At 36.0% G+C, this 114,438-nt stretch carries 91 protein-coding genes, 5 tRNA genes and 6 pseudogenes; 34 read left to right on the top strand and 68 right to left on the bottom strand.

Annotated elements, in window-relative coordinates:
- Positions 1-69 precede the first annotated feature (69 nt).
- From ACFINF_RS04490 to ACFINF_RS04475, 4 genes are all read right to left on the bottom strand, one after another.
- A tRNA-Thr gene (locus ACFINF_RS04490) sits at positions 70-145 on the bottom strand.
- Positions 146-350: 205 nt separating this feature from the next.
- The gene (gene accC, locus ACFINF_RS04485) at positions 351-1,709 is read right to left on the bottom strand and encodes an acetyl-CoA carboxylase biotin carboxylase subunit (protein ID WP_273787929.1); all 1,359 of its coding nucleotides are present in this window, start codon (positions 1,707-1,709) and stop codon (positions 351-353) included.
- Positions 1,710-1,723: 14 nt separating this feature from the next.
- On the bottom strand, positions 1,724-2,221 hold the full coding sequence (gene accB / locus ACFINF_RS04480; protein WP_375619846.1) for an acetyl-CoA carboxylase biotin carboxyl carrier protein: 498 nt from the start codon (positions 2,219-2,221) through the stop codon (positions 1,724-1,726).
- A 241-nt stretch (positions 2,222-2,462) separates the two neighbouring features.
- Positions 2,463-3,335 carry a DsbA family protein gene (locus tag ACFINF_RS04475; protein ID WP_375619845.1) on the bottom strand — a complete coding sequence of 291 codons (873 nt, stop codon included), beginning with the start codon at positions 3,333-3,335 and terminating at the stop codon, positions 2,463-2,465.
- A gap of 350 nt (positions 3,336-3,685) precedes the next feature.
- On the opposite strand from ACFINF_RS04475, the gene glpD reads away from it, so the two are divergent.
- The 3 genes from glpD to cobT all read left to right on the top strand — a co-directional run bounded on the left by glpD (position 3,686) and on the right by cobT (position 8,168).
- On the top strand, positions 3,686-5,206 hold the full coding sequence (gene glpD / locus ACFINF_RS04470; RefSeq protein WP_375619844.1) for a glycerol-3-phosphate dehydrogenase: 1,521 nt from the start codon (positions 3,686-3,688) through the stop codon (positions 5,204-5,206).
- Positions 5,207-5,797: 591 nt separating this feature from the next.
- Positions 5,798-6,778 carry a tRNA dihydrouridine(20/20a) synthase DusA gene (gene dusA / locus ACFINF_RS04465; protein ID WP_375619843.1) on the top strand — a complete coding sequence of 327 codons (981 nt, stop codon included), beginning with the start codon at positions 5,798-5,800 and terminating at the stop codon, positions 6,776-6,778.
- 391 nt (positions 6,779-7,169) lie between these two features.
- On the top strand, positions 7,170-8,168 hold the full coding sequence (gene cobT, locus ACFINF_RS04460; RefSeq protein WP_375619842.1) for a nicotinate-nucleotide--dimethylbenzimidazole phosphoribosyltransferase: 999 nt from the start codon (positions 7,170-7,172) through the stop codon (positions 8,166-8,168).
- A gap of 35 nt (positions 8,169-8,203) precedes the next feature.
- On the opposite strand, the gene ACFINF_RS04455 is transcribed toward cobT, so the two are convergent.
- The 7 genes from ACFINF_RS04455 to topA all read right to left on the bottom strand — a co-directional run bounded on the left by ACFINF_RS04455 (position 8,204) and on the right by topA (position 16,752).
- Complete coding sequence (locus ACFINF_RS04455) at positions 8,204-8,695, bottom strand: Lrp/AsnC family transcriptional regulator (protein WP_375619841.1); 492 nt, start codon at positions 8,693-8,695, stop codon at positions 8,204-8,206.
- A gap of 21 nt (positions 8,696-8,716) precedes the next feature.
- Positions 8,717-9,346: a uracil-DNA glycosylase family protein gene (locus tag ACFINF_RS04450; protein WP_375619840.1), complete on the bottom strand. Its 630-nt coding sequence runs from the start codon at positions 9,344-9,346 to the stop codon at positions 8,717-8,719.
- Between the two features lie 28 nt (positions 9,347-9,374).
- The gene (locus ACFINF_RS04445) at positions 9,375-9,932 is read right to left on the bottom strand and encodes a thermonuclease family protein (RefSeq protein ID WP_375619839.1); all 558 of its coding nucleotides are present in this window, start codon (positions 9,930-9,932) and stop codon (positions 9,375-9,377) included.
- Between the two features lie 335 nt (positions 9,933-10,267).
- Positions 10,268-10,435, bottom strand: coding sequence for a 50S ribosomal protein L33 (gene rpmG / locus ACFINF_RS04440; protein ID WP_004864083.1), 168 nt, complete (start codon positions 10,433-10,435; stop codon positions 10,268-10,270).
- A gap of 104 nt (positions 10,436-10,539) precedes the next feature.
- Positions 10,540-11,307, bottom strand: coding sequence for an MFS transporter (locus tag ACFINF_RS04435; protein WP_375619838.1), 768 nt, complete (start codon positions 11,305-11,307; stop codon positions 10,540-10,542).
- A 591-nt stretch (positions 11,308-11,898) separates the two neighbouring features.
- Positions 11,899-14,175, bottom strand: coding sequence for a ribonuclease R (rnr, locus tag ACFINF_RS04430; RefSeq protein WP_375619837.1), 2,277 nt, complete (start codon positions 14,173-14,175; stop codon positions 11,899-11,901).
- 3 nt (positions 14,176-14,178) lie between these two features.
- Positions 14,179-16,752 carry a type I DNA topoisomerase gene (topA, locus tag ACFINF_RS04425; protein ID WP_375619836.1) on the bottom strand — a complete coding sequence of 858 codons (2,574 nt, stop codon included), beginning with the start codon at positions 16,750-16,752 and terminating at the stop codon, positions 14,179-14,181.
- Positions 16,753-17,017: 265 nt separating this feature from the next.
- On the opposite strand from topA, the gene ACFINF_RS04420 reads away from it, so the two are divergent.
- The gene (locus tag ACFINF_RS04420) at positions 17,018-17,224 is read left to right on the top strand and encodes a hypothetical protein (protein ID WP_005773510.1); all 207 of its coding nucleotides are present in this window, start codon (positions 17,018-17,020) and stop codon (positions 17,222-17,224) included.
- Here the strand turns inward: ACFINF_RS04420 and dprA are convergent.
- The 4 genes from dprA to ACFINF_RS04400 are packed head-to-tail and all read right to left on the bottom strand — an operon-like array spanning position 17,154 to position 21,250.
- A complete protein-coding gene (dprA, locus tag ACFINF_RS04415; RefSeq protein WP_375619835.1) occupies positions 17,154-18,368 on the bottom strand; it encodes a DNA-processing protein DprA in 1,215 nt (404 codons plus the stop codon). The genes ACFINF_RS04420 and dprA overlap by 71 nt on opposite strands.
- Positions 18,343-18,975 carry a glycerol-3-phosphate 1-O-acyltransferase PlsY gene (gene plsY, locus ACFINF_RS04410; RefSeq protein ID WP_375619834.1) on the bottom strand — a complete coding sequence of 211 codons (633 nt, stop codon included), beginning with the start codon at positions 18,973-18,975 and terminating at the stop codon, positions 18,343-18,345. The genes dprA and plsY overlap by 26 nt, the downstream gene beginning before the upstream one ends.
- A gap of 11 nt (positions 18,976-18,986) precedes the next feature.
- Positions 18,987-20,288, bottom strand: a complete 1,302-nt coding sequence (locus ACFINF_RS04405) for a dihydroorotase (protein ID WP_375619833.1) — start codon at positions 20,286-20,288, stop codon at positions 18,987-18,989.
- Positions 20,285-21,250 (bottom strand): aspartate carbamoyltransferase catalytic subunit, encoded by a 966-nt coding sequence (locus ACFINF_RS04400; protein WP_375619832.1) that lies wholly within the window; start codon positions 21,248-21,250, stop codon positions 20,285-20,287. The genes ACFINF_RS04405 and ACFINF_RS04400 overlap by 4 nt, the downstream gene beginning before the upstream one ends.
- Positions 21,251-21,375: 125 nt before the next feature.
- Here ACFINF_RS04400 and ACFINF_RS04395 point away from each other — a divergent pair, with 125 nt between their 5' ends.
- Positions 21,376-22,995 carry an acyl-CoA dehydrogenase family protein gene (locus ACFINF_RS04395; RefSeq protein ID WP_375619831.1) on the top strand — a complete coding sequence of 540 codons (1,620 nt, stop codon included), beginning with the start codon at positions 21,376-21,378 and terminating at the stop codon, positions 22,993-22,995.
- Here the strand turns inward: ACFINF_RS04395 and ruvX are convergent.
- Positions 22,980-23,459, bottom strand: a complete 480-nt coding sequence (ruvX, locus tag ACFINF_RS04390; RefSeq protein WP_375619830.1) for a Holliday junction resolvase RuvX — start codon at positions 23,457-23,459, stop codon at positions 22,980-22,982. The genes ACFINF_RS04395 and ruvX overlap by 16 nt on opposite strands.
- A gap of 138 nt (positions 23,460-23,597) precedes the next feature.
- Between ruvX and gatC the strand changes: the two genes are divergently transcribed.
- Together gatC and gatA are read left to right on the top strand one after the other, a co-directional pair.
- On the top strand, positions 23,598-23,885 hold the full coding sequence (gatC, locus tag ACFINF_RS04385) for an Asp-tRNA(Asn)/Glu-tRNA(Gln) amidotransferase subunit GatC (RefSeq protein WP_375619829.1): 288 nt from the start codon (positions 23,598-23,600) through the stop codon (positions 23,883-23,885).
- Positions 23,886-23,918: 33 nt separating this feature from the next.
- Positions 23,919-25,403 (top strand): Asp-tRNA(Asn)/Glu-tRNA(Gln) amidotransferase subunit GatA, encoded by a 1,485-nt coding sequence (gatA, locus tag ACFINF_RS04380; RefSeq protein WP_375619828.1) that lies wholly within the window; start codon positions 23,919-23,921, stop codon positions 25,401-25,403.
- A 95-nt stretch (positions 25,404-25,498) separates the two neighbouring features.
- Here the strand turns inward: gatA and ACFINF_RS04375 are convergent, their stop codons facing one another.
- The 5 genes from ACFINF_RS04375 to ACFINF_RS04355 all read right to left on the bottom strand — a co-directional run bounded on the left by ACFINF_RS04375 (position 25,499) and on the right by ACFINF_RS04355 (position 30,357).
- On the bottom strand, positions 25,499-26,209 hold the full coding sequence (locus tag ACFINF_RS04375; protein WP_015856419.1) for an ABC transporter ATP-binding protein: 711 nt from the start codon (positions 26,207-26,209) through the stop codon (positions 25,499-25,501).
- The gene (locus ACFINF_RS04370; protein ID WP_375619827.1) at positions 26,196-26,978 is read right to left on the bottom strand and encodes an ABC transporter ATP-binding protein; all 783 of its coding nucleotides are present in this window, start codon (positions 26,976-26,978) and stop codon (positions 26,196-26,198) included. Before ACFINF_RS04370 ends, ACFINF_RS04375 begins: the two co-directional genes overlap by 14 nt.
- Complete coding sequence (locus ACFINF_RS04365; RefSeq protein ID WP_375619826.1) at positions 26,975-28,033, bottom strand: branched-chain amino acid ABC transporter permease; 1,059 nt, start codon at positions 28,031-28,033, stop codon at positions 26,975-26,977. Before ACFINF_RS04365 ends, ACFINF_RS04370 begins: the two co-directional genes overlap by 4 nt.
- Positions 28,033-29,109 (bottom strand): branched-chain amino acid ABC transporter permease, encoded by a 1,077-nt coding sequence (locus ACFINF_RS04360; RefSeq protein ID WP_273787948.1) that lies wholly within the window; start codon positions 29,107-29,109, stop codon positions 28,033-28,035. The genes ACFINF_RS04365 and ACFINF_RS04360 overlap by 1 nt, the downstream gene beginning before the upstream one ends.
- Positions 29,110-29,223: 114 nt before the next feature.
- Entirely contained in the window at positions 29,224-30,357 is a 1,134-nt protein-coding gene (locus ACFINF_RS04355) for an ABC transporter substrate-binding protein (protein ID WP_375619825.1), read from the bottom strand.
- Between the two features lie 325 nt (positions 30,358-30,682).
- On the opposite strand from ACFINF_RS04355, the gene ACFINF_RS04350 reads away from it, so the two are divergent.
- The 4 genes from ACFINF_RS04350 to ACFINF_RS04335 all read left to right on the top strand — a co-directional run bounded on the left by ACFINF_RS04350 (position 30,683) and on the right by ACFINF_RS04335 (position 33,622).
- Positions 30,683-31,258, top strand: a complete 576-nt coding sequence (locus ACFINF_RS04350; protein ID WP_375619824.1) for a cold-shock protein — start codon at positions 30,683-30,685, stop codon at positions 31,256-31,258.
- A gap of 252 nt (positions 31,259-31,510) precedes the next feature.
- Positions 31,511-32,023, top strand: a complete 513-nt coding sequence (locus ACFINF_RS04345) for a DUF192 domain-containing protein (protein WP_375619823.1) — start codon at positions 31,511-31,513, stop codon at positions 32,021-32,023.
- Positions 32,020-32,793, top strand: a complete 774-nt coding sequence (locus ACFINF_RS04340) for an alpha/beta fold hydrolase (RefSeq protein ID WP_375619822.1) — start codon at positions 32,020-32,022, stop codon at positions 32,791-32,793. The genes ACFINF_RS04345 and ACFINF_RS04340 overlap by 4 nt, the downstream gene beginning before the upstream one ends.
- Positions 32,794-33,409: 616 nt before the next feature.
- Positions 33,410-33,622 carry a DUF3126 family protein gene (locus tag ACFINF_RS04335; protein WP_015856411.1) on the top strand — a complete coding sequence of 71 codons (213 nt, stop codon included), beginning with the start codon at positions 33,410-33,412 and terminating at the stop codon, positions 33,620-33,622.
- Positions 33,623-33,664: 42 nt separating this feature from the next.
- Here ACFINF_RS04335 and radC read toward each other — a convergent pair whose 3' ends face one another.
- From radC to sfsA, 3 genes are read right to left on the bottom strand one after another with little or no spacing between them, the layout of a single operon-like run.
- Complete coding sequence (gene radC / locus ACFINF_RS04330; protein WP_375619821.1) at positions 33,665-34,459, bottom strand: DNA repair protein RadC; 795 nt, start codon at positions 34,457-34,459, stop codon at positions 33,665-33,667.
- Positions 34,460-34,476: 17 nt separating this feature from the next.
- Positions 34,477-35,307: a type I methionyl aminopeptidase gene (map, locus tag ACFINF_RS04325; protein ID WP_375619820.1), complete on the bottom strand. Its 831-nt coding sequence runs from the start codon at positions 35,305-35,307 to the stop codon at positions 34,477-34,479.
- Entirely contained in the window at positions 35,300-36,016 is a 717-nt protein-coding gene (sfsA, locus tag ACFINF_RS04320; protein ID WP_375619819.1) for a DNA/RNA nuclease SfsA, read from the bottom strand. The genes map and sfsA overlap by 8 nt, the downstream gene beginning before the upstream one ends.
- 284 nt (positions 36,017-36,300) lie before the next feature.
- Between sfsA and ACFINF_RS04315 the strand changes: the two are divergent.
- From ACFINF_RS04315 to ttcA, 4 genes and pseudogenes are all read left to right on the top strand, one after another.
- Positions 36,301-37,138 (top strand): annotated as a pseudogene (locus ACFINF_RS04315) (RNA methyltransferase).
- A complete protein-coding gene (gene murI, locus ACFINF_RS04310; protein WP_375619818.1) occupies positions 37,131-37,955 on the top strand; it encodes a glutamate racemase in 825 nt (274 codons plus the stop codon). The pseudogene ACFINF_RS04315 and the gene murI overlap by 8 nt, the downstream one beginning before the upstream one ends.
- Before the next feature lie 173 nt (positions 37,956-38,128).
- Complete coding sequence (gene rpsD, locus ACFINF_RS04305; RefSeq protein ID WP_273722651.1) at positions 38,129-38,746, top strand: 30S ribosomal protein S4; 618 nt, start codon at positions 38,129-38,131, stop codon at positions 38,744-38,746.
- 267 nt (positions 38,747-39,013) lie between these two features.
- Complete coding sequence (ttcA, locus tag ACFINF_RS04300; RefSeq protein ID WP_375619817.1) at positions 39,014-39,889, top strand: tRNA 2-thiocytidine(32) synthetase TtcA; 876 nt, start codon at positions 39,014-39,016, stop codon at positions 39,887-39,889.
- Positions 39,890-40,415: 526 nt separating this feature from the next.
- On the opposite strand, the gene rimO is transcribed toward ttcA, so the two are convergent.
- Together rimO and lexA are read right to left on the bottom strand one after the other, a co-directional pair.
- Complete coding sequence (gene rimO, locus ACFINF_RS04295; RefSeq protein ID WP_375619816.1) at positions 40,416-41,729, bottom strand: 30S ribosomal protein S12 methylthiotransferase RimO; 1,314 nt, start codon at positions 41,727-41,729, stop codon at positions 40,416-40,418.
- Between the two features lie 457 nt (positions 41,730-42,186).
- Complete coding sequence (gene lexA / locus ACFINF_RS04290) at positions 42,187-42,900, bottom strand: transcriptional repressor LexA (protein ID WP_375619815.1); 714 nt, start codon at positions 42,898-42,900, stop codon at positions 42,187-42,189.
- 1,175 nt (positions 42,901-44,075) lie between these two features.
- Here lexA and ACFINF_RS04285 point away from each other — a divergent pair.
- A tRNA-Lys gene (locus tag ACFINF_RS04285) sits at positions 44,076-44,151 on the top strand.
- Positions 44,152-44,241: 90 nt separating this feature from the next.
- Here ACFINF_RS04285 and ACFINF_RS04280 read toward each other — a convergent pair.
- Positions 44,242-44,427: pseudogene (locus ACFINF_RS04280) on the bottom strand (integrase); the annotation flags it as partial.
- A gap of 285 nt (positions 44,428-44,712) precedes the next feature.
- Here ACFINF_RS04280 and ACFINF_RS04275 point away from each other — a divergent pair.
- The 8 genes from ACFINF_RS04275 to ACFINF_RS04240 all read left to right on the top strand — a co-directional run bounded on the left by ACFINF_RS04275 (position 44,713) and on the right by ACFINF_RS04240 (position 53,251).
- Positions 44,713-45,612 carry a septal ring lytic transglycosylase RlpA family protein gene (locus ACFINF_RS04275; protein WP_375619814.1) on the top strand — a complete coding sequence of 300 codons (900 nt, stop codon included), beginning with the start codon at positions 44,713-44,715 and terminating at the stop codon, positions 45,610-45,612.
- A gap of 1,075 nt (positions 45,613-46,687) precedes the next feature.
- Positions 46,688-47,851 (top strand): D-alanyl-D-alanine carboxypeptidase family protein, encoded by a 1,164-nt coding sequence (locus ACFINF_RS04270; protein ID WP_375619813.1) that lies wholly within the window; start codon positions 46,688-46,690, stop codon positions 47,849-47,851.
- A 28-nt stretch (positions 47,852-47,879) separates the two neighbouring features.
- Complete coding sequence (tmk, locus tag ACFINF_RS04265; protein ID WP_375619812.1) at positions 47,880-48,524, top strand: dTMP kinase; 645 nt, start codon at positions 47,880-47,882, stop codon at positions 48,522-48,524.
- Positions 48,521-49,564 (top strand): DNA polymerase III subunit delta', encoded by a 1,044-nt coding sequence (locus tag ACFINF_RS04260; protein ID WP_375619811.1) that lies wholly within the window; start codon positions 48,521-48,523, stop codon positions 49,562-49,564. The genes tmk and ACFINF_RS04260 overlap by 4 nt, the downstream gene beginning before the upstream one ends.
- A 76-nt stretch (positions 49,565-49,640) precedes the next feature.
- Positions 49,641-51,200: a methionine--tRNA ligase gene (gene metG / locus ACFINF_RS04255; RefSeq protein WP_375619810.1), complete on the top strand. Its 1,560-nt coding sequence runs from the start codon at positions 49,641-49,643 to the stop codon at positions 51,198-51,200.
- The gene (locus tag ACFINF_RS04250; RefSeq protein ID WP_375619809.1) at positions 51,190-51,963 is read left to right on the top strand and encodes a TatD family hydrolase; all 774 of its coding nucleotides are present in this window, start codon (positions 51,190-51,192) and stop codon (positions 51,961-51,963) included. The genes metG and ACFINF_RS04250 overlap by 11 nt, the downstream gene beginning before the upstream one ends.
- A 10-nt stretch (positions 51,964-51,973) precedes the next feature.
- Positions 51,974-52,783 carry an MBL fold metallo-hydrolase gene (locus ACFINF_RS04245; RefSeq protein WP_375619808.1) on the top strand — a complete coding sequence of 270 codons (810 nt, stop codon included), beginning with the start codon at positions 51,974-51,976 and terminating at the stop codon, positions 52,781-52,783.
- A gap of 108 nt (positions 52,784-52,891) precedes the next feature.
- Positions 52,892-53,251 carry a hypothetical protein gene (locus tag ACFINF_RS04240; RefSeq protein ID WP_375619807.1) on the top strand — a complete coding sequence of 120 codons (360 nt, stop codon included), beginning with the start codon at positions 52,892-52,894 and terminating at the stop codon, positions 53,249-53,251.
- 273 nt (positions 53,252-53,524) lie between these two features.
- Here ACFINF_RS04240 and ACFINF_RS04235 read toward each other — a convergent pair whose 3' ends face one another.
- Genes ACFINF_RS04235 through pcsA form a run of 3 tightly spaced genes read right to left on the bottom strand, consistent with a single transcriptional unit; the run spans position 53,525 to position 55,819 of the window.
- On the bottom strand, positions 53,525-53,938 hold the full coding sequence (locus tag ACFINF_RS04235; protein ID WP_015856393.1) for a DUF6163 family protein: 414 nt from the start codon (positions 53,936-53,938) through the stop codon (positions 53,525-53,527).
- Positions 53,935-54,981 (bottom strand): enoyl-CoA hydratase/isomerase family protein, encoded by a 1,047-nt coding sequence (locus ACFINF_RS04230; RefSeq protein WP_375619806.1) that lies wholly within the window; start codon positions 54,979-54,981, stop codon positions 53,935-53,937. The genes ACFINF_RS04235 and ACFINF_RS04230 overlap by 4 nt, the downstream gene beginning before the upstream one ends.
- A gap of 25 nt (positions 54,982-55,006) precedes the next feature.
- On the bottom strand, positions 55,007-55,819 hold the full coding sequence (pcsA, locus tag ACFINF_RS04225) for a phosphatidylcholine synthase (RefSeq protein WP_375619805.1): 813 nt from the start codon (positions 55,817-55,819) through the stop codon (positions 55,007-55,009).
- 182 nt (positions 55,820-56,001) lie between these two features.
- Here pcsA and ACFINF_RS04220 point away from each other — a divergent pair, with 182 nt between their 5' ends.
- The 4 genes and pseudogenes from ACFINF_RS04220 (at position 56,002) to ACFINF_RS04205 (ending at position 59,324) form a co-directional block, all read left to right on the top strand.
- The gene (locus ACFINF_RS04220; protein ID WP_375619804.1) at positions 56,002-57,228 is read left to right on the top strand and encodes a UbiH/UbiF family hydroxylase; all 1,227 of its coding nucleotides are present in this window, start codon (positions 56,002-56,004) and stop codon (positions 57,226-57,228) included.
- Between the two features lie 480 nt (positions 57,229-57,708).
- Entirely contained in the window at positions 57,709-58,053 is a 345-nt protein-coding gene (locus tag ACFINF_RS04215) for a hypothetical protein (RefSeq protein ID WP_375619803.1), read from the top strand.
- Entirely contained in the window at positions 58,031-58,387 is a 357-nt protein-coding gene (locus ACFINF_RS04210; protein ID WP_375619802.1) for a hypothetical protein, read from the top strand. The genes ACFINF_RS04215 and ACFINF_RS04210 overlap by 23 nt, the downstream gene beginning before the upstream one ends.
- A gap of 413 nt (positions 58,388-58,800) precedes the next feature.
- A pseudogene (locus ACFINF_RS04205) lies at positions 58,801-59,324 on the top strand (superoxide dismutase family protein).
- Between the two features lie 570 nt (positions 59,325-59,894).
- On the opposite strand, the gene ACFINF_RS04200 reads toward ACFINF_RS04205, so the two are convergent.
- The 10 genes and pseudogenes from ACFINF_RS04200 to ACFINF_RS04155 form a co-directional block, all read right to left on the bottom strand.
- Positions 59,895-60,833 carry a COG2958 family protein gene (locus tag ACFINF_RS04200; protein ID WP_375619801.1) on the bottom strand — a complete coding sequence of 313 codons (939 nt, stop codon included), beginning with the start codon at positions 60,831-60,833 and terminating at the stop codon, positions 59,895-59,897.
- Between the two features lie 444 nt (positions 60,834-61,277).
- Positions 61,278-64,032, bottom strand: a pseudogene (locus ACFINF_RS04195) (DEAD/DEAH box helicase).
- A gap of 22 nt (positions 64,033-64,054) precedes the next feature.
- Complete coding sequence (locus tag ACFINF_RS04190; protein WP_375619800.1) at positions 64,055-64,435, bottom strand: hypothetical protein; 381 nt, start codon at positions 64,433-64,435, stop codon at positions 64,055-64,057.
- 27 nt (positions 64,436-64,462) lie between these two features.
- Complete coding sequence (locus ACFINF_RS04185) at positions 64,463-65,695, bottom strand: site-specific DNA-methyltransferase (RefSeq protein ID WP_375619799.1); 1,233 nt, start codon at positions 65,693-65,695, stop codon at positions 64,463-64,465.
- A 57-nt stretch (positions 65,696-65,752) separates the two neighbouring features.
- Complete coding sequence (locus ACFINF_RS04180) at positions 65,753-66,154, bottom strand: SUF system Fe-S cluster assembly protein (RefSeq protein WP_273787976.1); 402 nt, start codon at positions 66,152-66,154, stop codon at positions 65,753-65,755.
- Complete coding sequence (locus tag ACFINF_RS04175) at positions 66,147-67,391, bottom strand: cysteine desulfurase (RefSeq protein ID WP_375619798.1); 1,245 nt, start codon at positions 67,389-67,391, stop codon at positions 66,147-66,149. The genes ACFINF_RS04180 and ACFINF_RS04175 overlap by 8 nt, the downstream gene beginning before the upstream one ends.
- A 9-nt stretch (positions 67,392-67,400) precedes the next feature.
- On the bottom strand, positions 67,401-68,663 hold the full coding sequence (sufD, locus tag ACFINF_RS04170) for a Fe-S cluster assembly protein SufD (protein WP_375619797.1): 1,263 nt from the start codon (positions 68,661-68,663) through the stop codon (positions 67,401-67,403).
- Between the two features lie 11 nt (positions 68,664-68,674).
- The gene (gene sufC / locus ACFINF_RS04165; RefSeq protein WP_375619796.1) at positions 68,675-69,430 is read right to left on the bottom strand and encodes a Fe-S cluster assembly ATPase SufC; all 756 of its coding nucleotides are present in this window, start codon (positions 69,428-69,430) and stop codon (positions 68,675-68,677) included.
- A gap of 158 nt (positions 69,431-69,588) precedes the next feature.
- The gene (gene sufB / locus ACFINF_RS04160) at positions 69,589-71,100 is read right to left on the bottom strand and encodes a Fe-S cluster assembly protein SufB (protein ID WP_015856379.1); all 1,512 of its coding nucleotides are present in this window, start codon (positions 71,098-71,100) and stop codon (positions 69,589-69,591) included.
- A gap of 172 nt (positions 71,101-71,272) precedes the next feature.
- Positions 71,273-72,418, bottom strand: a complete 1,146-nt coding sequence (locus tag ACFINF_RS04155) for a cysteine desulfurase family protein (protein ID WP_375619795.1) — start codon at positions 72,416-72,418, stop codon at positions 71,273-71,275.
- 161 nt (positions 72,419-72,579) lie between these two features.
- On the opposite strand from ACFINF_RS04155, the gene ACFINF_RS04150 reads away from it, so the two are divergent.
- The 3 genes from ACFINF_RS04150 to ACFINF_RS04140 all read left to right on the top strand — a co-directional run bounded on the left by ACFINF_RS04150 (position 72,580) and on the right by ACFINF_RS04140 (position 75,501).
- Positions 72,580-73,260, top strand: coding sequence for an alpha/beta hydrolase (locus ACFINF_RS04150; RefSeq protein WP_375619794.1), 681 nt, complete (start codon positions 72,580-72,582; stop codon positions 73,258-73,260).
- 315 nt (positions 73,261-73,575) lie between these two features.
- Positions 73,576-74,829: a tyrosine--tRNA ligase gene (gene tyrS / locus ACFINF_RS04145; protein WP_375619793.1), complete on the top strand. Its 1,254-nt coding sequence runs from the start codon at positions 73,576-73,578 to the stop codon at positions 74,827-74,829.
- 186 nt (positions 74,830-75,015) lie between these two features.
- Positions 75,016-75,501, top strand: coding sequence for a peroxiredoxin (locus ACFINF_RS04140; protein ID WP_375619792.1), 486 nt, complete (start codon positions 75,016-75,018; stop codon positions 75,499-75,501).
- A gap of 335 nt (positions 75,502-75,836) precedes the next feature.
- On the opposite strand, the gene prfB is transcribed toward ACFINF_RS04140, so the two are convergent.
- The 3 genes from prfB to ACFINF_RS04125 form a co-directional block, all read right to left on the bottom strand.
- A protein-coding gene (gene prfB / locus ACFINF_RS04135; protein WP_375619791.1) for a peptide chain release factor 2 occupies positions 75,837-76,965 on the bottom strand; the annotation gives its coding sequence in 2 pieces (ribosomal slippage) (positions 75,837-76,895 and positions 76,897-76,965; 1,128 coding nt in all).
- 154 nt (positions 76,966-77,119) lie between these two features.
- Positions 77,120-79,585, bottom strand: coding sequence for a penicillin-binding protein 1A (locus ACFINF_RS04130; protein ID WP_375619790.1), 2,466 nt, complete (start codon positions 79,583-79,585; stop codon positions 77,120-77,122).
- A 168-nt stretch (positions 79,586-79,753) separates the two neighbouring features.
- Positions 79,754-80,983 (bottom strand): N-acetylmuramoyl-L-alanine amidase, encoded by a 1,230-nt coding sequence (locus ACFINF_RS04125; RefSeq protein ID WP_375619789.1) that lies wholly within the window; start codon positions 80,981-80,983, stop codon positions 79,754-79,756.
- Positions 80,984-81,568: 585 nt separating this feature from the next.
- Between ACFINF_RS04125 and ACFINF_RS04120 the strand changes: the two genes are divergently transcribed.
- Entirely contained in the window at positions 81,569-84,190 is a 2,622-nt protein-coding gene (locus ACFINF_RS04120; RefSeq protein ID WP_375619788.1) for a ribonuclease E/G, read from the top strand.
- An 88-nt stretch (positions 84,191-84,278) separates the two neighbouring features.
- Here ACFINF_RS04120 and ACFINF_RS04115 read toward each other — a convergent pair whose 3' ends face one another.
- From ACFINF_RS04115 to ACFINF_RS04005, 23 genes and pseudogenes are all read right to left on the bottom strand, one after another.
- The gene (locus tag ACFINF_RS04115; RefSeq protein WP_375619787.1) at positions 84,279-84,890 is read right to left on the bottom strand and encodes an invasion associated locus B family protein; all 612 of its coding nucleotides are present in this window, start codon (positions 84,888-84,890) and stop codon (positions 84,279-84,281) included.
- Between the two features lie 1,624 nt (positions 84,891-86,514).
- Positions 86,515-90,015 carry a transcription-repair coupling factor gene (gene mfd, locus ACFINF_RS04110; protein ID WP_375619786.1) on the bottom strand — a complete coding sequence of 1,167 codons (3,501 nt, stop codon included), beginning with the start codon at positions 90,013-90,015 and terminating at the stop codon, positions 86,515-86,517.
- A 5-nt stretch (positions 90,016-90,020) separates the two neighbouring features.
- Entirely contained in the window at positions 90,021-90,308 is a 288-nt protein-coding gene (locus ACFINF_RS04105; protein ID WP_375619785.1) for a succinate dehydrogenase assembly factor 2, read from the bottom strand.
- A gap of 67 nt (positions 90,309-90,375) precedes the next feature.
- On the bottom strand, positions 90,376-91,056 hold the full coding sequence (locus ACFINF_RS04100; RefSeq protein ID WP_375619784.1) for an ABC transporter ATP-binding protein: 681 nt from the start codon (positions 91,054-91,056) through the stop codon (positions 90,376-90,378).
- Positions 91,056-92,324 carry a lipoprotein-releasing ABC transporter permease subunit gene (locus tag ACFINF_RS04095; RefSeq protein ID WP_375619783.1) on the bottom strand — a complete coding sequence of 423 codons (1,269 nt, stop codon included), beginning with the start codon at positions 92,322-92,324 and terminating at the stop codon, positions 91,056-91,058. The genes ACFINF_RS04100 and ACFINF_RS04095 overlap by 1 nt, the downstream gene beginning before the upstream one ends.
- An 11-nt stretch (positions 92,325-92,335) precedes the next feature.
- Complete coding sequence (gene proS, locus ACFINF_RS04090) at positions 92,336-93,661, bottom strand: proline--tRNA ligase (protein WP_375619782.1); 1,326 nt, start codon at positions 93,659-93,661, stop codon at positions 92,336-92,338.
- Positions 93,662-93,863: 202 nt separating this feature from the next.
- Positions 93,864-95,540, bottom strand: coding sequence for a ribonuclease J (locus ACFINF_RS04085; RefSeq protein WP_375619781.1), 1,677 nt, complete (start codon positions 95,538-95,540; stop codon positions 93,864-93,866).
- Positions 95,541-95,586: 46 nt separating this feature from the next.
- Positions 95,587-96,396, bottom strand: a complete 810-nt coding sequence (locus ACFINF_RS04080) for a biotin--[acetyl-CoA-carboxylase] ligase (RefSeq protein ID WP_375619780.1) — start codon at positions 96,394-96,396, stop codon at positions 95,587-95,589.
- Positions 96,396-97,850, bottom strand: coding sequence for an NADH-quinone oxidoreductase subunit NuoN (gene nuoN, locus ACFINF_RS04075; RefSeq protein ID WP_375619779.1), 1,455 nt, complete (start codon positions 97,848-97,850; stop codon positions 96,396-96,398). Before nuoN ends, ACFINF_RS04080 begins: the two co-directional genes overlap by 1 nt.
- Positions 97,851-97,867: 17 nt before the next feature.
- On the bottom strand, positions 97,868-99,337 hold the full coding sequence (locus ACFINF_RS04070; RefSeq protein ID WP_375619778.1) for an NADH-quinone oxidoreductase subunit M: 1,470 nt from the start codon (positions 99,335-99,337) through the stop codon (positions 97,868-97,870).
- Positions 99,337-101,301: an NADH-quinone oxidoreductase subunit L gene (gene nuoL / locus ACFINF_RS04065; RefSeq protein ID WP_375619777.1), complete on the bottom strand. Its 1,965-nt coding sequence runs from the start codon at positions 101,299-101,301 to the stop codon at positions 99,337-99,339. The genes ACFINF_RS04070 and nuoL overlap by 1 nt, the downstream gene beginning before the upstream one ends.
- 6 nt (positions 101,302-101,307) lie before the next feature.
- Positions 101,308-101,616 carry an NADH-quinone oxidoreductase subunit NuoK gene (nuoK, locus tag ACFINF_RS04060; protein WP_375619776.1) on the bottom strand — a complete coding sequence of 103 codons (309 nt, stop codon included), beginning with the start codon at positions 101,614-101,616 and terminating at the stop codon, positions 101,308-101,310.
- Positions 101,617-101,631: 15 nt separating this feature from the next.
- Positions 101,632-102,252, bottom strand: coding sequence for an NADH-quinone oxidoreductase subunit J (locus tag ACFINF_RS04055; RefSeq protein WP_375619775.1), 621 nt, complete (start codon positions 102,250-102,252; stop codon positions 101,632-101,634).
- A gap of 93 nt (positions 102,253-102,345) precedes the next feature.
- Entirely contained in the window at positions 102,346-102,837 is a 492-nt protein-coding gene (nuoI, locus tag ACFINF_RS04050) for an NADH-quinone oxidoreductase subunit NuoI (RefSeq protein WP_019223540.1), read from the bottom strand.
- Positions 102,838-102,851: 14 nt separating this feature from the next.
- Positions 102,852-103,898 (bottom strand): NADH-quinone oxidoreductase subunit NuoH, encoded by a 1,047-nt coding sequence (gene nuoH, locus ACFINF_RS04045; protein WP_375619847.1) that lies wholly within the window; start codon positions 103,896-103,898, stop codon positions 102,852-102,854.
- A 21-nt stretch (positions 103,899-103,919) separates the two neighbouring features.
- Complete coding sequence (gene nuoG / locus ACFINF_RS04040) at positions 103,920-105,989, bottom strand: NADH-quinone oxidoreductase subunit NuoG (RefSeq protein ID WP_375619774.1); 2,070 nt, start codon at positions 105,987-105,989, stop codon at positions 103,920-103,922.
- 63 nt (positions 105,990-106,052) lie between these two features.
- Positions 106,053-107,360 (bottom strand): NADH-quinone oxidoreductase subunit NuoF, encoded by a 1,308-nt coding sequence (gene nuoF / locus ACFINF_RS04035; protein WP_015856355.1) that lies wholly within the window; start codon positions 107,358-107,360, stop codon positions 106,053-106,055.
- A gap of 146 nt (positions 107,361-107,506) precedes the next feature.
- Positions 107,507-108,179, bottom strand: a pseudogene (gene nuoE / locus ACFINF_RS04030) (NADH-quinone oxidoreductase subunit NuoE).
- Complete coding sequence (locus ACFINF_RS04025) at positions 108,179-109,369, bottom strand: NADH-quinone oxidoreductase subunit D (RefSeq protein ID WP_273787995.1); 1,191 nt, start codon at positions 109,367-109,369, stop codon at positions 108,179-108,181. Before ACFINF_RS04025 ends, nuoE begins: the two are co-directional and overlap by 1 nt.
- A gap of 124 nt (positions 109,370-109,493) precedes the next feature.
- Positions 109,494-110,102, bottom strand: coding sequence for an NADH-quinone oxidoreductase subunit C (locus tag ACFINF_RS04020; protein ID WP_375619773.1), 609 nt, complete (start codon positions 110,100-110,102; stop codon positions 109,494-109,496).
- Positions 110,103-110,116: 14 nt separating this feature from the next.
- Complete coding sequence (locus ACFINF_RS04015) at positions 110,117-110,698, bottom strand: NuoB/complex I 20 kDa subunit family protein (protein WP_375619772.1); 582 nt, start codon at positions 110,696-110,698, stop codon at positions 110,117-110,119.
- Complete coding sequence (locus ACFINF_RS04010) at positions 110,689-111,054, bottom strand: NADH-quinone oxidoreductase subunit A (RefSeq protein ID WP_005773599.1); 366 nt, start codon at positions 111,052-111,054, stop codon at positions 110,689-110,691. Before ACFINF_RS04010 ends, ACFINF_RS04015 begins: the two co-directional genes overlap by 10 nt.
- A 299-nt stretch (positions 111,055-111,353) precedes the next feature.
- Positions 111,354-111,430: transfer RNA gene (locus tag ACFINF_RS04005), tRNA-Asp, on the bottom strand.
- 175 nt (positions 111,431-111,605) lie between these two features.
- Here ACFINF_RS04005 and ACFINF_RS04000 point away from each other — a divergent pair.
- Together ACFINF_RS04000 and ACFINF_RS03995 are read left to right on the top strand one after the other, a co-directional pair.
- Positions 111,606-111,681 (top strand) — tRNA-Val (locus ACFINF_RS04000).
- Between the two features lie 864 nt (positions 111,682-112,545).
- Positions 112,546-112,635: transfer RNA gene (locus tag ACFINF_RS03995), tRNA-Ser, on the top strand.
- Between the two features lie 218 nt (positions 112,636-112,853).
- Here the strand turns inward: ACFINF_RS03995 and ACFINF_RS03990 are convergent.
- Positions 112,854-114,317, bottom strand: coding sequence for a replicative DNA helicase (locus ACFINF_RS03990; RefSeq protein WP_375619771.1), 1,464 nt, complete (start codon positions 114,315-114,317; stop codon positions 112,854-112,856).
- A pseudogene (locus ACFINF_RS03985) lies at positions 114,274-114,438 on the bottom strand (late control protein); the annotation flags it as partial. The pseudogene ACFINF_RS03985 and the gene ACFINF_RS03990, both read right to left, overlap by 44 nt.

Raw genomic sequence — 114,438 nt, 5'->3', positions numbered from 1 at the left:
TAAAAGGTGGTCTGAAAATGGCTATTTAAAGAAAAAATCTATATATTTCAATATGTTGAAGATACAAAATGGTGCCCCCAGAGAGACTCGAACTCCCGACCCCCTGATTACAAATCAGGTGCTCTACCAACTGAGCTATAAGGGCGTAACCATGTAGGAGTTAGCACAAACTCACAAAAAGGAAAACAGAAAATTATCAAATTTTGTACATATTAAAAGAAAACTATATAACAAATAAAAAAATAACCAACTTATTTCCTCTTTTACCACTTTTTACAGCAAGGTTGGAATTATTCTTATGTTGATATCTTATAGAATCTTTTATAAGAATTTACCATTTTGCTATCGAATTACGAATCTGAAGACTTTGATTGATGAGCAAGGTATTTTTCTAGCCAGTGAATATTATAATTACCATCAGCAACATCTTGATTATTAATAAGATCGCGAAAAAGAGGTAGTGTAGTTTTTATCCCATCGACGACAAATTCATCTAAAGCACGCCGTAAACGCATCATACATTCTAAACGGGTACGTCCATGAACAATCAGCTTTCCAATCATACTATCATAATAAGGGGGGATGCGATAACCTGAATAAGCACCTGAATCAACACGAATCCCTAAACCTCCAGGTGTATGAAAATGTGTAATGGTTCCAGGTGATGGCGTAAAGTTAATAGGATCTTCTGCATTAATACGGCATTCAATGGCATGACCAGAAAAACAGACATCATCTTGTGTCACTGAAAGCTCGCAGCCTGATGCAATATGGATTTGTTCATGGACTAAATCTATACCTGTAATTGCTTCAGTTACAGGATGTTCGACTTGTAAACGCGTATTCATTTCAATGAAATAAAATTCGCCATTTTCATAAAGAAATTCAATAGTACCAGCTCCACGATATCCAAGTTGGGCACAGGCATTTGCAACAATACTACCAATTTTTTTTCGTTCAGTTTCATTAAGTGCAGGTGATGTAGCTTCTTCCCATACTTTTTGATGCCGTCGTTGAAGTGAACAATCGCGTTCTCCTAAATGAATAGCATTTCCCGCACCATCACCTATGACTTGAATTTCAATATGACGGGGTTTTTCTAAATATTTCTCTATGTAAACAGCATCATCACCAAAAGCAGCTTTCGCTTCTGAACGCGTTGTTTTGAGAGCTATAGAAAATTCTTGTTCAGAATGAACGACTTTCATACCACGTCCACCACCACCGGCAGAAGCTTTGATAATAACGGGATAACCAATTTCACGAGCAGTGCGTAAAGCATCTGATTCTTCAGTGACTGCTCCATCTGAACCGGGAACTACAGGAATACCAAGTTTTTTGGCGGTCTTCTTTGCTTCGATTTTATCGCCCATGATTCGGATATGAGTAGCTGTTGGACCGATGAATGTAATATCATGGGCTTCTAGAACATCTGCAAATTTTGCATTTTCAGAAAGAAAGCCATAACCTGGATGAACAGCATCAGCTCCTGTAATTTCACAAGCAGCAATAATTTGCTGAATACTCAAATAAGAATCGCGAGCGGGAGGAGGGCCAATACAAACACTTTCGTCAGCAAGACGAACATGCATTGCATCTGCATCAGCGGTAGAGTGAACAGCTACGGTTTTTATGCCAAGTTCTTTACATGCACGCAAAACGCGAAGAGCAATTTCTCCCCGATTAGCAATGAGGATTTTTCGAATCATGGTTGCCCCTCGCTTTATTCAACAATAAGAAGTGGTTCACCAAATTCAACAGGTTGGCCATCTTTGACAAGAACAGTGGTTACCGTGCCTGAGCGTGGTGATGAAATTTGATTCATTGTTTTCATGGCTTCAATAATAAGTAATGTCTCTCCTTCAGAAACATTTTGTCCTACTTCTACAAAAGGTTGTGCACCTGGTGAAGGTGCAAGATAAGCTGTTCCAACCATCGGAGAGGTTATTGTGTTTTTTGATTTATCTTCTTGGATAGATTGTATGGGAGATTCAGTTGTTGGGACCGGAGAAGATGTTACAGAAAAAGTAGGAGTAGAAACAGGAGCATAGATTGCTTGCTCAGAAGAAGTTAAGGTATTTTGGCGTGAGACACAAATACGAAGCTCCCCTTGTTCAACTTCAATGTTCGTTAAATTGGTATCATTCAAAATTTCAGCAAGATCACGAATAATTTTCGTATCAATTGCGGTTTTTGCCGAATCCATTTTTTTTGTTGCCATTTTATTTCTAACTCCTTGATCAATGAAGATCGTCATTATCTCATTTTATGACCGAATATCTCTAGATTAGGGATGAGATCTTTTGAGGCTTTAAAGATTTTTATTTCCTTTAAATCATTATACTTTGCAATTTAAACTCGTATCTGCTTTACGCAAAATTGCACTTATAAGCCTGTTATCAAAAAAGAGAAAGCATAAAATTACCTCATTTACAGTATTCTTCCTAAAACTGATCAGGTATTCACCGTGTATTGTCTATCGCTTGTTTTAGAGTATCTTGTCTGGCTGCGCCAATGAATATTTTATTACCAATGATGTAAGAAGGTGTTCCCGTAATATGAAGTTTAGAGGCAATTTGGATATTTTCTTTAAAAGCGTTTTGTAGAGTCGGATCTTTTATTGCATTACGTAGTTTTTTCTCATCTGCTCCTAATGAAACAGCTACTTTAATAGCTTTAGCTTCATTTGCGCGACCCTGATACATTAAAAGCGTTTTGTGAAACTGAGGATATTTCTCTGGGAATTGTTTTCGAAATGCGTAGGCAACAGTATGGGCTGCCATAGAATCAGAGCTTAAAATTGGTAAATCCTTAATAATAACCTTTAAATCTGGATATTCTTTTATCAAGTCTTCTATATGTGAATAGGAACTTTTACAATATCCACAGTTGTAATCAAAAAAATTGACAAGCACTTTTTTACCATTTGGGTTTCCCAAAACGGCGTCATGAGGAGAATGAAAAATTTCTTTTTCTAATAAATGGATGACAGAAGTTTGTATTTTGTTTTCGTATTCATTCTGTTTTTCCAGCTTATCTTGAAGAATAAGCTGCATTTCAATCAGAACTTCTGGATGAGTAAGAAGGTACTCTCTGACAATTTGTTGAATATGATGAGAATCAGTATGTGGTATCATTTTTTCTTTAAGCTTAGATAAAAAGCTAGAATCTTCCAAAAGTTGTGTTTTAAGCTTTTCTAAGCTTAAATGATTTGCTGTTTTTGAGTGTGATGTTGCGTTTGATAAAGAAGGTAAAAAGATTAAAATACTCGACATAACTGGGACTAAAATTTTTGAAAGAGGTGTTATTTTCGAATTTTGAGAGTGATGAGTCATCTGTATACCTTCATATTTCCTAGTGTGTCATTGAGTGAACTATATGAAAAGCGTTATCTATGTGCAATAAAGCATTTAGCTATAGTGTGTATTTAAGAATGAGAAAAAACATCAATTTTTCTCTAAAAAGACTTCATATGATGAACTTTGGCTTGGCAAGGATTATTTTTTGTAAAAGATAAAAAAAATCTCTTTAATTTGTCAAATATTGTTTTGATGTATAAGGGTATCAAAAGCTTTTTGTGTGTGTTTATTTTAGAAAAAAGTACGTTGATAATACAATGAAGAACACTTGTATTATTTTTTCCTATTGCTTTATTGAGTACTGAGAAACAAAATTAAATAATGAAATGAAAAGTGAAATTATGAAAACCACAACACATTATGAGCTGTTTATCATTGGGGGAGGGATAAACGGGTGTGGATTGGCAAGAGACGCAGCAGGACGCGGATTTAAAGTGGGATTGGCTGAAATGAACGATCTTGCATCTGGGACCTCAAGTGCGTCAACAAAGCTTATTCATGGTGGGCTTCGTTATCTTGAACACTATGAGTTCAAACTTGTTCGTGAAGCATTGAAAGAACGCGAGATCATTTTACGTATGGCTCCGCATATTGTGCGTCCTTTGCGTTTTCTCCTTCCTTATCATAAAGAATTGCGCCCTGCTTGGATGTTGCGTTTTGGACTTTTTATTTATGATTATTTAGGGAATTGGAATCAGAAATTATGGCGTAGTAAAACAATTAATTTTTCAAAAAAATTTTGCTCTACACTGAAGAAAGAATATCAGAGAGGTTTTGAATATTCTGATGCAAGAGTAGATGATGCGCGTTTAGTTATTGGCAATGCTCGTGATGCAGAAAAGTGGGGAGCTGATATAAAAGTACGAACAGAAGTTCTCTCTTTAAAAAAAGAAGACAATAAATGGCGTATCGTTCTTCAAGACAAGTTAAGTAGTAAAGAATATAGTGTTACAGCTTCTTATGTTGCGAATATGACAGGACCTTGGATTGATCATGTTTTGGCAAGCATATTAGACTGTAAAGAACATCCACCAGTACGGCTTGTTAGAGGTTCTCATATTTTGGTTCCTAAGCTTTATACTCATGATCGTGCTTATATTTTTCAAAATGGTGATGGGCGTATTATATTTGCTATTCCGTATCAAGAAGAATTTACCTTGCTTGGAACAACAGATTGTAATTATCAAGGAGATCCGGCTGACGTTCATATTACTGATACAGAAATTGATTACATTTGTACAGCAGCCAGTGAATATTTCATACAACCAGTGTTGCCTGAAACAATTGTCTGGTCTTACTCTGGAGTTCGTCCACTCTATGATGATGGAGCTTCAAAAGCACAAGAAATTACGCGCGATTATGTTTTAAAAGAAATGGGAACAGGGACAACACCAAAGATTCTTAATCTTTACGGTGGAAAGATTACAACTTATCGTAAGTTGGCTGAAGATGCGATGAAATTTGTTGAAAAAGCGCTTGGTAAAAAGGGAGAATCATGGACGGCTAAGACAGTACTTCCAGGGGGTGATTTTCCGTATAATCAATTAAATATAATCGAAAATAAGATTGCTCTTTTGATGCCAGATTTAGATGCTTTTACACATCGAAGACTCGCACGCTCCTATGGTACGGAAGCATTAGTGATATTTGCACATGGTAAGGCAAATAGAGGAAAAAATTTTGGACATGGGCTTTATGAAGTAGAAGTAAAATGGTTGATGGAAAAAGAATGGGCTAAAGCATGTGAAGATGTGTTATGGCGTCGTTCAAAACTTGGTCTCCTATTTAATGAACAAGAGGTTGATACTCTTTCTTCCTATATGCAAGGTAAACAAGAGATTGAATAACGTTTATGATCATTTCATTTTACAGATTTTATCTTGCAATATTGTAAAATATTTTTTTCTCAAGAGATACTGGTGTCAGTCATACATATTAAAAAGACAATGATTGTCTATACCCTGATTTTAGTTTTTTTTTGCAAGAGTCATAAAATGGCAAAATTAGATAGAATATTTAGGATCAAATTTATCTATCTTATAAAGTGAAATCCAAGAATATTACCAAGAATCACTCATTGAGAAAAAATGATTTATAATTAGCTTCGTGTAAAATAAGGATTTTTATTTTTTCTTGAGGAGAAGATAAAAGTACCTTCTGTAGCGTTTATTTGCACAATAAGTTAAAAAAAATCTAAAGAAAATTAAATCTATTATGAAAAATTTTTTTCATGTTTATATACCTGAACACTAATCTATAAGAAATGCCATATTGTGTTTTATCATGATTGATTGTAGTAAATCTTTATATCAATTGAAGATAATGGGCTGTTATTATACTCATGATAGTATAAGAGAATAAAACTTTCCGTAAACTAAAAGTAAGTATTTTTCTATGTATAAAGAGAGCTATAGGGATATGAGAGTAATAGTACCCTCATGATATTTTACAACCTTCCATCACCTGTAAAATTTGCAGTAGCACCAATGTTGGACTGGACAGATCGACATTGCAGGTTTTTTTATCGTCTTTTAACGAAAAAAGCACTCCTTTATACGGAAATGATGGTAGCAGATTCTGTCATTCATGGTGTTCGCGAACAATTGTTGGCTTTTAGCGATAAAGAACGTCCAGTTGCATTACAATTAGGGGGGGCAGATCCGAAAAAGTTAGCAGTAGCTGCACGAATTGCTGAAGATTTTGGCTACAACGAAATAAATCTCAATGTCGGTTGCCCATCAAATCGTGTTCAAGCAGGTGTCTTTGGGGCTTGTTTGATGCTACATCCAGACATCGTGGCAAATGCTGTGGAAGCGATGAAACGAGAGGTTACTATACCAGTAACTGTCAAATGTCGGATTGGAGTAGACGAACAAGATGAAGAGTTAGCGTTAGATCTTTTGGCTAATCAGGTTTGGAATGCTGGATGTGATGCGCTCTGGATACATGCACGCAAGGCATGGCTACAAGGATTGAGTCCGAAAGAAAATCGCAATATTCCGCCCCTTAATTATGAAAGGGTTTATAAATTAAAACGTAAATATCCTCATAAATTCATTGGGATAAATGGTGGAATTAAATCGATAGATGAGATCAAAAAACACTTAACTTTCTGTGATGCTGTCATGCTTGGTCGCCAAGTTTATCATGATCCAGCTTTGTTAAAACATATTGATTTTGAACTCTATGATGAGGCGCAAAATAATCTGAGTGAGAGTGATCTTATTGAGGTTATGTGTGATTATGCGGCTCGACATATTGCATCGGGAGGGCGCCTTTCTCATGTGACGCGTCACATGATTGGTTTATTTCATGGGCGGGGTGGTGCACGTCGATGGAGGCAAATATTATCAAATGATGCGACAAAACCAAATGCAGATATATGTATTTTAAAAGAAGCTTTTTATGCTCTCATTTAATAACAGCCTGGCATTAACATATGTTAAAGTTGAGATCCTTTGTTTTTTGATTTCTTTATGATCATTTTGATCCCTTCGATTTTATGAGTTTTTGAAAGTTTGCAACTTCTGTTATAGAAGGAATGTTAGAATTTATATATTAAACAACATGCTGATTGCTTCTATTTAATAGAAAAATAGGTTAAGAGCATAATGTAAAAATAGTAATAACATATTGATAATATTTTTAAATCTTTCATATTCGTTATTTGATTAGAACATAGAATATAGAAATCATTGCTTTCATAATATTTAACGCTTTTAAGGCACTATTTAAAAAACAATAAATTATTCATATCCTATATATATGACGTGATTTTCATAAACATTGTAGATTTTAAAAGGTATCCTTATGACCGCTAGTCCATTTGATGATTTTCGTGCTTTGCTTACAAATTTACCTGTTGCTGATGAGTTTTCTATAATCTTGGCAAAAAAACGGCAAAAAAACTTAACAAAAGAGCAAGGAACATTGGGAAAACTGGGAGATATTGCTGTTTGGTATGCGGGATGGAGGGGTACAGAAAAACCTATTGTAACGCGACCTTTGGTCGCTATTTTTTCTGGAAACCATGGTATAGTAGAAGAAAATGTTACACCATTTCCACAATCTATGACACAAAAGATGGTGCAAAATTTTGCATCTGGTGGAGCTGCTATCAATCAAATTTGTATTGCTTATGATCTTGGATTAAAAATATTTGATTTAGCATTGGAATATCCAACAATGAATATTACGAAGGATGCTGCAATGGATGAGCGGAGTGCAGCTGCTACAATGGCATTTGGAATGGAATCCATTGCGGGTGGGACAGATCTTTTATGTATTGGAGAAATGGGAATTGGAAACACAACAATAGCTTCAGCTTTATGCTTAGCATTGTTTGGAGGAGAAGTGGAAGAATGGACAGAAAATGGTATGGAATCAGAAGGTGATTTTTATCAGCGTAAAATCGCAGCGGTTAAGACAGCCATTTCTTTGCATAAGGATTATTTTAATGATCCTTTTGAGATAATGCGTCGCTTAGGAGGACGTGAAATTGCTGCTATGGTTGGTGCTATTTTAGCAGCAAGAATAGGAAAAATACCCGTTATTTTAGACGGTTTTGTAGCAACAGCAGCTGCAGCAGTCCTTTATAAAATGCATCCAAAAGCTCTTGATCATACCCTTGTTGGACATGTTTCTTCTGAGACAGCTCATCGTAAACTTTTAAAAAAAATTGGCAAAGAACCACTTCTGGATTTGGGGATGCGTCTTGGTGAAGGGACAGGAGCAGCTATGGCAGCTGGTATTGTCAAAGCTGCTGTTTTAACACATGCACAAATGGTGGTTTTTAACAAGGAAGTTTGAATGCCTAAAAGATAATGAGACGATATAAAAAACTCTTAAGAGGTTTGTTCATGCGTCTTGTCGTGTAATTTAATATAATTGAGTGGAAGTTCCGTTGTATATTTAATCTGTTCCATTGCGAAAGAAGATGAGACATCACGGATGTCAATTTTAGAAATTAATTTTTTATAAAAAAGATCATAAGCTTCAATGTTGGGCACAACAACACGCAATAAATAGTCAATATCTCCACTCATTCGATAAAATTCAATGACTTCACGGAATTCTTGCACAATTTTTGAAAAACGCTTAAACCATTCATGACTATGTGTGTTTGTGCGAATAGACACAAAAACAGTGACGTGCGCATTCACTTTTTCTGGAGAGAGAACGGCAACACGACGCTGAATGACGCCATCTTCTTCAAGTTTTTGAATTCTACGCCAGCAAGGAGTGGTCGAAAGTCCCACTTTTTTAGCAATATCAGCAACAGAAAGTGTTGCATTTTCTTGCAAAAGATGTAAAATTTTTCGGTCAAGACGGTCCATATTTTTTCTCAATATTTTAATTTATAAAAATTTACGCACTAAACGACGCAGATATATGATAAGCTCATCGTTGAACCATGGGTTTTTCTGTAACCAAGAGGTATTTCGCCATGATGGATGAGGCAAAGGCATAACGTTATAGCCTTGAGGTTGGGGGATGGAAAGAATATTTCTCCAATCACTAACGGTTGCTGAAACAGTTTTATGTTTTAATTCTGTAATATGCCACTTTTGCGCATAACTGCCAATAGCAAGAACAAGCTTTATTTGAGGCATCGCTTGAAATATCTTTTCATGCCATATTTCTCGACATTCACGCCTTGGTGGTAAATCAGCTTTATTGTTGTCATAACCTGGAAAACAAAATCCCATAGGAACAATAGCAAAAAGAGATTTGTTATAAAATTCTTCTTTCGTTACCCCCAACCAATCACGCAGCCTTTTTCCAGAGCGATCATTAAAAGGGATAGAAGTTTCATGGACACGCAATCCTGGTGCTTGTCCTGCAATTGCAATCGAAGCCGTATCGGATAAATAAACGACGGGATTTGGTTCGTGAGGAAGAGGAGGGAAATAATGTGGTTGTTGGATACAAACACGACAGGAATAGATTTTTTTTTCAAGTTTAATAATCTGATTACATCGTTTCATTGGTCAATGAAATTAAAAAATATTTTTCTTATTCAGTGCGAGGATTTGCTTTGCGCCATTCTCGCGGTCGTTGAAAACTTGATGCCCATATTCCTTTCTTTTTCTTTCTAGCTTCTTGTTCTTCTTTGGGGTATTCATAATAACTTACAGCCCAACCATTATGTACAAGCGTTGCATTGATATTGCTAACGTGTTTTGTTTTACATGTTGCAAGAACACGACGGTATTGATCTGTTTTATGCCAGTGACATGTAACAGTTTTATTTTCTAGTAGTTGTTCTAAATATTTTTTAGCCTCAAGTCCACAAGGGTAGCGTTCCTTCTTTTTTCCACAAAATTGGTGGAGTTCAGGAGCATCAATTCCAACCAGTCGAACCTTAATTGAAGAAATCATGATAGAATCGCCATCAATGATTATCGCATTTCCTTCAACAGAGTTTTGAGAAGAAAATTTTTCTTTTTGAGTCAACGGCTGATTTTGCATAAAATAAACTGATATAACAATAAGAATGCTAGCAGCAACAAAAATATTAAAACCAGTGATTTTTTTTAAGCTTCTTAGATTAAAATGAGAATTTTTTTTCATGAAACCAAGAAACTGCTAACATTATTATAACGCACTCTATTTTAGTATTGCTTATAATTCGTTCGAGAAATTTTATTCATATGACGAAACAATGTCTCGTTTTAATGACAAAATTTTCGTTAGATAATCACAATAATCAAATATTCATGTAGAATATATGTAAGCAACTTAAATAATAAATCAACTTATTCAAAACCGTACAAAACATACAAATTTTAAAGTAAACTTTTTAAACTTAAGGAAACAAAAAACACCCCTCAAAAAATAACTTTGAAGAGCAATATTCCCACATCTCTTTTGGAGTATAAAATCTATCAATTCAATGATAAGTCTATTTATTTAATTTTTGTTTCTTTAAATTCAACGTGCTTTTTTACAACTGGATCATATTTACGCTTGCTCATTTTATCTGTCATTGTACGGCTGTTTTTCTTTGTTACATAGAAAAAACCGGTATCTGCAGTTGATAAAAGCTTGATCTTAATGGTTGCTGCTTTAGCCATAATGTAAGAACCCTATTTATACTGAAAAAATATTATCTTGTTATCAAAACTTATTTCTGATGTCATCAGATTTTCCAGCAACACTACGGATGTTCTCAAAAAAGTCAAGAGCTGATTAATTTTCTCATAAGTTGGACAAACACCAGAGTGACATATAAACTAAAAAAAACAGCCATAGCTATTGAAAAACCGAAAGGATTAAAGATATCCATGGATTTTCCGATAACGGTCGGCCCGATAAGCATACCAATTCCATAGCAAAAAATAAAAGCAGAATTAGCAGCAGCAAGTTCTTGTCCCTTGAGACGTGCCCCTAGATGTGCAAGGCCGATTGTATAAAGGCTCGCTGATACACCACCAAGAAGGAACAGATCAAGCATCAGAATCCATGGATATTGAATGATCCATGGTACCATGAAAGTTCCCACAAAACCTAAGATAGCGCAACTTATCAGCGGATAGCGTCGATCTTTGGCATAATCGCTTATAATGCTGATAGGAATTAAGAGGAAAACATTTCCGAGCGCAAGGGTTGCTATAAATTGTGCTGCTTCATTCTCATTATAACCAATGGATAAGCTAAAGGGTGTAATAAGAGTTAATGCGCCCATTTGAATAGCACCGTAAACAAGTACTGCCATCATTGCGCTTGGAACGTGAAAAAGATAATGAAAAAATGGTGTATATTGGCTTTTTTGAAATTCTGGACTTAATTTCCAAGCGGCAAGAATTGGGATAGCAGCCAATATAATAAGACTATAACCAACAGCAAAAGGAATAAATCCTCGTGTTCCCACTTTTGCTAATAGTGTTGGACCTACCGCAAACCCTAATCCTAGGACAATAGCATAAATGGAAAGAACCAAACCCATATGGATTCAAAAAAAAGAATCCTAAAAAACTTAAAGATCCTATGGCCATCATAAATAATATCGTTTTAGAAATGCCTAAGCATAAGGCGATTCGAGAAGTAAAAATAGCTGCAACAATTGTGGCAAATCCACCAACAGTTCCACTATAGCCGATCATACTATTGGAAATACCTTTCTCTGCCATAAGAAGAGAGACAAGTTGTGTTCCTATTCCCAATGCTGTTCCAACGGTGCCAATAGTTACAATAGCTGCAATAATTGCACGCAAAGAATTGTTTTGAGAGTCAAAAGCTTTTTTTTCATGAGAATGGCTTAAGGTACTTTTGTTGATTTAAACAATAAAAAGATGAGATGAAATGAAAGGGAGCCAAAACTATTCTTTGCAGTTTTTCTCATTCCCTGAGTATAAAAAACTGCAAGATTTTTATATGGTTATTATAGAGATAACAATAAAATTTATCCTCTTGTATACTAAAGAAAAAAGATTGTACACATAAAATAATAAAAATATTACATAATATAAGTCATTTCGTAACTTGAATTTATTCATTCTTTTATTATTCATGTTCTATTTAATGGAGGACAAGAAGCTTAATTTTTTCTTTTCCCATAAAAAGTATGCTTTTGTTTTTTTAATTTGTTTTTATGGTAGGATGTCGGTAAAAATTTTATTGGACGAGGTTTTGTTAAGAGTTCAAAGGATAAAGCGCCAGCAAAAGGTTGTACCGTTATAAGTTTTACTTCTACAACATCACTGAGCTGATAGCCTTTATGGCTACGCTGTCCTATAAGAACATGTTGTGCTTCATCAAAATGATAATAATCATTTTTAAGTGTAGAAATATGGACAAAACCATCTATATTGAGTTTATCAAGTGAGATAAAAAGACCTGCTTTTGTAACTCCGGAAATGCGACCTGTAAAAATACGGCCGATTTTATTCGTTAAATAGTGAGCAACAAGCCGATCAATAGTTTCCCTTTCAGCCATCATTGCACGGCGCTCGTATAAAGAAATTTGCGTAGCAATTTCTGCAAGATTTTGTTCTTGTGTATCTGTTAATTGATCATTTCCTAATTTCAGCGTTTTAATGAGTGCTCGATGAATAATAAGATCAGCATAACGACGGATGGGGGATGTAAAATGTGTATAGTTATGTAGGTTTAAACCAAAGTGGCCGATATTTTTTGGATTATACTCAGCTTGAGATTGTGAGCGCAGAATAACTTGGTTGATCAATTCTTTTTGTGGTGTATTCGTCACTTTTGCCAGAATGCTATTAAGGCGCGCTGAGGTAAGTTCGCTTCCGCGGGAGAGTGGTATCCCCAAACTTTGAAGAAAGCTCCGAAGTATTTCTTGCTTAGCAAGAGAAGGTTTTTCATGAATACGATAAATGAGGGGCTGGTGATGTTGTTTTAATGTTTCAGAAGCTGCAATATTGGCTTGTATCATAAACTCTTCAATTAAACGATGCGCTTCTAATTGTGTTTCACTCACAACATCTTTTATGCATCCGTTTTGATCAAGAATAATCTTTTTTTCTGCAATTTCTAATTCTAATGGTTGGCGACGATTTCGCGCAGCTTTAAGGCATGTATAGGCTTCCCATAAGGGTTGCAAAATGCTCTCAAAAAGAGCGGCTGTTTTTTCATTTATATTACCTTCAATTGCTAATTGTACTTCTTGATAAGAAAGCTTGGCTCTTACACGAATCATAGTACGATGAAAACTATGTTTTTGTTTATTACCGTTTGCATCAAAAATCATACGAACGGCTAAAGCTGGTCTTTCTTTTCCTTCACGCAGAGAACATAAATCATGAGAAAGGCGTTCAGGTAACATTGGCACAACGGTATCGGGAAAATAAACAGAATTTCCACGTTTCAATGCTTCTTTATCTAATGCGCTTCCTGTTTTGATATAGTAAGAAACATCTGCAATGGCCACAATAATAATCCAACCATCATTATTTGCTGGATCCTTATCCTTGGTTGCATAAACTGCATCATCATGGTCTTTTGCATCTGGTGGATCAATTGTAATAAATGGTAATTGTCGCCAATCTTCACGATTATCCATATTGGCAGCTTTAGTATGTTTGACTTGCTCAAGAACACTTTCAGGAAAAATATAAGGAATTCCTTTCGAAAGAAGCGCTATCATTGAGAGTGTTTTTTCACTCTTAATATGCCCTAAAACATTCTTTATTTTTGCGCTCTTTAATCCGTAACCAGTATTTTTTTTAATTTCGACTTCAACGAGATCACCAATTTCAATCTTCATTTCTGGAGACATTTCAACAATGAGTTCATTGGTTTTGCGGTCTATAGGATCAAGGCGCCATTGATTATTTTCAAATTTTCGTACAACAGCAAATGCGCTTTTGGGAGATACATCAATTTTACGAATAATTCGTCCCGAATAAGGGGGGCTTGAGCTTTCAGAATTTTTATTTCGAAAAACTTTTACAAGAATATGATCTCCAACACCAATGCTACTTCCTTTTATGTGATGAAAAGAGTGTATTTCAATATTGGGCTTTGGAGAATCTTCCCATTCAAGAGGTTGAGCGATAAAACTTCCATCTTTATCACGTCCGCTAATTTTTACTAAAGTAACAGGAGGTAATTTTTCTTTGTTTACTGCTCTTTTGCGTTGTTTAGATATAAGATTTTTATCCTTCAACTCACGTAATATATCTCTAAGCCAAATATGAGAATCGCCTTTTAAGTTAAAAGCTTCGGCGATTTCTCGTTTACTTGAGTGGTTAGGATTCTCATTTATAAAAGAAAGGATTTCTTCCTTATTGGGAAATTTTTTCCCCTTGAATGAAGAGAGATATTTTATGTTTTTTTCACCTTTAGCCAAAATTTATGTCTCTTTTATTTTTGCTTTTGTTTTAGAAGAAGCTCTTTTTGAAGTTGTTTTTTTACTAGATGCTTTAGCCGATATAAGTTCTAATGCCTCTGGCAGTGTTACACTAATGGGATCTTTATCTTTTGGCAATGTTGCATTAATTTTACCCCAATTGACATAAGGACCATAACGCCCGTTGCGCACGGTAATAGTTCCTCCTTCGGGATGCTCTCCTAATGTTGCCAATGCTGTAGGTGTTGTTCTTCTTTGCTTGGTTTTGTTTTCTTGTTGTTCTGCCAATACTGTAACAGCGCGATTGATACCAATATCAAAAACTTCATCTGCATGAAGAAGGCGCGCAGATTTTCCGTTATGGCTAAGATAGGGACCATATCGTCCAATCGTAGCTGTGATTGTTTTTCCAGTTTCAGGATGAGTGCCAATTTCACGGGGAAGGGATAGTAAAGCCAAGGCTTTATCAAGGGTTACGTTTTCTGCCTGCCATTCTTTTGGTAGTCCTGCACGCTTAACTTCTTTGCTTTCACCAAGTTGAATATAGGGACCAAACCGACCATTACGAAGAGAGATATCTTTTCCTGTTTCAGGGTCAATACCAAGGATAACAGGTTCATCATTGCGCACAGCTTCATTCTCTTCTCCAGTATCTGTACCGAGTTGGCGTGTGTACTTACATTCGGGATAATTAGAACAGCCAACAAAAGCACCATAACGACCGAGTTTTAATGATAATTGACCATTTTTACAAAGAGGACAGGAACGCACATCACTTCCATCTTCACGTTCAGGAAAGGCGAGAGGTGCTAATGTTACATTTAAAACATCAAGAACATTGGTTATACGGAGTTCTTGGATATTGCTAATAGATGCATTAAATCCATCCCAAAAATCTCGCAATACGTCTTTCCAAGAAAGTTTTCCATCAGAGATAAGATCCAGCTTTTCTTCAAGATCTGCTGTGAAACCATATTCTACATAGCGATTAAAAAAATTTTCAAGAAAGGCTGTAACAATACGTCCCTTAGCATCGGGAATAAGCTTTCGTTTATCAATTACAATATATCCACGGTCACACAATGTCGCCAATGTGGAGGCATAAGTTGAAGGACGACCAATTCCTAACTCCTCAAGCTTTTTAATTAATGAAGCTTCAGAATAACGAGAAGGGGGCTCTGTGGTATGCTGTACAGATTCAACTTTTTCTTTTGTAAGTGCTTCACCAGTGTTTATTTGTGGTAAACGTGTTGTTTCATTTTCTTCATTATTTTCTTCGTCTCGTTGATCGGTGTAGACGGAAATAAAGCCATCAAAGCGAATAACAGATCCTGTTGCTCGTAGATTTGCACGGTTTTCTCCTTGCTGTGCTTCAATTTCAACAGTTGTGCGTTCAATTTCAGCAGAACGCATTTGGCTGGCAATAGCACGCTTCCATATCAACTCATAGAGCTTTGCTTGATCGCTATCGAGAAAATTACGGACTTGACTAGGATTGCGTTGAAAATCTGTTGGACGGATCGCTTCGTGTGCTTCCTGTGCATTTTTTGCCTTTGTTGAATAAAAACGTGGTTTTTCAGGAATATAGTCTTTACCGAAAGTTTCATGAATAACTTTTCGTGCTGAATCAATAGCCTCTGGTGCTATTTGCACACCATCGGTACGCATATAAGTAATAAGCCCTGCCGTTTCACCATTAATTTCAATACCTTCATAAAGCTTTTGGGCAATTTGCATAGTGCGAGAAGCTGAAAATCCTAATTTTGAAGAAGCTGCTTGTTGTAGTGTGGAGGTTGTAAATGGAGGAAGAGGATTTCTCTTTGTAGGTTTTGCTTCAACACTGAGTGTATGATATTGGGCTTTCTTCAACATAAAGCGAATTTGGTCTGCTTGTTCTTGAGATTGAATATCAAGCTTGCCTATTTTTCGTTGATTAAACATTGTCAATCTTGCTTGGAAACTATCATTTCGGATGGTTTTTAATTGTGTTGTAACGGACCAATAATCTTCTTTGATAAAATGTTCTATTTCTGATTCACGATCACAAATAATACGCAAAGCAACCGATTGAACGCGTCCTGCTGAACGTGCACCAGGGAGTTTCCGCCATAAAACAGGTGAAAGTGTAAAACCAACGAGATAATCAAGTGCGCGACGTGCAAGATAAGCATCTACAAGTGATGTATCAATATCACGTGGATTGTTCATAGCATCAAGCACAGACTTTTTGGTGATGGCATTGAAGACAACTCTTTTAATAGGTTTATCTTTTAAAACTTTTTTTTGACGAAGAACATCCAGAATATGCCATGAAATAGCTTCCCCTTCACGATCAGGGTCTGTTGCTAATATAAGGCTATCGGCTTCTTTAACGGCTTTTGCTATTTCATTTAAACGTTTAGCGGCAGAAGAATCTATATCCCATTTCATAGAAAAATCTTGATCCGGTAAAACAGAACCATCTTTTGCAGGTAAATCACGAACATGTCCAAATGATGCGACAACTTTGTATTGAGACCCAAGATATTTATTAATTGTTTTTGCTTTTGCTGGAGATTCAACGATAACGATATTCATAATTTTACCCAAATATTGAAATAAAAAACTTTTTTATAAACGCCTTTTACGCGAATAGCTAATGACAATTGCTTAAGAGAACATAAAAAAATATTAGCCATATAAAAAACATGAATATTGTACAACTTATGATTGTTATTATTAGAATACACCCTATATAGAATTACACGATTTACTTTCCACTGTTATTACAAAAACATACGGCGAAATACTAAGATAACGTCTATTGAGAGGGAGGAGGGGAAATGCTCAAGGATAGAGGATTATGTTTATAAATCATTTAAAAGTTATCCAATATATTACAGACATGTCTAAGCAAATGAATCAGATGGCGCGTCAGGCGCATAGTCCGCTTTTAGCATTGCTTTTGGATATGGTTGCCAAAGAAGGGCAAAGCATTATTAATAGTGCTGAGGCTCTTGGGGAAGATCAAGATTCGACAATGACACACAACCACCAGAGTGTCGAATAAGCTTTCCAGCAAGGTCGAGTTCTACCAACAAGAGGTAGAGAGTTGGAAGTGAAACACCTGTGTGGGTACTGAGTGTGTCTAAATCGATTGGCGTTGTTGAAAGAGCGGAGAGAACTGCTGCACGTGCTGCATCATCACCTGCTAAAGAGAGGTCACTATTTTTTTCGTCTGCTAAATTAAAATTCTCCTTTTCAAGTTGTAAAGAGGATGGTTCCTCAAAAAAATTGAGTTGCGAATTTGGAAGCGGTGAAATTAATGGCGTAAGTGTTTCTATAATGTCAGAAGGATGTGTGGTGAGTAGAGCACCGTCCTTGATAAGATTGTTTGTACCAACAGATCTTGGATCAAGTGGTGAACCGGGAATGGCAAAAATTAACCGTCCCATTTCAGCTGCTTGACGTGCGGTAATTAAGGACCCTGAGCGCAGGGCTGCCTCTACAACCAAGAGACCAAGTGATAGAGCTGCAATAATACGGTTTCTTCTTGGAAAATCGATAGCACGGGGCTTCCAAGAAATGGGCATTTCGCTGATGATGGCTCCGCCGTTGGCGATGATATCTTCATGCAACCTTTTATTTTCAGGAGGATAGATATGATCAATTCCCCCAGCCATGACTGCAACAGTTCCTGTTTTTAAACTTGCTTGATGCGCAACGCTATCAATTCCACGAGCGAGCCCAGAAATTGTTACAAAGTCTGCTTCTCCGAGAAAACGCGCAAATTGAGCCGTAAGCTTTTTTCCAGCAGCTGAAGCATTTCGAGAACCTATAATTCCAATAGAAGTTTTTTGAAAAATTGAAACATTACCTTTGATAGCAATAAGCGGCGGAGGAGCTTCTGTAATCTTAAGAAAAGCTGGATAATCTGGTTCTCCCATACCGATAAACCGAACACCTAATCTTTTAGCTTTTTGTATTTCTTTTTCTGCATCTTCTAAGCTTGCTATTTTAATAGATACAGAACCACCACCTTTTTTGCTAAGCTCTGGCAGCGCTGCCAGAGCAGCTTCTGCTGTTTTATAATGATCAATGAGATTACGAAAACTAACAGCTCCAATATTTTCACTACGCAACAACCGTAACCAATTTAGACGTTGACGATCAGTGAGCAGGATTCCTTTATTTATCCCCGTTTTGAGTCCCAATCTTACTTTCTTCCCCAATTAATAATCTACCGATATTTGCGTAATGCTTTATATACACAAATATGCTCATCACAATCAGCATAAAATAGAAATAAGGATCGGAAAAGTAAAAAACAAATATCGCAGTTATAACAACAGAAACGAGTGCGGATAATGAAGAATAGCGTGTGAGTAGAAAAATCGTTATCCATACAATAATAAAAATAATTGCTGCAGGCCAATAGATTCCTAAGCAGACCCCTAGATAGGTAGCAACACCTTTGCCGCCTTTAAATTTAAGCCATATGGGGAAAAGATGTCCTAAGAAAACAAAAAAACCTGCTAGAGAAACAAGGATACTGTTGTCTAGCGGATCACTAAAAAACTTTATAACGAAAACAACGATAGTTCCTTTCAACATATCACAAAGAAGAGTTAAAGCAGCAAGCTGTTTATTTCCTGTTCGTAAAACATTTGTAGCTCCAATATTGCCGGAACCAATTGTTCTCACATCGCCAAGTTTGGCTAATCTCGTAAAAAGAAGACCAAATGGAATCGAGCCAATGAGATAAGATATGAGGAAAATAAACCATGGAGTGGACTGAAAAAATATTTCTGCTTTATTCATTAAGAATCTCATTAAGTTTGTTGATCAAGTTTAAAAACGGTTTTCCCTTTCACAAAGGTCTGGAGCACGCGTCCTTGAAAACGTGCATTCTCAAAAGGGGTATTTTTTGAACGTGAATAGAGCTTCTCTTTCGAAACAACCCATGGTTCTTCAAGATCAACCACAATAAGGTCTGCATGAGCACCTTTCTTCAGTGTTCCTGCATTGAGTCCAAAGAGCTTTGCAGGCGCTGTTGACAAAAGTTCAGTTATCCGTAGAAGAGATAGGCTCTCATCATGATAAAGGCGTAAGGCTGCACTCAATAAGGTCTCCATACCAATAGCGCCAACCGCCGCGTCATTAAATGGTAAATGTTTTGTATCTTTACTCTGAGGATCATGAGAAGAAACAATAACATCTATAGTCCCATCCTTTATTGCTTCAATCATTGCTATACGGTCTTCTTCTGTACGCAATGGGGGCATTAAGCGAAAAGAGGTGCGATATTCACCAATGTCATTTTCATTGAAAGATAAATGATTAATAGATACACCAGCTGAAATTTTCTCACTGCGTTTTTTACCTAAACGAAGTGCATCAGCAGAGAGTGCTGTTGATATTTGAGCGGCATGATAGCGTGTTTGCGTTAATACTGCTAATCGCAGATCTCTTTCAAGTGGGATAACTTCTGCTTCGCGGGGGATGCCAGAAAGACCAAGCCAACTGGCGAGCAGTCCTTCATTCATCACACCTTGGCCTGTAAGATCTTTATCTTGCGTTTCATGCATCAATGGAACATCAAAATCACGTGCATAAGTCATTGCACGTCGCATAACAGATGAACTTTGAAGCGTTTTTTGTCCTTCACAAAAGGCAACAGCTCCTGCATCTTTTAGTAAACCAAATTCCGCTATTTGCTGTCCGTTGAAACCTTGTGTGATTGCAGCAACGGGATAAATATTGACCGATGACTTTTCTTGTACTGTATGCCTAATAAATTCAACAAGTGCTACATTATCAATGATTGGACGCGTATCTGGCATCATGAGGAAAGAAGTAATACCACCGGCGGCGGCGGATTGACTTGTTGATGCGATTGTTTCACAGTCTTCATTCCCTAATTCTCTAACAAAAACGCGCGCATCAACAAGTCCAGGGAGAATTGCTTTGTTTTGTGCGTTAACAATTTCTGCTTCGTCAGGAAATCCCTGATTCAGAGCTTCTTTTCCAGCGGCTATAATCCGTCCATTTTCAACAATAACTGTACCAATTTCATCGATTGCGCGCGAAGGATCAATAATACGAGCATTTTGAAAAACAATTGGTTTTATCATTTTTTCTCTCCTCTGATCTTTGCGCGTGAATCTAATAAAGTCTCCATAACCGCCATACGCACTGCAATTCCCATTTCTACTTGTGTATGAATCATACTTTGTGGTCCATCTGCTATGTCAGATGCAATCTCTACACCACGATTTATTGGTCCAGGATGCAGAATAATGGAATCATTTTTGGCATAGGCTAAATTTTCTTTATGTAAGCCAAAATAATGGAAATATTCATGCGTAGAGGGAATAAAAGAGCCTGTCATCCGTTCATGCTGTAAGCGCAACATCATGATAACGTCAGCATTTTTAAGACCTTCTTTCATCGTGTTAAAAACCTCAACACTCATATGAGCGATTTCTGCGGGTAAGAGTGTTGAAGGAGCAACAACACGAACACGAGCACCCAAAGCATTGAGACTCAGGATATTGGAACGGGCAACACGTGAGTGTAAGATATCTCCACAAATCGCAACAGTTAATCCTTCAATACGACCTTTTGCCCTTTTAATGGTTAAAGCATCTAATAAAGCTTGGGTTGGATGTTCATGAGCACCATCACCCGCATTAATGACACAACAATCAACTTTTTGCGCTAATAAAGCTGCCGCTCCTGCACTGTTATGGCGAAAAACCAGTATATCTGGCTTCATCGCATTGAGAGTTGTAGCTGTATCAAGTAATGTTTCTCCTTTTTTTACAGATGAGTTGCCAATCGCAAGACTCATCACGTGTGCACCTAGCCTTTTACCGGCTAATTCAAAAGAAGATTGTGTTCGCGTAGAGGCTTCAAAAAAGAGATTAATTTGAGTCCGTCCATGTAAAGTAGATTTTGTTTTATCAATTTTGTTAGAAAGGATAACATTTGCTTCTGCACGATCAAGCAATGTATTAAGATCTTGTACACTCAGATCTTTAATAGCTAAAAGATGTTGATGAGGGAAAAGTGGAAAAAAATTATCTTGAATCATAGCATTCTTCTTTATCTCTCTCTAAACAGGTTAAACAAGCATTTGTTTGAATATGATAAATGTTTCTTAACTCTAAAAAGACAAATAGTCTATGATATGAATGGTTTGAATGTAGGAATATACCTATGAGTGCTGTATCTGCGCAAAATAATCGTCGAAAAAATACATTTCTTAGCGATACGCTTATGTTTCGTATTGCCTCTACTTTGCCTAAGTTTTTGTTAGCAAGTTTTGAAGAAATAGGAGATTTTGCAGCGAGTCGAGAAGCATGGAAACTCTCTTGCTTGGCGAATCATTATAAGCCTTTATTATGTTATAATGATGAATGGGGGCAACCAACGGAAAAATTAGAGATCCATTCTTCCTATCAAGCTCTTCAACAATATTCTAGACAAGCAGGTTTGGTTACCTCACTTTGGGAAAATACGAGCTCAGAAAATGGAGTACGCTATCAAGCGCGTGCGATTCGTTTAGCTTTATCTGCTGGTTTAGAAACAGGACATTTGAATGAAGTTATCATAACGAGCGCAGCTATTGCTGTTTTAATTAGTGATATTGAGCTCTTCAAAAAATGGCAAAATGTACTTTTATCACGCCAATATGATTCCTCATCAAAGCCTATTCATCATAAAAAGGCTGCTTCTCTAACTTGTGCATTTGATGATATTGAAAAATACGCCTTTAATTTTCCAAGTGTTAAGAAGATTTCTTTCGATGAAAGTATGGAACGTGATCTATATCGTTTAAATGTTGTAAAAACCAATGTTATTAATCCTACTGCTGACGGATATCTTGTTAGTGCAGATTTAAATGGTCATTTAAGTTGTTTTTTTATTCCACGCATACAAGAAAATGGCGCATTAAATGGATTTATATCGATTCGTCATTTAATTCAGCGTTCTGGAGAACTTTTAACACCAGAGGGGGTTGTTGATTTCCAAGGCAGTTATGGTTGGCTTTTGGGAAATGTTGGAGAAGGGCTTAAAGTTATTAAAGATATCGAGACGATGATGCGTTTCGATCAATCAGTCATATCGGCAGGTGTTTTGCGAGCGGCTCTTCAATTTGGCATAGATTTTTTCCGGAAAAAAATGCCCAATCAACCTTTACCACCACTGACAGAACGTATTTTTGCAGATATTGCATTAGATATAGCTGCTTCACAAGCATTGGTTTTGCGTTTAGCGAGAGCATTTGACAATGCAGCAAATGACCGTTCTGAAGCAGCTTTTGCCCGCATTATGACACCTATTATTGCTTATCACGTAAGTCAATTGGTTGTGCCTATTATTGGCGAAATTATTGCACAACTTGGTATTGAAAGTTTTATAGAGAATAATCCATTATCACAAATGTTGCATAATGGGCCTGCACGAATTGTGAGAAATAGTTCTGCTAATCAATTGGTAAAGGATGCCATTCTTATTGCTGAAAAAGCACCGGGCCTATTTCAGAAATTGTTAGAAAAAATTGCTCTTGATATTGGACCAGCGGGACCACGAGCAATTGAAATTATTAAGTCAGCAGGTGATATGGCATCAGCAAATGAAGGTGCAGGAAGGTTTTTTGTTGAACAGGTAGCCTATGCAGCAGCAGCAGCAGCATTATGTTCTATAGATATAGAACATGTTGCAAATGCCTATATGGAAAGCCGCCTTGGGGGACAATGGAGATCTTCCTACGGGATGCTTATTGCACGATATAATGCAGGGCATTTGCTCAATGTCCTCTATCCTTCCATATGATGAAAGTTTTGAATTCTATTGAGAGCACCTTGCAATATAAACGCAGCGGCTGCCGAATCAATTCGGTGTGCTCTTTTAGCGCGCGATACATTCATTTCTAGAAGAGAACGTTCTGCAGCAATTGTTGACAAACGTTCATCCCAAAAAACAAATGGAATTTTTGTATAAGCTTTCATATTGCTCACAAAAGCTCTGGTTGCTTGAACACGAGAGCCGCTGCTTCCATTCATGTTAAGGGGTAAGCCAATGATAATAACGCCTACATTTTCACGGTCAAAAATTTTAATAAGTGTGTAAGCATCTTCTGTAAATTTTTTTCGCTGTAGTACAGGACGCGGATTTGAGACAGTCAGCCCCATATCAGAAACCGCAATTCCGATAGTTTTTGTCCCTAAATCTAAGCCTGCTATTGTTTGTCCAGGCAAAAGATGTGTCATAACTTCGTTTATATTAATAACGGTCATAAGGATATAATGCGTTTTTTAATGTTTCAGATCTAGTGGTTATATTCTTTATTCATGTTACCTAATATTCTTGCGCTTGCAAGCTCAGCCTTGTATAGCCAGAATAAAGATTAATAAAAACAGAAAGGTGTAAGTAGTATGTCTGTTGATCAAGAGACCGTCAAGCGGGTAGCACATTTAGCGCGGATTGCTATCCACGATGATGAGATAGAACCTGTGACAAAAAAATTCAATGCTATTTTAGGTTTTGTAGACCAATTGAATGAAGTTGATGTCAGTGGAGTTGAGCCATTAACATCTGTGATTCCGATGACTCTACGAATGCGTGAAGATAGTGTTACAGATGGCGATAAAGCAGCAGATATTGTAGCCAATGCCCCTGTTACAGAAGAAAATTTTTTTCTTGTCTCAAAAATTGTTGAGTAACTTTATTATATTTTTGAATATTTGAGAACCAATATGACTGATTTAACAACCCTCACAATTGCGCAAGCTCGTGATTCTCTAACAAAGAAAAATCTCAAAGCAACAGAATTAACGGAAGCTTATTTACAAGCAATAGAATCAGCTAATCCAATTTTGAATGCTTATGTAACAATAACAGCAGAACAGGCAATGAAAATGGCTGCTGAATCAGATAGTCGCTTAGCGAGAGGGCAGGGAGGGCTTTTAGAAGGAATCCCTTTGGGGATTAAAGATCTTTTTGCGACCTATGGTGTTCATACTCAAGCCTGTTCACATATCCTTGATGGTTTTAAACCACATTATGAATCAACTGTCACGGCTAATTTATGGCAAGACGGTGCTGTAATGTTAGGAAAACTTAATATGGATGAGTTTGCTATGGGCTCATCTAATGAAACATCATATTATGGTCCCGTTATTAATCCGTGGAGAAAAAAAGGCTCGGATGAAAAACTCGTACCTGGTGGTTCTTCGGGAGGATCTGCTGCCGCTGTTGCTGCACAAATTTGTGCTGGTGCAACTGCAACCGATACAGGTGGCTCAATACGTCAACCAGCAGCTTTTACTGGAACTGTAGGAATAAAGCCAACTTATGGACGTTGTTCACGGTGGGGCGTTGTTGCATTTGCTTCATCCCTTGATCAAGCTGGACCTGTTGCCAGAGATGTTCGTGATTGTGCTATCTTACTAAGATCAATGGCCTCTTTTGATGAAAAAGATTCTACTTCCGTAAATTTACCAGTTCCTGATTATGAAAGTTATCTTGGTCAATCAATTAAAGGAATGAAAATTGGTATTCCAAAAGAATATCATATGGATGGAATGTCTCCAGAAGTTATTGAGCTTTGGCAAAAAGGCATAAGTTGGTTAAAAGAAGCAGGAACTGAGATTAAGAACATTTCTTTGCCTCATACAAAATATGCTCTACCTTCTTATTATATTATAGCTCCTGCAGAAGCCTCTTCTAATTTAGCGCGTTATGATGGTGTGCGTTTTGGTCTACGCGTGCCTGGAAAAGACATCATTGAGATGTATGAAAACACGCGCTCTGTTGGTTTTGGTGATGAAGTCAAGCGACGTATTTTGGTTGGGACTTATGTTCTTTCATCTGGTTATTATGATGCCTGTTATCTAAGAGCTCAAAAAGTAAGAACACTCGTAAAACGTGATTTTGATCAATGTTTTGCTTCAGGCATTGATGCTATTCTGACACCAGCAACACTAACACCTGCCTTTGGTATTGCTGATGAAAAAATAAAAAATGATGCTGTAGCAATGTATCTTAATGACATTTTTACGGTACCCGTTAATATGGCTGGTTTACCAGGAATCTCTGTTCCTGCAGGTCTGTCATCAAATGGTTTGCCTTTAGGATTGCAATTGATTGGTAAACCTTTTGCTGAAGAAGTCATTTTTCAGATAGCGCACATTATTGAAAAAGAAGCAGGGATATTCAGTACAGAAAAATGGTGGATGTAATAATCAAACTTCACAAAGGAGCATTTCTCATTGAGGATGAGAAATGCTTTTTTAAAAGGTGGAGGGATGAACTCTATTTCCTCAATTCGTAGTCTTTATCCACCAAGATAGGCTTCTTTAACACGCGAATCAGAGAGCATAGTTTTACCTTCACCGTGAAATAAAATATGTCCTACCTCTAAAATATAAGCATAGTCAGCTATAGAAAGCGCTGCAAATGCATTTTGTTCAATAAGAAGAACAGTTTTCCCCATCTCATTAATTTTTCGAATAATAGAAAAAATTTCTCGAACGAGAAGCGGTGCCAACCCCAACGATGGTTCATCTAATATGACCATATCAGGATTGCTCATGAGTGCACGACCCACAGCAACCATCTGTTGTTCACCACCTGACATTGTTCCTCCCAACTGTTTTGCTCTTTCACGTAGACGCGGAAAAAGATCGAATATCCATTCAATATCACGGGAAATTCCCTGCTTATCATGACGAATATAAGCGCCTAGATGAAGATTCTCTAAAACAGTGAGATGGGGCATGATACGTCGTCCTTCAGGACTTAGAGCAATACCTAATCGCAAAATCTCTTCTGGTGATTTTTTAATAATAGATTTGCCATTATAGGTAATTTTTCCATAAACAGAGCGATTAAGTCCTGTAATAGAACGTACAATACTACTTTTTCCAGCACCATTGGCTCCAATTAAAGTGACAATACTTCCCTTTTTTATGGACATAGAAAGATTTTGGACAGCTTTAATGGCGCCATAATGAACGTAAAGATTTTTTATTTTAAGAATATCCATAAACATCTCCGCCAAGATAAGCTTCAATAACTTTAGGGTTATTACGAATTTCATCTGGTGTGCCATTGGCAATGCAACAGCCATATTCCATAACCAAAATATGTTGGCAAAGCCCCATAACCACTTTCATATCGTGCTCAATAAGAAGAATTGTAAGATCAAAGTCTTTTTGCACTTTTGCTATGAATTTTCTAAGATCTTCACTTTCTTGTGGATTCATGCCAGCAACAGGTTCATCAAGAAGAAGCAATTTGGGCTTTGTGGCTAACGCGCGTGCAATTTCTAGACGTCGTTGCACACCATAAGGTAAAGCTGTTGCCGATTGATTGGCAAGGTGATCAAGTTGTAGCTGCTCAAGGAGCTCCAAGGAATTTTTATAAACCTCCTTCTTTTCTTTCATTGCTTTTGAAAAAAATAGAGCTGAAGAAAACCAAGGATATTTTTGTCGAACATGCGCTCCTACCATAACATTCTGCAAAACCGTTAACCCTGAGAAAAGACGAATATTTTGAAATGTTCTGGCAATATGGCGTCTACAGATAATATAAGGAGGCGCTCCAGAAATTTTTTGCTCATCAAAAATAATGATGCCGCTTGTAGGGGCATAAAATCCAGAAATCATATTGAAAACTGTTGTTTTTCCAGCACCATTGGGACCAATTAATCCAGTAATACTTCCTCGTTTAATTGCCATATTAATATTATTTACAGCAATTAATCCGCCAAAACGCATTATAATATTATTGAGTGAAAGGATGGTGTCGTTCATAGTCTTCCCTCAGTATTAGAAAGCTTTTTGCGTGTCAAAAAGCTATAAATTCCATTCCATGAGAATTCTCGTTGTCCCATCAACCCTTTTCTCCAAAACAAGATAATTACAAGCAATAAAAGAGAAAAAACAACCATGCGAAGTCCTGGTGTTTCTGGAATATGTATAAAACCTAAGTCAAATGGACTTTCAATAATACGAAGCCATTCAAGCATAACTGTAATAATAATGCTGCCAATAATGCTTCCTGTAATTGAACCGAGACCACCAGCAACTACAATCATCAAAATATTAAAAGTTAGAAGAAAATTAAACATTTTGGGATCAATGGTTGAAATAAGAGCAGCCATTAATGCTCCACCTATACCTGCAAAAAACGCTCCAACAGTAAAAGAAAAACTACGGTAGAAAAAAGCGTTAATTCCCATAGTTTTTGCAGCAATTTCATCATCACGAATAGCACGTAATACGTTACCAGTATTGCTTTGCAGTAAAAGGATAGTAAAGAGAACTGTAAATGCTAACCAACCATAGTTCCACCATAATGTTGCATTTTGAGGTATTCCCTTGATACCTAAAGAGCCATTTGTAAGCGATGTTGCGTTCGTAATGACAATGCGAATAATTTCTGCAAAACCCAATGTTGCAATTCCAAGATAATCACCACCAAGACGTAATATTGGCAAAGCAATCAATAAACCTACAACTGCAGCACATATACCACTTATAACAACAGCGACAAAAAAAGGTAATTGTAGATGATACAATGGTTCAGCGATAGGCTCCAGAATCCACATCATTTCTTTTTGTTCAGGGGAAAGAAGTAAAATTGCGCAAACATAAGCACCAATAGCCATAAATCCAGCATGTCCAAGAGAAAACATACCTGTGAAACCGTAAATCAAATTAAGCGAAATTGCCAATATCGCATTAATAGCAATCAGATTTATGATACGAAGCGTATAGTCATTAAAATGGCTATCAGCATAAAATAAAAAACCTATGAAAACTAAAACACTTATACAAGATAAAACAGTTGTCACTGACTTTGCCATTAGATTTTCTCCTGACTTTTTTTACCCATTAATCCTGTGGGCAATATCAATAAAATCAGAATCAATAAAATGAAAGCGAAGGCATCTCGATATCCAGATAGCGCGGGAAAAAATGCGATAATCATAATTTCAATAAACCCTAATAACAATCCTCCCAACATTGCTCCTGGTATTGAACCAATACCTCCGATAACAGCAGCGATAAATGCTTTGAGACCAGGAAGAACGCCCATATAAGGCTGAATTTGAGGATAACGTAAAGACCACATAATACCTGCTATAGCGGCAAGAGCTGAGCCTATTCCAAATGTAAATGCAATAACTTTATTGACAGACACACCCATCAAACGTGTGGTTTCAATATCATGGGAGATTGCACGCATAGCAAGACCCGGTTTTGTTTTATGGATAATCCATAAAAGTAAAACAATAAGAATCAATGACACAACTGGAACGATCAGAGACATGGGAGCAATTCTAATGATACCATCTGCTCCTGATCCTAAATGCCATAAAAATGGTGTTACAAGGAAATCTGGTTGTTTTACACCTTTCGGAACACCACTAAAGAGTACAGTAGAAAGATTTTCAATAAAAAAAGAAACACCAATTGCACCGATAAGTGCCGAGATACGCGGAGCATGGCGTAGAGGTTTATAGGCAAGTTGATCAACAATAATACCCACTGCACTTGTAATAAAAATGGAAAAACAAAGAGCTAAAACCCAAATCGGGGTGAAATCTTGTGGAGAAATTTTAAAATAATAAACAAAACCTAACGCAAGGATTAAAAAAACAGCAATCCAATAAATTGAAGGGCGCCTTTTAAACCCTATAAAGACCGAATAATAAATAAGAGCCGCGAGAAACAAAAGAAGAAGTGCTGCCCAAGCAGGCATAAAGCTAATTGTGGAAAAGAAAACAAAATATGCTCCCAGCATAAAGATATCACCGTGAGCAAAATTAATGAGTCTCAGTATACCGTAGACCATGGTGTAACCAATAGCGATAAGCCCATAAAGAGATCCCAATGCCAGTGCATTAAAAAAATACTGGATGAACATTTCAGTGCTCATCTCTCATCCTTCCACATTTATTAATTTACATAGGATAACAAGAAATTTTTAAGTTTTTGGTTGAGAAAAAGATCCTCAACCAATTCTTGCATTTTAATAAGTAAAACTTTTTAATTAAAAAGCAGGCTTAACTTCTTCTAAATAAACACGTTTTCCATCCTGTATTTTAATGATACCAATAGGAATCTTAGGGTTATGATTTTCATCCATTGACATATCACCGAAGGGGGTTTGAAAATCTTTTAATTTGCTAAGAGCGATAGTAATTTTTTCACGATCAGTGCTACCAGCATTTTCAATAGCCTTCATGAACATCATATAACTCGTATATCCCAAAACAGAATTAATATTCGGCTCTTTGTCGGGATACTCTTTTTTCCATTCTGCTGTGAATTCTTGCGCAGCTACTGACATATTTGGCATATCCTCACTATAGGGAAGTGTCGTATGTAAGAAACCTTCTGCAGCTTTTCCTGCAATCGCAATGGTTTCTGGATTATCCATAGCATCTCCACCCATAATTTGAAACTTTGCTCCTAATTCTCGTGCTTGTTTCATAATGATAGCACCCTCAGAAAAGTAAGATGGAATGAATAAGATATCAGGTTTTTGCGCGATAATTTGCGTAAGAACAGCTGAAAAATCCTGATCTCCGGAATTATAGTTTAAATTTGAGACAACTTCACCACCTAATTTTTTGAAAGCACGCATAAAATAGCTTGCAAGACCAATGGCATAATCGTTTGAAATATCTTTGAGAATAGCTGCTTTTTTTGCGTGTAAAGTTTGGCTTACATAAGTCGCGATTCCTACCCCTTGATAGGAATCAATAAAACAAGCGCGGAAATAATATTTTTTGCCCTGTGTAACAAGAGGACTCGTTGAGGAAGTTGCAATGGTTGGAGTCTTTGCTTTTTCAGATATTTCACCACCTGCCAACGAAAGCGAGGAACCATAGCTACCAATAATTCCACTTACTTTTTCACTTGCTGTTAAACGCATAACAGCATTAGCCGCTTCTACTTTATCAGATTTATTATCAATAATAACAAGTTCCACTTTACGTCCTAAAATTTCTGGAATTTTTTTATGGGCTAATTCTATACCTCTAATTTCAAGCTGGCCTCCAAATGCATTTTGACCACTTAATGGAAGATAAACACCAATCTTGATAGGTTCACTTGCATAAACATTTGCTGTAAATGCCATGAATGCTGTGATTGTCGTAAGGATTTTCTTCAATTGCATTGCGCATTTTCCTTAATTGAATTGTTATTTTTTCACCTTATATTGAACTTCTTCATCATGCAAGTTACACATATTATGAAAATATCATTATGTAAAAAAACCTTTCATATAACCTCTTTTGTAAGGCACTTCTTGTAAGATATATAAAGCTTACAATCAAATAGTTTTATAAATATTCATATTGATATTCTCTGACATTAACATAGAAGATACGACAATATGGGGAAATCTTATCTTGGGGCTTGCGTGTTGATACAAGAGCAATGTTTACTAAAACCTAGAGAATCAATATCGTACAATTTATAAGCTACAGGATCACGTTATTATGACGAGTAAGGATGCATTAAAAGATTGTCCCCTATCTGAAGATGGTATAGGTGCTTGTGGAGAGATTATCGAAGTCAGTGGTGTCATTAAGTGGTTTGATGGTAGTAAGGGGTATGGATTTATTGTACCTGATTTACCTCATTTCCCCGATATATTATTGCATGTTACGGTAATGCGAAGGGATGGTTTTCAAACAGCTTTGGAGGGAGCGAAAGTTATTTGTGCTGTGGAAAAAACTGAAAGAGGGTTAAAGTGCGTTCAGGTGAAATCTATAGATTGTTCTTCAGCAATTCATCCATCAGAAGTTCCAGCCCGTACCCATGTTGTTGTTACTCCAGAAAGTGGACTAGAACGTGCAATTGTTAAATGGTTTAATCGTGACAAAGGATACGGTTTTCTTAGCCGTGGGCAAGGAACAGAAGATATTTTTATTCATATGGAAACGTTGCGCCGTTTTGGTTTAGCAGAGCTTCGTTCCGGCCAAGTTGTTCTTGTGCGTTTTGGTAAAGGAGAAAAAGGTTTAATGACAGCAGAGATTTATCCGGATATAGGCATTCCTTTAGCTACGCATTGAATTTCACGAATGAAAACAGTATGTTTTCTATGTTTTTAAAGGTGGTTATTCCGTAAATTGCTATAGAAGTAGATTTTTAAAGAAAATATGGCTCTAGTGAATCCATAAACCAAATGGAGAAAGTTACGCGTATTCCATTGAAAGAAATTAGAAAACAATAAGGAAGTAATCCTCTTATTTTTTTGACTTTTAAACTCTGGTACTTTTTATTTTAGAAACAAAATTTAAAATTTTTCTGTGGTGGAGACAAGAATGTTAAAGCCTTTTAAAAAGGGGTATATTGTTTTATTGGTAATGCTTTTTATGTTAGAAATGCGTGTTGTTGTAGCAAAAAAGCCCATAGAGATTCCTGTTCATCCAATTCCTTTAGAAATACATACAAAGCAAGGTACGGTTTTTTATAAGGTAGAGATTGCTTTTACGCCGTCTCAAGCAGCAGCTGGTTTAATGTATCGGACTGATTTTCCACGTGATCGTGCAATGCTCTTTAAGCAACTAAAAAGTTCTCAATCGGGAGATGAACAGAAAATTTTTATGTGGATGGCAAATACACCTTTACCTTTAGATATGATTTTCCTAAACTCTGAGGGAGTTATTGTATCGATTGTTGAAAACACTTCTCCATTTTCGACAAATACCATTTCATCAGAAGTTCCTGCAGCTTTTGCACTTGAGATTAACGCTGGTGAAGTTTCTGAAAAAAAGATACAAAAAGGGCAACGTGTTATTCATCCTGTACTTTGTGGAAAGTGCAATAAAAAATGACCGCTGAAGATATTCGTTTTTTTGAATATAATGGTTTGCGATTTGCTTATCGAGAAGAAGGGCAGGGCGCACCTGTTTTGTTGATCCATGGTTTTGGATCTTCTGCACGAGTGAATTGGTATGCAACAGGTTGGTTTCGCATTCTCACTGAAGCAGGATATCGTGTTATTGCTCTTGATAATCGCGGTCACGGAGATTCAGTTAAAAGTTATGATCCTGTCTTTTATACACCTCAAGCTATGGCTGGCGACGCAATAAAGTTACTACAGCATTTAGAGTTATCTAAAGCCCATGTTATGGGATATTCTATGGGGGCTCGTATTAGTGCTTTCATGGCTCTTTTGCATCCAACATATGTACACAGCGTTATTTTTGGTGGTTTAGGTATTGGTATGGTAACGGGAGCGGGAAATTGGGAGCCTGTTGCTGAGGCACTTTTAGCAGAAGATATTTCTACCATTACCAATACGCGCGGTTTAATGTTCCGTAAATTTGCAGATCAAACGAAAAGCGATAGGCGTGCTCTTGCTGCTTGTATCATTACATCAAAACAGGAGTTAACGGCGTCTGAAGTTTACAAAATTAAGCAACCTGCACTTGTTGCCGTTGGTTCATTAGATGAAATTGGTGGTGCTGCAGAGCCATTAGCAGCTTTATTGCCTTGTGGTGAAGCTTTATCAATTCCTGGTCGAGATCATATGCTTGCTGTAGGCGATAAAGTTTATAAAAAAGGTGTTATAGATTTTCTTTCTCGTTATCCTATAAGATAAGCATTCTTCATAGGTTTTAGCATTTATAAAAATACTCAGTATTTTTATCTCGTATAAATTGAAAAAAGCTTATTTAAAAATTTTTCTATTGTGACATAAGTTTTTATAAAAAATGGGAAGAAAAATAAACTCTTATTAGCTTATTTTGTATATTTTTTAGAGATGTAATTTTTCTAAGGTTAGATAATTATACTTTAAAATTTATTAAAAAGAATTATTTTTGAATGATGTAATAATATTTTTTGCTGAAAAATGTAGTTTTAAATAAAAAAAGTATTGTTATTTGTATTTTTTATAAAAAGAAAAAAATTATAAATTATTGATCAATTTTTCTTACGAAGATGCATTCTAAATGCAGATGCTAGAATTGGAGATAAAGTAAAATTATTAAAAATATAAAGTTTTTTGCCATTTTTTAATCTATACGGGTATATTTAATAATGATAGGCTCCTTTTGTAAAAGTTCTTTATGAATGTATAAAGAACGTTGTAAATATATGTAATATTAAGTAAATGTCCAGGTTAAGCTTTTTTACTGACTTTACAGAATCATGGGAGTGTCTTATTTGCGCGACACGCAATTATTTTAGTCGTTTCAAAAAAACAGGAGAGCATAGTGAATGCTGATGAAATAAAAAAACTTGATAATTATTTAAAAAATATATTCCAAAACTCAGCATTACAAGTCAGAGCACGGCCTAAAAAGAGTGATTCTTGTGAGGTTTATATGGGAGATGAGTTTTTAGGCATTATCTATCGAGATGAAGATGAAGATGAGCTCTCCTATAATTTTTCAATGGCTATATTAGATATTGATTTAGAAAATTGATTCGTTATTCATAGTTAAATGAATCTTTTTATCCCATAAGATTTATATAAGTTTTAACGCTTTAAAGCTCGTATGGTTATTTCGTGCAATAATAAGATGGTCATGGATGATAATGCCTAATGCATTTGCTGCATCTTTTAATCTATATGTCATTGTTATATCTGCATCAGAGGGGGTGGAATCGCCAGAAGGGTGATTGTGGACTAAGATAAGTCCTGATGCGGATAACTCTAAAGCTCGAGAAATAACTTCACGAGGATAAACAGGGGTATGATCAATGGTTCCGGTTTGTTGCACCTCATCAGCAAGTAAGCCGTTTTTCTTATCAAGAAACAAAATACGAAATTGTTCACGTGTTTCGTGAGCCATAACAGCTTTACAATAAGCTAACACTTTATCCCATGATGAAAAAATATCGCGTTTAAACAATTGCGCACGAGCAAGACGCCCAGCGACATCTGAAATAATTTTTAAATCAATTGCAGTGGCCGGACCACATCCTGGAATTTCTTGAAGTCGGTGAATATCGGCTCCCAACACATCAGCTAATGAACCAAAATGCGCTATCAAATTTTTAGCTATGGGTTTTGTGTTTGCACGGGGTATTGTGCGAAAAAGCAATAATTCAAGATATTCATAATCTTCAATTGCATTTCCTTTTGACTTTAAATAGCGCTTCCGAAGACGTTCACGATGTCCTTGATAATGTTTATGAAGCTGTGCGTTTTTCTGAGGCTCTTCACTTTTTCTTTCTGATACTGGGGTGAGTGGAGAACTCGATGTTAATGCAAAGTGATTACTTTGAGTATCTTCCTTTTGATTTAATTTTTTAGCCATAACATCTCTACGTTGCGTTAGGTATGGGAATTTGGAATATAAAAAATATTTTTAGGAGATTGTGTAAATATTTCACACCCTTCATTTGTGACACCAATTGTATGTTCATATTGTGCCGTCAGAGAGCGGTCACGGGTAACAGCAGTCCAACCGTCAGATAAAATCTTAACTTGTGGTTTCCCAAGGTTAATCATAGGCTCAATTGTAAACATCATACCTTGTTTTAATTCTATTCCTTCTCCAGGATTTCCATAATGGAGGATGTTGGGTGCATCATGAAAAAGCTGCCCAATACCATGTCCACAAAAATCTTTCACAATTGAGCATCGTTCAGATTCTGCATACTGTTGAATAGCTGCACCAATATCACCTGTGGTTGCTCCAGGCTTAACAACAGCGATTCCTTTCATAAGACTTTCATAGGTTATTTTTAGCAGGCGTTCTGCAGCACGTCTGATTTTTCCAACAGGATACATTCGGCTTGAATCCCCATGCCAACCATCAAGGATAAAGGTTACATCCACATTCACAATATCGCCTTCTTGCAAGGGTCTTTTATTGGGAATGCCATGACAGACAACGTGATTGATAGATGTACAGCATGAATGGCTGTATCCATGATAATTTAGATCAGCAGGAAGTGCTCCTCGCTTAGCACCAAAAATGAATACAAAATCATCAATTTCTTGCGTAGTAACGCCTGGCTTAATAATATCCGTAAGCGCATCAAGGCATTCTGCAGCAATGCGACCAACTTCACGCATTTTAGCAAAAGCATAATCATCGAAAATGCGAATTTTCCCATTAAATTTTAAAGGGCTTTTATTATATTCAATATACTCAGTCATTGTTTTTTCTGTTTTCTATTTTTACTCTCTGAATCGGAAAAATGCCTTCTACACTTACGTGACACTTTACAGCATAAAATTCTACTCCTGATTTTAATGCTAAATCAAATTTACGTCCATAGAGTGGATCAAGATCATGACAGATCGTAAAAGCTGCGCAATCTTCTCGTTGAATAATATAAAGCATAGCAGCTCTTTTTCCTTGTTGTACAACTCCTATGAGCTCATCAAGGTGACGTGCTCCACGTTTTGTTTTGCTATCAGGAAATTCTGCTAACCCTTTTTGACGAATAAAATGAACATTTTTGACTTCTAGGTAACAATCAGGAAGAATGTCATCACGTAAAAGAAAGTCAATCCGTGATTGTGTCCCATAGCGTTGTTCTTTTAAAATTGTTTTATATCCACTTAACTCTGGTAGTAATCCGTTTTGAATTGCTTCTAATGCAAGTTTATTGGGTAAAGCAGTATTAATGCCAACCAAAGTATTATTGGCTTCAATAATTTCTAATTGATAAGCATATTTTCGTTTGATCTTATTATGATATGAAAGCCAAATATTGGAGTTGAAAGCTGTTAATCCAAGCATTGATCCTGTATTAGGTACAGACACGGTGAGGACATGCTGATTATCTTTTTCAACATCCGCAAGGAAACGTTTATAACGGCGGATAAGCTTTGCGGGAAAAAGTTTTGGAATAAAGTGCATATTTCTTTTTTAGGATTTATGATTTCATAATTCAACTGAGATTGTGATTTGTGGGGGCTATTCCCTATAAAAAAAGATAAAATTGATGTAAAAAATGCTACGATATCCTATATAAATTGTTATAAATTCCATCGTTCACTTTAATGGCTTTTAAAATTTATTGTCTTTGAGTGAAACGATAACGTTGTCTATAATTTATTATTAAACAGCATTAGAGTACTGTGAAGAAGGTTTCGTAAAAAATAGTGGAGAGGGAGATAGTTAAGTGAAACTAGGTAAGATTGATGGCTGGAACGAATAAGAATCGTGAAAATTTAACAAATGGTCCCATTATTATTTTAGTTGAACCGCAGCTTCCTGAAAACATTGGTATGGTCGCAAGGGCAATGGCAAATTTTGGGCTTTCTAATCTTCGGTTAGTCAAACCTCGAGAAATGTTTCCAAATGAAAAAGCTAGAGCTGCTGCAAGTAAAGCTGATCATGTCATTAACAACGCTGTGATTTTTAATACATTGCGTGATTCAATTGCAGATTTACACTATGTTTTTGCCACAACAGCACGTGAAAGATGTGGATTTAAAACTGTAAAAAGTGCTGTCGAAGCAGCAAGCGTATTACGTCAGCGTGAAAGTATCGGACATAAGACAGGTATTGTCTTTGGAAGAGAGAGATGGGGATTAGAAAATGATGAAATCAGCCTTGTTGATGAAATTATTACTTTTCCAGTTAATCCTGCTTTTGCGTCACTTAATATTGCGCAGGCGGTTCTTTTAATGTCTTACGAATGGATGAAAACAGGTTTAGAGAATGTCAGCGATACGGCATTTCGTGCCACAGAGATGGAACCTGCAAATAAAACAATATTTCATGGTTTTTTATCTCAGTTAGAAGAGGCTTTGAATATTCGTGGGTATTTTAGACCCCCAGAACGCAAAGAAGTAATGCTTGCAAATTTGCGCTCTGTTTTTACGCGCGCTAACTTTAGTGAACCTGAGGTTCGTTTATTGCGAGGCATTATATCTTCTTTGGATCATTTTTCGCCACAATATCCACGGGGGAGTAGAGCACCTGAAGAGCGTGATCGTAAAAAAATTAAAAATAAGTGTGAAAACTAATGGATGAACGACCTGTTCTTTTTTTTGATAGCGGTATTGGTGGTTTAACAGTGTTCAGGGAGGCACGTATTCTTATCCCTGAAATGCAATTTATCTATGTTGCTGATGATGCAGGATTTCCTTATGGAAATTGGAAAGAAAATATTTTGAAAGAGCGTATTTTAAAGATTTTTACAAATCTTTTAACACGCTACAATCCAGCCTTATGTGTGATTGCTTGCAACACCGTTTCTACACTGATGATGGCAGATTTACGACAGAATTTTTCTCATGTCCCTTTTGTAGGAACGGTTCCTGCAATTAAATCAGCTGCTGAACAAACAAAATCTGGTTTTATTTCCGTATTAGCTACTCCTGGAACAGTGAAACGTGCCTATACAAATGAATTAATTAATTCTTTTGCTGGACAGTGTCATGTTCAGCTTGTGGGAAGTAAAAAGCTGGCTGGATTTGCTGAAGATTATTTACGGGGAAAATCTATCGATTCAGAAGAGTTAAGAAAAGAAATCCTGCCATGTTTTGTGGAAAAAAATGGACAATATACTGATGTTATTGTTTTAGCCTGCACACATTATCCTTTTTTGATTAACTTCTTTCGTGAACATGCTTTATGGTCCGTTGAGTGGGTTGATCCGGCGAAAGCGATTGCCAAACATATCAGATCATTATTACCACTGTCGGAAAAAGTACACGATCAATATATAAAGAAATATCAAGATTTTGCGTTTTTAACATCGAAAAATATCACTTCTTTAACGGAGAATTTGTTTAAAGGATTTGGCTTAAAACTCATGAAAGGAGTTGACTTTGGGTTGCGAGACTAATAATGATGATCTAGCTATTTTTTCAAGAAAATAGCATTAATTGACGTGTCCCGTGGATAACTTTGCATATTGATATGTTAAGGTATTCTGTCAGTCTTTAGTATTTAAAGGCAGAGGAGGGCGCGTTTCCTTGGGGTCTTAAGATCTCGTGTTTTATTTTATAAGGAAATGCGATGAGTAAACGCGAAACAACAAAGTATAAAATTGACCGTCGTATGGGAGAAAATATTTGGGGTCGTCCAAAATCTCCTGTCAATCGTCGTGATTATGGTCCAGGTCAGCATGGACAGCGTCGTAAAGGAAAACTTTCTGACTATGGGGTGCAGTTGCGTGCTAAACAGAAATTGAAAGGGTTTTATGGAGATATTTCAGAAAAACAATTTCATAAAACCTATGAAGAGGCTGCTCGTCGACGGGGCGATACTGGTGAAAATCTTATCGGTCTGTTAGAATCACGTTTGGATGCTGTTGTTTATCGTGCAAAATTCGTTCCTACGATTTTCGCTTCTCGCCAATTTATCAATCACGGTCATGTTAATGTAAATGGTCGGCGCACAAATATTCAATCTTATCGTTGTAAACCAGGTGATGTTATTGAGGTTCGGGAAAAATCAAAACAACTTGTTTTAGTTTTGGAATCAGTGCAATTGGCTGAACGTGATGTCCCTGATTATATTGAAGCAGATCATAAACAGATGAAAGCAACCTTTACACGTATTCCTGCTTTTGCAGATGTTCCTTATGCTGTGCAAATGGAACCTAATTTGGTTGTTGAATTTTATTCTCGATAATTTTCCTGCAAGAGAAGTTTTTTTCTCTTCTATTATTATAACTTCAAAATATTGTGTTGTTTTTACAATCTCTGAAGTTAATAAGTGCTTTTTGTGAATGGTTCTATTTTAAGTTTATTGCTATGTTTTATAGTCATAAACTTATATAGTTCCGTTTCTTTTTTGTGTATCTAATTTATACATTCAAAAAAACATAAATGTAAGATTGCTTTAATATTTGTTTTTATCTTTGCAAAACGAGCTGTTTATTGTGCAGGATATGGTATTATGAATGATGTTTCAGTTAAATATCAGGCAATAGAAGAAAACGAAGGGAAAGATGATCCTTTAATAAGCGAAGCAGATAATTGTCATCCAATGTTTCGTGTTGCTCCTTCAAGCGTAGAATTTAATAAATTGCGCAAACGACTTTTACGTCATATGCGACAAGCTTTGGATGATTTTTCTATGCTCTCTACAGGAAAAAAATGGCTTGTTGCTTTATCGGGTGGAAAAGACTCTTATGGTTTATTAGCGCTTCTTTTAGACTTAAAGTGGCGAGGTCTTTTATCCGTTGAAATTCTTGCCTGTAATCTTGATCAAGGGCAACCAGGATTCCCTAAGCATATTCTTCCAGACTTTTTAAGTTCTTATAAAATTCCATATCGTATTGAATACCAGGATACTTATTCCATTGTTACAGATAAATTGGCAGAGTCGCAGACATATTGTTCACTTTGTTCTCGATTACGACGTGGTAATCTCTATCGTATTGCACGTGAAGAGGGATGTTCTGCATTAGTTTTAGGTCATCATCGTGATGATGTTTTAGAAACATTTTTTATGAATTTGTTTCACGGTGGCCGATTAGCTGCCATGCCTGGAAAACTTAAAAATGATGAAGGAGATCTTTTTGTGTTACGTCCTCTTGTCTATGCTGCTGAGGAAGATATGGAAAAATTTTCTCAAGCAATGCAATTTCCGATTATTCCTTGTAATCTTTGCGGTAGTCAAGATGGTTTACAACGTAATGCAATGAAAGAAATGCTGAAAAATATCGAAAAACAAATGCCAGGACGTAAAGATACGATGATTCGCGCTTTAACAAATGTACGCCCAAGTCATTTGCTTGATAAGAAATTCTTTGATTTTAAAACGTGTTAATAAAAATTAGATATTTTAAAAAATAAATTCAAAGAGTTTAAGATAAGATACTTATTTATAATGATAATTTATTGTTTTTTTATTTAAATACCGTAAGATTGTTTTGTTTCAAATTTTCTTATATTGCATCCATAAAAAACATCCGCCTGCATACCACAAAGGAAACTCTTGTGTGCATAGAACACTATTGAAAAAAGTTTCCTTTCACTAACTAATAACTGTCGCAATATGAAAAATGGGAAAATAGTACGATTGTCGATTTACTCTTTTGTTAAGTAAAAATAGTGAACCTTGTGGATTTTATTCTTTTGCGCCTCCATCACCTCATTTAAGGCATTAAATTAAGAGAATATATAACTGCTTGGTATTTTTGGAGTGTATAGCAAACATTCAGGGTAAGGATTTCTCGTGAATTCTCATGAAGTGAGTACATAAGTGATCAAGTTCGATTATGAGTAGCCGATCTTTTTATAAACTAATGCTGATGGAAATCTTCCTCATTGAGGACAGGGAAGAAGTTAAATTTTTAAACTGCTGCACCATAAAGATCATAGGCATCCGACTGTTCAATTTTAACGCTGACAAATTCACCAACACGCAACGGGCGTCGTGATGATATATGGACAACACCATCTATTTCTGGAGCATCGTATTGACTACGTCCTTTGGCAACTTTTCCTTGACTTTCATCGATAAGCACTTGGAGTCTTTTTCCAATTTTTTTCTTTAAAAGATATGTAGAAATTTGTTGTTGTTTTATCATAAAACGATGCCAGCGATTTTCTTTCACCTCTTCAGGAATATTTTCTAATCCCAAATCATTTGCGGCGGCTCCTTTTACTTCTTCATATTTAAAGCACCCAGCGCGTTCAATTTTTGCTTCTTCTAGCCATTCTAGAAGTATATTAAAATCTTCATTCGTTTCACCAGGAAAACCAACAATAAATGTTGAGCGCAAAGTAAGATCTGGACATATTTTTCGCCATTCTTCAATTCTACGGTTTGTTTTTTCTATGAGTGCAGGACGCTTCATATGACGCAAAACAGCTGGTGATGCATGCTGAAAAGGAATATCCAGATAAGGAAGAATTTTTTTTGCAGCCATAAGTTCGATAACTTCATCAACATGGGGATAGGGATAAACGTAATGCATACGTATCCAAATACCCATATCGCCTAGTTCGCGACAAAGATCAAAGAATTTTGTTTTGATTGTACGATCTTTCCAAGAATTTTCGAGATATTTAAGATCAATGCCATAAGCACTCGTATCTTGTGAAATAACTAAAAGTTCTTTTACACCCGCTTGCACGAGTTTTTCAGCTTCACGAAGAACATCGCTGATGGGACGTGAAGTGAGATCACCACGCAGAGTAGGGATGATACAAAAACTACACCGGTTAGAGCATCCTTCAGAAATCTTTAAGTAGGCGTAATGGCGAGGTGTTAAACGAATACCTTGGGGTGGAACTAAATCAAGAAAAGGATCATGAACAGGAGGAATTGCTGTATGAACAGCTTCTATAACACTTTCATAAGCTTGAGGTTTTGTAATAGCCAATACATTAGGATATGTTTGGCGAATAACATCAGGATCAGCACCAAGACACCCTGTTACAATAACTTTTCCATTTTTTTTGAGAGCTTCATCAATATTGGCTAATGATTCTCTCCTTGCCGAGTCAAGAAAGCCACAGGTATTCACAATAACGACATCTGCTCCTTGATGTTGATGTGAAATTTCATACCCTTCAGAGCGAAGGCGTGTAATAATTCGCTCAGAATCTACGAGTGCTTTTGGGCATCCGAGGGAGACAAAACTAATACGAGGTGCTACCATGATGATCCTACAATTATTGTGAATGATTGAGTTACACTTTTATAACTGAAAAATAATGTTCTTTATTTTTATACCTATGCAATAAAATCTGTTACAAAGTTATTTGATTTTTTTCTACAAAATTTTATGTGTTTTTATGCATGCATACAATTTTATCTTATTATATCGTAAAATTCTGTCATTGAGGACGATGATATAAGGTTGCTTCCTTCAAAGCATTCAAGTTCTTTTATAAAGTACGTGGTGAATATTTTAAAGCTTACTTGTCGCGCCTTGCGTAAGTGAAGGACAATGGAGGGAAGGAAAAATGAAATCCGCTCGATAAGGATCTGGACTGTTTATAGACCGAATTGGGGCATCCTTTGGCAGTGGAGAGGAAGTCAACTGCGTGTGGCACAATAAAAAATACTCAACAACTCCTTACTGCGGTATCTATCGCGTACTATAAGGTTTATTTTTAATATTTGCGAATAAGTCCGGTAAGTTTACCTTGTATTTCTACACGTTCGGATTCGTATGTACGTGCTTCATAATGAGGATTTGCAGCTTCTAATGCAATAGAAGCGCCTTTGCGTCGATAACGTTTTAATGTGGCTTCTTTTTTATCAATAAACGCAACAATAATTTCACCTGTTATTGCTGTATTTTGACGTTTCACAATGATCGTATCTTTATCAAGGATACCAGCCTCCATCATAGAATCATCTTTAACTTCTAATGCGTAGTGCTCACCTGTATTAACCATATTACGTGGGAGAGAAAGAGTGTTTATTTGTTGCAGTATAGCAGAGGCGGGCACGCTCGCAGAAATACGTCCCATAATAGGAATGGTAATATTTTTTTTTTCTTCTTCATCAAAGTTGTCAAGGTTACTCAAGTTTTTTGATGTTTCCCTTTTATTTTTTTCTATCATACTGGGAGAAATTTTACGTGCTAAAGAAAGGTTAAATGTTATTTTCTCAGGGAGTCGAATCACCTCCACTGCACGAGCGCGATTGGGTAAACGACGTATAAACCCTCGTTGTTCTAAGGCTATAATGAGCTTATGAATACCAGACTTTGAAGAAAGTTCTAATGCATTTTTCATTTCTTCAAAAGAAGGAGGAACACCAGTTTCTTTTGTATGGTTATGAATAAACAAGAGTAGCTCATATTGTTTACATGTTAGCATTCAATATTCCAATCAAAATAATAAAAAAGGAGTAAAGTAAAAATACATGTATATATAACAATTTTACAATTTTTTTTCCGCCAAATCAAAATTATTTTCTTTATTTTTGATCCTATAAGTTATAGTTAATTAAGCAATATGTTTATTTATAGACATATTTAAATTATTATTTATATAAAACTTACTTTAAGCATTTTATGAAAATATTATTTATATATTATATATCTACATTAATATTGAACAATGTATAAAAATACTTTATAGCTCTGACTGAATTATCCAACACTAAATTTTATGACCAGTGTTATTCTTTTCTTCTAAAAATATATCTACGTATTTTGTAATTTCTTGATATAAAAAAGTTAATTAGAAGGCATTTTATATATTTAGAACACTCTATGGGTATTTAGATCATTTTGCACACTGCATATTATTTCTGCTTTTTTAAGTAAAATTATTTACAGCTATAATAGTGAGCATAATTTATAGTCATTCGGGATACTTTCAATGAGACTGAATTTTATGTCTGTTTTATTCTATAGGATAAATTGCCTTTCGTTATATATTCATTATGCATGAATAAAAATCATACCCTTAAAATGCCATTATTGCTCATTGTCCCATTTTCAGGTCTAACGCACCAACCGCTATATACTATTTTGCTGAACCCTAATGTTGAGATAATTTTTGGTTATTGAAAGGAGGTATAAAAGGTATTTTCATTTCTTTTTTATAGTTTTATTCTCTCACTCAAGTGATGAAATAATAAATTATTATAAATCAATATTTTATATTATAAATCTGTATTCATATTTGAAAATTGAAAACTAAAATATAAAGATATAAAAATAATATTATAGTAAAAGGTATTTTTTCTCTATCCATTATGCTCAACACCCCATGTGAGGAAAGGGGGGAGTAATTTCTTATAATTTTAGCGCTTCGAATCTATGCAATATTTTGCAGTGAAATTGTTCCTTGATTGAAACTTCAAAAAGAAGATTAAATAGTACCTATACAATGATGAAAAAAGGAGGGGAAAACGGAAAATTATTGATAACTGAAGAAAATAATAATATTTTTCTTCAAAAGGTGTTGACCAAATGAAAAGTCAACCGTATGTTCCCTTCACTTTCTACAAATTAGATAGTCTACAAACTAGATAGCTTGTGTGAGAGCGCGTAGCTCAGCTGGTAGAGCAACTGACTTTTAATCAGTAGGTCCAGGGTTCGAATCCCTGCGCGCTCACCAACTTTAAATAATATCAATAGACTATACAAAAATTTAAGAATCTTTCTCGTTTTGATTCTTTTTGAAGTTCTTTATTGATTCTATAATCAGTCATTTTCTATCAGATGTTTTGGAATAGAGCGATGCTATGCTGTCTCCTGTCCAAAAAAAAGAGCTTTAAGCTTACGATACGCTTGTACCTGCGTTGGCAGCACATGTGGTTGCTCCTTTTCTCAATCCATAGATTGATTTTTTAATACCTAGTGCATTACATGATTCGCAAAACAAGTTGCTAAAATCACCACTTATTCACAGTTTATATTATGAAATGATTTTTCTATAAGAAATTGATTTGTTTAATTTTTATTCTTTTAAACATCTACTATAGTACATTTATTTCTTACGAAAATCATAAAAAGGTTAACAATGTGTTAATTTCTTGATAAAAGGGGACAATTAAAGAGTGGTATATGCGCGAGGGAAATCATTTAAAAACGTAAATTCTTCCGTCTCGTACAAAAAGCGTGACAGCGTGACGTGGTTTTTACAGTAGTACTTAACAGAAATAAGTGGACTGAATAGATGCCTTCAAATAGAAAAAAGAAATTTACTTTTATTATTAAACCATCACTTCAATTGTTTTCTATGATCGTCATTTCTCAGTCACTGGTATCTTGTTGTGCAAGCCAAACTATGAATTTTTCAATAAAAGATTCCTATCATAATAAACCAATTGACGTAAACACTTCTGTACTACCTCAACAAGTATCCAATAAGAAGAATCAATCGGAAGAAAAAAAGCGTGGACGAGCTATTGTTGGTAAACCTTATCAAATAAAAGGAAAGTGGTATTATCCTCAAAATGATCCGACTTATAAACGTGTTGGCGAAGCATCATGGTATGGTTCAGACTTTCATGGACGTTTAACTGCTAACGGTGAAATTTATGATATGAATCTTTTGACTGCTGCTCATCCTACAATGCCTTTACCTAGCTATGCTCGTGTTACTAATTTGAAAAATGGATCTTCAATCATTGTTAGAGTGAATGATCGCGGACCTTTTATGAAAGACAGAATCATTGATTTATCAAAGCAAGCTGCGGCAATACTGGGGTATGTAGATAGGGGGGTCGCAGATGTTAAGGTAGAATATATTGCTGAAGCACCCGTTGGCTATTATGATGGTGCATATTTAATGGCCTCTTATACTCCTGGAAATGCTGCCTCATATTCATTAGCGTCAGAAAATGTTTCGAAAAAAAGAGAGACTGTTTTGTTAAAAGAGAAGCGCAATACAGGAAAAAAAGAAGAATTAGCTAAAGCAGCTACTGTTGAACAGGAACAACGTAATAAAACTGTTGCAGTTAAATTGCCAGAAATTGGTCCTATTATGGTTGATAAGCCGGTGCCATTCGATCAAGTTGCTTCTATAAATAAGCTAAACAAAAAAACAAAGGTCAATTGGCTACAACTTTTTTAAGAAAAAATGCGTTGATTTTTTATCTATATAATTCTCTAGTAAAAAAGATAAGAACTTACGGATTTAGTGTAAGGTTTTCATCTTAAAGCGCGTTGTCCTTTTAAAAAAGCGTGGTTGGGTGCTATTATAAATTCAGTGCGTCCTTTGCACCCCATTGCTGGCCTATTCGTCGTTTTATGATATTGCTTGCTTAATAAAGCGCGTACTTTTCTTGCTGTAATAGCTTTTACTAGACGAGGGGAGATTATTGTATCAGTCTGTTTGTGTAATCTCCAAAGCAACTATACAATCAATTTGATAGGAATAAAAAGCTTAAAAAATATTTTCTTTTGATTCGGTTTTGCAGCTTTCCAAAAAGCATCCACGGTAATATCTTATGAAGAGATTATGCATTACTTCATGCTTTTGTTTATCATGTTCTTTAATGGAGTAAGTCCCCTCACGAGAAACAGAGCGTCTCAAATAAAATACACTTACATTGCCAATTCACGTACTTATTTAAAAGGAAAATATTTCAACACGTTACAAGCCTATTTTACGATAGCGCCTGTAAATGGTATGATTGGTAACGCCTTTAGACATCACTATCTTTACACTTATGAAGATATAAACCGACACCATCGTATACTTTGCAAGCCTCCAATGTTTTGTGCGATAATTTTTAACACTTGAGAGGTTGATAAGAGGTATTTTTACTCTCTTTTTTAATAATTTTTATCCATATACGAACTTTACTTATGATGCGTAAGTAAGCGAAATTTATTAAATTCAATATGAGAAGAAAACTTACAGTATTTTTCACAATATATAAGTTAAAATTATTATTATTTATTATAATAAACAATGTACTATAAATATAAAACAAAAAAATAAAAACATTTTTGTCTTTATATACTTTAAAACATTAAACTAAAACTAGGTATAAGATAAAAAGTGCATCGTATTACTTTTTATAACGTTGAATAAAAATAAAGTCTTTTCTTGAGTTGTCAATAATTCCTCAATTTGCGGAAATAAAAAAGTTTTTTCCTATATAAGATTCTTTATGTTGATCTTTGGGATGGGAGGAGAAGCTATGTATACAACATTAAGGATCTTATTGACTTTATGGGGGATATTGGCATTTGACATGTGGGGGAGAGCAGAAGGTTTTCAAATTTCTTCATCACAATTGTTGTTACTCGATGATGATACAGGGACAATACTTTATGAAAAACAAAGTGATATTCCTTTTTTTCCTGCTTCATTAGCAAAATTGATGACAGTAGAAGTCGTATTTCATCACTTAAAGGAGGGATTGTTAAAGAGTACGCAGAAATTCAAGGTCAGTGAAAATGCTTGGCGTAAGGGTGGAGCACCTTCCGGTACAACTACTATGTTTGCAAAGATAAAGACAGAAATCAGTGTTTCTGATCTTTTACGTGGTTTAATTATTATGAATGGAAATGATGCTGCTATTATTCTTGCTGAAGGAATATCTGGACATGAGGCTCATTTTGCAAAACTGATGAATCAGCGCGCGAAAATAGTCGGATTATCTCAGAGTCATTTTGTTAACGCAACAGGGCTACCCGAAGAGGGACAATGTGTAACCGTGCGTGATATGATTATATTAGCACGTCATATTGTTCAGGAATATCCGGATTATTATGCACTTTATCGTGAACCTCATTTTACGTGGAATAATATTTTTCAACGTAATAAAAACCCTCTTATTTCTAAGGAAATTGGTGTAGAAGGATTTGGTTTTGGCTACAGTGAAAAAGAAGGTTTTTCAATGGTTGCTACCATTTCTAAAAATCATCGACGTCTTTTTTTAGCAATCAATGGTTTGCAAGATGGTAAAAAATATACAAAAGAAATAGAACGCATTCTTCAATGGGGAATGACAGCATTTGATCTCAAAACGATTTTCACAAAAGAAGAAGCGGTTGGTCGTGCTTCTGTTTATGGTGGTAAGCAAAATTTTGTTCCACTCATTGTTAAAAAACCAATAAGTTTTATGCTTTCGAATGAAAAAAAAGTAAATGTTAAAGCAAAAATTAAATATCATGGTCCATTGAAAGCTCCTATCATTTCTGGGCAATCAGTTGGCGTTATTCAAATTTTAGAAAATAAAAAGGTTCTTCTGGAAAAACCAGTTTTTGCCGGAATGAATGTTCAGGAAGGAAGTTTCTTTGCAAAAGTAAAAAATGCATTCTATGAAATAACAATTGGATGGTTACGGAAATATTTGTAGTTACGTGCTAATAAGGTTAAGGTCATACGTGTCAGGTTATTTTATTACATTCGAAGGAGGGGACGGGGTAGGAAAAACGGTGCAGATTTCTTTACTTGCTAAGTCTCTCTCACACCAAGGTTATGATGTTGTCACAACACGAGAACCAGGGGGAACGCTAGGAGCAGAAGCAATCCGGCATATTTTGTTGTCAGGGCAGGCGCAACAGTATGGACCGTTGATTGAAGCTGTTTTGTTTACAGCTGCACGTGTCGACCATGTTACCGAGGTTATCGCGCCTTCTTTGCAAAAAGGTAAAATCGTTTTATGTGACCGCTTTATTGATTCTACACGTGTTTATCAAGGACTCAATGATACAGTCAGTTCTTCTCTTCTTGCTGTTTTAGAGTGTATTGCACTCAATGGTATCTTGCCCCATTTAACATTTTTATTAGATATGCCAGCAATGTGTGGTATGAAACGTGCAAATTTACGAAGAAAAGAAACAGAAGAAATTGATTATTTTGAAAAAGATCAGTTGGAAATTCAAGAACAAAGGCGTCAAGCTTTTCTTCAATTGGCCAAACAGGAACCCCATAGATTTCGAGTCATTGATGCCACTGGCTCAGTGGAAGCCGTTGCACATCAAATAAAAAATATTTGTCATCAGGTATTGTTGGATCAGCTTTCATGAGTAATGTAAATATCTTACGCCAATATGATGATATTGATACAATTTTATCACCATCCCAGAATGATGTTGTCTTTGGTCATGAGGACGTTCGTCATTTTTTGACACAAATGCTTAAAGAAGAGCGTTTGCATCATGCATTATTATTTGAAGGAGAATATGGGATTGGAAAAGCTACATTAGCCTTTCATCTTGCTTGGAACATTTTAAGTTCTCACCAGGGGGCTTTCTTGAAACCCGATCCTTATTCTACTCCATGGCGCCAAATTACACAAGGAAGTCACCCTGGTCTTTTGTATATTTCACGTCGATTTGATGTAAAAACGCAAAAGTTTAAAACAGGAATACTCGTTGATGATGTCCGTGATATTATGCATTTTTTAAGCCGAACATCGCAAGATAATGGATGGCGTATTGTTATTATTGATTCTGCAGATGATATGAATAGAAATGCAGCAAATGCAATTCTCAAAATACTTGAAGAACCACCTTCAAAAACGTTATTTGTTATTATCGCGCATTCTTCAGGAAAATTGCTTCCAACAATCCATTCACGGTGTCAAAAAATTTCTTTTCGTCCGTTGAATAACGATGAAATGAAAAAAGTTATTACACATATTTTTGCCAATCAGAACTTACCTGATGAGAAAACAATTGAAATAATTATTAAAAAATCTAAAGGAAGTCCTCGAAAAGCTGCTTTACTTATCTGCCATGGCGGTCTTGAAATTATTAGAACAATTGATGCTCTCTTAGAGAAACCTGTTTGTAACGCAACGATTGTACATACTCTTGCACAAACATGTTCATCTGTTTCTTCTACATTCCAATTTCAACAATTTTGTGATGAAATTCTTAATAAAATTCAAAAAAAAGCTATCATGCTCGTTGAAAAGGGTGACTTATTTCTCTCAAAAAAATATGCGGAAAAATGGCAAGAGATTCATCAAGAAATAGAGGAAATACAACTGTTTAATCTAGATAAAAAGCAGTTTGTTATTAACTTACTTTTTAAAGTTCATAAGATCATTCATGAGGATTAGTTTTTCCGTGACAATACGATGAACCGACGTTATGTCATTATATCTTTTATTTATAGCGTTTTACAACGAGTATGACATGCGTGACACATATTACATAACAACTCCCATTTTTTATCCTAATGGTGCTCCACATATTGGACATGCCTATAGTGCAATTGCAAGCGATGTCTTAGCCCGCTTTCAACGATTAAACGGAAAAAATGTATTTTTTCTTTCTGGTACAGATGAGCATGGTCTAAAGATGCAACAAACCGCAGCAGCATTAGGCATGACACCTCAGCAACTTGCAGATCGTAATAGTGCTGTGTTTCAAAAAATGCTTGCAGTATTAAATTGTTCTAACGATGATTTTATTCGTACGACAGAAGAACGCCATTACCAAGCTTGTCAAGAAATTTGGAAAAAGATGGAAGCAAATGGCGATATTTATCTCGGTCGTTATACGGGGTGGTATTCGGTTCGCCAAGAAGCCTATTATGAAGAAAAAGATACGGAAATTGGACCAGACAACATCCGCCGTGAAAAAGAATTAGGCTCTCCAGTTGAATGGAATGAAGAAGAAAGTTATTTTTTTAGACTTTCTCATTATGAAAAAGCTCTTCTTGAATATTATGAAAAACATCCTGATTTTATTGCTCCACTTGAGCGGCGTAATGAAATTATAAGTTTTATAAAATTAGGTTTAAAAGATATCTCTATTTCACGCGCAAGTTTTAACTGGGGCATTGCTGTTCCTGAGAATCCACAGCACGTGATGTATGTCTGGGTTGATGCGCTTACAAATTATCTATCAGCAATTGGTTTTTTCAATAAAAATTCAAAAAAACGTGATTTTTGGCCTGCAAATACGCATATTATTGGTAAGGATATTATTCGTTTTCATGCAGTCTATTGGCCGGCATTTTTAATGTCTGCTGGAATTGAATTGCCTAAAAATATTTTTGCACATGGTTTTTTACTTAATCGTGGTGCAAAAATGTCAAAATCTATTGGAAATGTCGTTGATCCTTTTGAAATGGTTGATCATTATGGTCTTGATCAGGTTCGTTATTTCCTTCTCCGTGAAGTACCATTCGGACAAGATGGTAGTTATAGCCATGAAAGCCTTGTGAACCGTATTAATGCTGATCTTGCTAATGATCTTGGTAATTTAGCACAGCGCTGTTTGTCTATGATTGCCAAAAATTGTAATGCACAAGTCCCGAGACCAACTTCATTTTTAGCTCAAGATAAACAGCTTTTAGAACAATCTCTTCAAGTACTTGAAACTGTACATAAAGCTATGTCTTCTTATAGTATGCATTTAGCACTTTCAGCTATTTTTTCAATTGTAGCAGATGCTAATCGCTATTTTGCCAACGAACAACCTTGGAGTTTACGTAAAAATGACCAAGAGCGATTTTCTACAGTTCTTTACATCACTGTAGAAATCTTGCGGAGAATAGGAATTATGCTTTTGCCTTTCATACCCCAATCAGCAGCAAAACTTCTTGATAGCCTTGCGGTTGCTGAAGATGATCGGTTATTGTATCATATAAGTCATTCAAAAATTCAAGAGGGGCTTGATCTTCCACCACCAGAACCGATTTTTCCTCGTTATATCTTGAAGAAAGAAGATACTTATCATGTTGATTGATACACATTGTCATCTTGATTTTGAAGATTTTTCACAAGATTTGGATAATGTTATCCAACGGGCTTTAGATGCTGACGTTAAACGTATGATAACAATTTCAACCCATGTTCATAAGTTAGATAAGCTGTTAGCCATTGCGCGAAGCTATGATCAAGTCTTTTGTTCTGTTGGAACACACCCCAATCATGCGCATGAAGAACAAAATATTACAGCGGAAGAGCTTATACAGCTCTCGAATCATCCTAAAATTGTTGCGTTTGGGGAAGGGGGACTTGATTATCATTATGATTATTCTACACCAGAAGAGCAAAAGAAAGTTTTTCAAGAACATATCATTGCTTCTCGAGAAACACAGATTCCTCTTGTTATACATTCACGCAATGCCGATCTCGATATGGAGAAAATATTACGTGAACAGATAAAAGAAGGAGCTTTTCCCTTTATCCTTCATTGTTATTCGTCTGGAATGCAACTTGCTCGTGCTGGAATCGAACTTGGTGGTTATATTTCTTTTTCAGGTATTCTCACTTTTAAAAATGCACTTGAAATCCGTGAAATAGCAAAAATTGTGCCCCATGAGCATTTGTTAGTGGAAACAGATGCTCCATTCTTAGCACCTAGTCCTCATCGGGGAAAAACAAATGAACCGTCTTTTGTATGCTATACAGCAGCTGTTTTGGCTGAAACAATTGGCTTAAGCATTGAAGAAACAGCTCAAATAACAACGCGTAACGCTTTTCGTTTATTTAGTAAAATGAAATAAGGCAAAAGATATGTGTGATCAATACCGATTTACAATATTAGGTTGTGGTCCTTCTCCAGGAGTGCCTCGACCCAATGGTGATTGGGGAACATGTGATCCGAATAACCCTAAAAATAAACGCTACAGAAGTTCTTTATTAGTTGAACGTATTAAACCTTCAGGAGACAAAACAACAATCGTTATTGATACAGGTCCAGATTTTCGCTCACAAATGATTGATGCGCGTGTAAGCCATCTTGATGCTGCTCTTTACACACATTCTCATGCAGACCATATTCACGGTATTGATGATTTACGCAGCTATGCACTTGCACAAAAATGTTTAATAGATATCTATGCCGATAGATTTACACTAGAGCATCTCACAAGTGCTTTTGGATATTGTTTTCAAACACCAAAAGCTTCATCTTATTCTCCCATTTTAAAAGAGCATCTTATCAATGAAGATAGCCAATTTATTATTCAGGGGCAGGGCGGAGCAATAAGCGTCAATACACATTTACAACACCACGGAAACATTCATTCCTTAGGTTTTCGGATTGGGAATGTTGCCTATTGTACGGATGTTAGTGAATTTCCTGAAAAAACTTTATCCAAATTAATGGGTTTGGATGTTCTCATCATTGAAGCTCTTCAATTTAAATCTCATCCGAGTCATTTTTCTGTTGATCAAGCATTACAATGGATAGAATATTTAAAGCCACAACAAGCAATACTTACACATATGGATAGATCGCTGGATTACAACAAGGTTATAAATTATGTTCCATCCCATGTAAAACCTGCATATCAAGGTCTTACTTTTGAAACAGATGCGTAAGCTTTTTATGCGCAATATTTTAAGTTAAATAAAATACTTTTAAATTTATCCTTTATTTTGTTTTAATTTTGACATATTTAGTGCTTTTATGTCGAAAATGAGGCTTTTATGTATAAGAATTTTAAGCGGGCTGTATGTATTGTGGTTTTAGCGGTTTCCTTGACAGCATGTGGAGGGCGTTTAGAAAAAAATATTTCAACGACAACAATACATGACGGATCAATGAGTTGTGCCGATATTCAACGGGAGTTTTTTGCTAATAAACGTCAGATTAATGATACAATTGCAGAGCGTTCTAAAGCAAGAAATAAAAACGTGGCTTTAGCAGCAGCAAGTGTTGTATTTGTACCTGCTTTGTTTTTTATGGATGTAAAATCAAACGAAAGTAATGAAATTTCAGCTTTAAATAATCGTAATGCTGTTTTGAGTGATCTTGCACGTATGAAACGTTGTAAAATAGTACAGTAATTTTTATTATTTATACGACGTAATTTCATTACAACTATTTTGGTCTTTGAGACTATCCTTAAAGACCAAATATTTTAATGTGTTATTTAATTATTATCGCCATTACCATAATTTTGTTTTAAAAGTGAATTGTACGATTACAAATGTGATTTATGTTTTAAAATAGGGTTTGCTTTGTTTTTCTGTATCATATTATCGCATAATATATATTATGGAACTTTATGGAAAAAGTATATCTAGCATTAGCACTTTATTCTGGCTCGAAAATTTCAATCACGATGTTTTTTTATTTTTTACTCTTTTAAAAAAAATCATCACAATTTGTAGTATTATGAAAGCTAAAAACAATATTCCATGAAATAATGGTACAAATGGCTGATAAATAAAATCAGAATAATATATTGTTATTGCTTCAATCAATGCTGCAATACACCACACAATGATACCCCATAATGAATACATCCAAAGTCCAACTAAGGCAATAGGATAGAGAATAGCCAATATAGCTGATGCAAATTGCCACTGCCAAGGCATAAGATCAAAACGCCATAGAATACCTGGAAAAACACCAACAAGGCGTATCCAATAACAAATACCTAGGACTAAACAAATGAGTGCCAAAAACCGTAAATAACAGTTATAGATTAAATTGATTTTTGAAATCCGTTTGTGAGAATTATTTTTCACAATAATAACTCTTGCTCAACAGGTTGAAAGTAAGAATCTACCATTTCATCTGTCACATTTGAAAGTTTATCTGGCTGCCATTGAGGTCTTTTGTCCTTATCGATTAACATAGCACGTATACCTTCATGAAAATCATGTGAATTAATCATATGATGTGCAATGCGGTTTTCAATTTTCATACAATCTTCCAACGTTTGAGATGAATTTTGTTTCATTTGTTTCCAGATAACTTTTAAACTTATCGGAGAACGTGACTGCAAAATATCATAACATTCTTTAGCAAATAAAATACCTTCATTACTTTTTTTATGTAGCAACTCAAGACATTCTTCTAAGGTATGGGCACTAAAACAAGTGTTAATAATACAACGTATTTCATGACTCGTTTCATAGTCTTTTGTAATTGCTCGCTCGTTTAAAGCTAAAGTAGGATCTCCTTGCTCAATAATAGCTTTTCTAATCATATCGAATTCAATTTCAGCAACGGCGTGTGTTGCTAATCCTAAATTTAAGCAATCTCCCCACTTTATGCGTGCGCCCGTTAATGCAAGATAGATGCCAAAATGATTGGGAAGAGATGGTAAGAAAAAACTTGCACCTACATCTGGAAAAAATCCAATTGCACCTTCTGGCATAGCAAAAACTGTATTTTCTGTAACAATTCTATGCGAACCATAGAGAGAAATACCTACCCCTCCTCCCATCCAAATACCGTTTAAGAAAGAAATGTAGGGCTTTGAAAAATGTTTGATATAAGCATTTAAACTATATTCATCACTAAAGTATTGACAAGCAGAGGCACTTTTTCCCATATGGTAGATTTCTACAACATCTCCACCAGCACAAAAAGCACGCCCCTCCCCTTCAATTAAAACACAAGAAACATTATCATCTGTTTCCCATGTCCTGAGAGCTTTTTTTAAAGCTGAAACCATTCGTTGATTAAGAGCATTTAATGCTGAAGGGCGTGTGAGCTTTATAATACCAGCACGCCCTTCTTTCGTAAAAGAAATATCATCATCTGCTCCAAAATCAATTTGCATCTTACACCCTTCTTAAAACAACTATTTATTGTTTTTTTATATTTTTTGCCCCAAGTTGAGGAAATATTTGCATGATTGCGCCAATACAATATATATAAATTCCTGTTACTGAAATTCCTATTTTAACCCAATAGGGAGCCTCTAGTTGATAAAAGAATGCAGAAACACCAAAAAAACACCATAAGAGAAAAATTGGAAAATTAACTCTGCGTAAACGAAGGACTCTTACTGGATGGATAAAATAAATTGGCAAAAAAGATATAATCGCCGATAAAACAATAATGATAAAAGTAATCCACTCTACCGGTCTTACGACAAAAAGCGTAAAAATCATCATATTCCAAACAACAGGAAATCCTTTAAAAAAGTTTTCTTTGGTTTTCATGCTAGTATCTGCATAATAAATAGCAGATGAAATAACAATAATTGCACTCAATAAAAATGATAACCCTACCCCCATAAAACCACTTTGATAGAGTGCAAAAGCAGGAATTAAGACATAAGTCACGTAATCAATAATATTATCTAACAACTCTCCAGACCATGTTGGAAGAACGTATTTAACATCAAGTTTGCGTGCAATTGGTCCATCTATACCATCAACGAGAAGTGCAAGTCCAAGCCAACAGAACATAGCCGTCCATTCTTTTTGAGAGGCTGATATAAGAGAAAGAAACGCTAAAAATGATCCCGAAGCTGTTAGTAAATGAACAGAAAAAGCCTTTGCTTGTGGCATTGTTACTTTTTTATGGCGTAATAATTTAGCATTTGTTTTGATTTTCTTTGTTAGTTTACGTTTCAAGGTTTTCTTATCCTCGTTTTTAAAGTCTTCAACCATCTATCAATACGCCATTTTTTACCGATGATATAACTCAGCATTTAAAAAAATCATAAAAAGGTTACTTTTTTATATCGCATTATTTATTACATACTATAATAGAAGAGCTTCATATAATAAAAAGAGAGTGATCATTTGGAAATGTTAAAATATTTTCTCAATGGATAAAGGTTCAAATCGTTGTGATATTTGAAAAGGAAGAGCATAAAGATATTGCTGTTATTGGTGCAGGTCCGGTTGGAATGTTAGCCGCACTGAGTCTTGCACATGAGGGTTTTTCTGTTTTTCTTGTTGGCCCCCCTGCTCATACAGATGAGTTACGGACAACTGCTCTTATGATGCCTGCAATACGCACACTTCAAAAACTCAATATTTGGAATAATATTCAAAAACATGCTGCTGCTTTATCCTACATGAGAATTGTAGATATAACTTCTAGAATTGTGCATGCTCCTACGGTGCATTTTTCTTCTGCTGAAATTGGTGAAAAAGCCTTTGGCTATAATATACCTAATGTAAAATTGAACAGTGCTTTAGTCGATGCTGTTACATATACGCCCAATATTACAAGATTTATTTCTGCAGCCAAATCTTTTCATCACACAAGAAACCATGTATGTATTACTCTTGCTGATCGTAGAGTTATTCAAGCACCACTTGTTGTTGCTGCTGATGGACGTCACTCTCTTACACGTGCCGCTGCAGGAATAAGTGTCAAACAGTGGAATTATCCACAAAAAGCACTTGTTCTCAACTTTTCTCATGAGTTTTCTCATCAAAATACATCAACCGAATTTCATACAGAACATGGTCCATTTACACAGGTTCCTCTTCCTGGGCAAAGATCTAGTCTTGTATGGGTTGTTCATCCTTCCCGTGCTGAGGAATTATTGAATATAGAACCAAAAGAAATTGCAAAAATGATCGAAAACCAAATGCAATCAATGCTTGGAAAGCTGCGCTTAGAAACATCAATTCAAGCATGGCCGCTTTCAGGGCTTCTTTCTCATCATTTTGCTGCTAATCGAACAATTTTAGTGGGTGAAGCCGCTCATGTTTTCCCCCCTATTGGGGCACAGGGATTGAATTTAGGATTCCGTGATGTCCAAACTTTGATTGATATTTTACCCAATAAAATATCCAATTCTAACTCTGAAATGATTGTTACGCATTATAACAAATGCCGCAAACCAGATATATTAATCCGAAGTGGAGCTGTTCATACACTTAACTCTGCTCTACTTTCTCATATGTTGCCTGTTCATATGATACGAAGCGTTGGGCTTGGTTTGTTACATAGTTTTTCACCATTACGTAATTTATTTATGCGCGAAGGAATGTATCCCGGTTATGGATTCAAGGAAATTATGCAAATATTTCCAACAAAATCATTTAAACAGCTCTACTGAGCAATAATGGATAATAACGTAAAATAAACAAATAATAATAAGTGAATAATGTATTAATAACAAAAAATTATTTCTATTTTAGTTTTTATAATAAAAAATGTACAACTATTAGTACTATACATCATTTTTTATTAAAAATTATTATATATGTATTTATCATAATTATATGAAATATCAAAATCACAGATAAAGAACTAATAATCATAATAATTAAGTTAATTATAGACTACAGATGAAATTGTAAAGATATCTTGCTAAATCATTTCTGTTAAATTTTGCACAATAAAGAAAATGAAAAATAATACCGTTTTGAAATAGTTATTTTATAATATTAATTTTTAATAATAAAAAAAATTTTATTTAATCAATAGATTTTCAAAACTTTTTATCGTTAGGTATAATATTAAAAATAAAATCATCTTGGGAACTTGTTAGTAACACAGAGGTTAATGAAGTGTTGTTTCAACAAATGGTGACAAGATGAAACTAAATAAATTTTTGAAATTAAGTATTTTTTTTATAATGATTGTATGTGTCTCGTTAACAGTCACTGCTTCAATCAGTGAGGTTTTTCATCTTCCTTATTGTCAAGCCTTTACCTATAGCTCTACTCAAAATGTCACTAAAATAGGTCAGAACTCATTTACTGCTTCACAAGTTAAAAATTGCCTTATGCAAAATGGTTTTAAGAATATTAAACGATTGCGTTTAGATGACAAAGGCATCTGGCGTGCTTTAGTAAAATTTAAAAAGTCCCATTTTTTCGTATCCGTTGACTATTCAGGAACAGTTAGCATTCAAAATGAAAGAAAAAAATATGATTGATTTTAAAACTTACAGCAACGTTTCTGTTCATCTCTGTAAGAAAAAAAAATTAAAAAAGTGCTGCCATTCTATTAAAGAATTTGCTTTCATTGGCGGTTTAAATGGTAGCATATCAGGAGCTATCGCTGCAACTCTTGCAGCGTATGGTTATATTGCTCTTCCAGGATTTGGTCCAGTTATCGCAATGGGTATAGGAGTAGCACTTTCTGCCGGAATGATAATAGGAGCACTGATAGGATCAGGAATGGGAGGGAGTGTCGGTATATGCTGTATTTTATGGGAAATTTATATGAATAATAATAATTCTTTCTCTTATAAATTTCATAATGAATAGAAATTTCTCATCATTTTTTCGATGAAAAACAATTAAGTCATCAACAAATTATATGTTCTGTTTTTGATGAAACGATTATCATATTATAAATGAAATAATATCTACTTATAAAAATTTCTTGCTTAATTCTTTATTACACCTCAAAAAAGTAGATTTTTAAAGCATCTCTTGAAGAAATGTAAACGAGATATAATTATCGATCTATGAAAGCTATATTTTTTATAGATCAAAAAATGAGAGTTATATTCAGATTATATATAAATATGCTTTAATTTATTTGCTCTTTTTAAGATATAATATTTCTATATAAATTATTTAATTTAAATTTCAATTTAAGATAATCGTATATATTTAATAATATAGATTATTTTTATAGATAAAATTATATTTAAATATAAGTATAAAGTTATTTTATGAAAAAAATATTATTATTATTGGTTTTTATGGCATTTTTAATTCATAAAAATTCTGCATTAGCACTATCAACACAAGTAAATATTTATAAATTAGAAGATAATAATTCCAAAAAGGCTATTGGTAGCATTAAAATTGAAGAAAACGCATACGGTTTGATTTTCATCCCTAATTTATCTACTTTATCAGAAGGGATGCATGGTTTTCATGTACATGTAAATCCTTCATGTGATACAAAAGATGGCATAATTGGTGGAAGCGCAGGTGGACATTATGATCCGGAACATACCAGAAAACATTTAGGACCTTATAATGTCAATGGTCATCTTGGTGATTTACCAGCACTTTATGTTGATAAGCAAGGGTATGCTATAAGGAACGTTCTTGCTCCACGATTAAAAAAATCTCTGAAATTAAAGGGCATTCTTTAGTCATTCATTTAGGGGCAGATAATCAATCAGACGAACCATTACCGCTTGGCGGAGGTGGTGAGCGTTTGGCGTGCGGTATTATTGAAAAATAAAGAGAATATTGATGGTAAACTGTGTGAATATTTTATAAAATTAACGCTTTTTTTGAATGTTTAATTCGGATAACAAAAAACTTAATGATAATCAAAACGAACAGCAATGGAAATTAAAGAAATAGTAGTATAAGTTCTCCGTAAGAAGACTTCAATATGAGGAAGTAATATTTTCAATGTTTGATGTAAACAAAGCAAGAAAATTAAATTTCACTCTCTAAAATATCACATTTGTAATAAATTATAATCATTAAGTCTAGTTCTAATAGAATCACGCCCCACGCATAAAATAGAACGGGTCTAAAACAGAAAATTTACTCTTCCCCTACTCAATCCCACTCATGAGGTGCACGCAAACAATTTTGATTGATACAATATCAATATAAGATGGTTTGAAAAGATTAAATGCTAAGATATTCACCCCCTCATTTAAGTTTAAAACAAAGATTAATTGTCATTATAAATCAATATATTATATCAACATAATAAGTCAAATAAAATATTTAGAGTAATTTTTTATCACTCTGAAAAAAGGGCTTTTAAACAATAGAGTCTTTTTTAAAATACCTCTCATGGAGACATATGATCCCAATCTAGTGAACGCATCTCGCCAGTTTGATAAAATTGACGAATGAGTTTAATATAATCAAGAAAATCTTTGTTTTCCTCCACTAATCTATTAGCAGTATCCCAGTCAATATCACTACGTTCTTTGGCAGGAATTAAAATCTCACTCTCGGAAGAGTTTTCCTTATTAAGTCTTATAAATCCAACTCCATGCAAACTTGAAAGCATTCGAAGCTCTTTTAATGTATCAACCCCTTCAATTTCACTAGCAACTAAATAACTCAAATTAGCCCATGACGAATTACTAACTGTTTGAAAAAATGCTTTTCGTAAATTTGAACGATTGATGAGAATTTTTACTTCAAAAGACCAAAGCTTCGTTTTTTTATCAAAATATTGCAAAACACAATCTTTGATTTCACGATTCCATTCACTGCTTAAATCTTGCATTCCTACGAGATCTGGATAAAGCCATTTATTTCCGCCTGCACCATGTTTATTACGAGAACATTTCTCATTAATGCGCTTGCTGTAAACTGCAAGCTCTGACCATAAAAATTTAGATAATAACGGATAAAGATCATGCTCTTTAACAGAGCCATCTTCTGTTCTATTCTCTGCATTGTCCTCTACTGCATCAATTTCAGCACTATCTGTTTGTTTAGTAAAATAATATTGCCGTGGTCGTCCTTCAGTGGTTTTAATTTCTGAATAACGCTTTTGTAACTGAGGGCGTCTTGCTCCTATTTCAGCAACAATTTGCTGAATAAGAGCTGTATCACTATTAAGAGGAGTAATTATTGCCGTTGAATGCTCTTGTTTTTGACGGCATTTGTCTGGGTAATTTTCAAATATCCATTGAGCAATTTCTCGAGCTGTAAATTTTTTTGTCGGGTTTTTCTTTAAAAAATTAAAAACAGTGTTTGTTAAATTTAAACTCATATGAAAAACTCCCCCTTTCATCCTCTGAATATTTCATTATATTCAGGATTTTTAAATGAAAAAACAATAAACTATTTAAGTTTTTTAAAAAAAAAGCATAGTTATCAAATTACCCAATAAAATTAAAATATTTTTTTGAATTTATGACTATAAACTCAAAGATTTTTTCACATAAGGAAAGTAAGATTATACTTTTATCAAAAATTCTAAATGTGCTGAAAATCCCCATAAAAAATCATAATCTTGTGTAACTTTTCTATAAATTTTTCCTTTTATTTTAATGTTGTTAGAAAAAATATTAATTTTCTGATTTATGAAACCCCTAATATTTTTACATTAATGATGCGATAGTGCAAAAAAATAAAAATAATTATTCAAACATTTGATTGAACCTCACACCCGTCAATTAAAAAACTTATGTGTTTTATTTTTGAAGAAAATAAGTTATGAGCTCTCAAGTATAGATTCTGCAATGGTAAACTCTGCACACAAACCTTCAAAACTACTATTTTCTTTAATAGCATCATGGGGAATAAGAACATAATACCATTTTTTACCGCCATAAGTAGCCGCATAGCGCGTTGCATGACAACACCATTCAACTGCAGATTCTCTCTTTTTTAACACAATAGGATTTTTTATTTCGGAAGCTTTTTTGGGCTCACAGAGATATTTTGCGTTCTTTGTTTCTACAACAAAGTCTGGTTCATAATTTGATCCTTTATCATATTCTATCTTGAAAAAACCTCGAGTGGGTTTCATCCATTTCAATACTTGTATATCATCCTCTAATATTTGAGCAAATCGTAATTCCCCTTCTACTGAATCAAACTTTTGTAAAGGATAACAGCATTTTCTAAAGCCGCTGAATACAAGTTTTTTAATATCGCTTTTAATGGCAGGAATATTACGAAAATCAAGGGGAGATGTCCCTTGCGGCAACACATAATGGATAGGCGTTAAGGTTGTAAACTCCCTCGTAATTTTAATCTCATAATCCCTCTGTGTTTCCCATTGGTGTTCTCTTAATTGCGCAACAATAAAACTAGTAAGCTTATTCTGATAGTGAATTAATACATTCTCAACGGCAGCATCATTTGGTAAATAAGATTGGAAATATTGTACCAACTGACTCGCCAATTTTCGTAATAATGGCGTATGGTTATCATAATCGATAAAGTCATTATCAATTAAACCGCGAATGATATAATTTTCAAGATAAGGCTCTTTGACATATTCATTCTTAGATGTGAAAAAAATGCTTTTATGGGTGCACAATTCTCGAATTAAAAGTTCTTTACTAACAGGTTGCAAATTTAAGTTTTCTAAATTTTCCAAATTAAAATCAGAAAAACCATAAGTAACCTCACGCGAAGGAATGAGTACAATATTGGGAATATCTATCATCAATTCTGCTAATTGTTTTGTCAAAATTGTCACCACTTTTGATACAACAAACTTTTGTGATGAAGGATTAATATTCATAACTTTATTAGCAATTTTTTCTTGTATCAGTGCAGAACAAAGCATTTGAGAACTTGGCAATTTATCATTCTCTTTGATAAGATCCCAAGCGATCGCTGCAATATCTTGCTCTTCAGGCGTTAATGTAGGGGAATCTGTATTACGTAATATGATACCTTGTAAATCAGAAGATGCTCCATTTATATCGGAATTACGTGTTACCATCGTTTGCATCAATAAAGCTTCTACTTGACATGGAACCGTCACTATATCTGTCTTTTCAGAGGCGATATTCCCTCCTGTTCCAATCTCAATATGCTTTTTTATAATTGAGTTTGGATCGTTTGCACGATCAATAATATCTTGAAAACGATCATGCGCAATAATTGTTAAACGATCAATGGCTTCCACGCTTTGTTCTATACCCATAAGGCAAACGCAATCCACGCCCAATTGTTTGCTCTGTTAAAATTTCTGAAGCCGATGCACGCAACGGTACAAATAGTATAAAGATTCGTGACATCCCACCCCTCCTTTAATTTATTAATGTGAATAACAATTTCTGTTGGTTCATGAGAATCTTCAATTGCAATAAGCTTTTGAATATTTTGGTCTTCTTCTATATTCGACTGTTTTGTATGAATCTCTAAAATTTTTCCCTTATAGGTACATGAAAAAAATTATCTGATTCCAATAAATTCCGTAGTTTTTGTGCATGAGTTGTATCTTGAGCGATAACTAAAACAAAAGGCTTAACGAATTTCTTTTTATAATCGTTAGCATAGATAACTAAATCTGCTTTTACTTTTTCGTGCGTATGAATTGCATCTTGTAGTTTAATATACTCTAATTGTTCAGGTGTGTAGTTTTTCGGTTGAAAGTCTTTCCGTGTAGCAACAGCTGGCTCTTTCACAAATCCATCTCTCATAGCCTCTGCAAGTGAATAGCTGTAAACAACGTTTTTAAAATCTACTGGTTTTGCACCTATTGTTTTAGGTGTAGCTGTAAGTTCTAGGCCTAAAACAGGTTTTAACTCATTAATCGCCGAAATGCCTGCAGAAGCACGATAACGGTGTGCTTCATCCATTAACAAAACTAAATCAGGAAGATTTGCGAGATAATCAAAATAACTTTCGCCAATCGTTTCTTGCAAGCGTTTAATTCGCGGAATACTGGATTTTAATGCACCTTTTTTGTTATCTATTGTATTAATTTTAGAAATATTAAAAATATTGATAAAGGCTGTATCCCTACTCTCAAACAAACGCTTTTGTCCTTGAAAGTGGTGATCATCAGTGCGAATACCTTTACAACTTTCATAGTCGTCACCTGTAATAATAACAGGTCTATTTGCAATGAATTCACTTATTCCACTAAAGACATACTTTGGGCTTTGGGGACTAAAATCCTGTTTTAATTTTTCATAAATAGTTAAATTTGGAGCTAAAACAAAAAAATGGCGACTGCGACCTGTTAAATAAAGATAGCTGATAAAAGCACCCATAAGTCGCGTTTTTCCCACACCCGTTGCTAAAGCAAAACAAAAAGAAGGAAAGTTTCGTTCAAAATCTTGTACAGAAGGGTAAAGGTTTTTTATCACTTCCAACTCTGCAACCAAATCAGCATTTTTAGAAAGCTCTATATTTTCTAAAATTTTTACCAAAATATTTAAAGACTCACGTTGAGGATTACGCAACGATAAGCGAGCAGAAATCCTTTTTTCAACAGTGTTCATGAAAAACTCCGCTTTTTATATATTATTCAAATAGATCTAATTCTTTTTGTGCAATATCTTTATCTTTGTTGCTTTCTTTTACCACAATCATTGGTTCAAGATTGGCTATATTTAAACTGTAATCATCCCTTCCCCATTCGCATTTTTCTAATACTGCACGGGGAATTTTAGTGAGTGTTAGATTTTCAAATGATGCTGATTTTGTATCAAAGGCTGTACAACAAATCAGCAAAGTGCGATGAGAGCCTACCTCTTCGCTTATAATACGGAGGTGTTCATGAGTCATAGCGTTTGTTGTGACATAAATATAATCTCTCGCAGTTGAATACCCTTGCATCCAATAATGATTTTCATCAGGTGCATAGGTAAACCCCATATGTTTGCACATTGCTTCTGAAAGCATCGCAGCATTATATTCGCGACTAATAATCTATTGTCCCCATGGATCTTTTTGCAACAGAGAAGGTGTGAGGCGATAATAACGGAATCCCCCGCCACCTTGCCAATTGACACTTTTGGAAATTCCCCCTTGATCAGTTCCATCAATGACTTGTTTTAAACGAGGGATAATATGGGTGTGACAATGTTCACCAAGTTCAATCATAATCCACTTTCTTCCCATTTTATGAGCAACAGAACCGGTCGTGCCAGAACCAGCAAAAGAATCCAGTATAAGATCACCGGGGTTGGTGGCAAGTTGAATGATGCGTTCCATTAACCGTTCCGGTTTAGGAGTTGTAAAGACATTATCAGAATTAAAAACTTTGACTTCTTTTTTGGCATCTTGGTTGTGCCCCACTTCTGTATAGGGCCAAATCGTCATTGAAACCGTACCATTTTTTACTTCTGATAAAAAACGCTTCAGAGAAGGAACATTGCTTCCTGTTGGACCAAACCAAATACGATTATCTTTCAATAATTCAAAGAACTTTTTTTCATTCATAGCCCAACTTCTACCATTGGGGGGCATCACCTTGCGTCCAGAAGGTGTGATGATTTCATAAATATCCTTAAACGTCACTCTTTTTACGGATAAATCTCCAGATTTCCAAGGGCCGCGAGGATCATTATCAGGATTTTTATAGCGCGCATCCATATCGCTTGAACGAGGAAGCAATTGAGGACGCCAAATCATTTTATCTTTGGCATAAACCATTATAAAATCATGGTTATCAGAAAGCCATTTTGTATCATTTTGTGGAGCATATTTCTTTTGCCAAATAATATTGTTGATGAAATTTTGGCGACCAAAAATTTCATCCATCACCACTTTAAGATAGGCTTGTTCATCATCATCAATGGAAATCCAGATACTTCCATCATCCGCCAGTAAATGATGTAACAATTCTAGCCTGTCTCTCATAAAACTTAGCCATATGGAATGCTCTAAACCATCTTTATAATGTTCAAAAGCATTACCTGTATTATAAGGCGGATCGATATAGATACATTTTACCTTGCCTGTATATTCTTTCTCAAGTGCTTTGAGTGCGAGTAAATTATCACCAAAAATAAGTTTATTATCAAAAATATCCTGAGATGATATTTGATGTGAGGCATGATAAGATTTTTCACGATCTTCTAATAAGATATGAGTTTTTAGTTTGGGGCGTTTCTCTTTTCCAATCCAGTTAAGTTCTAATTTTTGTTTATTATGATGCATGTAATCGTTTTTAAATCCAAATGTTTGAGAAAAACGATGCATTCACGAACAGTATTGTTAGTACCATCCGACAGCAATTTGAGCTTCTTCTGACATACAATCAGGTGTCCATGGTGGATCAAAAGTCATAGTGACTTCAACATACGAAACCCCTTCAACTGCACTAACTGCATTTTCTACCCACCCCGGCATTTCACCAGCAACAGGACATCCCGGTGCTGTAAGAGTCATTTCAATTTTTACTGAACGATCATCTTCAATATCAATACGATAAATCAGTCCAAGCTCATAAATATCAGCAGGAATCTCTGGGTCATAAACTGTTTTGAGAGCAGCAATAATATCATTCGTCATACGATCAATTTCATCTGCTGGAATTGCTGATATATAAGATTTTTTATTTTCGCTTACAGTTTCAACAGATTCTGTAGAATGACGCTCTTCAATTGATTCAGCCATTAAAAAATGTCCTTGTTTCTTTCAATGCTTCTACTAATTGATCTACATCTTCTTGAGTGTTATACATGGCTAATGATGCCCGACAAATAGATGTTAGACCAAAGCGTTGTAATAAAGGCTGTGCACAATGGGTTCCCGCGCGTATTGCAACTCCTTTTCTATCAATAAACATAGCGATATCATGGGCGTGAATCCCTTCAATTGTAAATGATATAATAGCTCCTTTATTGGGAGAATGACCATAAATACGCAATGACTCAACCATTTTAAGTTTTTCCTGCGCATAAGCTAAAAGGGACCTCTCATGGGCATGAATCGTGCTACGACCTTTCTCTTGTATATAATCAATAGCTGCAGTTAATCCAATAGCTTCAACAATAGGAGGAGTGCCTGCTTCAAAACGGTAAGGAGGAGCATTATAAAAAACCTTATCGGTTGTTACCTCCTCGATCATTTCCCCTCCCCCTTGAAAAGGACGCATTTCTTCTAGTCTATCTTCCTTACCATACAAAACACCAATACCGGTGGGACCATAAAGCTTATGACCTGTAAAGACATACCAATCACAATCGAGATCTTGCACATCAACGGTTAAATGTACTGCTCCTTGAGAACCATCAACAAGAACAGGAATAGAATTTTGATGTGCGAGCTTAATAATCTCTTTAACAGGAGGTACAGTTCCTAATATATTGGACATATGCGTAATAGCAACAAGCCGCGTTTTTTCGCTTAAAGCCTTTTGGAAATCTTCAGTGTGCAGAATACCATTTTCATCGACAGGAACAAAAATAAGTTTAACACCTTTTTGTTCACGGAGAAAATGCCAAGGAATAATATTTGAATGATGTTCCATGATCGTTAGAACAATCTCATCACCTTCTTTGAGTTTGGGCATAGCCCAACCATAAGCAACGGTATTAATAGCTTCTGTTGCATTTTTCGTAAAAACAATTTCTTCAGCTTTTTGAGCATTTAGAAAAACACGAACGGTTTCACGAGAATTTTCATATGATTGTGTTGCTATATTGGCTAAAAAATACATTCCCCTATGCACATTAGCATAACTATAATGATAATAATTATTCATTGCATTGAGTACTGACACTGGTTTTTGGGCAGAAGCACTACTATCAAGATATGCTAATCGCTTTCCATAAACTTGATGGTGCAAAAGAGGAAAATCACGCCGAATTTCTTCGACATTATAACTCAACGTTGGTGCATCAATTGCCATTTTTCTACCTTAAACATTTTTTTCAAGCCATTTACTAATGATATTCTCCAAAGCAATTTGAATATTATCTTGCTTGATCTCATCAATGAGCTCAGAGATAAATCCTTTAATCAAAAGTGCACGAGCCGTTTTAAATGGGATACCACGCGCCATAAGATAAAAAAGATAATCATGATTAATATTAGCAACTGTTGCACCATGACCGCATGCAACATCATCAGCAAAAATCTCCAGTTCAGGCTTTGCATTAAATTCTGCATCATCTGAAAGAATAAGGCTATTACAAGCCATGCGTGCATCTGTTTTTTGCGCTTTTTGAGACACACGTATTATTCCTTGGAAAACACCAACAGCCTTATCTGTAACCACATTGCGTATAATTTCGCTTGATGTTGATTTTTCTTCCACGTGACGAACAGTCATTGTAAGATCACTATGTGTTTGTCCTGATAATAAATTTATAACGCGTAATTGAAAATCAGATTCTTCTCCCTGTAATTCAATATCGACTTCTTGGCGATTTAATTGGCTCCCTATATTAATGACATAAAGTGATAACTTCGCTCTTTGATCAAGAACAGCACAAAATCGACCAAATTGTGTAGAATTAAAATCACGATTGCGAATGAGAATCCACGTAACATCACTATCAGCAGCAACATTTAATGAAAATATTGAACTGACAAAGGTATCTTTATCATTGCCAATCTGATGTTCAATAAACGTAACTTGACTATTTTTATCAACTTTTATATCCGAAAAAATATGAGATTGTCCCCCCATTTGTATATTTTGTAATTCAATGGGTATATTTAACTTTGTATTTTCAGGGATGTGAAAAAGCCAACCATCTGTAACAAAAGCTGTATTTAACTGTCCAATAAAATCCTCATCGGAAATATTTTGATTTATCTGTACAGAATTATCTTCCAATGCGTCTGAAAGGCGTTTTACTGTAATATTATCTACCTTTGATTCTATTGATGTTTTTCCATTGTTTATGGAGAAAACAGCACTTTCTGAAAACAAAGCATCAACCAATTGATTGTTTTGAACTTTTGAAAAATTGCTAATAGACTTCAGTAAGGTACGCAGATTGGTATAATGCCAGCTTTCGATTTTACGGGAAGGAAGCTGTGTGGTTTGAAACTGCTCAATAGTTTTCTTGCGGATTTCCTGTACAGCTTTATCACCAGGTAAGTCGTTTACACATTGATTGAAATTACTGAGTATATTTTCTTCAACTGCTAACAAGTCTTGCTGTGTATTCATATTCAATAACCTCAAACCGCTTCCCTGATAAGATCAGCATACCCATTTTGCTCTAAATAAAGCGCTAAGGATTTATCTCCGCTTTTGATAATTTGTCCTTTATAAAGAACATGTACCGTGTCAGGAATAATATAATTAAGCAGCCGTTGATAATGGGTAATCACCAAAAATGAACGTTTTGAATCCCGAAGTTTATTAACACCATCTGCAACAATTTTTAATGCATCAATATCTAAACCAGAATCCGTTTCATCTAAAATGCAAAGTCTAGGTTCAAGAAGTGCCATTTGTAAAATTTCAGCGCGCTTTTTTTCCCCACCTGAAAAACCTACATTTAATGGACGCTTTAGCATATCCATATCTATTTCAAGTTTGGCTGAAACTTCTTTAACACATTTTATAAATTCAGGAATTTTAAGCTCTTTGTCACCGCGCGCTTTGCGTTGAGAATTCATCGCAACTTTTAAAAATTCCATCGTTGCTACCCCTGGTATTTCCATTGGATATTGAAATGCAAGAAAAACACCATATATAGCGCGTTCTGCTGGATCCATTTCTAAAAGCGATTGTCCATTATAGAGAATATCTCCTTCTGTTATTTCATAATCATCACGACCAGCAAGCAAATAAGACAAAGTTGATTTTCCGGCTCCATTTTGTCCCATGATAGCGGCAACTTCTCCATCTTGAACTGTCAAGTTTAAACCACGAATAACTTCTGTATCGGTCCCAGCAATACGAGCGTGCAAATTTTTTATCTCTAACATAATTTAATCCTGTTTTGGCTGTTTTTCAGATACCAACACGTATTATTTTGCCTTAGCATCCATCTACTTTTGTAATTACCATAGAGGTCATTTTTAGCATTATTTGCTACTGTTACAGCCCTTTTACATCAAGTCTTCTATTTATCTAATTCAATAAATTATCCAACACTACCTTCAAGGCTGATACCAATAAGCTTTTGTGCTTCGACAGCAAATTCCATGGGAAGTTTTTGAATGACCTCTTTTACAAAACCATTTACAATTAATGCGATAGCTTCTTCTTCGGGAATTCCTCTCTGCATAACATAAAAAAGTTGGTCATCAGAAATTTTTGATGTTGTGGCTTCATGTTCAAACTGAGCTGTTGCATTTTTTGCTTCAATATAAGGGACTGTATGCGCACCACAATCATTTCCGATTAACAAACTATCACATTGCGTAAAATTACGCGCATTTTGTGCTTTTCGATGTGCTGTAACTTGTCCTCGATAAGTGTTATTTGAAAAACCTGCAGAAATGCCCTTGGAAATAATACGACTGGATGTATTTTTTCCCAAATGAATCATTTTTGTACCAGAATCAATTTGTTGATGACCGTTTGCAACAGCAATAGAATAAAATTCTCCACGCGCATTATCACCACGGAGTAAGCAGGATGGATATTTCCAAGTAATCGCAGAACCAGTCTCAACTTGTGTCCATGAGATTTTAGAGCTATCACCTCGACAATCTCCACGCTTCGTCACAAAATTATAAATACCGCCCTTTCCATCTTTATCGCCAGGATACCAGTTTTGTACTGTAGAATATTTAATCTCTGCATTTTTAAGGGCAATAAGTTCAACGACAGCCGCATGAAGTTGGTTTTCATCACGTTGGGGTGCTGTACACCCTTCAAGATAAGAAACATAGGAATCTTCAGCGGCGATAATCAATGTTCGTTCAAATTGGCCAGTGTTGCGTTCATTAATCCTAAAATAAGTTGAAAGCTCCATAGGACAACGAACCCCTTTGGGAATATAAACAAATGAACCATCTGTAAAGACAGCTGCATTTAAGGCCGCATAATAATTATCACTTATAGGTACAACTGTTCCTAAATATTCCTTAATAAGCTCAGAATGTTCAATAATCGCCTCTGAAATAGAACAAAAAATCACACCAGCACGTGCCAGCTCTTTTTTGAATGTTGTTACAACAGAAACAGAATCAAAGACTGCATCAACAGCCACCTGCCCCGATACAGACATACTGTCATCGAAAGTAGATGGATCAGACTGTTTTCTTACTCCTGCCAAAATCTCTTGTTCTTTAAGGGGAATGCCAAGTTTTTCGTACGTTGCTAATAACTCAGGATCCACTTCATCCAAAGATTTTGGTCCTGTATGATTTTTTGGAGCAGCATAATAATAAAGCTCCTGAAAATCAATTTTAGGATATTCAAGACGCGCCCAATGAGGCTCTTGCATTGTCAGCCAACGTCGGTAAGCTTTTAAGCGCCATGTTAGCATCCATTCAGGCTCATGTTTTTTAGCAGAAATAAATTTGATAATATCTTCATTTAAGCCTTTTGGAGCTTTATCTGTTTCAATATTGGTTTCAAAACCATATTTATATTGGTCAACATCTATTTCACGTACTTGGCGTATTGTTTCTTGTACTGCCGGCATAAATTTTCTCCATTTTTTGGCGTCAAAAACCGGTAACTAAAAGTCTTGTTTTTTTTTACAAGATTAAAGTAAGAAAGTTATTTCCTAGGCTATAGGTAAAGTGCAAAAATTTCAATAAAACTTATCTTATTTTTAAAATAATTCTAATTTTATAACTTTCTTATGATAAATCTTACCCTTTTTTCTTGCTCATAATTTGAGAAAAAAACGATAGAAAATCATCAATATCCTCAGAAGTTGTATCCCGCCCTAGCGAAATGCGAATGGCACCATTTGGAACATGATACCCCATTGCCTCCAACACTTTGCTTTGTTTTACTTTTCCTGAAGAACAAGCAGAGCCGGATGATATAGAAAACCCTTCTAAATCAAAAGCAATTTGCATCGTTTCAGCTTTTATATTTTTCACGGTAAAGTAAGTTGTATTTGGCAAACGTTGAACTCTTTTGCCAAAAATTTCAACATTTTTACTTATTTTTTGTAGTCCATCTTCTAATTTATTGCGTAAATATATTAACTGTTTTATTTCCTCCTGTGTGAAACAATCAGCTATTGCTGCCCCAAAAGCAGCAATAAGGGGCAATGCTTCTGTTCCTCCACGGAGACCTTTTTCTTGTCCCCCCCCAATAATAAGAGGGTGTGGCATGAGAAGATTGCCACATGAAACAAAAGCACCGATTCCTTTAGGACCACCAATTTTATGTGCAGACAGTATAAAAAAATCTCCTCCTAGCTGATTAATATCCACGAAATTTTTATCGACATATTGTGTCAAATCAACAATAAGAGTGCCTCCTAAATCCCGAACAATAGCGGCGATTTCTGTTAACGGTTGAATAACACCCGTTTCACTATTTGCAGCTTGAATAGCAACAAGAGGTAAACCTTTTGTTTTATCGTGAAGCGTTAAGAGTGCTATTAATTTATCTTGTTGTATGAGCCCATCTTGATCAACAGCAATGACGCTTATCAATTCTTTAGAAAAACGCCCTCCCTCTGCAACAGAGGGATGTTCCGTCGCTCCAAGGTAAAGATGAGAAAATTGAACTTTTGCATTCCCCATATTGTAAAAGGGTGTTAACAAAGTCATTGCTGATTCACTCGCACCAGAGGTAAATACCACGTGACCTGGATCTGTTTTAAGATTTTCAGCGATTTGTCGACGTGCCTTTTGCAACAAGGTTTTAGCCGCACGCCCTTCCTTATGAACCGATGATGGATTACCAAATATCTCTAAAGATTCCAGTAACGCCATCCGTGCCATTTTTTTGAGCGGTGTTGTTGCGTTATGATCAAAATATCGGCGTTTTATAATCATTTTACATCGCAATCATTAATCTTATGAATTGATTAAAAAAATAGCGCAATTTTCTTGAAAAGTGCACTAAAAAAAGAATATCTAATAATTATTTAAGAGATTCTATGGTAAAAGTCGACCAAGGTCAATGAGAGCCTTTTATTGCATTTAAGGAGCATTTTATGCCAGAAATTATTTTTAACGGTCCCGCGGGTCGGCTCGAAGGGCGTTATCAACCTTCACAACAAAAAAATGCACCCATTGCGATCATTTTGCATCCTCATCCCCAATTTGGTGGAACTATGAATCATAAAATTGTCTACGACCTCTTTTATATGTTCCAACAACGTGGCTTTACAACTTTACGTTTTAACTTTCGTGGTATTGGTCGTAGTCAGGGTGAATTTGATTATGGAATAGGAGAACTTTCAGATGCTGCTGCTGCTCTCGATTGGGTGCAAACACAACATCCAGACTCTAAAAATTGTTGGGTAGCAGGATATTCATTTGGAGCATGGATTGGTATGCAGCTTTTAATGCGCCGACCGGAAATTGAGGGATTTATCTCAGTTGCCCCTCAGCCTAATGTTTATGACTTTTCATTTCTTGCACCTTGTCCCTCCTCTGGACTTATCATTCATGGTGGTATCGATAAAGTTGCCCCCCCAAAAGATGTTCAAATACTTGTCGATAAATTGAAAACACAAAAAGGAATCATCATCACACAAGAAATATTAGAAGAAGCTAATCACTTTTTCAGTGGATGTCATGAAGAACTTATTGAACGATGTGCCCACTATTTGGATAACCATATCACCAATGAACTTCTCGCTCCTCCTCCTGAAATACTTTCACTAACTTAGGAAAACACGATAGATTTATAAAAAATCAGCAAAAGTTGTCTCTGATCATAACAAAGTAATTTTTTTAGTCTGTACTTAAAACTTTTCTAAATTTTATTTCAGGATAGAAATGAGAATAACAAAATGCCTTTTTTCTGTCACTGAGAAATCTCTTTTTTAGCGTAAAAAGGAAATAATACCTGTATTATTATCTTTATATTATCAATATGTCTCTTTCTCTTGTGATGTGTGCATCAGTTATGATAGATAACGCTCCATTATATAATCACCTATTATATGAAATGAATGCACTCTTAAAATTAGGAAATTGAATCTGTGTTTGCCTTTAAATCTGATTTTTTACACATTATGAGCGAACGTGGTTTTATCCACCAAATTTCAGATGAAAAAGGCTTAGATGATCTTTTTTTAAAAGAAACTGTAAGCGCTTATATTGGATTTGATCCAACAGCATCGAGTTTACATGCTGGAAGTCTTCTTCAGATTATGATGCTTTATTGGTTACAAAAAACGGGTCATCGCCCCATTGCTTTAATGGGCGGAGGGACCGGATTGATCGGTGATCCTTCCTTCAAAGATGAAGCGCGACGTCTTCTGGCACAAGATGATATTGCTGCAAATATTGATGGTATTAAAAAGGTATTTGCTAACTATTTGACATTCGGTGACCGAAAAACTGATGCTTGTATTGTGAATAATGCTGAATGGTTATGCAATTTAAACTACTTAGAATTTTTGCGTGATATAGGAAAACATTTTTCTGTCAACCGTATGTTGTCATTTGATTCTGTCAGACTCAGACTTGAGCGTGAGCACTCTTTGTCATTCTTAGAATTTAATTATATGATTCTGCAAGCTTATGACTTTGTTGAACTTTATAAACGTTATGGATTGCGTATGCAAATGGGGGGCTCTGATCAATGGGGCAACATTATTAACGGAATCGAATTAGGGCATCGTTTAGGAACACCACAATTATATGCGTTAACATCACCATTGCTGACCACCTCTTCCGGTGCCAAAATGGGTAAATCATTGAATGGGGCTGTATGGCTGAATGCGGATATGCTTTCACCTTATCAATTTTGGCAATATTGGCGCAATATAGAAGATGCTGATGTAACACGATTTCTAAAGCTCTATACTCCATTGCCAATGGATGAGATTCTTAAACTTTCTGTATTACAAGGGACAGAAATTAACGAAGCAAAAAAAATTCTTGCAACAGAAGTTACAGCAATGTTGCATGGACGTGCTCTTGCCAATACAGCAGCAGAGACTGCTCGCAAAACATTTGAAGAAAAAACTCTGGGAGAAAATCTTCCAACTGTTGAAATTAATGCCTCAGAATTAAAAAAAGGTGTTGGATTGCTCACTCTTTTAGTACGAGCAGGACTCGCTAAATCTAATAGTGAGGCACGCCGACACGTTCAAGGTGGAGGTGTACGTGTAAATGATCAAATTATTGAGGATGAAACACATCTTATTATTGAAGATGATGTCAGTGCAGAAGGAATCATTAAACTTTCTTTCGGTAAGAAAAAACATGTTGTGATGAAACCAGTATAATCTTTTGTTGTTTTGTTTATGTTGTTCACGCCGATTTTGTTCTTTCAATCCAATCGTTGTGATAGAGCGATTTTTGTTAGGAAAATAAACCTCTCTTCAAAACAATAATATTCTAGAGAGTTGAATAGTTCTTTTCTTCTGTGTACTCTGATATCCTATACTTGTTAAACAAGAAAGATGAAAATAATGACAAGACCAATGAAGGGGGCTCTTGCTCCTGATTTTAATTTGCCTCGCGATGGAGGAGAGACAGTATGTCTTTCTGACTTTAAAGGAAAACCTGTTGTTTTATATTTTTATCCAAAAGATGACACCAGCGGTTGCACAAACGAAGCACTTGATTTCACAAAATTAAAGATGAAATTTGATGAAATCGGTGTTGCTGTTATTGGAATCTCTCCAGATAATGTAAAAAAACATGATAAATTTAAAGTAAAATATGAGCTTGATGTCATCTTGGTTTCTGATGAAGAAAAAACGACCCTCGAAGCTTACGGTGTTTGGGTTGAGAAAAGCATGTATGGACGCAAATATATGGGGGTTGAACGGAGCACTTTTTTAATCGATGCAAATGGAATAATAGCAGAAGAATGGCGCAAAGTAAGCGTATCTGGGCATGCTGAAAATGTTCTAGCTACTGCAACACTTTTACATCATAACCATAACTTGTAAATTGAGTATTTGATTTACTTTAAAAAGCAAAAGCCATCCTCTGAATTAATTTTAGTTTTTCAACGGATTCAATTTTTACAATATATTGTGATTTATAAGGATAGTGAATTGTTTTATATTTATATTAGTACTCCAAATATCAAAAATTTTTCTTATTTCAGCTTCCTATCACTTGCAATATCATAAGCAGGATTGGTGTGTGAAAAAAATTGAAAAAAGAAACAAGAAAACCCCTCTTTGAACCTTTAAAGTATCGAGAGCTATCGTAATACCATAACATCAATAAAACGAACAACTTAAAAAAAATCTACATGGCTTGAAGGAAGGATATATAATTAACGAATATCCTCAATTTCTTTGTCTTGTCCATAAATGCGCCGTGCGAGCGCTGCCTCTATAAATGCATCTAAATTACCATTCAGTACGGATTGTGGATCCGTATTTTCAATCCCTGTACGCAAATCTTTGACAAGCTGATAGGGTTGAAGAACATAAGATCTAATTTGATGTCCCCATCCGATTTCTGTTTTAGAAGATTCAGCAGCATTGGTTTCTTCTTCTCTTTTTTTAAGCTCTTCTTCATAAAGCCGTGCACGCAACATCGACCAAGCCGTAGCGCGATTTTTGTGTTGAGAACGCTCTGTTTGACATTGAACAACAATACCCGTTTTTATATGTGTGATGCGAACAGCGGAATCTGTCGTGTTAACATGTTGTCCTCCTGCTCCCGATGCACGATATGTATCAATACGCACATCTGCCTCTGAAACATCAACTTCAATATTGTCATCAATAACTGGATAAACCCAAATGCTTGCAAAAGAGGTATGGCGCTTTGCATTCGAATCAAATGGAGAAATCCGCACCAAGCGATGAACGCCTGATTCTGTTTTTAACATTCCATAAGCATTATGCCCTTTTACAAGAATAGTCGCTGACTTTATTCCTGCTTCTTCTCCATCATGAATTTCTAAAATTTCAACCCTCATTTCATGCTGTTCAGCCCAGCGCATATACATACGTAAGAGCATAGAAGCCCAATCTTGGCTTTCTGTTCCCCCTGCTCCAGCATGAACTTCTAAATAGGTATCATTCGGATCGGCTTCTCCTGAAAGAAGCACATCAATTTGCCTTTTATCTATCTCATTTTTAAGATTACGTATTGAATTTTCTGCATCAGCTATAATTTCAACATCACTTTCTTCTTCACCCATTGTAATAAGCTCAATGCATTCTTCAAGTGTTTTTGTAAATGATAAAAGACCATTGATTGAATCATCAAGACGTTGACGCTCACGCATCATATCCTGTGCTCGTTGTGCATCATCCCATAATGACGGATCTTCCGCTTTTTGATTAAGATATTCGAGGCGCTTTAGTGATTGATCCCAGTCAAAGATGCCCCCTTAGCAATTGAATTGCTTTCTGGATTTCATCAACTAATGTTTCTATTTCTGCTCGCATAATTTAACACCGTATTTTTTAATACTCTTTCTGGTTATGTCTCTAGAATTTTACACAAACTCGATAGCTGCTGTGAGGAAATAGCATGGACTTATCGGATCGACACTGTAAAAAATAAAAACCATAGACTCATGGCGAAAGGAGACTTTGTTGATTAATACAGCCCACCTGTCCCACTTTCAAGGGCTTTATTGACTTGTGGAGAAGTAGTTACTGCAGGAACACCTTCTTGAAAAGAATTTGTACTCCCAATAACTTGATATATATCAGCAGGGCCAGTTCCTGGTTTAAATGCTTCTATAATGACATCTTGATCTCCTCTTTCCGCAAGCATTCCTGTTTTCCGATTAATTGGCATTAAAATCATACCCTTTGGCATCTTAAAGGGAACATCTGGCTTCCCTTTAAGAGCATTTGCCATAAACTCACCAAAGATAGGTGCAGCTAATGAACTTCCGGTTCCATTATATCCTAACGGAGCAGGTTGATCGTAGCCAATAAAAATACCAACGACAATGTCAGGAGTAAATCCCATAAACCAGACATCTTTAGAGTCATTGGTTGTCCCTGTCTTAGCGGCAATATGTCGATTAAGATAACGTAAACGTGCTGCAGTACCACGCTGAACAACCCCTTCCATCATGGATGTAATCTGATAAGCTGTCATAGGATCAAGAACTTGATCTCGCTCATCAATCAATGTGGGTTCACGTTGATTATTCCATGAATGCGTATTACAATTTTCACAAATACGATCATCATGACGATAAATTGTCTTTCCATAACGATCTTGAATTCTGTCTATCAGAGAAGGTTTAATAGAGCGTCCCCCATTGGCAATAACTGAATAAGCTGTAACCATTCGTAATACTGTTGTTTCACCAGCCCCTAAAGCCATGGGAAGGTAAGGCTGCAATTTATCCACTACGCCAAAGCGTTCTGCATATTCAGCGACAAGAGGCATTCCCATATCATTGGCAAGCCGTATTGTCATAAGATTACGAGAACGCTCAATCCCATAACGCAACGTTGAAGGTCCTGCAAAGGTACCACCATAATTTTTTGGTTGCCAAACTTCACCATTATATTGACGAACTTCAATGGGGCCATCTAAAACAACGGATGCTGGTGTATACCCGTTATCAAGAGCTGCTGCATAAACAAAAGGCTTAAAAGCAGACCCCGGTTGGCGATAAGCTTGGGTTGCACGATTGAATTCAGATGCAGCAAAAGAAAATCCTCCCACCATAGCAAGAACACGCCCTGTATGAGGTTCCATAGCAACAATTGCACCTTCAACCTTTGGAATTTGTTGTAAACGATAAATGTTGTTTGTATTAGATAGTTTTTCAACAAAAATGACATCCCCAACTTGCAGAACATGAGATAAGTTCTGAACAGTTTTTCGATAACCATTTTCTTTTACAACATGGAGTGCCCATTTTGAATCAGATTCAGATAAAACAGCAATTTCCCGTTTTTTTGATAATATACCTGAAGCTTCGCGCTGTGGCTGTAAACCAATCTCTACTTTATTGGTATTAGTAGAAAGAACAACAGCTAAACGCCATTCAGGAACATCACTTAGCCCTGTGATATTTGCAAGCTCTATCCCCCAATCACCCCTCTCATCGATATGCGCATAAGCTCCACGCCATCCTTGCGAATGATCAAATCTAATTAACCCAGCGTGCAAAGCACGTCGCGCAATAAGTTGTAAATGCGGATCAAGCGTTGTACGAATGGAAAGCCCACCTTCATAAAGTGTTTTAGCCCCATAGCGATGTATTAAACGACGTCGCACTTCTTCAGTAAAATAATCAGCCGCAAAAACATAGCTATCACTCCCACGTATTGTCGCTCCTAAAGGTTTAGCTTTCGCTTTTTCACCTTGTTCATGCGTTACATATCCATTTGCAATCATCCGATCTATAACCCAATTGCGCCGATCAATAGCACGCTGTGTATTCTTAAATGGATCATAATTTGCTGGTCCTTTTGGAAGAGCAGCCAAATAAGCACATTGTTCTAGAGTCAAATCATTGACGGATTTATTAAAATAGGTCAAAGAAGCAGCTGCTATACCATAAGTGCCACGACCCAGATAAATTTCATTGAGATAAAGTTCGAGAATATGATCTTTTGAATAAGTTTTCTCAATACGCATTGCTAAAATAGCTTCCTTAAATTTACGCTCTAACGTTGTTTCTGAACTTAAAAGGAAGTTTTTAGCGACTTGTTGCGTTATAGTTGATGCACCCTCTGGACGCCTTCCAGAACCAATATTACGAATATTATTGATCAAAGCTCGAGAAAGCCCTTCGGGATCTAAACCAAAATGATGATAAAAGTTTTTGTCTTCAGCCGAAATAAAAGCATTTATAACAAGCTTTGGTATTGATTGAATCGGTAAATAGAGGCGATGTTTTGTTGCAAACTCTGCCATAAGGCGGCCATCAGAAGCATGAACGCGGGTCATTACCGGCGGCTCATAAAGTGAAAGAACTTCATAATCAGGGAGTGCATTTGCTTGACCACTGGTCATAACACCCCACGTTATTGCTCCACAAAGTCCAATAGCAACAAAAAAACGAAGAAGATATCTTAAAAAAATAATCATAAAAACGGCTATCGCTTTCTTAAGAATTAATCAAAGAAAAAATACGTTATTTCAAACACACCGAGCGGATATCACCACAAGATTGAGATTAAGAGAATTTATTTTCTATTTTTTATTTATACTAGGGTATACTAGAAACCCATATTAATACTCTATTTTCCCACAAATTTAAAGAGGCTGTATCATTTTCTGCCTATAATGAGCAAATTGACGAATAGAATGAGCAATAGAGGCTGCCATTTGTTTTCTCCAATGAGGATCATTTAATAACTTTTCATCCTCTTTATTGGATAAATAACCTATTTCTATCAAGACGGAGGGTATATCTGAAGCTCTTAAAACTTGAAAATTAGCATACCGATGTGGGTTATTAATCAAGTTAATATGATTCTTTGATAAACTTGAAATTACACTATTTGCAAAATTCACCGAAAATGTATGTGTTTCACGTCGTGTAAGATCCATCAAAATATCTGTAACTTCGAGCGTTTCATCTGCAGGCAAACCGTCCAGCAAATCAACTTTATTTTCATTTTCAGCTAAAGATTTTGCAATGGCATCAGAGGCTTTATCTGATATGGTATACACTGTGGCACCGCGAAGAGAATGTAGATCAATCGTATCTGCGTGAATAGATATAAAAAGATCAGCATCGAACTCTTGCGCTTTTTTAACTCTTTCACTTAATCTTAAAAAAATATTGGAATCTCGCGTTAAAGCAACTGTAATATGAGAATCCTTTTGTAATTCGTCTCGCAATGCACGCGCAAAGTCTAAAGTTACATCTTTTTCTAAAACTCCAGTAACACCCCGCGCACCGCCATCAATACCACCATGACCAGGATCAAGAACAACACGGAAATTATATGCTGGCATTAACTGCGTTTTTGTATCAAAATTGGTCCTTTGCTGTTTTTTTAATATCTCATCAAATTTTTCTGATGTACTTTTACGAATATCAATCAGCAACTGCCATAAACCATTATTTAATTTTTTTACGACATTTTTTTCAATTACAAAAGCCGTTTTACTTGTCAAAATAATGCGTGAAGTCTGTATGTCAGAAAAAGCATAACGCACATCTGAAAGCATAACGGATAATGTATTCTGTTTCTTTAAAGGCGTATTTTGCATTGAAAAGTCAAGTGTAGGTAAATTGATAACCAACCGTGTTGGCCTGTCCAAAATCTGTAAACGAATATTTGGTTTTGAATTGAAAACCGCAATAATACGCGTATGAACACTATCACCAATGGTTCGAAAATTAATAAGTCTCAGAGGATCTGCGGCTTGAACACTGGTTTGGAATAGCAAAAAAAATAATAAAAAGTATGTGATGAGCGCAATAATATCCCCATAAGCTATTTTCAGCTTTTTGGTAAAGAAAACTCTTATCATAAGCAAAATACTCTACATTACATTTGTAATAATTTATCTTGGTTACATAAAAACGATACACCAACTTATTCTCTATTTTTCAATAAAATCTAAATAAACACCCAAAAACGAAATTAAGGTCATAAATATTATCATTGTACATGATTTACATTGTTACTTGCCAAACGCATGATATCAACATAAAAGAATATTTATGCTTCCTAGCTGATAATAGTCATCTAAATTATCTGTAACTCATATTAAGTTGTCTTTAGAGGTTTTTTGCCTATTATGCGTTGAGACTTTTTTATGGATGAAAAATTTCTATGTTATAACATTAGGATTGCATTACTTAAGATTCGTTGGTTCGGATGTCCGAACTGTTTTAAAGATTATTTTACCGGAGACTTTTAAGAAATATGAGTCATAAAAAACAGATGGAGATAATGATGAGAAATGGTGTAAATGCAGTCATGCCTCTGCACGTGGTGTTCCGTCCTGTTTTTCTGGTACCTCCCTTTTATGGCAGACAGCCTTTTATATTTACGAATAGTTATAGCGTTCGTTTGAATAAAATTGTGCATGTCGCCTTCAGGATATTAACTTATGTCAAACAAAATGCTTATAGATGCCTCCCATCCGGAGGAAACACGTGTTGTTGTTGTGCACGGCAACAAAATTGAAGAACTTGATTTTGAATCAGAACATAGAAAACAGCTCAAGGGGAATATTTATCTCGCACGTATTACGCGTGTAGAACCATCTCTCCAAGCAGCTTTTGTTGAATATGGTGGAAACCGACATGGTTTTTTAGCATTTTCTGAAATTCACCCTGATTATTATCAAATTCCTATTGCTGATCGCCTTGCTCTTCTTGAAGAAGAGGAAAAAGCAGCTGTAGGAGAAAATTCTGTAGATGCCTTTACGGAAGAAGCAACTAAAAATAAAAAACGCTCCAGGAGAACAAAAAAAGATGGAAAAAACAATGTCATAGCAGCCGATATTGAAAATGATATCACATCTGAAGCGACAATAATTGATAATACAGAAAATGCCGATATCTCTTATGATGAGATCGAAATGGTCGGTGCTGAGGACATTCGTGAAGAACTCCCAATTTATCAAAGAAAACAAGGGCGCCAGTATAAAATTCAAGAAGTCATTAAACGGCGTCAAATTTTGTTGGTACAAGTCATCAAAGAAGAGCGTGGTAATAAAGGTGCTGCCCTTACAACATATCTATCTTTAGCAGGTCGTTATTCTGTTCTAATGCCCAACACAGCACGTGGTGGTGGTATTTCACGAAAAATTACGAACGTACAAGACCGTAAGCGTCTTAAAGAAATCGTAAAAGAATTAGCAGTTCCAAAAGGTATGGGCGTTATCTTACGAACCGCTGGTGCCAATAGAACAAAAGCTGAAATTAAACGTGATTATGAATATCTTATGCGGTTATGGGATACTATTCGCACTTTGACACTTGAGTCAACGGCGCCATGCCTTGTCCATGAAGAAAGTAATCTCATCAAACGTTCTATACGAGATCTTTACAATAAGAACATTAGTGAGATTCTTGTCTCTGGAGACCAAGGATATCGTGAAGCGAAAGACTTTATGCGTATGCTCATGCCAAGTCATGCAAAAGTTGTGCAACCTTACCGTGATCCTACACCCATTTTTGCAAGAAATAATATTGAAATTCAACTTGATAAAATGTTGCAACCACAGGTTTCTTTAAAATCTGGTGGTTATCTGGTTATTAATCAAACAGAAGCACTTGTTGCTATTGACGTAAATTCTGGCCGCTCTACAAAAGAATTCTCTGTCGAAAAGACAGCTTTACAAACTAACCTTGAAGCTGCCGAAGAAGTAGCGCGTCAATTACGCTTGCGTGACCTTGCTGGTTTAATTGTGATTGATTTTATTGATATGCTTGAAGAACGCAATGTGAAGCTAGTCGAAAAAAAATTAAAAGATTGTTTAAAAAATGATCGTGCTCGTATTCAAGTAGGTCATATTTCACACTTCGGCCTTTTAGAAATGAGTCGTCAACGTATTCGCATATCGGTTTTAGAAAGTACAACACAGCCCTGCCCACATTGCGCAGGAACAGGAAATATACGTTCTGAATCATCAATTGCGTTACATGTCATGCGCTCAATTGAAGAATATCTTCTTCATAATTCGCAATATAATATTATCGTGCGCACACCCGTAGCAACAGCGCTTTATGTATTAAATCATAAACGCAACATTCTTGTTAATTTAGAAGCTCGCTTTAAGCTTAATATTAGTATTGAAGCAGATGATAGTATTGGTACGCAACATCTTGTTATTTCTAAAGGCTCAATAGCAGAGAGTATTTCTCGATCTTCATTGGAAGATGCTAATAAGCAAGAAATTGAAGATTCTATTTTCATAAAAAGTGAATCTATTGAAAATCCTTCTCCCATTGAAACAAACCAAAAGCGTCGGCGGAAAAATCGTCACGGTGAAATTACTGATCATTCTCTCTCCAATGTTCATAAAAAAGAAGATACCTTGAATGATGATTCTTATCGTCGAGGACGTCGTCGAGGACGTCGTGGTGGTCGACGCAATCAAGATAATAGTTTTCATCAGATTCGCGTTCCTTACGCAGAACCAGTGGGAGATTTTGCTAAGCAGGCTTTAGCAGAAATTAAAGCAGCACATCGCAAACATCGTGTTTCACCCGCTAAGTCTTTTGAACTTGAAGAAACAAAAAATAATACACAGGCTCTAGATATACAACAACAGGGTGAATCTGAAAAAATTGATACAAGTATTAAACCTAAAAAACGTAAAACACGTTCTTCAAAAGTAGTAGAAAATCAACTTTTTTTAGAGAATGATCAAAATGTCGTAGAACAAAAATCTCTTGAAGAAAAACCTAAAACTAATTCGGTACGTAAGGCTAAAACAAAAAAAGCAGACAAATCTATTCATAAAGTAGAAGATAAAACTCTTGAAAATAGTAAAAAATCAACACGTGCAACACGTAAAAAATTATCTTCTAAAGAGACAACGCAAATACAAAAAATATTAGAGAAAGAAACTATAATCGAGATGGAGGAAGTTGTCGAAACCTCTCCTTCCCAAATTGAAGAAACAATTAATCAACCCGTTGTTGTTTCATCAACGCCTAATGATTCTTCCAAAACTGAACGTATTGGTTGGTGGAAACGCAGAATTCTTTCGAAAAATTAAAGATTTAAAAAAAACGCCACAGAAAACTGTGGCGGTTTAAATAAACAATTATAGAAGACGTTTCAACCAATTCTATGGTGTAGGTCTATCACTTTTGTTTTGCTTTTTCTTGTTCAGCCCGCATACGCTCTTCAATTTCTTTTTGCTTTGATTGAATGGCTTGCTGCATCTTTATTTGTTCTTGTTGAAAATCTTTTTCCTCCATACCAGGACCGGTATAGGCTGCTGTAAACCCATTAAGAGAAAATTCAATAGGATTAGCTGAACCACGGAAATTAACTGTGGTTACAACCATTTTTTTACCACTTTTCATAGCTGCTATAAGCTTATCATCTAAGACATCATTGGCAATACAACTTGGTCCATTACAAATAATATAAGGAATTTTTTTAGAGAAATCGTCACCAATTTTAATGTGAACACCTTCTGGCAAAAAACGACCTGTAGGTACTTGAATACCTATACGTTTTTCATTTTGCTTCCCTTTTATTTCAACAAGATTAAAAGCCGTTAAAGGTTGTCCCGTATTCGATAATACAGTATTCATTGTATTACAAATATCAACATCATGCTGTTTACTACAAACTTTGTACCAACCTTGTGATAAAGTTTGTGCATTTGCAGAAATACCAGCTATAAGAAAAAGGGCAGCCGCTCCAACTAATACTGAAACAGCAGAATAAACATTTTTATGCGACATGATTAAGTTAATCCTTTCAACGCGCTCTTAAGTAACTTCAAAAAAATATTAAATATAGTTCCAACTTAAATTTATTAAATTATAATGAAATAATACTTAATTTTACTATTTTTACTTCAATATAAAAAAAAAAGTCAAATTTAGAGAAAAAAATACGACGAGCCATTCTAATTTTTATACACCCATATAATTCCCCTCTTCATCACATTGGTGTTTGATGCAATCTATCCATAAAACACCTCGTGCATTTGAGCTAAGATTACACAAACGAATCAATATTGCAATATTAATTAAAATAAACTCCTATACTACTCTAAAAATCTTACTAATTAAACTTTTTACATTTATTACTCTTCATTTAAGTTTGTGGAACCTTAGCAACAGGATTGCAATGCATGAAATTCCAAAATATCAGATAAATTTTACTGTTTTCCTTATGTGCCTCGTGTGGTACACAAAAACAAAATCATTTACGGTATTATTGAAACATTTGATGAATTAAAACCAATGATTGTCTAAAATTTCTGCATAATTGTAAGAAATTTTTTTGCTAATGGACAATTTTTTGCCCTTATATACAAAACAATGGCGATACATTTTTGTAATAAAGTTTTATATTCTATAGCTTTTAACTAAAAAGTTTAGTTTAAAAATACGCTACTAAAGAAGTGCTTTTTTATTAATTAAACAACATATTTTCTTAGAGAAAAAATTTATAACTGTTGAAAATATTTTATTTATAATAATAACTTATCTTTTGCATCATCAAATTTTTGTTTTTCATAGCTATTAAGAGCCTTCTGTTAGCAATTCTTTTATATTGTTATAAACTGGAGATTATCAAATTAATTGCGTCTTTTGCTCAATAAAAATCTTTATCTTTCCAATCAAAATCTTTGTGCAAAATAGCACCTATATCACTCTGCAATATATCCACTAAAATTTTGCAACTAATAACAAATATGAGGATAATTTTTCATTTATTAAATAATTCAGCTTTTCCTCGTATTCTCCTACTTCGTACTCTCTCGCTATATGTACCCTAGAGATAAATTTTTATTTTTTTCAAATAGATCCTGTAATTTCGAACCAAAATTATAATATTCATCCTTCAGATTTTCAGTTCTTTTAAAAACTTATTCCGTTCCTGCAAACACTGATAGTATTCTGCTTTAGAAAAAATTTTTCCCAAAATATCTAAATGATAAATACTTATCTTCAATAAATTGTATGCTATCTTTAGTATTCTTTCTTTTGTTTTTTTTAATGTTGGTATTGTTCCTTAGAAGATAAATGAGCATGAGCATTTTTTATGCCATATATTACAGGGAATAAAAAACCATCGTTAGCAACTTTTGTAATGAAGAAGGCAGGTTATCTTGGCCTAAATTTTTGCTTTTTAGAGAAGATACTTATATGCACGTTCTATTTATTGCGGTTACACCGTCTAAGCTATTTTCTTCATTATATCAATATGTCTTATGATGAAGAACGCAAAATGAATATGTAAGAAGTTCTTTTATTATAAACTTAAATTTTATTCTTATAAAAAATTAATAACTATTTGTTTTTATATAATAATTTTATAAAAATGAGTAACAATTCTGAAACAACAAAGAAGTTTTTAACCAGAATGTTGTTCTGCCATTTCGACAAGCTGTGTCATAATATTCGCTGCTCCAACAAGCCTTTCATCCGCTGTGGACCAATCACGAATAAGAGCGATACTTTGATCTGGTCGAATTTTTGCCATCGAACCTTGTTTTCCAACCCACTGAACAAGAGCAACACTATTTGCAAAATAATTATTGCGAAACTGTATAACAATCCCCTTTGGTCCAGTATCCAATTTTTCTACATGCGCTTTTCGACACAATGTTTTGATATAAAAGACTTTAAGAAGGTGTTGAACTTCAAGTGGTAAAGGACCAAAGCGATCAATTAACTCCGCTGCAAATTCATCAATTTGTTCTAAATCATCAAGTTCTGTTAAACGACGATAAAGCCCCATACGTAATGGCAAGTCAGGCACGAAACTTTCTGGTATCATCACTGTTGTACCAAGTGAAATTTGAGGAGACCATTGCTTATCTTCATTTAGTTCTCCATCCTTTAATTCAGCAACAGCTTCTTCAAGCATTTTTTGATAGAGTTCAAATCCAACTTCTTTAATATGCCCCGATTGCTCTTCACCTAAAAAATTGCCTGAACCGCGGATATCCATATCATGGCTTGCCAATTGAAAACCGGCCCCCAAGGTGTCAAGAGATTGTAAAACTTTAAGACGGCGATCAGCAGCAGCTGTTAAAACTTTACCAGCAGGAAATGTAAAAAGTGCATAAGCACGTTGTTTTGAACGCCCTACCCTCCCTCGTAACTGATAGAGTGCAGAAAGACCAAACATCTCAGCGCGATGCACAATTAGGGTATTGGCTGTTGGAATATCAAGACCAGATTCAATAATGGTTGTCGATATCAAAACATCATATTGCCCATCATAAAATGCATTCATGATATCATCAAGTTGTCCAGCCGGCATTTGTCCATGAGCCACAACGAATTTCAGTTCTGGTACATGTGTTTTGAGATATTCTTCTACAAAAGCCAGATCAGAAATACGAGGACAAACATAGAAACTTTGTCCGCCACGATAATATTCTCGAAGCAGAGTCTCTCGTATAACAAGAGCATCAAAGGGTGAAATAAAAGTACGAACTGCCATTCTATCAATAGGGGGCGTTGTTATCAATGAAAGTTCACGTACACCCGATAATGCTAACCCTAAAGTGCGAGGTATAGGAGTCGCTGAAAGTGTGAGAACATGAATATCACTTTTAAGCTCTTTTAAACGCTCTTTGTGTTTGACACCAAAATGCTGCTCCTCATCAATGATGAGAAGGCCTAACCGTAAAAAATGAACTGCACCACTTAATAACGCATGGGTTCCAATGACAATATCGATTGTACCATCTGAAATACCTTTTTTTACTTGTGCAAGTTCTTTCGCTTTTACAAGCCTTGAAGCATGTCCAATTTTAACTGGTAATCCTTGAAAACGCGAAATAAATGTCTTGTAATGTTGACGTGAAAGCAAAGTTGTCGGTACAACAACAGCAACCTGATATCCATTTAATGCTGCGACAAAAGCACTTCGAATGGCTACTTCGGTTTTTCCAAAACCAACATCACCGCATATCAAGCGATCCATAGGCTTTCCTGAGGCTAAATCGTCTAAAACAGCATCAATTGCATTCATTTGATCTTCCGTTTCTTCATAAGGAAAACAAGCAACAAACTCATCAAATGATCCAACTGGTGGAAGTAAAGCAGGCGCAGCACGAGTCATACGCTCTGCAGCTATACGAATTAATTGCCCTGCCATTTCTAATAAATGTTTTTTAAGCCGAGCTTTACGTGCTTGCCAAGCAACACCTCCTAATTTATCTAAAGTTACCTCTGTTCCTTCTGAGCCATAACGTGAGAGAAGCTCAATATTTTCAACAGGTAAAAAGAGTAAATCACCTCCAGCATATCTAATTTCAAGGCAATCTCGTAAAATTCCAGTAGTTTTGATGGTTTTAAGACCAACAAATTGACCAATACCGTGGTCGATATGCACAATAATATCACCAGAATTTAAAGCAGAAATTTCAGAAATAAAATTTGTATTATTTTTACGCCGCTTTGGCGATCTTATAAAACGATCGCCAAGGATATCTTGCTCTGCTATAATAGCTAAATCTTCAGCCTCAAAACCATGTTCTATCATGATAACAGCTGCTAATATGTGATCTCGTGGTGTTGCTTTGACAGTTTGCAAGGATTTTGCAACATCTATTTTTTTCAATCCATGCTCATCAAGAACTTGTAGCAAACGATTGAGAGATCCTTCACTCCAACACGCTAAAAGCACTTTTTTACCAGCAGTGCGTAAAGATGCAATATGATCAATAACACTTGAAAAAACATTTTTTTCCTGCGCATTACGCTCTTTTACAAAATCATATCCCTGTTTAACATTGGTGTGAATAACAGTTTGTTCCAAACTTTGTGGAATATTAAAAGGTGAAAAATCAATACGCTGTGAAGATTGTTGTACACCTTCCAAAACACGTTCTGGCGTTAAGTAAAAAAGACTAGGATTTATTGGATGATAAGAAGTAGAATTTTTTACATCCTTTTCGCGCTCTTTGCGCGCGTTATAATAGTCTTCAATAAGACGATAGCGCTCAATGAAGACTTCTTCTATGAGATGCTCAAAAACTATCGGTAAGTTGCCACAATGGTCAAAAAAACTATCAAGGTTTTCATAAAAAAATGGAAGCCAATGTTCCATACCGACAAAACGCCGACCTTGAGCAATTGCTTCATAAAGCATGTTATTTTTTTGTGATACACCAAATGTATGGGTATAATTGCTCTTAAAACGGCTTATGCATTCTGGTGTGAGAACAACCTCACTCATTGCCTGTAATAAAAGTTCAGTTTTTTGGCCTGTTGTCCTTTGACTTTCTGGATCAAATATGCGGATACTTTCTAGGGTATCTCCAAAAAAATCAAGACGTAAAGGTTCAACATCCATCGGAGAAAAGATATCAAGTATTCCTCCTCTTACAGCAAACTCACCAACATCACGGACAACCGTAACGCGTTCAAAACCATTGGTTTCTAGAAACCGAATAAGATTTCCCATGTTATTGCGCTGTCCAACACGTGCGTGAATAAGCTGAGCTTCTATCATTTCACGAGGAGGTAACTTTTGCATAATCGCATTTGCTGTTGTTAATATAATTGCAGAATGTGGATCTTTACGTAAATTTGCTATATGTGCCAATGCTGATAGTCGACGTGCCATAACAGCAATTCCTGGTGACACACGATCATAAGGCAAACAATCCCATGCAGGAAATTGAAGTATGGGTAAATTTGGCTCAATAAAATTTAAAACTTGTTGTAAATGAACAATTTTTGTTCCGTCGCGGACAACATAGATGAGCGGTTTACCTTGTGCAATTTCTGAACTTAATTTAGCAAGCGCAAAGGCTTCAAATCCATCAGTAACTCCATCAAAAATCATACGAACAGAATTATTTTTGGGAATAACAATTTTTTTAAATATAGGCATCGGAATTAATAATTTAAACAAGTACGATAATTGGCAATATCACGGAAAAGTAGACTATCAACTTCAGAGGGTGGCGAAACTTCTCCCGTAATCCATGTGAGTAAATCGCGATCATCAAAAGACATAATATACTCAAGTTCAGAGAGCGTTCTATCATTCATTCCAGTAATATGAGCATCGACATAATATCCAAAAATGAGATCCATTTCACGAATACCGCGATGCCATGCACGAAAAATCAATCGACGACGACGTACATCTAATTGATTTTTGTCAACGACAAAAACTGTCATAAAAAAGTCTCCTTGAATAAAGTAATATAAACTATTCAATTAGTCGTATAAAATTTGTACCTTGCTTTTAAGGAAGCTCTATAATCTTTTGTTCTTTAAGTGTAATTCGACGATGCATTTGCTTAGCCAAAGCGTAATTATGTGTTGCAATAAGAGCAGAAAGACCCGACTGACGAACAAGGATAGATAAAGCTTGAAAAACATAAGCTGAAGTTACTGGATCAAGATTTCCTGTAGGTTCATCAGCCAAAAGAACCGAAGGGCCATTTGCTACTGCACGTGCAATAGCAACACGTTGTTGTTCTCCTCCCGATAACTCTGAGGGACGATGGTTAGCACGATGAGAAACACGCAGATACGTCAATAATTTGCGCGCACGATCCTCTGCTATGGATTTTTTTAATCCTGTTATCATTTGCGGTATCATGACATTTTCTAACGCCGTAAACTCTGGAAGTAAATGATGAAATTGATAAACAAAACCAATATCATTTCGTCTTATAGCTGTTCGCTCACTATCAGAGCGCTTCGCACAAGAAACACCCCGTAACATCACATCACCAGCTGTTGGTTTTTCTAATAATCCAGCAATATGAAGAAGTGTTGATTTTCCAGCACCAGATGGTGCAACAAGTGCGACAAGCTCTCCACGATTAAGAATAAAATTCGCTTTATTTAAAACAATGAGCGGCTTACGACTCTCGAAAAAGTGTCTTTCAATCTCTACAAGCTCTAAAATAGCTGTCATTATTCATACCTCAAAGCTTGTACGGGATCTAGCTTAGCAGCACGCCATGCCGGAATGAGAGCAGCAAGAAACGACAAAAATAAAGCCATCATAGCAACCAAGATGGTCTGTTTCCACTCAATTTGTGCAGGCAATTTTGTTAAAAAATAAAGTTGAGGATTAAAAACGTCGACATTAAATAACCAAGATATAAAGTCTTGGATATGATTAATATTCGCGGTCGCGATAACACCTAAAACTAAACCCAATATAGTTCCAATAAAACCAATCATCATTCCTGTAATGATAAATATACGCAAAATAGCACTCTGTTGAGCCCCCATCGTGCGTAAAATCGCAATATCATGACTTTTATCTTTTACAAGCATAATCAGCCCTGAAATAATATTTAAAGCAGCAACAAGAACGATCAGAGAAAGAATGAAAAACATAACATTTCGTTCAATCTGTAAGGCTGAAAAAAAAGCCTGATTGCGTGTACGCCAATCAATTAAATAGACCTGTTGATCAACTGTTTTTTCTACAACAGGTTTTATTTGATCAACAGCATCAGGATCATTTAGAAATAATTCTAAAGACTGAACCTTATCTCCCAAATTAAAAAACATTTGTGCTTCATGGAGAGGCATAAAGATAAATATTGAATCATATTCAGACATACCAACTTCAAAAATAGCAACGACTTTATAAGCTTTCACACGTGGGGTAACGCCAAAAGGAGTCTCATCACCATTTGGAGTAATAATACGAATATCTCTTCCAACTGTCAGTCCCAATTTTTCTGCTAAGCCACTTCCGATTGCAACACCTTCTTCTTTATCAAACCGAGAAATCGATCCTAATTTAATGTTTTGAGAGACTGTTTTAAGCTTTTCTAGATCTTGTTTGCGCATACCACGAACTAATGCGCCAGAGCCACCTTGAACTTCACCTTGAACAAGCGCTTGACCTTCAATAATAGGCAAAGCAAACTTCACACCATTTGTAGATTCTAAAGATGAAATAAGAGTCTTATAATCAGAAAAACCAGAATCAACTGTTTGAACAATAAGATGCCCATTCATACCAAGAATACGATTGAGAAGTTCTGTACGAAAGCCATTCATCACCGCCATAACAACAACCAGAGCAAATACGCCCAACATAATCCCAATAAGAGAAATAATTGAAATAACAGATGCAACGACATGTTTTTTATTGGGAATCATATAACGAAAAGCGATCATCCACTCATAAGATGAAAACCATTTGTCTTTCAGCCTCTTCATAACATTTCCTATTAATTTATAGAAAGTTGGCTGAGTACATCTTCAACCTTTAGAGATTTTTTTAATCCTGTTTTTCGATCTTTAATTTCAACTTCATTTTGGGCAATGCTGTTAGGACCAACAATGATTTGCGTTGGCAAACCAATCAAATCCATTGTTGCAAATTTTGATCCAGGACGTTCATTTCTATCATCTAATAATGGATCAAAACCAGCCTCCTTTAATCCCTGATAGAGAAACTCACATGCCTTTGTGCATTTTTCATCATCGGATTTCATATTGATAATCCCAAAATCAAACGGTGCCATCGACTTTGGCCAAATAATACCATTTTCATCATGAGAAGCCTCTATAGCGGCCGCAACAAGACGCGAAGGTCCAATACCATAAGATCCCATAGAGACTACATGTTCTTTTCCATCTTGTCCCATAACTTTTGCTCCCATTGGAGCAGAATATTTCGTGCCAAAGTGGAAAATATGCCCGACTTCAATACCACGCGCTGAAAGACGATTATGATCAGAAACTTTAGCCCACTCCTCTTCATTATGCATTTCTTCCGTCGCTGCATAAAAAGATGTCCATTGTTTAACAATATCATCCAAAACAGCTTTATTACTAAAATCGATCGAACTATCAGGAACAGTAAGTTCAAGAAATTGTTTATCACAGAAGATAGCACTCTCTCCCGTTTCAGCCAAAATGATAAATTCATGACTGAGTTCTCCCCCTATTGGACCTGTATCTGCACGCATAGGAATTGCTTTTAAGCCAAGACGAGAAAAAGTGCGCAAATAAGCAACAAACATACGATTATAAGATGTTTTAGAGCCTTCATAATCAAGATCAAAAGAATAAGCATCTTTCATTAAAAATTCTCGTGCCCGCATCACACCAAAACGTGGGCGAATTTCATCACGAAATTTCCACTGAATATGATACAAATTAAGTGGAAGATCTTTATAAGAACGAACATATGAGCGAAAAATATCTGTTACCATCTCTTCATTGGTTGGACCATAAAGTAAATCACGCTTTTGACGATCTTTAATGCGAAGCATTTCTAAACCATAATCATCATAACGACCGCTTTCACGCCAAAGATCAGCAGATTGAATTGTAGGCATCAATATTTCTATTGCACCCGCACGTTCTTGCTCCTCACGAATAATTCTACAAACTTTATCGAGCACTTTTTTTCCAAAAGGAAGCCAAGAATAAATCCCTGATGTTTGTTGTCGAATCATTCCAGCGCGTAACATGAAGCGATGAGAAACAATTTCTGCTTCTTTAGGATTCTCTTTTAAAAGTGGAAGTAAATATTGAGAAAGACGCATTGAAATAATTAACTCCTAATCACACCTATCATATCGGAACAATTTATCACACCCTCTATTCATCTATAGCCGCATTCTGAATACTTGCAAATATAACGATCTTATTATTTAAAAATTTATTGGGCTTTATTCTCTATTTTTCTTATTTAGCAATAAAATAAAAATGCTCTTCTCTTTTTAAATAACGTAATATGAAAGTTCCTTATTTTGACCGATGTAAAAAAACTGTACAGATAGGTTTTTTTTGCCAAATTTCATGAACAGCCGCTCTCACAGCACGTCGTATTGCCTCTCGAATAAGTTCATTATTTTTTTGTTTCATGCGTGGGATATTATAAACTGTATTTTCTACAATATCTAAAAGAATATCTTTTAAACTTTCTCCTTTTCCATTACTTTCAGGTAACCCGAATGTTGTTAGACCTATATCCTCTAATAACTCATGCTTACTATTTATATGGAGAGAAATAGTAACATGACCAGCATAACTTAGTTTGCGACGTTCACGAATCCCTAGTTCATTTTCATCTCCAATTAGGCAACCATCCTTATAGATGCGGCCAACAGGAATTTGATCAACAACTTCTACAGGCTCTGGTGCAAAACGTAACATATCTCCATTTCTGATATCTGTAACAATTTTAATACCCGCTTGACGCGCTAAAGTTGCCTGAGCCTTAAGATGCATTGCTTCCCCATGTACAGGAACAAGTATCTGTGGCTTGATCCAATCATACATCTGTAAAAGTTCTGAACGACGAGGATGACCTGAAACATGAACAAGTGCATCTTCATTCGTAATAATTTCAATACCCAAATCAATGAAACGATTTTGTACCTCAATAATAGCTTTCTCGTTTCCTGGAATACTTCGTGATGAATAGATAACGGTATCACCAGCAGAAAGTGCAATATTTCTCATTCCATCACGTGACAGTTTAGCCAAAGCAGCACATGGCTCACCTTGGCTCCCTGTGACAATTAAAACAAGATCTTTTCGCGAAATGTAACCATAATCATCTTCCGTTACAAATGGTGCTAAACCATTCATATAACCAAGCTCTTGTGCAACCATAATACTTCGCTTAAGGGAACGCCCAATGACAAGCACCTTACGTCCAGCTGCTTCAGCTGCAAGAGCAATAGAACGTATCCGACCAATATTAGAAGAAAAAGTTGCTATTGCAACGCGCCCTTCAGCTTTGGAAATAATCTCAGAAAGACTGGCCTGAACCTGCTGCTCTGATGGAGATATACCATCCCGACACGCATTTGTAGAATCACAAAGTAATGCTAAAACACCTTTTTTTCCTAACGCACGAAATCTTTTTTCATCCGTCACAGCTCCAAGTGAAGGAGTATGATCAATTTTCCAATCACCAGTATGAATCACAGTCCCCAAAGAGGTTGTAATTGCTAAAGATACAGATTCTGGTATTGAATGGTTTACAGCTATAGCCTCTACAGCAAAGGAACCTACCTGAAAGCAATCACCAGCTTGAAAAATATTGAGTAAAATTTTTTGAGATTCAAAATCTAATTGTTTTTTAGTTTCCAATAATCCTGCCGTAAAAGGCGTACAGTAAATTGGAACTTGTAACTTTGGCCATAAATCAAGAACGGCCCCATAATGATCTTCGTGTGCATGTGTTAAAACAAGACCCCGTATATTATGTTTTTCACTTTCTAGAAAACGAATATCAGGAAAAACAAGATCGACTCCTGGTAATTCAGAACCAGCAAAACTAATCCCCATATCAACCAGCAGCCATTCACGAAGATGTTGAGGACCAAATCCGTAAGCAGCTAAATTCATCCCTATTTCACCTACACCTCCCAGAGGTAAAAAAACAAATTCATTCTTATTGGCTGCAACCATAAACATCTCCCAAAATCATTAAGGTATCTGATGGTAAAACAATTTTTTAATAACGACCTGCATTAATAGAAGCAGCCGAACCAAAATGAACATCTCCAGCTGTTATAATGGCTGTCTGACCATTTTTTTGCTTTATGATGCAGTTAAAATTACTATCAAGACCATCAAAAACACCCTCAATGACTTTTTCATCATTCACCACTTTGACATGTTCCCCAAGGTGAGCAGAATATAAAAGCCATTTTTTTCGGATTATTTCACATCCTTTTGGTTGTTTCCAAAGGAGGTAATTTTTAGAAAAACACTCCGTCAAAACCGTAAATAATTGTTCTGCTTCAATATGCAAACCGATATCCTTTAAGCTTGAAGTGGGATAGGGTGCATCTTCATAATTATATTTCACATTTATTCCAATACCAATAACCAATGCATATTGTTGTGATGACAACTTTAAAATCTCAAGCAAAACTCCAGAGCTTTTTGCTCCTCTGAGCAAAATATCGTTTGGCCATTTTAAACTCACAATATTGTTTGTCTTCTTTTCATCTTTTATCAATTGTTTTATTGCCTCTGCCACACTTATTCCAGCAACAAAACCAAGTTGAGCTGCAGTTTGATGAACAATATCATCAATTAATAAAAGACTAGAATAAAGGTTCCCTTTGGGACTAGACCAAGTCCTCCCTCTTCTTGCTCTTCCCTGTGATTGCTCTTGTGCAACAATCCAAAGATTACCTTGATGACCAATTTGCGCTTTTCGTTGCGCAATGAGATTTGTTGAATCAACACTATCGTACGCCTCAATAGTGTATCCTTGTTCTTGAGCAAAATCTGATAAAATATAAACCATATTCATTAAAACAATGCAGCTGCTGCTTTTTCTGCTAATTCAGCAAACCAAACTCCAAAAAGTGTATAAAATAAAATAAACAATGCAGAAAGACCGAGACAAAATTGAAGCTCATTCGATAAAGCAACAAAACGGGCTTTTGCGTCATCAAACCACATAATTTTAATGACTCGTAAATAGTAAAAAGCTCCAACGACAGATGCTATCATCCCAACGACTGCAAGTGGCGTCAGACCAGCATGGACAGCAGCAGAAAATGTATACCACTTCCCAAAAAAACCAGCCATAGGTGGTACACTGGCTAACGAGAAAAGCTGTATTGTCATAACAATAGCCATAAACGGATTTGTCTTTGCTAACCCTGAAAGATCATAAATATTTTCAACATTGCCATTCTGAGAGCGCATTCCAAGAATAAAAGCAAACGAGCCAATCGTCATTCCAAGATAAATCGTCATATAAAGAATAACACTTTTTATTCCTAGCATATCTCCAGCAGATAAACCAACAAGTGCATAGCCCATATGACTGATCGACGAATAAGCCATTAAGCGCTTAATGTTATTTTGACCAATTGCAGCAAATGCACCAAGTATCATTGATGCAATCGCCATGAAGATCAAAATTTGTTGCCATGCAGGCATCACATTATCAACACGCCCTAGGGGAATAAAGGTCATCACAATAATACGGATGATTAAAGCCATTGCAGCAACTTTAGGGGCACCAGCAAAAAATGCCGTAATCGGGGTTGGCGCTCCTTCATAAACATCAGGTGTCCACATATGAAATGGAACAGCAGAAATTTTGAAAGCCAAACCAGCTAAAATAAAAACAATTCCAAAAATAACCCCCAATTGTAAATTTTTACCTTTTAAAGCAAGAGCAATTTCGTGAAAACCAATTTGACCGGTAAAACCATAAAGTAAAGAAATACCATAAAGCAGCAATCCTGAAGATAATGCTCCTAAAACAAAGTATTTTATACCGGCTTCAGAAGATTTTACATTATTACGATTAATCGCTGCTAAAACATATAAAGCTAAAGATTGCAGTTCTAACCCCATATAAAGCGACAGCATATTACCCGCTGAAATCATAAACATCATTCCAAGGGTTGCTAAAAGAACAAGCACTGGAAATTCAAATATATTAAACTTTTGTGCATTGGCAAAACCAACAGACATTATAAGAGAAAAGAGTGCACCAATAAGTATTAAAATTTTCATATAACGACTAAAGGAATCGATAACGAGCGCATTGGTTTGAAATGAACCATTTTTCGGAAAAACTATAAGAATAATAATGGTTGCCACAAGAAGTGCCATGGCTAGACCTGTCACTGTTAAAGAAGCACGTGTATTGGAATAAACACCAATCATAAGCAACACGACAGCTCCTAATGCGATTAAAAGCTCCGGAAGAATTAAGACTAATTGCGCTATTATTTCAGTTTGCATGTGCGTTCTTCCCTTATCTAGTGCAATTTATTGATGAGGGTTTCTACGGAAAACGCCGTTGCTTTAAGAATAGGCGTTGGATAGATACCAAAGAATATTGTAAGAATAACCATTGGATAAAGGATGAATTTTTCTCTTAAAGAAAGATCTATTAATACTTTTAAATTCTCTTTATCCAAGGAACCAAAAACCACACGCCGATAAAGATAAAGGGCATAGGCTGCCGATAAGATAACACCTGTTGTTGCTAAAACAACAACCAATTTATTTACTTGAAAAACACCTATTAAGGTTAAAAATTCACCCAAAAATCCTGAGCTTCCAGGCAAACCAACATTTGCCATAGTGAAAATTAAGAAAACAACAGCATATTTAGGCATATTATTCACTAAACCACCAAACGCTGAAATTTCACGTGTATGCAAGCGATCATAGATAACCCCAACACAAAGAAACAACGCTGCTGAAACAATTCCATGGGATAGCATCTGATAAATAGCCCCTTGTACCCCTTGTTCATTCGCAGAAAAAATGCCCATTGTCACATACCCCATATGCGCTATTGAAGAATAAGCAATAAGCTTTTTGATGTCATTTTGAACAAGTGCAACCAGTGATGTATAAATAATCGCAATAAGTGATAACGTGAAAACCAAAGGAGCAAAATCTGCTGAAGCGATAGGAAACATAGGCAAAGAAAAACGAAGAAAACCATACCCACCTAATTTGAGTAAGACACCAGCTAAAATAACGGAACCCGCTGTCGGTGCTTCCACGTGAGCATCAGGGAGCCATGTATGAACTGGCCACATTGGCATTTTAACTGCGAAAGAAGCAAAAAATGCAAGCCATAACCATATCTGCATATGAGCAGGAAACTGGTAATTGAGTAAAGTTGGTATATCAAGTGTCCCAGCCTCCCAATACATAGCCATAAGAGCAACCAGCATAAGCACTGAACCAAGTAAAGTATATAAGAAAAACTTTATACTTGCATAAACACGACGTGCTCCACCCCATACACCTATAATGATAAACATTGGAATAAGGCTGCCTTCAAAAAAAACATAGAATAGCATTGCATCAAGAGCACAAAAAACGCCAATAATCGCAACTTCTAGAAGAAGAAATGCAATCATATAAGCCTTTAATCTCTCTTTAACATTTTCCCAACTTGCTAAAATACAAAAAGGCAAAAGAAAAGCCGAGAGAACAACAAAAAGAATAGAAATACCATCAACCCCCATATGATAGCTAATGCCCCCCCCTAACCAACTGGACTTTTCAACCATTTGAAAATTTTGGTTGCTAGAATCAAATCCTATCCAAATAATTAAAGAAATAATAAAAACAAATAGAGTCGTAAAAAATGCGACATTACGTATATTATGGCGTGCTACTTCACTATCATCTTTGATAAACAAAATCAGAAGCACACCAACAAGTGGCAAAAATGTAACCGTAGAAAGAATAGGCCAATCGGTCATTAGTTTACGCCCCCGATCATCATCCATGTAATGAGTAATGCAACGCCGATAAGCATTGCAAATGCATAGTGGTAAAGATAGCCTGTTTGCACTCGAACAATTCTATTTGTAATATCAACAACACGCGCTGCGATACCATTAGGACCTAGACCATCAATAATCTTACCGTCTCCCACTTTCCAAAGAAAAGAACCAATTTTAAAGGTAGGACGAACAAACAAAAAGTTATATAATTGATCGAAATACCATTTTTGGTAAAGAAAGTTATATGCTCCAGGCATAATACGAACTATTTTCTTAGGAAGAGATGGAATAGAAACATAAAATAAATAAGCTAAAGTAAACCCAAGAACCATCGCTATAAATGGCGACCATTTTACCCAATTAAAGACATGGTGGGCATCATGAAGAATGTGATTGTGGCTGCTTGTAAATAATGCTCCCTTCCAAAAAGCATTATATAAGTTACCAAAAAAGTAAGGTTGGAAAACGACACCAGAAAATATTGCTCCAATAGATAAAAGAAAGAGTGGAATCAACATAACTGGAGGTGATTCATGAACATGATGCATAACATCAACTGTTGCCCGTGGTTTACCATGGAATGTCATAAAGATAAGGCGCCATGAATAGAAACTTGTTAATAAAGCTGCAAAAACAAGAAGATAAAAAGCATATCCTGAAGCAATATTATGGGATGCAAAAGCAGACTCTATAATCGCATCTTTTGAGAAAAAACCTGCAGTCCCGAAAAGTGTTCCTGGAATTCCAACACCTGTCAATGCAATGGTCCCGACCATCATCATCCAATAGGTAACCTTTATATGTTTGCGTAACCCCCCCATTTTTCGCATATCTTGTTCATCAGATACAGCATGAATGACAGAACCTGCACCAAGAAACAATAAGGCTTTAAAAAAAGCATGCGTAAAAAGATGAAAGACAGCAGCGCCATAAGCTCCAACACCTAATGCCACAAACATATAACCAAGTTGAGAGCACGTAGAATAAGCAATAACACGTTTAATATCATTCTGCACCAATCCCACAGTTGCTGCAAAAAACGCTGTTGTTGCTCCAACAATAATAATCACGGTCAAAGCAGTTGAAGAAAGTTCAAAAATTGGCGACATACGCGCAATCATAAAAACACCAGCCGTTACCATTGTAGCAGCATGAATAAGCGCTGATACAGGGGTTGGTCCTTCCATTGCATCAGGCAGCCAAGTATGTAAAAGAAATTGTGCTGATTTTCCCATCGCACCAATAAATAATAAAAGGCATGTAATGGTAATTGCCGTCTGCCCATCAAATTGCCAACCTAAAAATGTTATATTTTGTATAAAGCTATTGTTTGCAGCTTTTGCAAAAATAGAAGAAAAATCAACCGATTGGAATAAAACAAAAATACTAAAGATTCCTAAGAGAAAACCAAAGTCTCCAACACGGTTAACTACAAAAGCTTTCATTGCGGCCTTATTAGCAGAATCGCGCTGAAACCAAAAACCAATGAGTAAATAAGAAGCAAGTCCGACACCTTCCCATCCAAAAAACATCTGAATCAAATTATTGGATGTGACCAACATAAGCATCATAAATGTAAACAAAGAAAGATAAGAAAAAAAACGAGACCTTGAAGGATCATGGTGCATATAACCAATTGAATAAATATGTACCAACGCCGAAACACTGTTCACAACAATAAGCATGACAGCTGTTAACGCATCAATATGTAAAGCCCAATTAAAGCTTAAGTCACCAATAGTAATCCAATGTAATACCAATACATCAATCGCTGGAATATGACCAAGTGCAATACTGAAAAATACTATCCACGATAATATCGCAACAACAACCATAAAGCTACATGTTATCAATTCACTCGCACGATCTCCTATCGTTTTTCCACCAAGTGCAGCAATTAAAAAACCCAAAAGCGGAAGAAAGACAATCGTATAATACATCACTGGTTAGCCTTTCATTACATTAACATCTTCAACCGAAATGGAACCACGATTACGGAAAAAAACGACCAGAATTGCTAAACCAATGGCAGCTTCAGCAGCTGCTACGGTTAAGACAAATAAAGCGAATATCTGACCAACAAGATCATGAAGAAATGCTGAAAATGCAACAAAATTGAGATTAACTGAAAGCAATATAAGCTCAATGGACATCAAGATAATAATCACGTTTTTTCTGTTGAGAAAAATTCCAGCAATACCAATTGTAAACATCAAAGCAGAAACAATGAGATAATGTGTAATATCAATATACATCTACATAGCCCCCCCTTACATACCTTTGCCTGATTCAACTTGTTTGATTTCAATGGCACTTTCTACCGTTCTAGAAACTTGCTCTGCTATAGATTGTCGCTTTACACCCGATTTATGACGAAGTGTTAAAACAATAGCTCCAATCATTGCAACCAATAAAATCATTCCAGCAATTTGAAAATAGAAAACATAATCCGTATAGAGAATATCACCTAATGCTTGTGTATTTGTTCGCTGGGCTAAATCTGGCATTGGTTGGGTAACATGCGTTCTCAAGACTGGAGAAAAATAGCTACTCACAAATACAACAATCAATTCTACAGCGATAATAACACCAATAAGAGCTCCAATAGGAGCATACCTAAAAGTTCCACTCTTTAACTCAGCAAAATCAACGTCAAGCATCATAACGACAAATAAAAATAAAACAGCGACAGCTCCAACATATACAACAAGCAGAATAAGCCCTAAAAACTCTGCTCCTGCAAGTAAAAATAAAGCTGCTGCATTAAAAAATGCGAGGATTAAAAACAAAACAGAATGCACTGGATTGCGTGCTGTAATAACAATAACTGCACTTGTTAGCATAATAAAAGCAAACAAATAGAAAAATGCCGCCGCTAGATCTGTTAGCATAGGCTTCTCCTTAATTATTCAAACAATTGGTATAAACTTCATACCAGATTACAATTTATCGGAAAATATCCGACACCTCATTTAACGATACACTTAACGATAAGGCGCATCCATCAATATATTTCGAGAAATTTCTCGCTCCCAACGATCTCCATTCATTAAAAGCTTTTCTTTATCATAATAGAGTTCTTCACGCGTTTCTGTTGCAAATTCAAAATTTGGACCTTCAACAATAGCCTCTACCGGACAAGCCTCTTGACAAAAACCGCAGTAGATACACTTAACCATATCGATATCATAACGAACAGTTCTACGCGTACCATCATTACGTCGCGGTCCAGCCTCAATTGTAATCGCTTGCGCAGGACAAATTGCTTCACATAATTTACAAGCAATACACCGTTCTTCACCATTTGGATAGCGACGCAATGCATGCTCACCACGAAAACGCTGAGATACAAAACCTTTTTCATAAGGATAATTAATCGTGGGTTTTGGTGAAAAAAATTGACGCATGGCTAAGAAAAAAGCACTCACAAATTCCAATAGAAGAAGTGACTTTGCCGCCTGAATAAAACCTGACATCGTAAAATCTCCTCTTAAACGAAATCTGTAAACTTTAAAAAAGCAGCAGTTATCACAACCATTGCTAGTGAGAGAGGAAGAAAAACCTTCCAACCAAGCCGCATGAGCTGATCATAGCGATAACGTGGAACAAATGCTTTAACCATAGCAAACCCAAAAAATATAAAACAGACTTTTAAAACAAACCAAATGATACCAGGAACCCAATTAAGCCACCAAACATCTAAGGGTGGCAGCCAACCACCTAAAAATAGAATGGTTGTTAATGCGCACATTAAAACAATCGCAACATATTCACCAAGAAAGAAGAGCATGTAAGGCGTTGAAGAATATTCAACCATATGACCAGCTACAAGTTCAGATTCTGCTTCCACCAAATCGAATGGAGGACGGTTTGTCTCGGCGAGCGCAGAAATAAAAAATATAATAAACATTGGAAAAAGGACCAACCAATTCCAATCGAGAAAGCTGTTAAAAGGAAGACCAAGAGTTGTACCAATTCCAGAACTTTGTTTATGAACAATTGTTGTGAGATCCAACGAACCACTTACTAAAATGACAGTCACAAGCACAAAACCAATGGAAACTTCATAAGAAACCATTTGTGCCGCCGAACGAAGGGCTCCTAAGAAAGGGTACTTTGAATTTGATGCCCATCCCCCCATAATAACACCATAAACCTCAAGAGATGAAATGGCTAAGATATAAAGCAAGCCAACATTAATCTTCGCAATCTCCCAGCCCTCATTGACAGGAATAACAGCCCAAGTTGATAAAGCAAGTGTCGCTGAAACAAAAGGAGCCAAAAGAAAAACACCCTTATTTGCACCTGCAGGGATAATAGGCTCCTTAACAACAAATTTAATTAAATCTGCAAAAGACTGTAACAAACCCCATGGACCAACAACGTTTGGTCCACGACGCAATTGTACCGCTGCCCAAATCTTTCTATCTGCGTAAAGAAGATAAGCAACTAAGATCAAAAGAACGACCAAAAGAAGAAGTGTTTTTCCAACTATAATGAGTAATGGCAACAGCCAAGTCATAAAGAAATCATACATCATTATTCCTTTTCCTTTGCCTTACTTTACAGTTTGCGTAGCACGGTTTTTTGCAAGAGATGAACATTCAGCCATAACAACAGAAGCACGTGCTATCGGATTTGTTAAATAAAAGTCTTTAACCATAGAAGTAAAAGTTTGATTCTCTAGAGAAACCATTTTTGAACCAAGCGCCTTAAGACCACTTATATCAGAAGGTATTATATCATCAACAGCACAAAGGTGTGGATAATCATTAAACAAGCATTGTCTTAATTGAGAAAGAGAATCAAAAGGGAGCTTTTGTCCTAAAATATCCGATAAAGCACGCAAAATAGCCCAATCTTCTTTTGCTTCACCTGGAGCAAAACCAGCCCGATTTGTCATTTGAACACGTCCTTCTGTATTCACATAAAGCCCTGATTTTTCAGTGTAAGCAGATGCTGGCAAAATAACATCAGCAGCGTGTGCGCCGTTATCACCATGGCTACCAATATAAATCGTAAAAGCTTTTGTATTGGCTAATTCTACTTCATCAGCACCAAGCAAAAATAAAACTTCACAGGTTTTAATAATATTTGCAACCCCAAGCTTAGAAGTAAAGCCTATGTCCAACCCTCCAACAATCGATGCTGCATTATGAAGAACCCCAAACCCATTCCATTCTTCACTAAGAGCACCAATATTATCAGCTAATTTAGCAAGACTTTTTAAAACAGATAAACCTTCATTTCCTAAAACAGCTCCCTCTCCGATAAGAATAAGAGGCCTCTTCGCTTCTTTTAAGACATTAAAAAAACCATCCTCTCCACGAATAAGTGTCGTTAATGTATCACTCCCAGATCCAAGGTAAGAATAAGGATAACGTAAATCGACTTTCTCTCCAATTAATGCAATAGGAAAATTTCCCATCCGTTGGCGCTTTAAAATACGCGCATTTAAAACAGCCGCTTCATGACGGGGATTAGATCCCACAATAAGCAGTGCATCAGCCTGTTCAATACCTGCAATTGTAGGATTAAAAATATAACTTGAACGCCCAAACTCAGGCGATAAAGCCCCCCCTCTTTGGCGACAATCAAAAAGCGTTGAGCCTAAAGAGCTCAATAACGCTTTAAGGGCATACATTTCCTCAACAGACGCAAGATCTCCAGCAATGGCTCCAATTTTTTCTGGAAAAATTTTAGAGATCACCATTTTAATTTTTGCAAAAGCTTCTGTCCAACTGACAGGCTGAAGCTTTCCATCTTTGCGTACATATGGCCTATCAAGCCGCTGAGTGCGCAATCCATCCCAAATAAAACGCGTTTTATCAGAGATCCATTCCTCATTTACATCTTCATTTGTACGCGGCATAATCCGCATAACTTCACGGCCACGGCTATCAATACGGATCGCACTACCAAGCGCATCCATCACATCAATCGATTCCGTTTTTACCAATTCCCACGGACGAGCATGAAACGCATAAGGTTTTGAAGTTAAAGCTCCCACCGGACAAAGATCAATAACGTTTCCCTGTAATTCAGATGTCATAGCTTTTTCAAGATACGTCGTAATTTCAGCATCTTCACCACGACCGATCAAACCAAGCTCAGAAACACCTGCGACTTCCGTTGTAAAACGAACACACCGTGTACAATGAATACACCGTGTCATAACAGTTTTAACAAGAGGTCCAATATATTTATCTTCTACAGCACGCTTATTCTCTGTATAACGAGAACAATCTCGTCCATAAAGCATTGCTTGATCTTGAAGATCGCATTCTCCCCCCTGATCACACACTGGACAATCCAAAGGATGATTAATGAGAAGAAATTCCATAACACCTTCACGTGCTTTTTTTACCATCGCCGTATTGGTAAAAATCTCAGGTGCTTCACCGTTAGGCCCTAATCGTAAATCACGAACCCCCATAGCACAAGAAGCCTGAGGTTTTGGAGGACCACCCTTAACCTCAACCAAACACATACGACAATTTCCAGCAATTGACAAAGATTCATGAAAACAAAAACGTGGAATTTCTGCCCCAGCCGCCTCAGCAGCCTGAAGCAACGTGTAATAATCAGGAACTTCAATCTCTTTGCCATCAACTTTGATATTTATCATCACCCATCCAACCTGCGGATAACCCACTTAAAATTTGCATTCGGCTGCTCTTTAAAAAATCTTCTATCCTACTGCTTCTAAAGCAATGTTTTTGCTTTGGACTACATTTCGCGTGTATTCATCAATTCTACGCTCAATTTCCGGACGAAAATTACGTATCAACCCCTGTACAGGCCATGCGGCAGCATCACCAAGCGCACAAATAGTGTGTCCTTCAACCTGTTTAGAGACTTCAAACAAAAGATCAATCTCGCGTTTTTGCGCTCTTCCCTCAACCATACGCCCTAAAAGACGCATCATCCACCCCGTCCCCTCACGACACGGAGTACACTGACCACAACTCTCATGCTTGAAAAAAGCAGCTATACGCCAAATTGCCTTGATAATATCGGTTGATTTATCCATAACAATCATTCCCCCCGTGCCAAAAGAAGACCCAACATCTCGCATCCCATCAAAATCCATGATCGCATCGATCATATCCTCACCACGGACGACTGGACAAGAAGCCCCACCTGGAATAACTGCTAAAAGATTATTCCATCCACCACGAACACCACCCGTATGTTTTTCAATTAATTCACGGAATGAAACACCAAGAGCGTCTTCAAATGTACAAGGTGCATTAACATGCCCTGAAACCATAAATAATTTCGTTCCAACATTATTTGCTCGTCCGATTGACGAAAACCACGAAGCACCCCGCCGCAAAATCGTTGGAACAACAGCAATGGACTCTACATTATTTACTGTTGTTGGACAGCCATAAATCCCCATATTGGCAGGAAATGGTGGTTTAAGCCGAGGTTGTCCCTTTTTTCCCTCAAGACTTTCAAGAAGAGCTGTTTCTTCACCACAAATATAAGCACCAGCTCCATGATGAATAATAATATCACAAGCATGCCCATATTTCGTTTTTTTGCCAAGTAAACCTGCATCATAGCATTCATCAACGGCAGCTTGTAGCGCTTCACGTTCACGAATATATTCACCACGAATATAAATAAAAGCAACATTGGCTCCCATAGCAAAAGTAGCGATTGCACATCCTTCAATCAAAGTATGGGGATCATGACGTAAAATATCACGGTCTTTACAAGTTCCAGGTTCAGATTCATCGGCATTAACAACCAAATAATGAGGACGCCCATCATTCTGCTTTGGCATAAAGGACCACTTCATTCCGGTAGGAAAACCAGCACCACCACGACCGCGTAAACCCGATGCCTTCACCTCATCAATGATCCAATCACGACCTTTGTCAATCATCTCTTTCAGACCATTCCAATGCCCACGCAACATCGCAGCCTTTAATGATTTGTCTTTTAAACCATAAATATTGGTGAAGATACGATCTTTATCAGCTAGCATACCCCACCTTTTTTTCTATTACCCATAGCATTTTCCGCTTTTCCTCAAATGCAATTTTTAAATATCTTTTCAAGACTTCTTACTTTTCATTAAATATTGCCATCATGGGTAGAATAATAAAATATTTCCTCAAGAAAAATACTTAATTATGTCCCCACTCTTTCCTTATCCTTTTTTGGTGAAGACTTGAGAGATCTTTTTTTCTTTCTCATCATCAATAAGAGAAGTTAAACCACTAATCGGTTCCGACGACTTACGGCTACTTTGCGGACCAACTGCTATCTCAGAACCTTTCCCAGCTTCAAATGCATCAATAATTTCTTCAAGACGCTCAGCTGTAAGATCTTCATAAGTATCTTTAAAAATCATAACCATCGGTGCATTCACACAAGCACCAAGACATTCTACCTCTTCCCATGATAAGGTTCCATCCTGATTGGTAACAAAAGGTTCGTGATGAATTTTTTTCTGACAAACTTTAATCAATTCATCAGATCCACGTAACATACAAGGGGTCGTACCACAAACTTGAATATGCGCTTTTGTTCCAACAGGCTTAAGCTGAAACTGAGTGTAAAAAGTTGCAACTTCCAGAACACGAATATAAGCCATGGAAAGAATCTGAGCAATATGCTCAATCGCAGCACGTGTCACCCAACCATCTTGCTCTTGAGCACGCATTAATAATGGAATTACAGCAGACTGCTCACGCCCTACAGGATATTTCTCTATAGTATTTTTTACCCATATCTGATTTTCTTTTGTAAAAGAAAACTCAGCGGGCTGATAAACATCATCTGCAAGACGGCGTACGGACATTAGCGATCAACCTCCCCAAAAACAATATCAATCGAACCCAAAATAGCTGTAGCATCCGCCAGCATATGGCCTCTGGTTAAAAAATCCATGGCTTGGAGATGCGCAAACCCAGGAGCACGCAACTTTACACGATAAGGCTTATTGGTTCCATCAGAAACAAGATAAACACCAAACTCCCCCTTCGGAGCTTCCACAGCAACATATACTTCTCCAGGAGGCGTATGAAAACCTTCCGTATAAAGCTTAAAATGATGAATCAGTGCTTCCATCGAACTTTTCATTTCACTCCGTTTCGGTGGTACAATTTTGCGATCCAAGCTCGAAACCGGTCCATTTTTTTCAGTACTCAGCAAACGCTCCACACATTGGCGCATAATTTTTGCTGATTGACGCATTTCTTCCATACGAATTAGATAACGATCATAACAATCGCTATTCTTACCTACAGGAATATCAAATTCCATTTCATCATAACATTCGTAAGGTTGGCTTTTACGTAAATCCCATGGAACACCAGCCCCACGAATCATAACCCCAGAAAAACCACGTGCCCAAGCTTCATCAATAGTTACCACGCCAATATCCACATTACGCTGCTTAAAAATCCGATTTGGCGTTACAAGCGCATCAAGTTTACCAAGAGCAACAAGAAAAGGATCAATAAAATTACCTATATCTTCAACTAAAGATTCTGGTAAATCTTGATGCACACCACCAGGGCGAAAATAATTTGCATGAAGACGTGCGCCACAGGCACGCTCATAAAAAATCATCAATCTTTCACGTTGCTCAAACCCCCAAAGAGGTGGTGTTAAAGCACCAACATCCATTGCCTGTGTCGTTACATTAAGCAAATGATTAAGAATACGCCCAATTTCAGAAAACAAAACACGTATTAATTGCCCTCTTTTAGGAACTTTAATATCCAATAACTTTTCAATAGCAAGGACAAAAGCATGTTCCTGATTCATAGGAGCAACATAATCCAAACGATCTAGATAAGGACCCGCTTGAAGATAAGTTTTTGTTTCCATTAATTTTTCGGTACCGCGATGCAATAACCCAATATGTGGATCTACACGCTCAACAACTTCACCGTCCAACTCCAAAACCATGCGCAAAACCCCATGCGCGGCAGGATGCTGCGGACCAAAATTGATATTAAAGTTTCGAACATTGACCTCAGCCACAATCAACCCCTTGCTTTTTAAAAAACTTCATATCAAATATCAAAAAAATCTATCATACTAAAAAATATTTAATTATTTAAGAAATACAGTACTCTAATATAATGCCTTATCAAAACAAATATTATTATTTTTCATCCGCTTTTCCATCACATGGCAAAGTATACCGTCCTCCTTCCCAAGGAGAAAGAAAATCAAAATTACGCATCTCTTGGCGCAAAACAACAGGCTCATAAATCACCCTCTTCGCTTCATTATCATAACGACACTCAACAAATCCTGTCACAGGGAAGTCTTTGCGTAAAGGATATCCTTCAAACCCATAATCTGTTAAAATCCGTCTCAAATCCGGATGTCCTGAAAATAAAATCCCATACATATCATACGTTTCACGTTCATACCACTCTGCGCCAGGATAAACCGTACAAGCTGAAGCAACAGGAGTATTTTCATCCGTACGAACTTTTACACGTAAGCGTAAATTCTCACGAGGAGATAACAATTGGTAAGAAACATCAAAGCGCTTATTGCGAGAAGGATAATCCACTCCACTAATATCTGTGAGATTAATAAATTGACAGCGCGAATCATCACGAACAAACATTAAGACATCGATAATTGCATCAAGACGTGCCACAACGGTCAATTCACCAAAAGCAATAACAGTCTCTTCAAGCTTATTTTTTAACTTGTTTTCCAAATAAGCAGCAAGTTTAATCAAAGTTTCATCCATCATGACAAGAAAACTCTCTATCGCTCTATGGATCCGGTACGACGGATTTTTTTCTGTAGCAACAATATACCGTATAATAATGCCTCTGCTGTAGGTGGACACCCTGGAACATATATATCGACAGGCACGATACGATCACATCCACGCACTACTGAATAGGAATAATGATAATACCCCCCACCGTTTGCACATGACCCCATAGAAATCACATAACGTGGCTCTGGCATCTGATCGTACACTTTTCTTAAAGCAGGAGCCATCTTATTTGTTAGAGTACCTGCCACCACCATCACATCTGACTGACGGGGTGAAGCTCGTGGTGCATATCCAAAACGCTCATTATCATAATGAGGCATTGAGCATTGCATCATTTCGATAGCACAACAAGCCAAACCAAAACTCATCCACATTAAAGAACCGGTACGTGCCCAAGTAATCAAAGCATCTGCTGAGGTAACTAAAAACCCCTTATCTGATAATTCAGCATTAATATCACGAAAAAACTTATCGTCAGACCCTATCAGCTCACCAGTGTTGGGATCGATGATTCCTTTTGGTTTTGGAGCAGCAATCGTTGAATTATTAGATCTTAATTCCATTCAAGGGCTCCTTTTTTCCATTCATATATAAATCCAATAGTCAAAATCGCTAAAAACACAATCATCGACCAAAAGCCAAACATACCTATTGATTCGAATGAAACAGCCCAAGGAAAAAGAAAAGCAACTTCAAGATCAAAAATAATAAATAAAATTGATACCAAATAGAAACGAATATCAAACTTCATGCGTGCATCACTAAATGAATTAAACCCACATTCGTAAGCCGATAACTTTTCAGGATCGGGGGAACGGTATGCTACAATGTAAGGTGTAATCAACAAAACTCCAGCAATAACAGCTGACACAATAATGAAAATCAAGACCGGTAAATAAGAGCTCAATAAATAAGCCATAACCCTCTTCCATCGTAATGAAATGCCTGAGTTTAACACAATGATTCAATATTGCGAGACCAAACAGACAAATTTAATAATCACTCTATTAACTCTATTCATACTGCTTTAAAGGCATATAGAGCGATACTTTTCTTATCGGCATAGGTAACGCAGAGCAAAGAAAGACGCAAGTCCTATTCTTATAAACCATATAAAAAGAAAGAAAAAACATATCTATCCCCCTATCAAATACTCCACCACATCACTCAATAGCATATGGATATTTTAAAAAGGAAATTTCATAAGGAATCACGAAATGGCGCGAGTGACGGGGCTCGAACCCGCGACCTCCGGCGTGACAGGCCAGCACTCTAACCAACTGAGCTACACCCGCGCATTTTTTTTTGAACCAATTTAATTTGGTACAAGCGGTCGTGTAAGCGGTTCATGCGTTTATGTCAAGAAGGATTATGCATTTTTAAAAAAAAATTATCAAATACCATCTTTATTCTTGCGTTTAGAAAAATTTTTCCTTAAAGAGTTCCCATTCAATTGCTAATCATTGCATTGGGCGATTAGCTCAGCTGGTAGAGCGCCTCGTTTACACCGAGGATGTCGGGAGTTCGAGTCTCTCATCGCCCACCACTTTATTTTATAAATAAATTTTTTATTTTACACATACTATGAATGAATAGGCTTTTAAAACCTTGTCTGTTAAAGTTTATGCTTTCTGCCTCTGAATAATTTAGCGTTTTTAAGTTCTATTCTTGAAAAACTATGCAATACCTTAACAAGCTGTCTATTGATTTAAGCGTATTGTTCAATAATCTTTTCTTCCATTCCAACTAACTTTTCGCTTTTCCTACAGAAAAAGCATTATAAACATACCTAATTTCCAGTCATATCTAGAAGAGGTTTTAAACTGTCGATGCAAATCTCACATAAAATTTTATTCAAATAGTGCAAACCAGCCATTCCCTCCGAGACACCCTTTAGACGCACTAGATATCTGAATATTTTTATTTAAAAAATTAAAATCTTTTAAAGAGCTTTCTTATAGAATTATACTTATTTAAACTCAATAAAAACTTTCCTTGAATATATTTATGTCATTCTTACAAATTTATCTCTCATAAACTGTCAGAACAATAACATTTTTTTGCATATATGAACAATCTGAATAGAATAACTGTCTGAAAAAGTAAAATAATTTTAAAATACACCCCTGCAAAGAATTTAATATAATTTATCAAACATTTTCAACTGAACATTTCTTATTATTACGAATAACGATCGTTAGAACTTAAAAAAATATTGCTTTGTAAAAATTTTTTAAACAGAAAAAACTATCATGTTTTAAAATGAAACTCTTAGATAACACACTCAAAGAATTGACTTATGAAGAATTATTTTAATTGAAACTTAAATGGTTTTATAAAGAACGCTTTAAAATGCGTATTAAAATGATTGACCTTTTGCAAGAAATTTGTCAAAAAGCATATCCAGTTTGGAGGGGTGGCCGAGCGGTTTAAGGCACCGGTCTTGAAAACCGGCGTGCAGGAGACTGTACCGTGGGTTCGAATCCCACCCCCTCCGCCACAGCACTTTTATGGTGCTATAGCTGTAGCTTGTCAGCGGGTTTTGTATATTTTGCCACTAGGTTTTGTACCTGTAGCTTGTCAGCGGGTTTTGTATATTTTGCCACTAGGTTTTGTACCAATTTATTTTTTCTCAAAGAGTTTTAAAGATGTTCTCAAAGGGTCTTCAAATGCTTTTCAAAGGGTATTTAAAGCTCCCTTTAACGTATTTTTCTGCTCCTATTTTTCCAAATCACTAAAGCGTGTAAAATCGGATTGAAAGGCAAGGGGAACGATTCCTGTCGGACCATGGCGTTGTTTTGCTATAATAACCTCAGCTTTACCCTTGGCTTGCTCCATTGCCTCTTGCCATTTGCTATACTCAGCAGTGCCTTCTTTGGGTTCTTCATTTTTGAGATAATATTCTTCACGATAAACGAACAGAACAATGTCGGCATCTTGCTCGATTGAACCAGATTCACGTAAGTCGGAAAGTTGTGGACGTTTATCTGTTCGGTTTTCAACTTGACGCGAAAGTTGTGACAGAGCAATAATGGGAATATTGAGTTCTTTTGCAAGTGCTTTTAATCCGGTGGTAATGGCTGTAATTTCTTGAACGCGATTTTCTAATGAACGCTTTGAACCACTTGTCATGAGTTGGATATAATCAATAATCAAGACATCTAGACCATGTTGTCGTTTAAGACGCCTTGCACGGGCGGACAATTGTGCAAGGGATACACCACCTGTTTGATCAATATAAAGAGGGATTGTTTGTAAGGAACGCATTGCGTAAATGATGTTGGTAAATTGCTCTTCTGAGATATTACCACGACGCATATCAGAAGAAGAAACCTTTATTTGTTCTGAGATAATACGGGTTGCAAGCTGTTCAGATGACATCTCAAGTGAGAAGAATCCTACTATACCCCCTTCATTGGCTTGGCTGTTATCATCACGCTTACAAGCATTGGCAATATTAAAAGCAATATTGGTCGCCAGAGAGGTTTTCCCCATCCCAGGGCGTCCAGCTATGATAATCAAATCAGATGGCTGTAGCCCCCCCATTTTCTCATCAAGTGTTTTGATATGGGTAGCGATCCCTGAAAGCTGTGAGGAACGCTTTTTTGCAGCGCTTGCCATGTTAAGTGCTTTTGCAATGGCTGTATCAAAGTTTTCAAAACCACCCCCATATTTGCCTTTTTCGGCGAGCTCAAATAACTGATTTTCAATCGTTTCAATTTGTTGGGAAGGTGTAAGTTCGACAGGCGCATCAAAAGCTGTATTGGCAACTTCATTGCCAAGATTAATCAAAGACCGGCGGATAAACAGATCATAAATGACGCGTCCATAATCTTCAGCGTTAATAATAGTAACTGCCTCGGTGGCTAAGCGAACAACATACTGGTATACAGTAATATCTCCAACTTTTTCTTCCATTTGGATATAGGGCTTGATTGTAATGGGGTTTGCAAGATGACCCTTTTGAATAATTTGTAAGACAATCTCAAAGATCTTTTGATGTAGCCTTTCAAAAAAATGTTCTGCTTTGAGAAAGTCTGAAACGCGATCGAGTGCATCATTATTAATCAGGATTGCTCCAAGTAATGCCTGTTCAGCTTCAATATTATGGGGAAGTTGACGAAAAGAAGAAGCAAAATTATCTCTTGGATTTTCTGTTTTTAGCATGTTTAATGTTCTCATTGCTTTCTTTTCCCTTGTCTGGCGCTTCGAGTGTAATTTCTGTGGTGTATCCGCTTTGTTTTTCATAGCAGTGGGTGACGGTTGCAGCTTTCCATGGACCATTGATTTGCCCACGAAACCC

It is taken from the genome of Bartonella sp. TS25HLJMH (assembly GCF_042193505.1).
In the GTDB taxonomy this organism is placed as follows: Bacteria; Pseudomonadota; Alphaproteobacteria; order Rhizobiales; family Rhizobiaceae; genus Bartonella; species Bartonella grahamii.
The sequence above is the reverse complement of the archived record's forward strand: the minus strand, read 5'-3'. Positions and strand labels throughout refer to the sequence as shown.

What these genes read in the sequence shown, in the direction of transcription:
- accC (WP_273787929.1), bottom strand. Translation starts at nt 1,709, where the DNA reads ATGATTCGAAAAATCCTCATTGCTAATCGGGGAGAAATTGCTCTTCGC.
- accB (WP_375619846.1), bottom strand. Translation starts at nt 2,221, where the DNA reads ATGGCAACAAAAAAAATGGATTCGGCAAAAACCGCAATTGATACGAAA.
- ACFINF_RS04475 (WP_375619845.1), bottom strand. Translation starts at nt 3,335, where the DNA reads ATGACTCATCACTCTCAAAATTCGAAAATAACACCTCTTTCAAAAATT.
- glpD (WP_375619844.1), top strand. Translation starts at nt 3,686, where the DNA reads ATGAAAAGTGAAATTATGAAAACCACAACACATTATGAGCTGTTTATC.
- dusA (WP_375619843.1), top strand. Translation starts at nt 5,798, where the DNA reads ATGATATTTTACAACCTTCCATCACCTGTAAAATTTGCAGTAGCACCA.
- cobT (WP_375619842.1), top strand. Translation starts at nt 7,170, where the DNA reads ATGACCGCTAGTCCATTTGATGATTTTCGTGCTTTGCTTACAAATTTA.
- ACFINF_RS04455 (WP_375619841.1), bottom strand. Translation starts at nt 8,695, where the DNA reads ATGGACCGTCTTGACCGAAAAATTTTACATCTTTTGCAAGAAAATGCA.
- ACFINF_RS04450 (WP_375619840.1), bottom strand. Translation starts at nt 9,346, where the DNA reads ATGAAACGATGTAATCAGATTATTAAACTTGAAAAAAAAATCTATTCC.
- ACFINF_RS04445 (WP_375619839.1), bottom strand. Translation starts at nt 9,932, where the DNA reads ATGAAAAAAAATTCTCATTTTAATCTAAGAAGCTTAAAAAAAATCACT.
- rpmG (WP_004864083.1), bottom strand. Translation starts at nt 10,435, where the DNA reads ATGGCTAAAGCAGCAACCATTAAGATCAAGCTTTTATCAACTGCAGAT.
- ACFINF_RS04435 (WP_375619838.1), bottom strand. Translation starts at nt 11,307, where the DNA reads ATGGGTTTGGTTCTTTCCATTTATGCTATTGTCCTAGGATTAGGGTTT.
- topA (WP_375619836.1), bottom strand. Translation starts at nt 16,752, where the DNA reads ATGAATATCGTTATCGTTGAATCTCCAGCAAAAGCAAAAACAATTAAT.
- ACFINF_RS04420 (WP_005773510.1), top strand. Translation starts at nt 17,018, where the DNA reads ATGTTTATAAATCATTTAAAAGTTATCCAATATATTACAGACATGTCT.
- plsY (WP_375619834.1), bottom strand. Translation starts at nt 18,975, where the DNA reads ATGAATAAAGCAGAAATATTTTTTCAGTCCACTCCATGGTTTATTTTC.
- ACFINF_RS04405 (WP_375619833.1), bottom strand. Translation starts at nt 20,288, where the DNA reads ATGATAAAACCAATTGTTTTTCAAAATGCTCGTATTATTGATCCTTCG.
- ACFINF_RS04400 (WP_375619832.1), bottom strand. Translation starts at nt 21,250, where the DNA reads ATGATTCAAGATAATTTTTTTCCACTTTTCCCTCATCAACATCTTTTA.
- ACFINF_RS04395 (WP_375619831.1), top strand. Translation starts at nt 21,376, where the DNA reads ATGAGTGCTGTATCTGCGCAAAATAATCGTCGAAAAAATACATTTCTT.
- ruvX (WP_375619830.1), bottom strand. Translation starts at nt 23,459, where the DNA reads ATGACCGTTATTAATATAAACGAAGTTATGACACATCTTTTGCCTGGA.
- gatC (WP_375619829.1), top strand. Translation starts at nt 23,598, where the DNA reads ATGTCTGTTGATCAAGAGACCGTCAAGCGGGTAGCACATTTAGCGCGG.
- gatA (WP_375619828.1), top strand. Translation starts at nt 23,919, where the DNA reads ATGACTGATTTAACAACCCTCACAATTGCGCAAGCTCGTGATTCTCTA.
- ACFINF_RS04375 (WP_015856419.1), bottom strand. Translation starts at nt 26,209, where the DNA reads ATGGATATTCTTAAAATAAAAAATCTTTACGTTCATTATGGCGCCATT.
- ACFINF_RS04370 (WP_375619827.1), bottom strand. Translation starts at nt 26,978, where the DNA reads ATGAACGACACCATCCTTTCACTCAATAATATTATAATGCGTTTTGGC.
- ACFINF_RS04365 (WP_375619826.1), bottom strand. Translation starts at nt 28,033, where the DNA reads ATGGCAAAGTCAGTGACAACTGTTTTATCTTGTATAAGTGTTTTAGTT.
- ACFINF_RS04360 (WP_273787948.1), bottom strand. Translation starts at nt 29,109, where the DNA reads ATGAGCACTGAAATGTTCATCCAGTATTTTTTTAATGCACTGGCATTG.
- ACFINF_RS04355 (WP_375619825.1), bottom strand. Translation starts at nt 30,357, where the DNA reads ATGCAATTGAAGAAAATCCTTACGACAATCACAGCATTCATGGCATTT.
- ACFINF_RS04350 (WP_375619824.1), top strand. Translation starts at nt 30,683, where the DNA reads ATGACGAGTAAGGATGCATTAAAAGATTGTCCCCTATCTGAAGATGGT.
- ACFINF_RS04345 (WP_375619823.1), top strand. Translation starts at nt 31,511, where the DNA reads ATGTTAAAGCCTTTTAAAAAGGGGTATATTGTTTTATTGGTAATGCTT.
- ACFINF_RS04340 (WP_375619822.1), top strand. Translation starts at nt 32,020, where the DNA reads ATGACCGCTGAAGATATTCGTTTTTTTGAATATAATGGTTTGCGATTT.
- radC (WP_375619821.1), bottom strand. Translation starts at nt 34,459, where the DNA reads ATGGCTAAAAAATTAAATCAAAAGGAAGATACTCAAAGTAATCACTTT.
- map (WP_375619820.1), bottom strand. Translation starts at nt 35,307, where the DNA reads ATGACTGAGTATATTGAATATAATAAAAGCCCTTTAAAATTTAATGGG.
- sfsA (WP_375619819.1), bottom strand. Translation starts at nt 36,016, where the DNA reads ATGCACTTTATTCCAAAACTTTTTCCCGCAAAGCTTATCCGCCGTTAT.
- murI (WP_375619818.1), top strand. Translation starts at nt 37,131, where the DNA reads ATGGATGAACGACCTGTTCTTTTTTTTGATAGCGGTATTGGTGGTTTA.
- rpsD (WP_273722651.1), top strand. Translation starts at nt 38,129, where the DNA reads ATGAGTAAACGCGAAACAACAAAGTATAAAATTGACCGTCGTATGGGA.
- ttcA (WP_375619817.1), top strand. Translation starts at nt 39,014, where the DNA reads ATGAATGATGTTTCAGTTAAATATCAGGCAATAGAAGAAAACGAAGGG.
- rimO (WP_375619816.1), bottom strand. Translation starts at nt 41,729, where the DNA reads ATGGTAGCACCTCGTATTAGTTTTGTCTCCCTCGGATGCCCAAAAGCA.
- lexA (WP_375619815.1), bottom strand. Translation starts at nt 42,900, where the DNA reads ATGCTAACATGTAAACAATATGAGCTACTCTTGTTTATTCATAACCAT.
- ACFINF_RS04275 (WP_375619814.1), top strand. Translation starts at nt 44,713, where the DNA reads ATGCCTTCAAATAGAAAAAAGAAATTTACTTTTATTATTAAACCATCA.
- ACFINF_RS04270 (WP_375619813.1), top strand. Translation starts at nt 46,688, where the DNA reads ATGTATACAACATTAAGGATCTTATTGACTTTATGGGGGATATTGGCA.
- ACFINF_RS04260 (WP_375619811.1), top strand. Translation starts at nt 48,521, where the DNA reads ATGAGTAATGTAAATATCTTACGCCAATATGATGATATTGATACAATT.
- metG (WP_375619810.1), top strand. Translation starts at nt 49,641, where the DNA reads ATGCGTGACACATATTACATAACAACTCCCATTTTTTATCCTAATGGT.
- ACFINF_RS04250 (WP_375619809.1), top strand. Translation starts at nt 51,190, where the DNA reads ATGTTGATTGATACACATTGTCATCTTGATTTTGAAGATTTTTCACAA.
- ACFINF_RS04245 (WP_375619808.1), top strand. Translation starts at nt 51,974, where the DNA reads ATGTGTGATCAATACCGATTTACAATATTAGGTTGTGGTCCTTCTCCA.
- ACFINF_RS04240 (WP_375619807.1), top strand. Translation starts at nt 52,892, where the DNA reads ATGTATAAGAATTTTAAGCGGGCTGTATGTATTGTGGTTTTAGCGGTT.
- ACFINF_RS04230 (WP_375619806.1), bottom strand. Translation starts at nt 54,981, where the DNA reads ATGCAAATTGATTTTGGAGCAGATGATGATATTTCTTTTACGAAAGAA.
- pcsA (WP_375619805.1), bottom strand. Translation starts at nt 55,819, where the DNA reads ATGGTTGAAGACTTTAAAAACGAGGATAAGAAAACCTTGAAACGTAAA.
- ACFINF_RS04215 (WP_375619803.1), top strand. Translation starts at nt 57,709, where the DNA reads ATGAAACTAAATAAATTTTTGAAATTAAGTATTTTTTTTATAATGATT.
- ACFINF_RS04210 (WP_375619802.1), top strand. Translation starts at nt 58,031, where the DNA reads ATGAAAGAAAAAAATATGATTGATTTTAAAACTTACAGCAACGTTTCT.
- ACFINF_RS04200 (WP_375619801.1), bottom strand. Translation starts at nt 60,833, where the DNA reads ATGAGTTTAAATTTAACAAACACTGTTTTTAATTTTTTAAAGAAAAAC.
- ACFINF_RS04190 (WP_375619800.1), bottom strand. Translation starts at nt 64,435, where the DNA reads ATGCTTTCAGAAGCAATGTGCAAACATATGGGGTTTACCTATGCACCT.
- ACFINF_RS04185 (WP_375619799.1), bottom strand. Translation starts at nt 65,695, where the DNA reads ATGCATCATAATAAACAAAAATTAGAACTTAACTGGATTGGAAAAGAG.
- ACFINF_RS04180 (WP_273787976.1), bottom strand. Translation starts at nt 66,154, where the DNA reads ATGGCTGAATCAATTGAAGAGCGTCATTCTACAGAATCTGTTGAAACT.
- ACFINF_RS04175 (WP_375619798.1), bottom strand. Translation starts at nt 67,391, where the DNA reads ATGGCAATTGATGCACCAACGTTGAGTTATAATGTCGAAGAAATTCGG.
- sufD (WP_375619797.1), bottom strand. Translation starts at nt 68,663, where the DNA reads ATGAATACACAGCAAGACTTGTTAGCAGTTGAAGAAAATATACTCAGT.
- sufC (WP_375619796.1), bottom strand. Translation starts at nt 69,430, where the DNA reads ATGTTAGAGATAAAAAATTTGCACGCTCGTATTGCTGGGACCGATACA.
- sufB (WP_015856379.1), bottom strand. Translation starts at nt 71,100, where the DNA reads ATGCCGGCAGTACAAGAAACAATACGCCAAGTACGTGAAATAGATGTT.
- ACFINF_RS04155 (WP_375619795.1), bottom strand. Translation starts at nt 72,418, where the DNA reads ATGATTATAAAACGCCGATATTTTGATCATAACGCAACAACACCGCTC.
- ACFINF_RS04150 (WP_375619794.1), top strand. Translation starts at nt 72,580, where the DNA reads ATGCCAGAAATTATTTTTAACGGTCCCGCGGGTCGGCTCGAAGGGCGT.
- ACFINF_RS04140 (WP_375619792.1), top strand. Translation starts at nt 75,016, where the DNA reads ATGACAAGACCAATGAAGGGGGCTCTTGCTCCTGATTTTAATTTGCCT.
- ACFINF_RS04130 (WP_375619790.1), bottom strand. Translation starts at nt 79,585, where the DNA reads ATGATTATTTTTTTAAGATATCTTCTTCGTTTTTTTGTTGCTATTGGA.
- ACFINF_RS04125 (WP_375619789.1), bottom strand. Translation starts at nt 80,983, where the DNA reads ATGATAAGAGTTTTCTTTACCAAAAAGCTGAAAATAGCTTATGGGGAT.
- ACFINF_RS04120 (WP_375619788.1), top strand. Translation starts at nt 81,569, where the DNA reads ATGTCAAACAAAATGCTTATAGATGCCTCCCATCCGGAGGAAACACGT.
- ACFINF_RS04115 (WP_375619787.1), bottom strand. Translation starts at nt 84,890, where the DNA reads ATGTCGCATAAAAATGTTTATTCTGCTGTTTCAGTATTAGTTGGAGCG.
- mfd (WP_375619786.1), bottom strand. Translation starts at nt 90,015, where the DNA reads ATGCCTATATTTAAAAAAATTGTTATTCCCAAAAATAATTCTGTTCGT.
- ACFINF_RS04105 (WP_375619785.1), bottom strand. Translation starts at nt 90,308, where the DNA reads ATGACAGTTTTTGTCGTTGACAAAAATCAATTAGATGTACGTCGTCGT.
- ACFINF_RS04100 (WP_375619784.1), bottom strand. Translation starts at nt 91,056, where the DNA reads ATGACAGCTATTTTAGAGCTTGTAGAGATTGAAAGACACTTTTTCGAG.
- ACFINF_RS04095 (WP_375619783.1), bottom strand. Translation starts at nt 92,324, where the DNA reads ATGAAGAGGCTGAAAGACAAATGGTTTTCATCTTATGAGTGGATGATC.
- proS (WP_375619782.1), bottom strand. Translation starts at nt 93,661, where the DNA reads ATGCGTCTTTCTCAATATTTACTTCCACTTTTAAAAGAGAATCCTAAA.
- ACFINF_RS04085 (WP_375619781.1), bottom strand. Translation starts at nt 95,540, where the DNA reads ATGGTTGCAGCCAATAAGAATGAATTTGTTTTTTTACCTCTGGGAGGT.
- ACFINF_RS04080 (WP_375619780.1), bottom strand. Translation starts at nt 96,396, where the DNA reads ATGAATATGGTTTATATTTTATCAGATTTTGCTCAAGAACAAGGATAC.
- nuoN (WP_375619779.1), bottom strand. Translation starts at nt 97,850, where the DNA reads ATGCAAACTGAAATAATAGCGCAATTAGTCTTAATTCTTCCGGAGCTT.
- ACFINF_RS04070 (WP_375619778.1), bottom strand. Translation starts at nt 99,337, where the DNA reads ATGACCGATTGGCCTATTCTTTCTACGGTTACATTTTTGCCACTTGTT.
- nuoL (WP_375619777.1), bottom strand. Translation starts at nt 101,301, where the DNA reads ATGTATTATACGATTGTCTTTCTTCCGCTTTTGGGTTTTTTAATTGCT.
- nuoK (WP_375619776.1), bottom strand. Translation starts at nt 101,616, where the DNA reads ATGTATATTGATATTACACATTATCTCATTGTTTCTGCTTTGATGTTT.
- ACFINF_RS04055 (WP_375619775.1), bottom strand. Translation starts at nt 102,252, where the DNA reads ATGCTAACAGATCTAGCGGCGGCATTTTTCTATTTGTTTGCTTTTATT.
- nuoI (WP_019223540.1), bottom strand. Translation starts at nt 102,837, where the DNA reads ATGTCAGGTTTTATTCAGGCGGCAAAGTCACTTCTTCTATTGGAATTT.
- nuoH (WP_375619847.1), bottom strand. Translation starts at nt 103,898, where the DNA reads ATGTATGATTTCTTTATGACTTGGCTGTTGCCATTACTCATTATAGTT.
- nuoG (WP_375619774.1), bottom strand. Translation starts at nt 105,989, where the DNA reads ATGATAAATATCAAAGTTGATGGCAAAGAGATTGAAGTTCCTGATTAT.
- nuoF (WP_015856355.1), bottom strand. Translation starts at nt 107,360, where the DNA reads ATGCTAGCTGATAAAGATCGTATCTTCACCAATATTTATGGTTTAAAA.
- ACFINF_RS04020 (WP_375619773.1), bottom strand. Translation starts at nt 110,102, where the DNA reads ATGATGGATGAAACTTTGATTAAACTTGCTGCTTATTTGGAAAACAAG.
- ACFINF_RS04015 (WP_375619772.1), bottom strand. Translation starts at nt 110,698, where the DNA reads ATGGAATTAAGATCTAATAATTCAACGATTGCTGCTCCAAAACCAAAA.
- ACFINF_RS04010 (WP_005773599.1), bottom strand. Translation starts at nt 111,054, where the DNA reads ATGGCTTATTTATTGAGCTCTTATTTACCGGTCTTGATTTTCATTATT.
- ACFINF_RS03990 (WP_375619771.1), bottom strand. Translation starts at nt 114,317, where the DNA reads ATGAGAACATTAAACATGCTAAAAACAGAAAATCCAAGAGATAATTTT.